The sequence below is a fragment of the Candidatus Planktophila limnetica genome, assembly GCF_002288365.1.
Classification (GTDB): Bacteria; Actinomycetota; Actinomycetes; order Nanopelagicales; family Nanopelagicaceae; genus Planktophila; species Planktophila limnetica.
On sequence record NZ_CP016782.1, the window covers coordinates 511598 to 625293 of the forward strand.

General features: G+C 44.9%; 118 protein-coding genes, 3 tRNA genes and 1 pseudogene (2 of these 122 running past the window's edge). 80 read left to right on the forward strand and 42 right to left on the reverse strand.

Annotated elements, in window-relative coordinates; all coding sequences use genetic code 11:
• Positions 1 to 426, reverse strand: partial view of a potassium channel family protein gene (locus PHILAsVB114_RS02770; protein ID WP_095697878.1) — the 5' portion only. Its footprint begins 234 nt before the window's first position; 426 of the gene's 660 nt are visible here — the first part of the coding sequence; it begins with the start codon at positions 424 to 426; its stop codon lies off the left edge, out of view.
• On the reverse strand, positions 423 to 1088 hold the full coding sequence (locus PHILAsVB114_RS02775) for a potassium channel family protein (RefSeq protein ID WP_095697879.1): 666 nt from the start codon (positions 1086 to 1088) through the stop codon (positions 423 to 425). Before PHILAsVB114_RS02775 ends, PHILAsVB114_RS02770 begins: the two co-directional genes overlap by 4 nt.
• Before the next feature lie 32 nt (positions 1089 to 1120).
• Here PHILAsVB114_RS02775 and PHILAsVB114_RS02780 point away from each other — a divergent pair, with 32 nt between their 5' ends.
• From PHILAsVB114_RS02780 to dxs, 3 genes are read left to right on the forward strand one after another with little or no spacing between them, the layout of a single operon-like run.
• A complete protein-coding gene (locus PHILAsVB114_RS02780; protein WP_095697880.1) occupies positions 1121 to 2350 on the forward strand; it encodes a class I SAM-dependent RNA methyltransferase in 1230 nt (409 codons plus the stop codon).
• 29 nt (positions 2351 to 2379) lie between these two features.
• Positions 2380 to 5037 (forward strand): aconitate hydratase AcnA, encoded by a 2658-nt coding sequence (gene acnA, locus PHILAsVB114_RS02785; protein WP_095697881.1) that lies wholly within the window; start codon positions 2380 to 2382, stop codon positions 5035 to 5037.
• Between the two features lie 36 nt (positions 5038 to 5073).
• Positions 5074 to 6993 (forward strand): 1-deoxy-D-xylulose-5-phosphate synthase, encoded by a 1920-nt coding sequence (gene dxs, locus PHILAsVB114_RS02790; protein ID WP_095697882.1) that lies wholly within the window; start codon positions 5074 to 5076, stop codon positions 6991 to 6993.
• On the opposite strand, the gene PHILAsVB114_RS02795 is transcribed toward dxs, so the two are convergent.
• From PHILAsVB114_RS02795 to PHILAsVB114_RS02815, 5 genes are all read right to left on the reverse strand, one after another.
• Positions 6935 to 9049, reverse strand: coding sequence for a 3-hydroxyacyl-CoA dehydrogenase NAD-binding domain-containing protein (locus tag PHILAsVB114_RS02795; RefSeq protein WP_095697883.1), 2115 nt, complete (start codon positions 9047 to 9049; stop codon positions 6935 to 6937). The two genes, dxs and PHILAsVB114_RS02795, sit on opposite strands and share 59 nt — an antisense overlap.
• Positions 9049 to 10239: a thiolase family protein gene (locus PHILAsVB114_RS02800; protein WP_095697884.1), complete on the reverse strand. Its 1191-nt coding sequence runs from the start codon at positions 10237 to 10239 to the stop codon at positions 9049 to 9051. The genes PHILAsVB114_RS02795 and PHILAsVB114_RS02800 overlap by 1 nt, the downstream gene beginning before the upstream one ends.
• 71 nt (positions 10240 to 10310) lie before the next feature.
• A complete protein-coding gene (gene efeU, locus PHILAsVB114_RS02805) occupies positions 10311 to 11135 on the reverse strand; it encodes an iron uptake transporter permease EfeU (RefSeq protein WP_095697885.1) in 825 nt (274 codons plus the stop codon).
• Between the two features lie 52 nt (positions 11136 to 11187).
• On the reverse strand, positions 11188 to 12492 hold the full coding sequence (locus PHILAsVB114_RS02810; RefSeq protein WP_095697886.1) for an HRDC domain-containing protein: 1305 nt from the start codon (positions 12490 to 12492) through the stop codon (positions 11188 to 11190).
• A gap of 3 nt (positions 12493 to 12495) precedes the next feature.
• Positions 12496 to 13074 carry a DUF3000 domain-containing protein gene (locus PHILAsVB114_RS02815; protein ID WP_095697887.1) on the reverse strand — a complete coding sequence of 193 codons (579 nt, stop codon included), beginning with the start codon at positions 13072 to 13074 and terminating at the stop codon, positions 12496 to 12498.
• A 60-nt stretch (positions 13075 to 13134) separates the two neighbouring features.
• Here PHILAsVB114_RS02815 and PHILAsVB114_RS02820 point away from each other — a divergent pair, with 60 nt between their 5' ends.
• A complete protein-coding gene (locus PHILAsVB114_RS02820; RefSeq protein WP_095697888.1) occupies positions 13135 to 13986 on the forward strand; it encodes an EamA family transporter in 852 nt (283 codons plus the stop codon).
• On the opposite strand, the gene PHILAsVB114_RS02825 is transcribed toward PHILAsVB114_RS02820, so the two are convergent.
• Positions 13970 to 14464: a dihydrofolate reductase family protein gene (locus PHILAsVB114_RS02825; RefSeq protein ID WP_095697889.1), complete on the reverse strand. Its 495-nt coding sequence runs from the start codon at positions 14462 to 14464 to the stop codon at positions 13970 to 13972. The genes PHILAsVB114_RS02820 and PHILAsVB114_RS02825 overlap by 17 nt on opposite strands.
• 62 nt (positions 14465 to 14526) lie before the next feature.
• On the opposite strand from PHILAsVB114_RS02825, the gene PHILAsVB114_RS02830 reads away from it, so the two are divergent.
• The 3 genes from PHILAsVB114_RS02830 (at position 14527) to PHILAsVB114_RS02840 (ending at position 16967) form a co-directional block, all read left to right on the forward strand.
• Positions 14527 to 14721 (forward strand): hypothetical protein, encoded by a 195-nt coding sequence (locus PHILAsVB114_RS02830; RefSeq protein WP_095697890.1) that lies wholly within the window; start codon positions 14527 to 14529, stop codon positions 14719 to 14721.
• 94 nt (positions 14722 to 14815) lie between these two features.
• Positions 14816 to 15832 carry a C40 family peptidase gene (locus PHILAsVB114_RS02835; RefSeq protein WP_095697891.1) on the forward strand — a complete coding sequence of 339 codons (1017 nt, stop codon included), beginning with the start codon at positions 14816 to 14818 and terminating at the stop codon, positions 15830 to 15832.
• Positions 15816 to 16967 carry a glycosyltransferase family 4 protein gene (locus PHILAsVB114_RS02840; protein WP_204246831.1) on the forward strand — a complete coding sequence of 384 codons (1152 nt, stop codon included), beginning with the start codon at positions 15816 to 15818 and terminating at the stop codon, positions 16965 to 16967. The genes PHILAsVB114_RS02835 and PHILAsVB114_RS02840 overlap by 17 nt, the downstream gene beginning before the upstream one ends.
• Here PHILAsVB114_RS02840 and PHILAsVB114_RS02845 read toward each other — a convergent pair.
• The 3 genes from PHILAsVB114_RS02845 to PHILAsVB114_RS02855 are packed head-to-tail and all read right to left on the reverse strand — an operon-like array spanning position 16956 to position 19942.
• A complete protein-coding gene (locus PHILAsVB114_RS02845; protein ID WP_095697893.1) occupies positions 16956 to 17579 on the reverse strand; it encodes a response regulator in 624 nt (207 codons plus the stop codon). The genes PHILAsVB114_RS02840 and PHILAsVB114_RS02845 overlap by 12 nt on opposite strands.
• The gene (locus PHILAsVB114_RS02850; protein WP_095697894.1) at positions 17576 to 18151 is read right to left on the reverse strand and encodes a sensor histidine kinase; all 576 of its coding nucleotides are present in this window, start codon (positions 18149 to 18151) and stop codon (positions 17576 to 17578) included. Before PHILAsVB114_RS02850 ends, PHILAsVB114_RS02845 begins: the two co-directional genes overlap by 4 nt.
• Entirely contained in the window at positions 18152 to 19942 is a 1791-nt protein-coding gene (locus tag PHILAsVB114_RS02855; protein WP_095697895.1) for an AMP-dependent synthetase/ligase, read from the reverse strand. It lies immediately after the preceding gene.
• 66 nt (positions 19943 to 20008) lie between these two features.
• Between PHILAsVB114_RS02855 and PHILAsVB114_RS02860 the strand changes: the two genes are divergently transcribed.
• Together PHILAsVB114_RS02860 and PHILAsVB114_RS02865 are read left to right on the forward strand one after the other, a co-directional pair.
• The gene (locus tag PHILAsVB114_RS02860; protein WP_095697896.1) at positions 20009 to 20446 is read left to right on the forward strand and encodes an SRPBCC family protein; all 438 of its coding nucleotides are present in this window, start codon (positions 20009 to 20011) and stop codon (positions 20444 to 20446) included.
• A gap of 17 nt (positions 20447 to 20463) precedes the next feature.
• Entirely contained in the window at positions 20464 to 21408 is a 945-nt protein-coding gene (locus tag PHILAsVB114_RS02865) for an ROK family glucokinase (protein WP_095697897.1), read from the forward strand.
• Between the two features lie 12 nt (positions 21409 to 21420).
• Here the strand turns inward: PHILAsVB114_RS02865 and PHILAsVB114_RS02870 are convergent, their stop codons facing one another.
• Positions 21421 to 21696, reverse strand: a complete 276-nt coding sequence (locus tag PHILAsVB114_RS02870; RefSeq protein ID WP_095697898.1) for a hypothetical protein — start codon at positions 21694 to 21696, stop codon at positions 21421 to 21423.
• Positions 21697 to 21779: 83 nt separating this feature from the next.
• On the opposite strand from PHILAsVB114_RS02870, the gene PHILAsVB114_RS02875 reads away from it, so the two are divergent.
• Positions 21780 to 22475 (forward strand): lysophospholipid acyltransferase family protein, encoded by a 696-nt coding sequence (locus tag PHILAsVB114_RS02875; protein WP_236850904.1) that lies wholly within the window; start codon positions 21780 to 21782, stop codon positions 22473 to 22475.
• Here the strand turns inward: PHILAsVB114_RS02875 and PHILAsVB114_RS02880 are convergent.
• Positions 22472 to 23149 carry a PD-(D/E)XK nuclease family protein gene (locus tag PHILAsVB114_RS02880; RefSeq protein ID WP_095697899.1) on the reverse strand — a complete coding sequence of 226 codons (678 nt, stop codon included), beginning with the start codon at positions 23147 to 23149 and terminating at the stop codon, positions 22472 to 22474. The genes PHILAsVB114_RS02875 and PHILAsVB114_RS02880 overlap by 4 nt on opposite strands.
• Before the next feature lie 15 nt (positions 23150 to 23164).
• Positions 23165 to 23809, reverse strand: coding sequence for a LysE family translocator (locus tag PHILAsVB114_RS02885; RefSeq protein ID WP_095697900.1), 645 nt, complete (start codon positions 23807 to 23809; stop codon positions 23165 to 23167).
• Between the two features lie 196 nt (positions 23810 to 24005).
• On the opposite strand from PHILAsVB114_RS02885, the gene PHILAsVB114_RS02890 reads away from it, so the two are divergent.
• Together PHILAsVB114_RS02890 and PHILAsVB114_RS02895 are read left to right on the forward strand one after the other, a co-directional pair.
• Positions 24006 to 24533 carry a PadR family transcriptional regulator gene (locus PHILAsVB114_RS02890; RefSeq protein ID WP_095697901.1) on the forward strand — a complete coding sequence of 176 codons (528 nt, stop codon included), beginning with the start codon at positions 24006 to 24008 and terminating at the stop codon, positions 24531 to 24533.
• A gap of 1 nt (position 24534) precedes the next feature.
• On the forward strand, positions 24535 to 25632 hold the full coding sequence (locus tag PHILAsVB114_RS02895; RefSeq protein ID WP_095697902.1) for an inositol-3-phosphate synthase: 1098 nt from the start codon (positions 24535 to 24537) through the stop codon (positions 25630 to 25632).
• Positions 25633 to 25713: 81 nt separating this feature from the next.
• Here PHILAsVB114_RS02895 and PHILAsVB114_RS02900 read toward each other — a convergent pair whose 3' ends face one another.
• Both PHILAsVB114_RS02900 and PHILAsVB114_RS02905 read right to left on the reverse strand, forming a co-directional pair.
• Positions 25714 to 26292: a hypothetical protein gene (locus PHILAsVB114_RS02900; protein ID WP_095697903.1), complete on the reverse strand. Its 579-nt coding sequence runs from the start codon at positions 26290 to 26292 to the stop codon at positions 25714 to 25716.
• A 136-nt stretch (positions 26293 to 26428) separates the two neighbouring features.
• Complete coding sequence (locus tag PHILAsVB114_RS02905; RefSeq protein WP_204246832.1) at positions 26429 to 26746, reverse strand: helix-turn-helix domain-containing protein; 318 nt, start codon at positions 26744 to 26746, stop codon at positions 26429 to 26431.
• Positions 26747 to 26835: 89 nt separating this feature from the next.
• On the opposite strand from PHILAsVB114_RS02905, the gene PHILAsVB114_RS02910 reads away from it, so the two are divergent.
• Genes PHILAsVB114_RS02910 through PHILAsVB114_RS02920 form a run of 3 tightly spaced genes read left to right on the forward strand, consistent with a single transcriptional unit; the run spans position 26836 to position 29839 of the window.
• Positions 26836 to 27579: an enoyl-CoA hydratase-related protein gene (locus tag PHILAsVB114_RS02910; RefSeq protein ID WP_095697904.1), complete on the forward strand. Its 744-nt coding sequence runs from the start codon at positions 26836 to 26838 to the stop codon at positions 27577 to 27579.
• On the forward strand, positions 27579 to 28409 hold the full coding sequence (locus PHILAsVB114_RS02915) for an SDR family oxidoreductase (RefSeq protein WP_095697905.1): 831 nt from the start codon (positions 27579 to 27581) through the stop codon (positions 28407 to 28409). The genes PHILAsVB114_RS02910 and PHILAsVB114_RS02915 overlap by 1 nt, the downstream gene beginning before the upstream one ends.
• Positions 28410 to 28426: 17 nt before the next feature.
• Positions 28427 to 29839 carry a purine-cytosine permease family protein gene (locus PHILAsVB114_RS02920; RefSeq protein ID WP_095697906.1) on the forward strand — a complete coding sequence of 471 codons (1413 nt, stop codon included), beginning with the start codon at positions 28427 to 28429 and terminating at the stop codon, positions 29837 to 29839.
• Here PHILAsVB114_RS02920 and PHILAsVB114_RS02925 read toward each other — a convergent pair.
• Together PHILAsVB114_RS02925 and glnA are read right to left on the reverse strand one after the other, a co-directional pair.
• On the reverse strand, positions 29836 to 30834 hold the full coding sequence (locus PHILAsVB114_RS02925; protein WP_095697907.1) for a Na+/H+ antiporter NhaA: 999 nt from the start codon (positions 30832 to 30834) through the stop codon (positions 29836 to 29838). The two genes, PHILAsVB114_RS02920 and PHILAsVB114_RS02925, sit on opposite strands and share 4 nt — an antisense overlap.
• A 60-nt stretch (positions 30835 to 30894) precedes the next feature.
• Positions 30895 to 32325, reverse strand: a complete 1431-nt coding sequence (gene glnA / locus PHILAsVB114_RS02930) for a type I glutamate--ammonia ligase (protein ID WP_095697908.1) — start codon at positions 32323 to 32325, stop codon at positions 30895 to 30897.
• A 153-nt stretch (positions 32326 to 32478) separates the two neighbouring features.
• On the opposite strand from glnA, the gene PHILAsVB114_RS02935 reads away from it, so the two are divergent.
• On the forward strand, positions 32479 to 32853 hold the full coding sequence (locus tag PHILAsVB114_RS02935) for an RDD family protein (protein ID WP_095697909.1): 375 nt from the start codon (positions 32479 to 32481) through the stop codon (positions 32851 to 32853).
• Here the strand turns inward: PHILAsVB114_RS02935 and PHILAsVB114_RS02940 are convergent.
• The 4 genes from PHILAsVB114_RS02940 to lipB are packed head-to-tail and all read right to left on the reverse strand — an operon-like array spanning position 32850 to position 35812.
• Positions 32850 to 33527: a DUF4191 domain-containing protein gene (locus PHILAsVB114_RS02940; RefSeq protein WP_095697910.1), complete on the reverse strand. Its 678-nt coding sequence runs from the start codon at positions 33525 to 33527 to the stop codon at positions 32850 to 32852. The two genes, PHILAsVB114_RS02935 and PHILAsVB114_RS02940, sit on opposite strands and share 4 nt — an antisense overlap.
• 2 nt (positions 33528 to 33529) lie before the next feature.
• Positions 33530 to 34231, reverse strand: coding sequence for a lysophospholipid acyltransferase family protein (locus tag PHILAsVB114_RS02945; protein ID WP_095697911.1), 702 nt, complete (start codon positions 34229 to 34231; stop codon positions 33530 to 33532).
• A complete protein-coding gene (gene lipA, locus PHILAsVB114_RS02950) occupies positions 34224 to 35162 on the reverse strand; it encodes a lipoyl synthase (protein ID WP_095697912.1) in 939 nt (312 codons plus the stop codon). Before lipA ends, PHILAsVB114_RS02945 begins: the two co-directional genes overlap by 8 nt.
• A complete protein-coding gene (gene lipB, locus PHILAsVB114_RS02955; RefSeq protein ID WP_095697913.1) occupies positions 35159 to 35812 on the reverse strand; it encodes a lipoyl(octanoyl) transferase LipB in 654 nt (217 codons plus the stop codon). Before lipB ends, lipA begins: the two co-directional genes overlap by 4 nt.
• A 120-nt stretch (positions 35813 to 35932) precedes the next feature.
• Here lipB and PHILAsVB114_RS02960 point away from each other — a divergent pair, with 120 nt between their 5' ends.
• The 3 genes from PHILAsVB114_RS02960 to PHILAsVB114_RS02970 are packed head-to-tail and all read left to right on the forward strand — an operon-like array spanning position 35933 to position 40213.
• Positions 35933 to 38035 (forward strand): MMPL family transporter, encoded by a 2103-nt coding sequence (locus tag PHILAsVB114_RS02960; RefSeq protein WP_095698658.1) that lies wholly within the window; start codon positions 35933 to 35935, stop codon positions 38033 to 38035.
• Between the two features lie 5 nt (positions 38036 to 38040).
• Complete coding sequence (locus PHILAsVB114_RS02965; RefSeq protein ID WP_095697914.1) at positions 38041 to 39057, forward strand: Gfo/Idh/MocA family protein; 1017 nt, start codon at positions 38041 to 38043, stop codon at positions 39055 to 39057.
• The gene (locus tag PHILAsVB114_RS02970; protein ID WP_095697915.1) at positions 39050 to 40213 is read left to right on the forward strand and encodes a protoporphyrinogen/coproporphyrinogen oxidase; all 1164 of its coding nucleotides are present in this window, start codon (positions 39050 to 39052) and stop codon (positions 40211 to 40213) included. The genes PHILAsVB114_RS02965 and PHILAsVB114_RS02970 overlap by 8 nt, the downstream gene beginning before the upstream one ends.
• On the opposite strand, the gene PHILAsVB114_RS02975 is transcribed toward PHILAsVB114_RS02970, so the two are convergent.
• The 4 genes from PHILAsVB114_RS02975 to PHILAsVB114_RS02990 form a co-directional block, all read right to left on the reverse strand.
• Complete coding sequence (locus PHILAsVB114_RS02975; protein ID WP_095697916.1) at positions 40202 to 41089, reverse strand: TIGR01777 family oxidoreductase; 888 nt, start codon at positions 41087 to 41089, stop codon at positions 40202 to 40204. The genes PHILAsVB114_RS02970 and PHILAsVB114_RS02975 overlap by 12 nt on opposite strands.
• Positions 41089 to 42417: a 2-oxoglutarate dehydrogenase, E2 component, dihydrolipoamide succinyltransferase gene (sucB, locus tag PHILAsVB114_RS02980; RefSeq protein ID WP_095697917.1), complete on the reverse strand. Its 1329-nt coding sequence runs from the start codon at positions 42415 to 42417 to the stop codon at positions 41089 to 41091. The genes PHILAsVB114_RS02975 and sucB overlap by 1 nt, the downstream gene beginning before the upstream one ends.
• A gap of 15 nt (positions 42418 to 42432) precedes the next feature.
• Positions 42433 to 43800, reverse strand: coding sequence for a dihydrolipoyl dehydrogenase (gene lpdA / locus PHILAsVB114_RS02985; RefSeq protein ID WP_095697918.1), 1368 nt, complete (start codon positions 43798 to 43800; stop codon positions 42433 to 42435).
• A 77-nt stretch (positions 43801 to 43877) separates the two neighbouring features.
• Positions 43878 to 45374 (reverse strand): leucyl aminopeptidase, encoded by a 1497-nt coding sequence (locus tag PHILAsVB114_RS02990; protein ID WP_095697919.1) that lies wholly within the window; start codon positions 45372 to 45374, stop codon positions 43878 to 43880.
• Between the two features lie 80 nt (positions 45375 to 45454).
• Here PHILAsVB114_RS02990 and gcvT point away from each other — a divergent pair, with 80 nt between their 5' ends.
• A complete protein-coding gene (gcvT, locus tag PHILAsVB114_RS02995; RefSeq protein ID WP_095697920.1) occupies positions 45455 to 46543 on the forward strand; it encodes a glycine cleavage system aminomethyltransferase GcvT in 1089 nt (362 codons plus the stop codon).
• A gap of 15 nt (positions 46544 to 46558) precedes the next feature.
• Here gcvT and PHILAsVB114_RS03000 read toward each other — a convergent pair whose 3' ends face one another.
• Entirely contained in the window at positions 46559 to 47095 is a 537-nt protein-coding gene (locus PHILAsVB114_RS03000; RefSeq protein WP_095697921.1) for a DUF3043 domain-containing protein, read from the reverse strand.
• 7 nt (positions 47096 to 47102) lie between these two features.
• Complete coding sequence (gene nadA, locus PHILAsVB114_RS03005) at positions 47103 to 48260, reverse strand: quinolinate synthase NadA (RefSeq protein WP_095697922.1); 1158 nt, start codon at positions 48258 to 48260, stop codon at positions 47103 to 47105.
• A 69-nt stretch (positions 48261 to 48329) separates the two neighbouring features.
• On the opposite strand from nadA, the gene PHILAsVB114_RS03010 reads away from it, so the two are divergent.
• Both PHILAsVB114_RS03010 and PHILAsVB114_RS03015 read left to right on the forward strand, forming a co-directional pair.
• The gene (locus tag PHILAsVB114_RS03010; protein WP_095697923.1) at positions 48330 to 48677 is read left to right on the forward strand and encodes a HesB/IscA family protein; all 348 of its coding nucleotides are present in this window, start codon (positions 48330 to 48332) and stop codon (positions 48675 to 48677) included.
• Positions 48678 to 48702: 25 nt separating this feature from the next.
• A complete protein-coding gene (locus PHILAsVB114_RS03015; RefSeq protein ID WP_095697924.1) occupies positions 48703 to 49680 on the forward strand; it encodes a carbohydrate kinase family protein in 978 nt (325 codons plus the stop codon).
• Here PHILAsVB114_RS03015 and PHILAsVB114_RS03020 read toward each other — a convergent pair.
• Positions 49658 to 49873 (reverse strand): sulfurtransferase TusA family protein, encoded by a 216-nt coding sequence (locus PHILAsVB114_RS03020; RefSeq protein ID WP_095697925.1) that lies wholly within the window; start codon positions 49871 to 49873, stop codon positions 49658 to 49660. The two genes, PHILAsVB114_RS03015 and PHILAsVB114_RS03020, sit on opposite strands and share 23 nt — an antisense overlap.
• The gene (locus tag PHILAsVB114_RS03025; protein WP_095697926.1) at positions 49870 to 50937 is read right to left on the reverse strand and encodes an aminotransferase class V-fold PLP-dependent enzyme; all 1068 of its coding nucleotides are present in this window, start codon (positions 50935 to 50937) and stop codon (positions 49870 to 49872) included. Before PHILAsVB114_RS03025 ends, PHILAsVB114_RS03020 begins: the two co-directional genes overlap by 4 nt.
• Before the next feature lie 59 nt (positions 50938 to 50996).
• On the opposite strand from PHILAsVB114_RS03025, the gene ctaC reads away from it, so the two are divergent.
• From ctaC to PHILAsVB114_RS03045, 4 genes are read left to right on the forward strand one after another with little or no spacing between them, the layout of a single operon-like run.
• On the forward strand, positions 50997 to 51749 hold the full coding sequence (gene ctaC / locus PHILAsVB114_RS03030; protein WP_095697927.1) for an aa3-type cytochrome oxidase subunit II: 753 nt from the start codon (positions 50997 to 50999) through the stop codon (positions 51747 to 51749).
• Positions 51746 to 53404, forward strand: coding sequence for an aa3-type cytochrome oxidase subunit I (gene ctaD / locus PHILAsVB114_RS03035; RefSeq protein WP_095697928.1), 1659 nt, complete (start codon positions 51746 to 51748; stop codon positions 53402 to 53404). Before ctaC ends, ctaD begins: the two co-directional genes overlap by 4 nt.
• Before the next feature lie 5 nt (positions 53405 to 53409).
• Positions 53410 to 53814 carry a cytochrome c oxidase subunit 4 gene (locus tag PHILAsVB114_RS03040; protein ID WP_095697929.1) on the forward strand — a complete coding sequence of 135 codons (405 nt, stop codon included), beginning with the start codon at positions 53410 to 53412 and terminating at the stop codon, positions 53812 to 53814.
• Positions 53815 to 53839: 25 nt separating this feature from the next.
• On the forward strand, positions 53840 to 54481 hold the full coding sequence (locus PHILAsVB114_RS03045) for a UbiA family prenyltransferase (protein WP_095697930.1): 642 nt from the start codon (positions 53840 to 53842) through the stop codon (positions 54479 to 54481).
• On the opposite strand, the gene qcrB is transcribed toward PHILAsVB114_RS03045, so the two are convergent.
• From qcrB to ctaE, 4 genes are read right to left on the reverse strand one after another with little or no spacing between them, the layout of a single operon-like run.
• Positions 54478 to 56064: a cytochrome bc1 complex cytochrome b subunit gene (gene qcrB / locus PHILAsVB114_RS03050; protein WP_095697931.1), complete on the reverse strand. Its 1587-nt coding sequence runs from the start codon at positions 56062 to 56064 to the stop codon at positions 54478 to 54480. The genes PHILAsVB114_RS03045 and qcrB overlap by 4 nt on opposite strands.
• Positions 56061 to 57056, reverse strand: coding sequence for a cytochrome bc1 complex Rieske iron-sulfur subunit (qcrA, locus tag PHILAsVB114_RS03055; protein WP_095697932.1), 996 nt, complete (start codon positions 57054 to 57056; stop codon positions 56061 to 56063). Before qcrA ends, qcrB begins: the two co-directional genes overlap by 4 nt.
• Positions 57057 to 57063: 7 nt before the next feature.
• A complete protein-coding gene (qcrC, locus tag PHILAsVB114_RS03060) occupies positions 57064 to 57855 on the reverse strand; it encodes a cytochrome bc1 complex diheme cytochrome c subunit (RefSeq protein ID WP_095697933.1) in 792 nt (263 codons plus the stop codon).
• 28 nt (positions 57856 to 57883) lie between these two features.
• Positions 57884 to 58507 (reverse strand): aa3-type cytochrome oxidase subunit III, encoded by a 624-nt coding sequence (gene ctaE / locus PHILAsVB114_RS03065; RefSeq protein WP_095697934.1) that lies wholly within the window; start codon positions 58505 to 58507, stop codon positions 57884 to 57886.
• A 141-nt stretch (positions 58508 to 58648) separates the two neighbouring features.
• Between ctaE and PHILAsVB114_RS03070 the strand changes: the two genes are divergently transcribed.
• From PHILAsVB114_RS03070 to PHILAsVB114_RS03080, 3 genes are read left to right on the forward strand one after another with little or no spacing between them, the layout of a single operon-like run.
• Positions 58649 to 59089: a response regulator transcription factor gene (locus PHILAsVB114_RS03070; RefSeq protein ID WP_095697935.1), complete on the forward strand. Its 441-nt coding sequence runs from the start codon at positions 58649 to 58651 to the stop codon at positions 59087 to 59089.
• A gap of 21 nt (positions 59090 to 59110) precedes the next feature.
• Positions 59111 to 60154: an anthranilate phosphoribosyltransferase gene (trpD, locus tag PHILAsVB114_RS03075; RefSeq protein ID WP_095697936.1), complete on the forward strand. Its 1044-nt coding sequence runs from the start codon at positions 59111 to 59113 to the stop codon at positions 60152 to 60154.
• Between the two features lie 22 nt (positions 60155 to 60176).
• Positions 60177 to 60944, forward strand: coding sequence for an alpha/beta hydrolase (locus PHILAsVB114_RS03080; RefSeq protein ID WP_095697937.1), 768 nt, complete (start codon positions 60177 to 60179; stop codon positions 60942 to 60944).
• On the opposite strand, the gene PHILAsVB114_RS03085 is transcribed toward PHILAsVB114_RS03080, so the two are convergent.
• Positions 60919 to 61470: a DUF4287 domain-containing protein gene (locus tag PHILAsVB114_RS03085; RefSeq protein WP_204246836.1), complete on the reverse strand. Its 552-nt coding sequence runs from the start codon at positions 61468 to 61470 to the stop codon at positions 60919 to 60921. The genes PHILAsVB114_RS03080 and PHILAsVB114_RS03085 overlap by 26 nt on opposite strands.
• 31 nt (positions 61471 to 61501) lie before the next feature.
• On the opposite strand from PHILAsVB114_RS03085, the gene PHILAsVB114_RS03090 reads away from it, so the two are divergent.
• Genes PHILAsVB114_RS03090 through PHILAsVB114_RS03100 form a run of 3 tightly spaced genes read left to right on the forward strand, consistent with a single transcriptional unit; the run spans position 61502 to position 62976 of the window.
• Positions 61502 to 61825: a DMT family transporter gene (locus PHILAsVB114_RS03090; RefSeq protein ID WP_095697938.1), complete on the forward strand. Its 324-nt coding sequence runs from the start codon at positions 61502 to 61504 to the stop codon at positions 61823 to 61825.
• Positions 61826 to 62449: an FMN-binding negative transcriptional regulator gene (locus PHILAsVB114_RS03095; RefSeq protein WP_095697939.1), complete on the forward strand. Its 624-nt coding sequence runs from the start codon at positions 61826 to 61828 to the stop codon at positions 62447 to 62449.
• Positions 62446 to 62976 carry a tetratricopeptide repeat protein gene (locus tag PHILAsVB114_RS03100; RefSeq protein WP_095697940.1) on the forward strand — a complete coding sequence of 177 codons (531 nt, stop codon included), beginning with the start codon at positions 62446 to 62448 and terminating at the stop codon, positions 62974 to 62976. Before PHILAsVB114_RS03095 ends, PHILAsVB114_RS03100 begins: the two co-directional genes overlap by 4 nt.
• A 14-nt stretch (positions 62977 to 62990) precedes the next feature.
• Here the strand turns inward: PHILAsVB114_RS03100 and PHILAsVB114_RS03105 are convergent.
• The 4 genes from PHILAsVB114_RS03105 to PHILAsVB114_RS03120 form a co-directional block, all read right to left on the reverse strand.
• Positions 62991 to 63062, reverse strand: a tRNA-Val gene (locus PHILAsVB114_RS03105).
• 28 nt (positions 63063 to 63090) lie between these two features.
• Positions 63091 to 63438, reverse strand: coding sequence for a phosphomannose isomerase type II C-terminal cupin domain (locus PHILAsVB114_RS03110; RefSeq protein WP_095697941.1), 348 nt, complete (start codon positions 63436 to 63438; stop codon positions 63091 to 63093).
• A 49-nt stretch (positions 63439 to 63487) separates the two neighbouring features.
• Positions 63488 to 63561: transfer RNA gene (locus PHILAsVB114_RS03115), tRNA-Cys, on the reverse strand.
• A 63-nt stretch (positions 63562 to 63624) separates the two neighbouring features.
• A tRNA-Gly gene (locus PHILAsVB114_RS03120) sits at positions 63625 to 63697 on the reverse strand.
• A gap of 72 nt (positions 63698 to 63769) precedes the next feature.
• Here PHILAsVB114_RS03120 and PHILAsVB114_RS03125 point away from each other — a divergent pair.
• From PHILAsVB114_RS03125 to PHILAsVB114_RS03140, 4 genes are read left to right on the forward strand one after another with little or no spacing between them, the layout of a single operon-like run.
• On the forward strand, positions 63770 to 64765 hold the full coding sequence (locus PHILAsVB114_RS03125) for a chorismate-binding protein (RefSeq protein WP_204246837.1): 996 nt from the start codon (positions 63770 to 63772) through the stop codon (positions 64763 to 64765).
• Entirely contained in the window at positions 64762 to 65529 is a 768-nt protein-coding gene (locus PHILAsVB114_RS03130) for an aminotransferase class IV (RefSeq protein WP_095697942.1), read from the forward strand. The genes PHILAsVB114_RS03125 and PHILAsVB114_RS03130 overlap by 4 nt, the downstream gene beginning before the upstream one ends.
• A gap of 4 nt (positions 65530 to 65533) precedes the next feature.
• Entirely contained in the window at positions 65534 to 67522 is a 1989-nt protein-coding gene (thrS, locus tag PHILAsVB114_RS03135; protein WP_095697943.1) for a threonine--tRNA ligase, read from the forward strand.
• Positions 67523 to 67526: 4 nt separating this feature from the next.
• Positions 67527 to 68060 carry an HIT family protein gene (locus PHILAsVB114_RS03140; RefSeq protein WP_095697944.1) on the forward strand — a complete coding sequence of 178 codons (534 nt, stop codon included), beginning with the start codon at positions 67527 to 67529 and terminating at the stop codon, positions 68058 to 68060.
• Here the strand turns inward: PHILAsVB114_RS03140 and PHILAsVB114_RS03145 are convergent.
• Positions 68050 to 68634, reverse strand: coding sequence for a hypothetical protein (locus PHILAsVB114_RS03145; RefSeq protein WP_095697945.1), 585 nt, complete (start codon positions 68632 to 68634; stop codon positions 68050 to 68052). The genes PHILAsVB114_RS03140 and PHILAsVB114_RS03145 overlap by 11 nt on opposite strands.
• A 24-nt stretch (positions 68635 to 68658) precedes the next feature.
• On the opposite strand from PHILAsVB114_RS03145, the gene pgsA reads away from it, so the two are divergent.
• From pgsA to PHILAsVB114_RS03215, 14 genes are all read left to right on the forward strand, one after another.
• Positions 68659 to 69252, forward strand: a complete 594-nt coding sequence (gene pgsA, locus PHILAsVB114_RS03150) for a phosphatidylinositol phosphate synthase (RefSeq protein WP_095697946.1) — start codon at positions 68659 to 68661, stop codon at positions 69250 to 69252.
• Position 69253: 1 nt separating this feature from the next.
• On the forward strand, positions 69254 to 70138 hold the full coding sequence (locus PHILAsVB114_RS03155; protein ID WP_095697947.1) for a phosphatidylinositol mannoside acyltransferase: 885 nt from the start codon (positions 69254 to 69256) through the stop codon (positions 70136 to 70138).
• Positions 70138 to 71325 carry a glycosyltransferase family 4 protein gene (locus PHILAsVB114_RS03160; protein WP_095697948.1) on the forward strand — a complete coding sequence of 396 codons (1188 nt, stop codon included), beginning with the start codon at positions 70138 to 70140 and terminating at the stop codon, positions 71323 to 71325. The genes PHILAsVB114_RS03155 and PHILAsVB114_RS03160 overlap by 1 nt, the downstream gene beginning before the upstream one ends.
• A complete protein-coding gene (locus PHILAsVB114_RS03165) occupies positions 71326 to 71829 on the forward strand; it encodes a LemA family protein (RefSeq protein WP_095697949.1) in 504 nt (167 codons plus the stop codon).
• Entirely contained in the window at positions 71819 to 72850 is a 1032-nt protein-coding gene (locus PHILAsVB114_RS03170; RefSeq protein WP_095697950.1) for a DUF3048 domain-containing protein, read from the forward strand. Before PHILAsVB114_RS03165 ends, PHILAsVB114_RS03170 begins: the two co-directional genes overlap by 11 nt.
• A 31-nt stretch (positions 72851 to 72881) precedes the next feature.
• On the forward strand, positions 72882 to 73769 hold the full coding sequence (pdxS, locus tag PHILAsVB114_RS03175; protein WP_095697951.1) for a pyridoxal 5'-phosphate synthase lyase subunit PdxS: 888 nt from the start codon (positions 72882 to 72884) through the stop codon (positions 73767 to 73769).
• An 8-nt stretch (positions 73770 to 73777) separates the two neighbouring features.
• Positions 73778 to 74368 (forward strand): pyridoxal 5'-phosphate synthase glutaminase subunit PdxT, encoded by a 591-nt coding sequence (gene pdxT / locus PHILAsVB114_RS03180; RefSeq protein WP_095698661.1) that lies wholly within the window; start codon positions 73778 to 73780, stop codon positions 74366 to 74368.
• A gap of 62 nt (positions 74369 to 74430) precedes the next feature.
• Positions 74431 to 75183: a YebC/PmpR family DNA-binding transcriptional regulator gene (locus tag PHILAsVB114_RS03185; RefSeq protein ID WP_095697952.1), complete on the forward strand. Its 753-nt coding sequence runs from the start codon at positions 74431 to 74433 to the stop codon at positions 75181 to 75183.
• Between the two features lie 30 nt (positions 75184 to 75213).
• Positions 75214 to 75747, forward strand: coding sequence for a crossover junction endodeoxyribonuclease RuvC (ruvC, locus tag PHILAsVB114_RS03190; RefSeq protein ID WP_095697953.1), 534 nt, complete (start codon positions 75214 to 75216; stop codon positions 75745 to 75747).
• Positions 75744 to 76343: a Holliday junction branch migration protein RuvA gene (gene ruvA, locus PHILAsVB114_RS03195; protein ID WP_095697954.1), complete on the forward strand. Its 600-nt coding sequence runs from the start codon at positions 75744 to 75746 to the stop codon at positions 76341 to 76343. The genes ruvC and ruvA overlap by 4 nt, the downstream gene beginning before the upstream one ends.
• A complete protein-coding gene (ruvB, locus tag PHILAsVB114_RS03200) occupies positions 76340 to 77392 on the forward strand; it encodes a Holliday junction branch migration DNA helicase RuvB (protein ID WP_095697955.1) in 1053 nt (350 codons plus the stop codon). Before ruvA ends, ruvB begins: the two co-directional genes overlap by 4 nt.
• A gap of 11 nt (positions 77393 to 77403) precedes the next feature.
• Entirely contained in the window at positions 77404 to 78927 is a 1524-nt protein-coding gene (secD, locus tag PHILAsVB114_RS03205; protein WP_095697956.1) for a protein translocase subunit SecD, read from the forward strand.
• Positions 78928 to 78930: 3 nt separating this feature from the next.
• Positions 78931 to 79989 (forward strand): protein translocase subunit SecF, encoded by a 1059-nt coding sequence (gene secF, locus PHILAsVB114_RS03210; protein ID WP_095697957.1) that lies wholly within the window; start codon positions 78931 to 78933, stop codon positions 79987 to 79989.
• A 17-nt stretch (positions 79990 to 80006) separates the two neighbouring features.
• On the forward strand, positions 80007 to 82169 hold the full coding sequence (locus tag PHILAsVB114_RS03215; RefSeq protein ID WP_095697958.1) for a RelA/SpoT family protein: 2163 nt from the start codon (positions 80007 to 80009) through the stop codon (positions 82167 to 82169).
• Here the strand turns inward: PHILAsVB114_RS03215 and PHILAsVB114_RS03220 are convergent.
• The gene (locus PHILAsVB114_RS03220) at positions 82166 to 83473 is read right to left on the reverse strand and encodes a DUF349 domain-containing protein (protein ID WP_095697959.1); all 1308 of its coding nucleotides are present in this window, start codon (positions 83471 to 83473) and stop codon (positions 82166 to 82168) included. The genes PHILAsVB114_RS03215 and PHILAsVB114_RS03220 overlap by 4 nt on opposite strands.
• Positions 83474 to 83696: 223 nt before the next feature.
• Here PHILAsVB114_RS03220 and PHILAsVB114_RS03225 point away from each other — a divergent pair, with 223 nt between their 5' ends.
• The 15 genes from PHILAsVB114_RS03225 (at position 83697) to nusB (ending at position 97530) form a co-directional block, all read left to right on the forward strand.
• Positions 83697 to 84341, forward strand: a complete 645-nt coding sequence (locus tag PHILAsVB114_RS03225; RefSeq protein WP_095697960.1) for an MBL fold metallo-hydrolase — start codon at positions 83697 to 83699, stop codon at positions 84339 to 84341.
• Positions 84338 to 85609, forward strand: coding sequence for a histidine--tRNA ligase (gene hisS / locus PHILAsVB114_RS03230; protein WP_095697961.1), 1272 nt, complete (start codon positions 84338 to 84340; stop codon positions 85607 to 85609). The genes PHILAsVB114_RS03225 and hisS overlap by 4 nt, the downstream gene beginning before the upstream one ends.
• A gap of 26 nt (positions 85610 to 85635) precedes the next feature.
• On the forward strand, positions 85636 to 87381 hold the full coding sequence (gene aspS, locus PHILAsVB114_RS03235; RefSeq protein ID WP_095697962.1) for an aspartate--tRNA ligase: 1746 nt from the start codon (positions 85636 to 85638) through the stop codon (positions 87379 to 87381).
• Positions 87382 to 87438: 57 nt separating this feature from the next.
• Positions 87439 to 87807 carry a DUF948 domain-containing protein gene (locus PHILAsVB114_RS03240; protein ID WP_095697963.1) on the forward strand — a complete coding sequence of 123 codons (369 nt, stop codon included), beginning with the start codon at positions 87439 to 87441 and terminating at the stop codon, positions 87805 to 87807.
• Positions 87808 to 87816: 9 nt separating this feature from the next.
• A complete protein-coding gene (gene alaS, locus PHILAsVB114_RS03245) occupies positions 87817 to 90492 on the forward strand; it encodes an alanine--tRNA ligase (RefSeq protein ID WP_095697964.1) in 2676 nt (891 codons plus the stop codon).
• 19 nt (positions 90493 to 90511) lie between these two features.
• Positions 90512 to 90934, forward strand: a complete 423-nt coding sequence (gene ruvX, locus PHILAsVB114_RS03250) for a Holliday junction resolvase RuvX (protein ID WP_204246839.1) — start codon at positions 90512 to 90514, stop codon at positions 90932 to 90934.
• Positions 90921 to 91943 carry an endolytic transglycosylase MltG gene (mltG, locus tag PHILAsVB114_RS03255; RefSeq protein WP_095697966.1) on the forward strand — a complete coding sequence of 341 codons (1023 nt, stop codon included), beginning with the start codon at positions 90921 to 90923 and terminating at the stop codon, positions 91941 to 91943. Before ruvX ends, mltG begins: the two co-directional genes overlap by 14 nt.
• Complete coding sequence (locus tag PHILAsVB114_RS03260; protein ID WP_095697967.1) at positions 91940 to 92743, forward strand: hypothetical protein; 804 nt, start codon at positions 91940 to 91942, stop codon at positions 92741 to 92743. The genes mltG and PHILAsVB114_RS03260 overlap by 4 nt, the downstream gene beginning before the upstream one ends.
• Positions 92744 to 92793: 50 nt before the next feature.
• A complete protein-coding gene (locus PHILAsVB114_RS03265; protein WP_157906142.1) occupies positions 92794 to 93258 on the forward strand; it encodes a prepilin peptidase in 465 nt (154 codons plus the stop codon).
• A gap of 4 nt (positions 93259 to 93262) precedes the next feature.
• Complete coding sequence (aroC, locus tag PHILAsVB114_RS03270) at positions 93263 to 94444, forward strand: chorismate synthase (RefSeq protein ID WP_095697969.1); 1182 nt, start codon at positions 93263 to 93265, stop codon at positions 94442 to 94444.
• A gap of 2 nt (positions 94445 to 94446) precedes the next feature.
• Positions 94447 to 94953 (forward strand): shikimate kinase, encoded by a 507-nt coding sequence (locus tag PHILAsVB114_RS03275; RefSeq protein ID WP_095697970.1) that lies wholly within the window; start codon positions 94447 to 94449, stop codon positions 94951 to 94953.
• Positions 94950 to 96002 carry a 3-dehydroquinate synthase gene (aroB, locus tag PHILAsVB114_RS03280; RefSeq protein WP_095697971.1) on the forward strand — a complete coding sequence of 351 codons (1053 nt, stop codon included), beginning with the start codon at positions 94950 to 94952 and terminating at the stop codon, positions 96000 to 96002. The genes PHILAsVB114_RS03275 and aroB overlap by 4 nt, the downstream gene beginning before the upstream one ends.
• Complete coding sequence (aroQ, locus tag PHILAsVB114_RS03285) at positions 95999 to 96427, forward strand: type II 3-dehydroquinate dehydratase (protein ID WP_095697972.1); 429 nt, start codon at positions 95999 to 96001, stop codon at positions 96425 to 96427. Before aroB ends, aroQ begins: the two co-directional genes overlap by 4 nt.
• A 120-nt stretch (positions 96428 to 96547) precedes the next feature.
• A complete protein-coding gene (gene efp / locus PHILAsVB114_RS03290) occupies positions 96548 to 97105 on the forward strand; it encodes an elongation factor P (RefSeq protein WP_095697973.1) in 558 nt (185 codons plus the stop codon).
• Between the two features lie 2 nt (positions 97106 to 97107).
• A complete protein-coding gene (gene nusB, locus PHILAsVB114_RS03295) occupies positions 97108 to 97530 on the forward strand; it encodes a transcription antitermination factor NusB (RefSeq protein ID WP_095697974.1) in 423 nt (140 codons plus the stop codon).
• Here the strand turns inward: nusB and PHILAsVB114_RS03300 are convergent.
• Positions 97520 to 98023, reverse strand: coding sequence for a helix-turn-helix domain-containing protein (locus PHILAsVB114_RS03300; protein ID WP_095697975.1), 504 nt, complete (start codon positions 98021 to 98023; stop codon positions 97520 to 97522). The genes nusB and PHILAsVB114_RS03300 overlap by 11 nt on opposite strands.
• 126 nt (positions 98024 to 98149) lie before the next feature.
• Here PHILAsVB114_RS03300 and pyrR point away from each other — a divergent pair, with 126 nt between their 5' ends.
• The 15 genes and pseudogenes from pyrR to def all read left to right on the forward strand — a co-directional run.
• The gene (gene pyrR, locus PHILAsVB114_RS03305; RefSeq protein ID WP_095697976.1) at positions 98150 to 98686 is read left to right on the forward strand and encodes a bifunctional pyr operon transcriptional regulator/uracil phosphoribosyltransferase PyrR; all 537 of its coding nucleotides are present in this window, start codon (positions 98150 to 98152) and stop codon (positions 98684 to 98686) included.
• Complete coding sequence (locus PHILAsVB114_RS03310; RefSeq protein ID WP_095697977.1) at positions 98683 to 99633, forward strand: aspartate carbamoyltransferase catalytic subunit; 951 nt, start codon at positions 98683 to 98685, stop codon at positions 99631 to 99633. Before pyrR ends, PHILAsVB114_RS03310 begins: the two co-directional genes overlap by 4 nt.
• Positions 99630 to 100931, forward strand: a complete 1302-nt coding sequence (locus tag PHILAsVB114_RS03315; RefSeq protein WP_095697978.1) for a dihydroorotase — start codon at positions 99630 to 99632, stop codon at positions 100929 to 100931. The genes PHILAsVB114_RS03310 and PHILAsVB114_RS03315 overlap by 4 nt, the downstream gene beginning before the upstream one ends.
• Entirely contained in the window at positions 100928 to 102055 is a 1128-nt protein-coding gene (carA, locus tag PHILAsVB114_RS03320; RefSeq protein ID WP_095697979.1) for a glutamine-hydrolyzing carbamoyl-phosphate synthase small subunit, read from the forward strand. Before PHILAsVB114_RS03315 ends, carA begins: the two co-directional genes overlap by 4 nt.
• Positions 102055 to 105318 carry a carbamoyl-phosphate synthase large subunit gene (gene carB / locus PHILAsVB114_RS03325; RefSeq protein WP_095697980.1) on the forward strand — a complete coding sequence of 1088 codons (3264 nt, stop codon included), beginning with the start codon at positions 102055 to 102057 and terminating at the stop codon, positions 105316 to 105318. Before carA ends, carB begins: the two co-directional genes overlap by 1 nt.
• Before the next feature lie 2 nt (positions 105319 to 105320).
• On the forward strand, positions 105321 to 106169 hold the full coding sequence (locus PHILAsVB114_RS03330) for a dihydroorotate dehydrogenase electron transfer subunit (RefSeq protein WP_095697981.1): 849 nt from the start codon (positions 105321 to 105323) through the stop codon (positions 106167 to 106169).
• On the forward strand, positions 106166 to 107113 hold the full coding sequence (locus PHILAsVB114_RS03335) for a dihydroorotate dehydrogenase (protein ID WP_095697982.1): 948 nt from the start codon (positions 106166 to 106168) through the stop codon (positions 107111 to 107113). The genes PHILAsVB114_RS03330 and PHILAsVB114_RS03335 overlap by 4 nt, the downstream gene beginning before the upstream one ends.
• Entirely contained in the window at positions 107110 to 107820 is a 711-nt protein-coding gene (gene pyrF / locus PHILAsVB114_RS03340) for an orotidine-5'-phosphate decarboxylase (protein WP_095697983.1), read from the forward strand. Before PHILAsVB114_RS03335 ends, pyrF begins: the two co-directional genes overlap by 4 nt.
• Before the next feature lie 28 nt (positions 107821 to 107848).
• On the forward strand, positions 107849 to 108718 hold the full coding sequence (gmk, locus tag PHILAsVB114_RS03345) for a guanylate kinase (RefSeq protein WP_095697984.1): 870 nt from the start codon (positions 107849 to 107851) through the stop codon (positions 108716 to 108718).
• 37 nt (positions 108719 to 108755) lie between these two features.
• On the forward strand, positions 108756 to 109004 hold the full coding sequence (gene rpoZ / locus PHILAsVB114_RS03350; RefSeq protein WP_018207237.1) for a DNA-directed RNA polymerase subunit omega: 249 nt from the start codon (positions 108756 to 108758) through the stop codon (positions 109002 to 109004).
• 10 nt (positions 109005 to 109014) lie between these two features.
• Positions 109015 to 110214, forward strand: coding sequence for a bifunctional phosphopantothenoylcysteine decarboxylase/phosphopantothenate--cysteine ligase CoaBC (coaBC, locus tag PHILAsVB114_RS03355; RefSeq protein ID WP_095697985.1), 1200 nt, complete (start codon positions 109015 to 109017; stop codon positions 110212 to 110214).
• On the forward strand, positions 110207 to 111397 hold the full coding sequence (gene metK, locus PHILAsVB114_RS03360) for a methionine adenosyltransferase (RefSeq protein ID WP_095698662.1): 1191 nt from the start codon (positions 110207 to 110209) through the stop codon (positions 111395 to 111397). Before coaBC ends, metK begins: the two co-directional genes overlap by 8 nt.
• 15 nt (positions 111398 to 111412) lie before the next feature.
• Positions 111413 to 111730: pseudogene (locus PHILAsVB114_RS07055) on the forward strand (primosomal protein N' family DNA-binding protein); the annotation flags it as partial.
• A gap of 6 nt (positions 111731 to 111736) precedes the next feature.
• On the forward strand, positions 111737 to 113314 hold the full coding sequence (locus PHILAsVB114_RS03370; RefSeq protein WP_236850909.1) for a primosomal protein N': 1578 nt from the start codon (positions 111737 to 111739) through the stop codon (positions 113312 to 113314).
• A gap of 21 nt (positions 113315 to 113335) precedes the next feature.
• Positions 113336 to 113696: the 5' portion of a peptide deformylase gene (def, locus tag PHILAsVB114_RS03375; RefSeq protein ID WP_095697988.1), read on the forward strand. It continues 200 nt past the right edge of the window; 361 of the gene's 561 nt are visible here — the first part of the coding sequence; its start codon is at positions 113336 to 113338; its stop codon lies off the right edge, out of view.

Below are 113696 nucleotides of genomic sequence, written 5' to 3' on the forward strand. Positions count from 1 at the left end.
AAAGGAGAAGAGACGAACCACGTCACCAACACTTACGGCTTCTTCCACCAGTGCTGAAATAATTCGCGGTGTAGACACGGCAACATCGACGCCCCATGAACTATCAAATAGCCACTCATTCTTTGGGTGATTAATTCGCGCTACCACTCGTGGAATTCCGTATTCAGTCTTTCCTAGAAGAGATGCAACGAGATTAACTTTGTCATCTCCAGTTGCGGCAACCAATACTTGGCAATTATTTAGTTTGGCATTATCTAATGATGTGATTTCGCAGGCATCTGCCATAAGCCATTCAGCATCTGGAACGCTTTGCATTTTCATTGCTTTTGGATTCTTATCGATCAAAAGAACTTGATGACCGTTATCTAAGAGTTCGCGTGCGATAGCGCGTCCAACATTTCCTGCTCCTGCTATTGCAATTCTCATGAGGCATCCTCCGGAGCGTGTGAAAATGATTTTTCAACGTTCGCATGGTCTTCATCTCGCACCATCATGTGCAGTAGATCGCCTTCTTGGAAAACAGTGTGCTCATCTGGAATTAAACCTGCACCGAGTCGCGTAATAAATGCAACACGAGCACCAGTGATATTTTCAATTCGAGCAACTGAGATTCCATACCAACTAGCAACCGGATGAAACTCACAGAGTTGAACTGCGCCACTTGCATCACGCCACTCAGACTTTGAACCTTCGGGAACGATGCGTCTTAAAATTTGGTCCGTAGTCCAGAGCACTGTGGCAACAGTTGGAATTCCTAAGCGCTGGTAAATTTCCGCACGACCTGGGTCATAAATGCGAGCAACCACATTTGCAACTTTATAAGTTTCTCGTGCAACGCGAGCGGCAAGAATGTTTGAATTATCTCCGTTGCTTACTGCTGCAAATGCATCGGCTTTTTCTATGCCAGCTTCTAAAAGTGTGTCTCGGTCAAAACCCATACCTGTGACTGTGTGGCCTTTGAAATTAGGTCCTAAACGGCGAAATGATTCGCGAGCTTGATCAATCACAGAAACTGAGTGACCAGCAGATTCCAATTCAATTGCGAGGGATGAACCAACTCGACCGCAACCCATAATCACTACGTGCACGTAGTACAACTTACACCCTTACTCTTAGATACATGGAATCAAAGGCACAGATAAGCCTGCAGGTAGGCCAACGCCTCACAGTGGACATAGAAAAAATTGCTCACGGGGGACACTTCATCGCGCGTCATGAAAGTGAATCGGGTAAGAAGGCTGTGATTTTTGTGCGCCACGCAATTCCTGGCGAAAAAGTTGAGATTGAAATTACAAGTACAAGCTCAAACTTTATTCGAGCCGATGTAGTCCAAGTAATTACGCCTAGCCCAGATCGAGTTGTTGCCCCCTGTAAATTTGCACATCGCGATGGATGCGGCGGATGCGATTTTCAACATATCTCCGCATCTCGCCAACGAACCCTGAAGTCAGAAGTAATCACTGAACAATTTGCACGAATTGCAAAAATTCCAATGACAGTTGAAGTCGAAGAAGTGGATCAACCGCTTCATTGGCGAACACGGGTCACTGCCACAACAGATCACAATGGAGCCATCGGTTTTTATTCATCCAGAAGCCATCGAGTGATTTCAGTAGATGAGTGCCTCATAGCCGTGCCTGAGATCGGCATCAAAGAGATGTCCAAGCAAAAACTTTCACCTGATGTGCGTATTGAGATTGCATACTCTTCTGAAGGAGAACGAATGGTTGCTGAAGCACCAAAGAGTGGTGACGGTAAGTTTAGGCAAAATAGTGGACCTGCAGTCCTGCATGAAAAGATCGGTGATCGCTTACTGCAAGTGAGTCAAAGATCTTTTTGGCAGGGACATAAACGCGCCCCAGAAATATTGGCAGCAGTTGTCAGTGACTTTGCAGAGATCAAAAATGGAGACCTCGTCCTAGATTTATACGGCGGTGTTGGACTTTTCACCGCTTCTTCTTTGAACGCTGTAGGCAGCCAAGGAAGTATTCATTTGGTTGAAGGCAGCAAAGATGCAACATCGGATGCTAAAAACAATTTTGCTGGTCAAAGCAATGTACAAATTACAACGGGGGATGTGGCCAAAATAATTACACGCATTCAAAGCGCCGATGTGGTTATTTTGGATCCACCACGCGAAGGTGCTGGCAAAGATGTTGTGCAGCAATTAGCTCGTATTGGCGCCAGAGGTATTGTCTACGTTGCCTGCGATCCAGCAGCCTTGGCAAGAGACACTGTTTATCTAGCCGAAAGTGGTTATTCAATGAGAAAGATCCGCGCGTTCGACTTATTTCCTATGACTCACCACATCGAATCTGTTGCATTGTTTACCCCAAGTAAGGTATCTTGACGTCAAGATAGTTTTAGAAGGGAGCGCCCGTGAGTTCAAATTCCTTTGATGCCAAGAGCACATTAAATGTCTCTGGAAAAAATTACGAAATATTTGATATTTCTAAAATCGACGGTGCTAGCTCACTCCCGTTTAGTTTGAAAATACTTCTTGAAAATCTATTGCGAACCGAAGATGGCGCCAATATTACGGCTGGTCATATCAAAGCATTAGCTCAGTGGGACCCAGCGAGTGAACCTGACACCGAAATTCAATTCACTCCAGCTCGCGTTGTTATGCAAGATTTCACCGGCGTGCCTTGCATCGTAGATCTTGCCACAATGCGTGAAGCAATTGTGTCACTAGGCGGGGATGCATCCAAAGTTAACCCTCTTGCACCGGCCGAATTAGTTATTGATCACTCCGTCATTGCAGATGTCTTTGGAACCAAAGATGCTTTTGAGAAAAATACAGATATTGAATACGAACGAAATCGCGAACGCTACAGATTTTTGCGTTGGGGACAGGGCGCATTTGATGAGTTCAAAGTTGTGCCACCTGGAACTGGAATTGTTCACCAAGTAAATATTGAATACCTTGCTCGTGTTGTCATGACCAGAAACGTCAATGGAGTCTTGCGCGCTTATCCAGATACAGTTGTTGGAACTGATTCACACACAACAATGGTCAATGGACTCGGAGTTCTTGGCTGGGGAGTCGGTGGCATCGAAGCTGAAGCGGCGCTGCTTGGTCAGCCTGTATCAATGCTTATTCCGCGCGTCGTTGGTTTCAAACTCAGCGGAGCATTGCCGCTTGGAACAACAGCAACAGATTTGGCTCTGACAATTACCGAAATACTTCGCAAGCATGGAGTTGTAGGAAAATTTGTTGAGTTCTATGGACCGGGAGTTGTTTCGGTTCCAATGGCGAATCGCACAACTATTGGAAACATGAGCCCTGAATACGGATCAACGTGTGCAATTTTTCCAATTGATGAAGAAACCTTGCGTTACCTCACACTGACAGGTCGTTCCGCCGAGCAAGTAGAACTCGTTGAAAGATATGCAAAACTTCAGGGACTGTGGCACAACCCAGAAGTTTCTCCTCGCTTCTCAGAAAATATCGAACTTGATCTATCAATGGTGGTTCCATCAATTGCAGGCCCAAAACGTCCTCAGGATCGAATCTCACTGATCGACTCCAAGAGTGCATTTGAAAATATATTGCCTACATACTTTGGGGATAAAACCAATAAGAACCCAATCGATATTAAGGTTAAAGAAAAAAGCACCACAATTAAAAATGGTGATGTGGTCATTGCATCGATTACATCGTGCACAAATACTTCAAATCCTTCAGTGATGATTGGCGCGGCTTTACTTGCCAAAAAGGCTGTGGAAAAGGGACTCTCATCTAAGCCTTGGGTAAAGACAACTTTGGCGCCGGGATCAAAGGTTGTAACTGATTATTACGACCGTGCTGGTCTAACTCCTTATATGGAAAAACTTGGATTTAATCTTGTTGGCTATGGCTGCGTAACATGTATTGGTAATTCCGGACCGCTCCCAATTGAAATTAGCAAAGCTGTCAATGATCATGATTTAGCTGTCAGTGCAGTTCTTTCAGGAAATAGAAACTTTGAAGGGCGCATCAGCCCTGATGTAAAGATGAATTATCTTGCTTCTCCACCACTGGTTGTGGCGTATGCATTGGCTGGAACAATGGATCACGATTTTATTAAGGATTCTTTGGGTAATGACACAGATGGTGAGCCTGTTTATTTGGCTGACATTTGGCCATCTCCAGAAGAGATTCAAAGCGTGATTGATTCTTCTATATCTTCAGAAATGTTTAGTAAAGATTACGCAAGTGTTTTTGAAGGTGACCATCGTTGGAAGTCACTCGATACTCCAACAGGAAACATCTTTGAGTGGGATCCAAAGTCAACCTATGTGCGAAAGCCACCTTATTTTGATTCAATGCCACCACAACCAACTCCAGTAACAAATATTTCAGGCGCTCGTGTCTTGGCCATTCTGGGGGATTCAGTTACTACTGATCACATTTCACCAGCAGGAAATATCAGGGGCGATTCACCGGCAGGAAAATACCTTGAAGCAAATGGGGTTGATCGTAAAGACTTCAACTCTTACGGATCTCGTCGCGGAAATCATGAAGTAATGATTCGTGGAACTTTTGCAAACATTCGCCTGAAAAACTTATTACTAGATGGTGTTGAAGGTGGCTTCACTCGTAACTTCCTAAAAAATGGCGAGCAATCAACCATTTATGATGCGTCGATTGATTATCAGAATGCAGGCACGGCATTAGTAATTCTTGCTGGTAAAGAATATGGATCAGGATCCTCCCGAGATTGGGCCGCAAAGGGCACAGCACTACTTGGTGTTCGAGCAGTAATTGCCGAAAGTTTTGAACGAATCCATCGCTCCAATCTCATCGGTATGGGTGTTCTGCCATTGCAATTTATAGATGGCCAAAATGCGGCATCACTTGGTTTACGCGGTGATGAAGTATTTGAATTAACTGGGATTACCGAACTTAATTCTGGGATCACTCCTAAGGAAATTACCGTTAAGGCAGGCGATAAAACATTTAGCGCGCGCCTTCGAATTGATACGCCGGGAGAGGCTGATTACTACCGCCACGGTGGAATTATGCAGTACGTATTACGTTCACTTCTTGCATAGTGTGCTAATTCCGGCCTGGCGTTCTAGAATGACGATGTGATCTCTGATATCAATTCGCCTAAGGATTTAGAGCGTCTAAATCACGCTGAGTTAGAGGCCCTTGCCGCGGAGATCCGTTCTTTTTTGATTGAAAAAGTTACTAAAACTGGTGGTCACCTTGGCCCAAATTTGGGTGTTGTTGAATTAACGATTGCAATTCATAGAATTTTCGAATCTCCCAAAGATGTGATTCTTTTCGACACTGGCCACCAAAGTTATGTGCACAAAATTCTTACCGGCCGCAGTGAAGGTTTTGATTTACTTCGCCAACGAGGTGGCTTAGCTGGATACCCAAATAGATCCGAAAGTGTTCACGACGTTATTGAAAATTCCCATGCATCAACAGCTCTTTCGTGGGGCGATGGAATTTCTCGCGGATTTAGCCTCAGCGATCAAGCCGATCGCTCTGTTGTAGTCGTGGTCGGCGATGGCGCACTCACAGGCGGAATGTCATGGGAGGCTTTAAACAACATTGCTGCATCGAAAACTCAAAAACTAGTAATTGTTGTCAATGATAACGAGCGTTCATATTCACCAACTATCGGCGGATTAGCGACATACCTTTCTACATTGCGCGCTACTCGCGGATATGAAAAATTCTTAGACTGGGGCAAAGAAGTTCTTGCTCGCACACCCGTTGTTGGTGGGCCGATTTATGACACATTGCATGGAATGAAAAAGGGAATAAAAGACATAGTTGCGCCACAAGGAATGTTTGAAGATTTAGGCTTGAAATATTTAGGACCTTTTGATGGCCATGACATTGAAGCAATGGAGAAGGCTTTAATTAAAGCCAAGGAGTTTGGTGGACCAATCTTGGTCCACGCAATCACTGAAAAGGGTCGCGGCTATGCACCGGCGATTGAAGATGAGGCAGAGAAGTTTCATGCAGTTGGAATCGTTGATGCTGAAACCGGATTACCTGTAAAGAAGAGTTCGGCCTCTTGGACAAGTATTTTCTCTAATGAATTAGTTGAAATTGGTCGAGAGCGAAAAGATATCGTTGCAATAACTGCTGCAATGCTTGGTCCAACTGGATTAGACAAGTTTCAAAAAGAGTTTCCAGAGCGCACAATTGATGTTGGAATCGCCGAACAGCACGCTGTGACAAGTGCTGCAGGATTAGCCTTTGCAGGAATGCATCCTGTTGTTGCTGTCTACGCCACTTTTCTAAACCGAGCATTTGATCAAATGCTCCTAGATGTTGCACTGCATAAGGCTGGCGTTACTTTCGTACTAGATCGCGCCGGTGTAACTGGAGATGATGGTCCCTCACATAATGGAATTTGGGACTTGGCACTTACTGGGATTGTTCCAACATTGCGCGTTGCCGCTCCTCGAGATGGCGCGCGAGTAAAAGAGACACTTCGCGAAGCCGTAGAAGTAAGTGATGCACCGACTCTTCTTCGTTTTCCTAAGGGCGCAGTTGTTGCCGATATTCCGGCCTTTGAACGTCGCGACGGAATTGATGTTTTATACCGTGGGGAGAGTGCAGATGTGCTTCTCATCAGTATCGGTGCGATGGCAAATATCTCAGTGGAGGCAGCTTCACAGGCTTATCGCGAAGGTGTTGGCGTAACAGTTATTGATCCACGATGGGTAAAGCCATTGCCGCAATCGCTAGTAACAATGGCGCAGCGCTATAAGAGTGTTGTTGTGCTTGAAGATGGAATTAAACATGGTGGCATTGCCAGCACGGTTTCAGAAATGTTTAGAGATGCGAATTTGCAAGTTCCGATTCATTCCATCGGAGTCCCACTCGAATTTTTGGAACACTCTAAGCGCGATCAAGTTTTACAAGACCTCGGAATTACTGCGCAAAATATTACGCGTTCAATCGTGGAGTGGAGCAGTTCCCTTAAGGAAGGGATGCAATTCCCGGCTGATGAAAACGTTTCGCGCACACAGCTTCGCTAATTCCTTCACGATCTAAGTACGGCAATATTCCACCTAGATGCATAGGCCAACCAGCGCCGAGTAACATGCATAAATCAATCTCTGCAGGAGTTGCTACGACACCTTCATCGAGCATCATGCGTGCCTCCTCTGCAAGTGCTGTCAGTGCACGGGAGCGAACTTCTTCGGCAGTTGATGCTTTGTTGCCAGCGACAATAAGTGCAACTGCTTCTGGATTTGCAACAAAGGCGCCCTTGTCATCTTTAATATAGAACGTACGAATACCGCCCTTGACCATTGCTTGCATAGTTGGTGAAATTTTGTAACGTGGTCCGAGGTTTTTATTGAGGGTCTCTGAAACATGTAGAGCAACACCTGGACCAACAAGACCAAGTAATTCAAATGGAGACATAGGAAAACCAATTGATCGCATGGCATTATCGGCAATTTCTGGGGGAGTGCCTTCATCCATTGCATCTGTGATTTCGCCCATGAAACGAGTAAGCAAACGATTGACCACAAAACCTGGAGCATCTTTAGTGATAACCATCGTCTTCTTTAACTCTTTACCAACAGTAACCGCTGTTGCAGTAGTTGCATCATCAGTGTGTTCTGTGCGCGCAACTTCTAGCAGCGGCATGATTGCCACTGGATTAAAGAAGTGAAAGCCAACTACTCGTTCAGGATTCTTAAGTCCCTGACTCATGGCTTGCACAGAAAGCGATGAAGTATTAGTTGCTAGAACACACTCAGGTGAAACTATATTTTCTAGTTTCTTAAATAACTCTTGCTTGAGTGAGAGTTCTTCAAAGATAGCCTCAATCACAAAATCGCATCCTGCAAATACGCTTTGATCAGCAGAGCCAGAGACAAGTGCTGAAAGGCGATCGGCACTCTCTTTCGACATGCGTCGTTTCTCAACGAGTTTTGCTAACTCTGCGTGGACCCAGGCAACTCCTTTGTCTGCACGCGCTTGATCAATATCTGTCATCACAACAGGACATTTAAGATTTCGAACAAATAAGAGTGCAAGTTGTGAAGCCATTAATCCGGCCCCAACAACGCCTACCTTTGTCACTTTGCGACCAAGAGCAGGCTTAGGTGCACCCTCTACTTTTTTACGCTTCTTTTGAATCAAGTTAAATGCATATAAAGAGGCGCGCAGTGGATCTGCCATGGTCAAATCTGCAAGTGCTTGATCTTCGGCATCAAATCCGCTTGAACGTGTCGCAGTTTTTGACTCTGCGATAAGTTTTAGTGCGCGAGTAGGGGCTGCAATTTCTGCACCTCCATATTTTTTAAGAGCCGCAGCCCGGCCAGTCGCCAATGCGCTATCCCATGCCGGATCATTACTGAAATCTTTTCGTTCAATTTTTGTGGCGCCACTTAAGACAGAAGCAGCAAAGGCCACAGATTTTTCGAGGAAGTCTGCTGGTTCATAGACCGCGTCAACAACACCTAATGTCAGAGCATCCTTTGCTTTCATCATTGTGTTGTTATTTAGAGCATTGAGCATGATGACTTGAACAGCTTTTTCAGGACCGATGAGTTGAGGAAGAAGTGTTGCACCACCCCAACCAGGAACTAGTCCAAGGAAAACCTCTGGCAAACCGGTAAAGGCCGTGGAGGAGAGAGTTCTGTAATTGCAGTGAAGACCAACTTCTAATCCACCACCGAGTGCTAAACCATTGATAAATGAAAATGTTGGGATTTCAATTTCGCCGAGTCGACGAAAGACATCGTGACCTAATTTTCCGATTGCTAGTGATTGCTCACGCTTGCTCAGAAATGCAAGTGCAGATAGATCCGCTCCTGCGGCAAATATAAATGGCTTGCCAGTAATTGCTATGGCAGCAGGCGCCGTTGCTATAGCTGCACTTATTGAAGCGTTGAGAGCTGCAAGAGACTTTGCACCAAATGTGTTTGGGCGCGTGTGATCTAAACCGTTATCTAAAGTAATAAGTGCCAATGTGCCTTTAAATCCAAATGGAGTTAAATCAATGGGGCGAAGGAGTGCCTGAGTAATAACTTCTTCTGGAGCACCCTCTGGAAGTGTGAGATCTGTAGATGTGCTCATTACTTTGCACCCTTCGTAAAGTGTGGGTTTTCCCAAATAATTGTTCCGCCCATACCAAGGCCAATGCACATAGTTGTTATGCCATAACGCACCTCAGGATGCTCTTCAAAACCACGCGCTAAATTAAGTGCAAGACGAACACCAGAGGATGCAAGTGGATGGCCAACGGCAATTGCGCCACCAACTGGATTTACTCGAGGATCATCATCTGCAATTCCAAAGTGATCAAGGAAAGCTAGAACCTGAACTGCGAATGCTTCATTAATTTCAAAGAGGCCGATATCGGCAATTGTTAAGCCGGCTTTTTTAAGTGCTTTCTCAGTTGCAGGAACTGGTCCGTAACCCATTACTTCTGGTTCTACGCCAGCGAATGCAAAAGTTACCAAGCGGGCTTTAATAGAAAGTCCTTTTTCTTTTGCAAAATCTTCACTAGCCAAGAGTGAAACCGTCGCGCCATCATTTAAACCCGCAGCATTTCCGGCAGTAACTCGACCAGCTGGGCGAAATGGTGTTTTAAGCGCTGCAAGTGCTTCCATAGTTGTGCCCGGGCGTGGTGGTTCATCAACTGTTGCAATTGACCAACCGAGCTCAGGATTTCGTGTGGCAGTGGGAATCAAATCTTTTTGTATTTTCCCTGCCGCGTATGCTTTCGCAGTTTTTTCTTGAGAACCAAGTGCATATCTATCTGCACGCTCTTTAGTAATTGCAGGGAAGCGATCGTGTAAACGCTCTGCAGTATTTCCCATAGCAAGTGCATCTTGTTCAACAATTTTTTCTGCAAGATAACGTGGATTTGGATCCATACCTTCACCCATTGGGTGATTTCCCATATGTTCCACACCGCCTGCGATGCCGACGTCGTAGGCTCCCATTGCAATTGATCCAGCAATAGTTGTCATTGCAGTAAGCGCACCAGCGCACCAGCGATCAATTGAATAACCAGGAACCGAATTTGGTAATCCAGCTAGAAGAGTTGCGCTTCGACCAATGTTCATTCCTTGATCGCCACTTTGAGTTGCAGCAGCAATTGCAACATCATCAATATCTGTTGGAGCAATCTTTGGATTGCGCTCTAGTAGCCCTCGCATCGCACGAACGATCAAATCATCAGCGCGTGTGCCGGCGTACAAACTGCCAGCTTTTCCAAATGGAGTACGTACGGCATCGACTAAAACCACTGAACGTGACATCTAAGACTTCTTTCTATGGCTCCTGTATGAGGTGCTCATAGGTTACTCGTCAGTAGCCAAAAGTAAAAGAACTACGCTGAAATTAGTTCTTTCTTTGAGACTCGAGCGGGCTTGAGATAGAGCCACAAAATGACTGCGATGTAGGCACCGGCTACAAGGAATTGCAACCATGACGTGGTGGTATCAAATCCAATGGAGCCTGCAAGAACGGTGGCCAGAATTGAATCTTTTGCCATCCAACTTGTGACATCCCAAATAAATGACTCAGCCCCAGGAAGCCAGCCCAACTCTTGATACTCGTGAATGCCATAGGAGAGAACTCCTGCTGCAACAACTACCAATGCGGTTCCAGTGATCTGGAAAAATTTGCTCAAATTGATTTTGACCGAACGGTTATAAATTAAATAACCGAGTGCAACTGCTAAGGCAAGGCCAAGAATTAATCCGATAGTGGCAGATGATGCAGCCCCAACGGTTTTAAAGTTTGTATAGATAAATAACGCTGTTTCTAGGCCTTCGCGAACAACGGCTACAAAGGCAGTAACGGCAATAGCTAATGATCCGGCTCCAACGGCTGAATCAACTTTTCCGTGAAGTTCATCGCGCAAACCACGTGCTGCTCGCTTCATCCAAAAAATCATCCATGTAACGAAACCAACTGCTAAGAAAGAAGTTGTGCCAGCAAAGAACTCTTCACCGCGAGGGCTTAGTTCTGCAGATGTGAATGAGAGAAAACCACCGAGTGCCAAACTTGCAGCAATTGCTAGGCCCACGCCAACCCACAGTGGAGTAAGCAAGTGATTGCGACCAGTTTTTACAAGGTAGGCAACAAGGATTCCAATGATGAGGGCGGCTTCTAGCCCCTCACGTAGCGCGATAAGAAATGTACTTAACATGGCAATAATCTAGAACGATGTGGCGATTTACGCAACTCAAACGTTGCGTAAATCAATCTACGGCTGGCTCAGATTCCGGCGTCTCGGGCAGGGGGATTTCCCTTGGTTCGCGCTCAAGAAGGGCTGTGGCAACGGGGGCGGCCACGATTTCGATCTGCCAGGCCCTGGCACCCAGTGTTGCCATGGCTTGTGCAACCGCGGCCGCATCAAGGGCGGCAGTACTTGCAGCAGGGGGCGCCCAACATATGCGCCGGATAACTTCAGGGGAGATTAGGTTCTCAGCAGGAATTGATAAGTCGTGGGCCAGAGTTTCAACTGCAAATCGTGCATGGGTAAGGGGTGCGTATTTTTCTGGAAATCTTTCTCGCCACAACTTAATTGGGGGCAAGGTGTCGGCTCCGGATTTCATCGGCGGCCACTGATCTTCTGGAGTATTTACCGCAGATTCGATGGCAGCAATCCACGTAGACATATTTTCTGACCACCGCGCTCGCATTCCTATAGGGCGTAGTGTTTTTTCAACATCTTTTTTTGTCATGGGTTTGTGAATTGCTAATTCAATAATTCCGGCATCGTTGAGAAGTTTCCCACTAGAAACATCATTAGCCTGTGCGATTTCATTTCGGGCAATCCATAAGTTTTTGATTACTGCGAGCTGGTCGCGTTTTTTAATCTTATGCATGCCTGAAGTCCGTCGCCATGGATCAATGCGAGGGGGAGCAGGTGGTGCTAATAAAATTGATGCGAATTCTTCTTCAGCCCATTTCCACTTCTTTGCATCACTGAGTAATTCATACATTTTGTTTCGAAGTGGAATCAATAATTCAACATCTAAAGCTGCGTAATTGAGCCAGTCATGGGGCAAAGGACGGGTAGACCAATCAACTGCAGAGTGCTCTTTTGCTAGGGAAACGCCCATCAAGGATTCAAGAAGTGGGCCTAAACCAACTCGGGGCAATCCTGCTATTCGCCCACCTAGTTCAGTATCAAATAACTTTGAAGGATTTATTCCTACTTCTCGTAAGCATGGAAGATCTTGGGTGCTGGCGTGCAAAATGACTTCATCAGTATTGAAAAGTTCATTGAGTTGAGTAAAAAGTGCATGGCCCGGACCAAAAGGAATTGGATCTATTAGATGTAATCCGCCACCCTCTCTTTTGATTTGAATCAGATATGCACGTGAGCTGTATTTATATCCAGATGCTCGTTCGGCATCGACTGCAAATGGCCCACTTCCATTTTTTAAAGCATCCAAGAGTTGAAGAAATTTTTCCTCAGTATCGACAACGGGCGGGACGCCTTCTGCTGGCGTCAGTAAAGGCAGAGCCTCAGGAGTTTGTGGCGTTGTTTCGCTCATTCGTTATTTTCGCTTGGCAGAAGTAATTGCAGATACACCCTCTGGAACTGGTGGCAATCCTGAAACTTCGGCAATTAAATTGCACCAACCTTCAATATGTTTAATCAAATCTCGTGGGTCTTCAACGATGGGACTCCATGAAGCACGAATTTCCATTTCAGACTCATCATGACGTGGAGATAGTTTTCCAAATGATGCACTTGAAACACGTGTCACTGTTCCACTGGGGGCGTTAAATTCACAGCCAGTGTTTGTGATGGATTCAAGAAACCAACTCCAACCCACTTCAGGCAAAAGTGGATCTTCTTGCATCACTGGATCAACATCTGCACGAACAAATGTCACGCAGCGAAACTCACCCTCCCAGGTGTCTTGTCCGCCAGGTTCGTGTAAGAGTACAAATCGTCCACTCGCTAGTTCATCTTCGGCATCGCCTAATAACCCATTACTAACATCGGCTGAAAATGCAAAAGAGTAGGCGGCTAATTTTTGTGGAGCAGGTACTTCCTCAAGAATGATTTCTGGTCGTGGAGTAATTAATCGTAAATGATCGATTAACTTATCAAAGGCAAATGAATCCACTGGCTAACTCTAAATCGCATCTTCCCAATAGCGTGGGAGGCGGGGCTGTAGCATGCGTTAATGGGTTCATTGCTAGCACTCTTATCCAGCGCTCTTTGGGGCACGGCAGATTTCTTTGGCGGAAAATTAAGTAAGAAGTACGCACCAATTCTTGTTTTGGGTATGACTCAGGCAATTGGTTTGTTATTCGGAATTACATTGGTGTTATTAAGCGGTGAACTATTTGGTTCCAATCCTCCGAATGCATTTGGAGATGGTGGATATTTCTTTGCGGGTGCTATTGCCGGCGTAACGGGTTACATCGGTTTGATTTGCTTGTATGCCGGCTTATCTACAGGTCGCATGGGAGTTGTCTCACCTATTAGCGCACTTAGCGCAGTCATACCTTTAACTGTGGCACTTGTTACCGGTGAAGTACTAACAACAGCGCAAGGAATTGGCGTCGTCATAGCCATGGTTGGAGCATTTTGTGCAAGTGGTCCCGAGCTATCGCAAGGACTATCTCCGAAGCCAATTTTCTTGGCACTTGGCGCGGCCGCAGGTTTTGGTACAGCAATGACTTTTATGGCAATTGGATCCGAGTCAAGTGCGTTGATGACAATGGTCATGATGAGGGCAACAACATTTATCGTAACAATTTTCTTAGTTATTAGATATAGAACAGTTGGAAACTTTGAAAAATCTGAGATTCCAGTTCTATTGTTTATCGGCGTATCAGATTTCTTAGCAAATCTTTTACTTGGCGTAGCCACTAATTTCGGACTAGTTTCACTAGTAATGGTTCTTGGTTCAATTTATCCAATTGTTACAGCGCTACTGGCCTTTATAATATTAAAAGAGCGGTTACATCGAGTTCAATACGTGGGAATTGTCTTTGCAGTTGCCGGAGTAGCACTTATTTCTGCTTCTTAAAGTGCGCCGTGTAAAAAATAGTTCCGTCCACTTTTTTCTCATCTAAAGAGTCTGCTCGCGCAAGATATTTGGCAAAATCAAAAACATCAGATCCACCGGTGGCCGGTGTAAGACTGAGTTCAAGTGAATCAATTACATTCTTATCGAGTAGATAAGAAATGAATGAGGCGCCACCTTCAATAAGAATATTTTCTCCAAACTCTTTTGCAGCCCTGATTACCCCATCGCACGGATCGATATTCCACACATGAGCGGCAGGTAGGTTTGGATGACTTTGGCGTGAAATGACTACCAAAGGCACCGGAGTCTTTACATATGGTTCGTTGCGGGCCGTATTTCCGCCGATGATGATGCAATCAACCATCCGGCGGCGTTGAAGAAAATTCTGCCTATCGGCTGGCGATGTCACCTGAGTGGAGGTGCCATTAAGTGAAGTGCAGCCATCGGCGCCCATAACAATCGTTGCTGTGACGCTCATGACCGAGAACCCCCTGAACCAGTGCGCTAATGATGTCAGTGCCTATCTCTATCGTAAGGCTCATGATCATTGACTGCGATAAATGTTTAAAGAAAGATATCGAATGCGCTAATTGCGTTGTCTCTTTTTTTATTGGCGTGCCAGAAAAAACAGATATTTCTGCGCAGGTGCACAACGCAATAACTCTGTTGGCCTCACGCGAGATGACAAAAGGGCTCAAGTTTGAACCCGCAGATTTTGGCGACCAAACGGGATAACACCCCGAAAAATCTGACTTTCTTACTGATTTCTCAGGCTCATCTGGGCGTTTGAGGTTGAGGCGCGCTCTTATGACAGGTTAACCTCGTAACCATGCGTTTCATTGGCTATCGAGTGGGGATCAGCGTTGCGCTTACAAGTGCCCTGATTTCATCTGTATTCGTAGCTCCCCAATCTCACGCGGCGCCAACACTTGCTGAAATTCAAATCAAGGTTCGCCAATTAGAAGAAGATGCAACATCGGCAGCAGAAGGTGCACAAGAAGCAAAAGTCAAGATAGCCGTGCTAACAAAGACGCTGACAGGAATCAAGCAAAAGGCAGCAGTGCAGGGTCAAAATGTTTCCGAACTCTCAAAATCACTGGGAGCTATTGCAATTGATCAGTATAAAAATGGCGGATTAAGCCAGAGCTTGGAACTTTTATTCTCATCTGATCCAACACTTTATTTATCTGCTGCGGGTTCACTAGATGCACTCACTCGCCGTAAATCTATTCAATTAAATAAATTTCAAGCAGCAGAACAACGCCTTAATGCAACAACGCTCACTGTCGAAGACAAGCTTGCTCTGATTGCGGCCGCGCAAAAGAAGTATCAGGCACAAGCTCGTTTGGCTCAATCTAAATTAGCTGAAGCCGAAAGATTGCTGGCGCAATTAAAGAAAGAAGATAGAGACAGATTGGCACGTCTTGCAGAAGAGCAAGAAAATGCAGATCAAGCGTCATCTCTTGAAGCCGCTAAAGGCGCACAGGGAGTCTCAGGGCGAGCAGGTGTTGCTCTTAAATATGCGTTGAAGCAAATCGGCGATAGATATGTTTTTGGTGCAGATGGATTAACTACGTGGGATTGTTCTGGTTTAACTATGCGTGCTTTTCAAGCATCAGGGGTTTCGCTGCCTCACTCTTCAGCAGCGCAATTTCGTTATGGAAAACTAATTTCGCGATCAAATCTTAAGGCTGGTGATTTAGTATTTTTTGGCTCTCCAATTTCCCACGTTGGAATTTATCTTGGCGGTGGCAAAATGGTTCACGCACCACGTTCAGGTTCACGTGTGAAGGTTGCAACGATGGACATGGGACGCAAAAAATTTAGAGGTGGTAAACGTTTATAAAAAGATTCTGGTTGTAACAAATGATTTTGGCCCGCGGACCGGGGGGATCGAAACATTTATCATTGGACTACTGGAGAGAATCAAAGGGCACGAAGTTATAGTTTTTACATCCGCGCAAGGCGATACATCAGAGTATGACCAAAAGTGGCTTAATCAATATGGCGTGCGAGTAATTCGTGATCGAAGCAAAATTTTATTGCCTTCGTGGCGCACAACAAGACGAGCTAAAGAGATTGTTAAGTTACACAACATTGATGTGATCATCTTCGGCGCTGCAGCGCCACTTGCCTTGATGGCTCCGGCCCTGCGCAAATTAGGTGTTAAGAAAATTGTTGCTCTTACGCATGGACACGAAGTTTGGTGGGCAAAAATCTTCCCATTTAATCTTGCCATGAGACGAATTGGTAGCGCAGTGGACCACCTAACCTATCTTGGTGAATTTACTCGAAATGCCATTGCACAATCTTTGACTCAAAGAAGTGCTGATGCCATGGTCAAAATAGCTCCAGGAATTGATACATCGCACTTCATTCCACAACCAGATTCGATGCAAAAACGCATAACACTTGGTTTAGAAGATAAAAAAATCATCATCAGCGTTGGTCGACTTGTTCACCGCAAGGGCCAAGATAAATTAATACAAGCCATGCCGGCAGTTTTGCAGAAGGTTCCTAATGCGCATCTTCTATTAGTTGGAGAAGGCCCTTATCGATCTCACCTAGAAAAATTAGCAAAGAAGTTATCGGTTCAGGAGAATGTAACTTTTGCCGGGCGAATTTTGTATGACAAGTTGCCAAGTTATCTTTCAGCCGCTGATCTCTTTGCCATGCCTTCTCGTTCCCGATTCTTTGGGTTAGAAGTTGAAGGCCTTGGAATTGTTTATCTAGAAGCTAGTGCATGTGGGATACCCGTTGTTGCGGGAAATTCTGGGGGCGCACCCGATGCCGTACTTGAAGGTGTTACCGGGTTGTGTGTCGATGGCACCGATGTTAATTGCATTGCACAAGCAGTAATAGATATTTGTAGCGATGCTAAGCGAGCATCAAACATGGGATCTGCAGGGCGTAACTGGGTTGTTGACCAATGGAGATGGGAAATTTGGTCTAAAGAATTTAATGCACTTTTAGTTGATTAGTAAACCATTTTTTCTCGCCACGATAATTGCTTGGATTCTATTTTTGGATTCAAGTTTTCTATAAATTGAAGCTAGGTGTGTCTTAACGGTTGCTTGGGTAATAAATAGTTCTAATCCGATATCACCAGCACTTAAGCCATCGGCTAACTTTTGAAGGACTTGCGTTTCTCTGTGGGTCAGAGAATTTGCTTCTAAATCTCGCGTGATCACACCAGAGATGCCTTGGGCGCTAAATGACAGTGGTGAAATCGCTGAGTGCTCAATGGCAGAGATTAATTCTGCAAGAGGTGCGTTTTTTTCAACATATGCGCTAGCTCCAGATTTCATGACAGTGAGTAAATAATCCTTTGCACTATTTAATGTCAGAACAACTATTCCAATGCGCTGTGAAAGCGAACGTGCCCAAGTAACAATTTCTAATCCATTTCCATCAGGCAGAGATAGATCAACAACTATTATCTGCGGATTAGTGTGTGCAATCTGAGCGCGAGCCTCGGCGATAGTGGCTGCTTCACCCACACAAATATGTCCTGCACGTGCAAGTGCAACCTTTACACCGGCTCTGACACTTTCATGGTCATCAATGATTAATACGGTAAGCGGTTGTTTCATGAAGGTAAGGTGATTGAATAATTAGTACCCTGTGACGAGCTCGACGTAGTCAATGCGCCATTAATTGCCGAACAACGCTCTTGAATTCCACGGATGCCAAAACCTGCTGATTTAGGTGTATTCATACCTTTTCCATTATCGCGATAGATGTATTGCATACTATTCTCGCTTTTGGAAATGGATATCTCTATAACGCTAGCCCCAGAGTGCTTAAGCGAGTTGCGAAGTAGTTCGCGAGAAATGGCCAATAACTCCTCTTCTATGTGGGCAGATATGGCGAAATCCTCACGCGCAATCTTTAACTCAACGGTTGATCTGAGTTCGAGCAACAGGGCTCGTAGAGATTGCTCAAAAGAGAGTAATTCCTGGGCTCGTAAGTTAAAGATTTCTGCACGAACACTTTCGATCAATGCTGATACTTTGAAGAGAATCGTTCGAAGTTCTATGCGTGTGACAGATGGAGTTTCGGGGGCAGCAAGTAGTAGATCTAATGAGTACGAAAGCCCCACGAGATCTTGCGCTATTCCATCATGTAACTCTTGAGCGATTTTTACTCGCTCGCGTTGTGTCACCTAATCTGCAAAGAGGGCAGCGATATCTGCTGCGAATTCTTTTCCAATCACGTGGCGCTTTAATGAAAGTTTTGCGGTGAGATGACCGCCTGCAATGGTGAAATCAGTTGGCAGAATTCTAAACTTGCGAATTGATTCCGCACGGCTGACTGCCTTATTTGCTTCATCTACTGCTGTTTGAATAACAGCAACAAGGTCTGGATCTGTTGTCAGATCAGCAAGGGATGCACCCTCTTTTTTATTAGCTACGACCCATGTCTTTAATGCATCTTGATCGATAGTTACCAAGGTTGCAATAAATGGTTGATTATCGCCAACGACCATGCACTGGCTAATCAGTGGGTGAGCGCGCAATCTATCTTCAAGAACAGCTGGTGCAACGTTTTTTCCACCGGCTGTAACAATAAGTTCTTTCTTGCGTCCGACAATAAATAAATATCCTTCATCATCGAGTTTGCCGAGATCTCCAGAGTGAAACCATCGATCGCCGGAGAATACTTCGGCATTTGCCGCATCATTTTTCCAGTAACCCTGCATAACGATTGGTCCCTTGATGAGAACTTCTCCATCTTCAGCAATTTTTATTGTTGTGCCAGGAATTGGACGACCAACTGAACCAACTCGAATTTCATTTGTTAGGTTAAGTGTTGCTCCGGCTGTTGTTTCAGTCAGTCCGTAACCTTCAAGAATTGTGATGCCAGCGCCACGGTAGAAGTGACCGAGTCGCTCACCTAGTGGCGCGCCTCCTGAAATAGCAGCCTCTACACGCCCACCTAAACCGGTACGAATCTTTGAGTACACAAGTTTGTCAAAGAGTCCATGCTTAAACTTAAGCGCAGGTGAAATTTTGCCACTCTCGATTCCTCGGCTGTATTCAATTGCAATGTCTGCAGCTTTTCTAAATATTTTTCCCTTGCCAGCAGCTTCTGCTTTTGCTTCAGCGCCGTTGTATACCTTTTCAAAGATGCGAGGAACTGCAAGCACGAAAGTCGGCTTAAAGGAAGCAAGATCAATTGGTAAGCGCCCAACAGGATCGCTGCAATGTGCCAGATGTAAACCTGCGGCAACAGAACCAATTTGAACCATGCGTCCAAAGACGTGAGCTACCGGTAAGAATAAAAGTGTTGATCCACCAGGCTTGAGGAACAAATCATTTGCTCCTTGTACAACGTTTCCACACTCGGCTAAGAAGTTTGCGTGTGAAATTTGGACACCTTTAGGTTTACCTGTTGTACCTGATGTGTAGATAAGTGTTGCCAACGTTTCGGGCAATAAAGCTTTTCTGCGCTTTTCGATCTCTTCATCGCTGACGGCTGCTCCATCGTAGGCAAGTGTTGCCAAGACATTTTCAGTCATCGTCCACATACGTGTGGTGTGTGATGGTTGAACAGTTTTAACGAGATCTCGCAACGCAGGAGTTTCTACGATAATTGCAACCGCACCTGAATCGTTGAGAATCCAATCAATTTGTTCAGCCGATGATGTGTCATAAATAGGAACAACACAACCGCCGGCATACCAAATTGCAAAATCTAAAATCGTCCATTCATAACGAGTGCGAGCCATGATTGCGACTCGGTCACCAATGTTTATTCCTGCAGCAACGAGACCTTTTGCGGTTGCACGTACTTCAGATTCAAACTCTTTTGCAGTAACACTCTGCCAACCATCTCCGAGTGCACGTGAGAGCATGACGCGTTCAGGTTCGAACCACGCACGTTCTGATACAAGGTTTGTTAGGTTTCCAGCGCTGGCAATCGGCACAAGGGCCGGGACTGAGATCTCATTCATGTGGCTAACGCTAGCGTGACCGGGTTATTTTGCGAAAGAGGTGTTACTTAAGGGTAACCTTGGACCATGAGCGACTTAAGCACTTCAACCATATCCATCGACGCACCAGTTGACGCTGTCCGAGCCATCCTCTTTGACTTGGCGGGCTACCCAAGCTGGTCAACTGCCATTAAGAGCGCCGAAGTTAAGGCAACCGATGATCAAGGTCGCGCAACGAGTGTGAAGGTTTCCATTGATGCGGGAATGATGAAAGATCGCGTTCTTCTTAATTACGACTGGAGCAGCGCACCAGACAAACTTGAGTTTTCACTTGAGGAAGCAGATTTATTGACAGCTATGAATGGCGCATACATCACCAAGGCAATCGATGCAGATACGACATCTGTTACATACGAGCTCGGTGTTGAAGTTTCAATGCCAATCCCATCGATGATGCGCACAAAAGCAGAGAAAGCCACAATCGATCAGGCCCTGGCGCAACTTAAAGCTCACGCTGAAAACTAGTTCTTTTCCCACCACTTATGTCACTCACAATTGGAATTGACGTTGGTGGTACAAAATTATTAGGTGGCGTTGTCGATGAAAATGGAAATGTTCTCTCTCATGCACGAAGTGAAACACCGCGTGAAGGTGGCCGCAAATTACTTCAAAATATTGCAGACTTAGCAAAAGAATTAATTGCTGATAATAAAATTGAAGCTGTAGGACTCTCTGCCGCAGGATTTGTTTCATCTGATAGAAAAACGATGTTGGCTGCGCCAAATATTGCGGATTGGAATGGCGTAGATCTTGATAAGGAGTTAAACGAATTGATTGGCCTGCCAGTTGTTATTGAAAATGATGCAAATGCGGCAGCATGGGGAGAAGCCAAATTCGGCGCAGGCAAGAATCAAGATCATGTAATGCTTTTGACAATTGGAACTGGCATTGGCGGCGGCTTAGTCATAAATGGAAATCTACATCGTGGAGCATTTGGTGTGGCAGCCGAATTTGGTCATGTGCGTGTTGTTCCAGAGGGACATTTATGTGGTTGCGGTGCCCGAGGTTGCTTTGAACAATATGCATCTGGAAATGCATTATTGCGCCATGCACGCGAAGCGATAGCAGCGAGTCCAGAACTTGCACGAAATCTTTTATCACGCGGTGACGGAAGTGTTAATGGACTAACTGGTGCTGCAATCACAGATGCTGCCCGAGATGGGGATCCAGTAGCACTTGCAGCCTTTAACACAACAGCGCAGTGGCTCGGGGCTGGTATTGCAACATTAAGTGTTGTTCTTGATCCCCGATTTGTAATCATTGGCGGCGGAGTAATTGATGCTGGCGATATTTTGCTCAAACCAACTCGTGAAGCTGTTGCGCGTTATATGCCTTTTGCGGGAAAACACCCATACCCAGAAATTATTCCTGCAGCACTTGGTAATAAAGCTGGCCTTATTGGCGTCTCTGATTTAGCTAGACGCTAATTTTTTCACTAATTAAAGCTCGACTCCATCATCTCTATTATTTTCATGTCGCAGCCAACGTCTAATTGCTAGACGTGCACTGGCAATAAAATTTCTCACACCAGGCCATGAGGGATTCGGTTCTTCAAAATGGTTATCGTCGAAGGTATCGGCATTTTCTAAATCATCTAAGTACGTATTAGGTGTTGATTCATCAAGTGATAAGCCCGCAACCATAGATTCAAACTCTGAATTTATGAGATCCATCTCATCATCGTTTGGATCCTTCGGTGCCGGGGTATCGCTCACGCTCAAATAGTGGCACAGGCGTTGCTATCCACTAAATTAGGAGCACTAGATTTGAATAGTTTTCTCAACGAGGAGGAGTGAAGATGAATGTAAACAATCTTCCATACGGCGTGCTGCGTGCATTTCTTACTCCATTTTTGATGTTGGCTTTTCGTCCCAAGGTAAAAGGCTTGAGAAATGTTCCAGCCAGTGGCCCCGTCATAATCGCGAGTAATCATTTATCTTTTAGTGACTCGATTTTTATGCCACTTGTGGTTCCACGCAAGGTTACATTTCTTGCAAAATCTGAATACTTCACTTCTCCTGGTCCAAAAGGGTTACTCAAGAAATTAACTTTTATCGCACTCGGCCAAGTTCCTGTTGATCGTTCCGGCGGTCGTCGCAGTGAAGCCGCTCTGATTACTGGATTACAGGTTCTGGCAGAAGGGGAGTGTTTAGGTATCTATCCCGAAGGAACTCGTTCTCCTGATGGTCGTTTATATAAAGGACGCAGTGGAATTGCTCGTCTGGCAATTGAATCAGGGGCTCCAATTATTCCGGTTGCAATGTTTAACACCGAAAAAATTCAACCAACGGGCAAAGTAATTCCAAAGATTATGCGAGTGAAAATGATTTTTGGTGAGCCAATGTATTTTGAAGGGGACTCAGCAGATTTACTACACCTGCGAGATGTCACCGATCAAATTATGAAAAAGATTCAAGAAATGTCTGGCCAGGAATACGTAGATATTTATGCCAGTCGCAAGAAAGATGAACTCAAAGACGAATCTGAGTATTAATCCTCGATTTCACTTCGCTGCACTAAGTAATTACATGTTGGACACTTTGGGCCTGCATCAGGAAAATCTGCTTCCAATACATTAATGAGATCTTCAATCAGCGCCATGAATTGTGCTTCATTTCGCTCTACAGGCAGATAGTGCTGAGCTGCAAAGAACCCTTGTTTTTCTTTGATATCAAATGCTGCGTTGGGATTCCACACAAGTAAACCCATCGTTGCCACACTGACCGCAGCGCCTTGAAGTGGATTTTCAAGGGAGTGTGCATACGCCTCTAATTGAGGAGCATAGAATTCACCGTTATCTCGAGAACTATCTGACACTTTGCAATCAATAAGGGCTACGGTGCCATCTTCATTGCTTGCAACTAAGTCATATTTTCCGCGGATATGCCAACGCGTTTCGAAACCATTTAATGTGATGGGCTTGCTCTTGACCCATCCGCCCCATTGTGTGACTTTTCCTGGGCGAAGTGTTGGGTGTATATCTTGCATAGATGCCCCACGAAAGTGTTTTTCCTGCAGATCTGCCAATGTGCCAACTAAAGGGAAAGCACCAGGCATAGTTACCTTAAACCAATACTTAATCCATAAACATCTTTTACATGTTGATAATCCAAATGTGAGATCAGAGGGTGAGATAAATTCTGTGGCCGGGGCTGCTGGTTTTTTCATGAATGAATCTTCTCGCTAAGCACTGACAATTGCTGAGATCAAGACCGATATTCCAAGAATAATCATCACTGTTCCACCTGTTGCGCGTAGTTTTTCTAATCTTTTCGGATCAGTTGCCAACCATTGACGTGCGGTGCCCGCTAGTAAACCCCAGGATCCATCGGAGATAAATGCCAAAATGGAAAAAACTGCACCAAGAAAAATTAGCTGAAGCGCAACGCTTCCTTTTTCGCGATCAACGAACTGCGGCAAAACTGCGGCATAAAAAACTAAACCTTTTGGATTAAGCGCTCCAACCCAAAACCCATCGCGGACAGAACGCGCAATGCCCGGAGCGATATCGCCTTGATTGCGCATATCTTCAGCGTGTACTCGTCGATGTCTGATGGCATCCACGCCTAGGTACATGAGATACAAACCGCCACCCCATTGAATAGCGGCGTATGCAAGATCAGATCTTTGAAGTACTGGTCCTAGTCCAATTGCCACAAGAGTAGAAAGTGCAAAGGCACCAGTGACATTTCCTGCAACTGTAAAGACTGCTGTTTTGCGGCCCCAGGCAATCGCTCGAGCGATAACGAATAAAACACTTGGTCCTGGCGCCAAGATGATCACCATCGCGGCCACGATGTATTCAGGTAGCCGCGAAGGAATGACCATAGCGGCATCTTATGGCGAGAGGGATTGAGCCCACAGGTTGGTAGAAGAGGATGGGTAGTGGATTAGACGCCGGAAGGTGGCCCTGGCGCAGGGCGAGCCGAGTTGCCTGCCGGCTGCGTATCGGGTTAACTAGCGCTTCGTTATATCGAATCGATATACCTACCGATAGTTCAGCCCGAATGGAAGGAGAATTCAAATGCGCTCGCGTAGTGAGTCACTCGAATTCGCCCTCCTTGGACTTCTTTCACAGAGTCCGCTTCACGGCTATGAACTTCGCAAAAGAATGAGCGCCATATTTGGTCCATTTCGCGCACTCTCATTTTCTGTTCTCTATCCGCAATTACGCAAAATGATGGAAGCCGGACTCATTGATGCATCCGTGGCTGACACATCTCGGCGCTCGCGAATTGTTTATGTGATCACAGCAAAAGGAACGAAACGCTTTGAAACTCTGGCAGAGACAGTAAGTCCTGATACATGGGAAGACGAAGGTTTTGAAATTCGCTTTGCATTCTTTGGTCCAACATCGACTAAGAATCGCGTACGAATTTTGGAAGGCCGACACCGTCGGTTGAAAGAGAAAGCAGAGATTTTGCGTGGAGAGCTCGAAAAATCTCCCGTGGGAATCGATAAATATCTCGAAGAGTGGCGTCGTCACTCTTTGGAATCAGCACAGCGAGAAATCGACTGGCTGGAAGACATGATCAAAACCGAGAGGAAATAGAGTGAAAATAACAACCGGTAAAGGCGATATCCGAGTTGCAATCGTTGGCGTTGGAAACTGCGCTAACTCTCTAATTCAAGGCGTTGTCTATTACAAAGATGCTGCCCGCGACCAAGAGATTCCAGGACTGATGCACGCTGTTGTTGGGGGATACCACATCAATAACGTCAAGTTCGTTGCAGCATTTGATGTCGATAAGAAAAAAGTCGGTCTAGACATGGCAGATGCCATCTGGGCGAGTGAAAACAACACTATTAAATTCGCCAATGTTGATAAAACAGGCGTTGAAGTTTTGCGTGGAGTTACACATGATGGCCTTGGTCGTTATTACCGCGAAACAATCGAAGAGTCATCTGCAGCGCCAGTTGACGTTGTAGCAGTTCTCAAGGAAGAGCAAGTAGATGTACTTATTTGCTACTTGCCAGTGGGATCAGAAGTTGCAGCGAAGTTCTATGCACAGTGTGCAATTGATGCAGGATGTGCTTTTGTTAATGCACTTCCAGTCTTTATTGCATCTGACCCAGTATGGGAGAAGAAATTTGCTGATGCCGGTCTACCCATCGTTGGCGATGACATCAAGAGCCAGGTAGGTGCAACTATTACGCACCGAATCATGGCTAAGTTATTCCAAGATCGCGGTGTTCACCTTGATCGCACCTACCAATTAAATGTTGGTGGAAACATGGACTTTAAGAACATGCTTGAGCGTGATCGCCTAGAGTCCAAGAAGATTTCAAAGACCAACTCAGTTACATCACAACTTCATCATGATTTGGGTGAAAAGAATGTTCACATCGGACCTTCTGATTACATTCCATGGCTAGATGATCGAAAGTGGGCCTACGTTCGCCTCGAAGGTCGTGCTTTCGGTGATGTTCCTCTAAATCTTGAGTACAAGCTAGAAGTATGGGACTCACCAAACTCTGCTGGTGTAATCATCGATGCGCTTCGCTGCGCAAAGATTGGTCTTGATCGCAAAATTGGTGGAGCACTTCTTTCACCATCTAGCTATTTCATGAAGACTCCACCAACTCAATACACAGATGAACAAGCACATGTTAAGACTGAAGATTTCATTTCAGGAAAGCTTGATCGCTAAAGACTAAATACTCTCGGTAATAGAAAAACCCCCCTGACTATTGTCAGGGGGGTTTTTACTTCCCTCACGGAGAGTTGAGGGTCAAATCGTCGCCTCTTCAGGAGTGCGACGAATATGAACTATTCCCGCGATAGAAAGAAGAAGAAGCAGGATGCCTCCGACTAGTGAAGCAAGTGCAGCGATTGCTGCAATGTTTCCAAGAGTTCCGAATGCGTATGCTTCAAGGAGAAGTCCACGCAATGTATTTCCCATAAATAATGTTTGGCGAAGATCGCCAAGTTTTGCGATTTCTTCAGGAGTTGCTGTGCCGCCCTTGGCAGCGCCCATATACATTCCAGAAACTTCTGAATACGTTGCTTCTTTTCCTATACCAGCTTTTGCAGCGCCTTTCATGTGTTCCCAAATGTAAAGGTCTGCATAATCGCGGGCCATTTCACCAGTAGTTACTTGCATCTTTGACCACTTAGCTAATTGATCTTTAGTTGCAGGTGGCATCGCCTCTGCAGCAGGAAATGAAATGTTTTGATTTTCTAGTTGGCTCTTGACTGAGTCTTGAGCAAATGTTGCGCCCCAGTTTAGAAGTCCTGATAGTACGAGCAAGAATACGGAAAGTCCGAATCCTACGAATGTTACGATCTTGTCAAATGTCTTGCGTCTCATTTTTGTTCTCTCCCATTTTTAATTGTTGTGTAGTTCTTGCAATTTCTAACTACAAGACAATTAAAGACCTGCAAGAGAAAATGAGTTTTGAATTTGCTGGTGCTGGCTCTCAGCACAATGTGAACTCTGTTACTAATTAATCATGGCGATGGCAAATTGATCTGCCATCGGAATCTATTTCAAAGTGCTGGCACTCAACTTGTAGTTTGTCGAAAGCGCTGTCTCCATAATGTGTACGAAAAGCAAGTGCAAGTAGTACTCGGGTATTTGTGTCCGCATCGGATTTAATAGCAAAAGCTTTGGCGGAACGAGAGACCGTATTTTCCACAACTTTTTCGGTATGAGAAGTTTGTGCTGCAATAGCCGAATTTGATTTACCCTCGCAGAGCAGGCCAAGTACCAGCTTTTCAAATGGTGTTAGTTCGCGGTTCGCTATCGTTATATCTATTGCCATTTTTTGACCCTCTCCAGGTGACTTTCGGCACGGTCGTGTTTCCATTGTCTACCTTCGCAAGGCATCTGTGTTACCTCTAAGATGCTCGGATGAGCGAAATCTTGACCACAAGCGCTGAGCAAATCCTCACAATCAGCTTTAACCGCCCCGCAAAGATGAATGCGCTGACTCGCGATATGTATGCCGGTTTGGCAACTGCGCTCAATGAGGCTGCTGGAGATTTTGGAATTCGGGCTGTAATTCTGACAAGTGAAGGCGATCATTTCACTGCGGGAAACGACATTGGCGATTTTATGGCCAATCCTCCCACCGACAGTGATTCAGATGTCGCTAAGTTTTTGGCAGCGCTATTAGATTTTCCTAAACCTTTACTTGCAGCAGTGAAAGGAAATGCGGTCGGAGTAGGAACAACCATGTTGCTTCATTGCGATGTAGTGGTTGCATCTCCTACGGCCAAGTTTTCTATGCCATTTACTTCCCTGGGATTAGTTCCTGAAGCAGGTTCAAGTTATTTATTCCCACGTCTAGTTGGCTACCAAAGAGCTGCGCAAATTTTTATGACCGGAGACTCTTTTGATGCCGCAGCCGCAAAAGAGATGGGACTTGTGGCGCAGATTGAAAATGATCCAATTACCGCAGTAACCACAATTGCTAAACACATTGCGCAGCAACCACCACAAGCAATGATTAATACCAAAGCACTGCTCAAGAGTGGATCACATGATGCGGTAGCCGCGGTCATGCGCGCAGAGTTTGAGCTATTTTCTCTCGCACTTCAATCAGAGGAAGCAATGGATGCTTTCATGAAATTTATGGCCAAGAAGGGTAAATAATGTCACTCGCAGGAAAGCGCATCTTTGTTACTGGTGGTTCACGTGGAATAGGTTTGGCAATTGCTTTGCGCGCCGCCCAAGATGGCGCGCTCATCGCCATTGCTGCAAAGACAGCTGAAGCCAATCCAAAACTACCCGGAACTATTTTTTCAGCAGCAAAGGAAATCGAAGTAGCAGGTGGCACAGCGCTTCCAATTCAATGCGACATTCGCGATGAGGCTCAAATCGAAGCAGCAATTAACAAAACAGCAGAACAATTCGGTGGAATCGATATTTTGGTCAATAACGCAAGTGCGATTAATTTAACTCGCACGGATCAGACTCCCGCAAAGCGTTTTGATCTTATGTTTGATGTCAATGTCCGTGGAACGTTTCTGGTTTCACAAGCAGCCTTGCCACATTTACGACAGTCAGCAGAGGCTGGCCGCAATCCGCACATTTTGAATCTTTCCCCTCCACTATCAATGAAAGCCGTATGGTTTAAAAATCACGTTGCCTACACAATGGCAAAGTATGGAATGAGCATGTGCGTTCTTGGCATGGCAGAAGAATTCAAGCGAGATGGCATTGGCGTTAATGCCTTATGGCCACGAACTGTCATCGATACCGCAGCACTGCAAATGATTCCGGGTATTGATGCGAAAGCGGGCAGAACACCACAAATTCTCGCTGATGCCGCACACATCATCTTTAGTCGTGATGCCAAAGAGTGCACAGGCAACTTCTTTGTAGATGACACGCTCCTTGCAAGTGAGGGAATCACAGACCTTGAAAAATACTCAGTCACTCCAGGAACGAAGGATTTCTTACTCGACTTTTTCTTGGACTAAGAAAGGTTTTTGCCAAAATGCCAAGGTATGAAGTCAACTCTACAAACCTGATTGCAGAAAATGAGCGCCACGGAAGAGCTCGCGATCTTTTTTGGCCTTGGTGTGGCGCAAATGTTTCTTTGCTAGCACTGTCTTATGGATCCTTCTTTTTAGGTTTTGGAATATCTTTTTGGCAAGCAACCCTTGCGGCAGTTCTTGGCACGGTTCTTTCTTTTCTGGTTGTTGGTTTTAGCTCTCTGGCTGGCAAGAAATCAAATGCAACGACCATGGTTCTCTCTCGCGCAGCCTTTGGAGTTAAGGGAAATGTTTTGCCCGGATTTCTTTCTTATTTAGTTTTTGTTGGATGGGAAACAGTCTTAGTATCACTGGCAACATTGGCTACCGGAACGGTTTTCGAACGAGTTGGCAACGTTGATCGCAATATTGCGATGGTCTGCGGTTTTATCGTGGCAGTTTCTCTCACGCTGGTAGGTGGCGTTCTTGGGTTTAAAGCAATTATGAAAATTCAAAAGTATCTGACTTTGGTCACCATTGTTTTAACTCTTGGTTACATCGCCCTCACGCTCGATTCTGTTAAGTGGAGCGCTGTTTTAGATGTTCCCAATGGATCGATTCAAGGATTTATTGGCGCGCTAATTTTTGGTGTTACCGGAATTGGTTTGGGTTGGGTAAATGCAGCCGCTGATTATTCTCGTTATTTGCCACGATCTGTAAAGAGTAAATCCGTAGTTGGCTGGACGGTCCTAGGCGCATCCATTGTGCCAATCACTCTTGTGATTTATGGGGCGGCCTTATCTGCAAGTGATACAGAGTTATCAGCTGCAATCGCCATGGATCCGATTGGAGCGCTTACAACACTGCTACCAACCTGGTACTTAATTATTTTCTCTTTGGTTGCGATATTAGGTTTAGTTGGTGGCGCAATTCTGGATCTCTATTCTTCAGGACTAACACTTGTTAGCCTCGGAGTTCCAGTTAAGCGCCACGTTGCTGCCTTAATCGATGGGCTTATCATGTTAATCGGCGCCATTTACATTGTCTGGATTGCAGATAACTTTTTCTTTCCATTCCAAGGATTTTTGATCACATTAGGAGTACCAGTTGCTGCGTGGAGCGCAGTATTTGTGACAGATGTTCTGATGCGCAAGAAGAGCTATAGCGAAGCCGACTTATTTACACCCACTGGAAAATACGGATCTGTAAACTGGAATTCCATTGCCATCGTTGCAATTGGAACAATTATTGGCTGGGGTTTTGTCACAAATACCTTCGCATCTTGGCTCAGCTGGCAAGGTTATTTCTTAGGTGCAATAGGTGGCAAAGATGGTGCGTGGGCTTATGCCAACGTTGGCGTTATATTTGCAATGATTATTGGATCATTTGGTCGCTATGTTTTTGGGAAAAAAAGTATTGCTCAGCAAGAGAGCTAATCACTTTTGTTTGAATATTTCCTAAGGATAGATAAACCAAGAATTGCTGAGATAAGTGCAGCAACAATTAACCCAACTTTTACTTGCGCTAAATCTTGAGTTGAAGTCAATGCAAGATCTGCAATAAAGAGCGAAACCGTAAGTCCCATACCGGCAAGTGCTCCCGCCCCAGCGATCTCTTTAAAGCTCAAAGATGCAGGTTTAATGGCGAATTTTAACTGAATTGCTAACCAGGCAAAGAGGGTGATTCCAACAATTTTTCCAATAACGCGTCCAAATATTAAACCTGATGCAATAGGCGATAAGATGATTTCTTTCAGTGAAGAAAAATCTATGTAGACGCCAATATTTGCAAGGGCAAAGAGTGGAATGATTATGAAAGCACTGTAAGGATGAATCCAATTTATTAATCTAGTAGTTGTGATTTTTTTACCGCTAGGCAGAGCAAGGGCCAATAAAACGGCGCCGATCGTTGATGCAATCTTGATTGCGCTAATTCCGGAAGAGTAAAAGATTCCAAGAATAACGATAGAAAATAGATCATCTGCGATTGCCAGAGTTAGTAAGAAAATCTTAAGGGATGAATCTATTCGCGATCCTAGGAGCGCAAGTGCTCCTAGAGCCAAAGCAATATCTGTTGGCATAGCTACAGCCCACGCCGATGACGCGCTGCCTGAAGAATTCAAGGCCGCAAAAATTATTGCCGGCAAAGCCATTCCGCCAATGGCTGCAATCACAGGAAGAGCGGCATTTTTTGGATTCTTAAACTCACCTTCAACAAACTCTCTTTTGATTTCCAAGCCAACTAGAAAGAAGAAAATAGCCATGAGACCTTCGTTGATGAAGTCATGGAAAGGTGAAAAAAATGATTCATATGAATCACGCAGTGGAGAGTTCGCAAAAGCAAGAGCAATCACGCAAGCAGTGACTAGAGCGATACCGCTTGAACTCTCAGTCTTGATGAATCGAGTCAGAAAGAGACCAAGGCGATTCATGTTGGCAAGAATAGCAAAAACCCCGCCACATAAGCGGCGGGGTTTTTGATTAATTCAATCTTAGAGATCGAAGTAAAGCTCGAACTCTGCTGGGTGTGGACGCAAGCGAACATAATCAACTTCTTGTGTGCGCTTAAATGCAATCCATGTATCAATGAGATCTTTCGTAAAGACTCCACCTTTAAGCAAGAACTCATGATCTTCTTCAAGATTGTTAAGTACTGCTTCTAGTGAACCTGGAACTTGTGGAATTGCAGCAGCTTCTGCTCCCTCTAGTTCATAGAGATCTTTATCAACGGGCTTTGGTGGTTCGATTTTGTTTTGGATTCCATCAAGGCCAGCCATCAACATCGCTGCAAATGCTAGGTATGGATTTGATGATGGATCCGGGCAACGGAACTCGATGCGCTTCGCTTTTGGATTCGAACCAGTAATTGGAATACGAATACATGCAGAACGGTTACGAGCGGAGTACACAAGATTCACAGGTGCTTCATATCCTGGAACTAAGCGGTGATATGAATTTACAGTTGGGTTTGTAAATGCAAGTAGCGATGGTGCGTGCTTGAGTAAACCACCGACATACCAGCGTGCCATATCTGAAAGATCGGCGTAACCATCTCCGAAGAACAGTGGTTTTCCATCTTTCCACAGAGATTGGTGAACGTGCATGCCTGAGCCGTTATCTCCATAGAGTGGCTTTGGCATAAATGTTGCAGTCTTGCCATTTTCCCACGCAGTGTTTTTAATGATGTATTTAAACTTCATTACATCATCGCCGGCGTTAAGAATGTCGCTGAAACGATAGTTGATTTCCATTTGACCGGCTGTACCAACTTCGTGGTGAGCGCGTTCAACTAATAAACCAACTTTGCCAAGATTCATAACCATTTCATCGCGTAGGTCTGCAAACTGATCAGTTGGTGAAACTGGGAAGTAACCACCTTTGATCCGTGTGCGATAACCGCGGTTAGGAGTTCCATCAGCATCGTATTCAGCGCCAGTGTTCCAAGCGCCTTCGTATGAATCGATGTGGTGGTATGACTCGTGCATATCAGTCTTGAATCGAACTGCGTCGAATACATAGAACTCTGCTTCTGGTGCGAAGAATGCAGTATCTGCAATTCCTGTTGATTTTAAGTATTCAACAGCTTTGCCAACTACACCACGAGGATCGCGGCTATAAGGAGAGTTATCATCTGGATTGTGAACGCTAAATAGAATCACAAGAGTTTTTTCTTTGCGGAATGGATCAATAAAGGCTGAACCAGGAATTGGCAGCAACTTCATATCCGATTCGTGAATCGCTTGGAAACCGCGAATCGAGGAACCATCAAACATAAGTCCATCTGTAAAGACAGCTTCATCGAATGATTCAACAGGCACGTTAAAGTGATGTTGAATACCAGGAAGGTCAATAAAGCGGACGTCGATTAACTTGACGTCTTCCTTTTTAATAAACGCAAAAATTTCTGCAGAGTTCTTAAACATTTTTCTCCCAGTTGGTGTAGATCACAGCTTTGCGCACCGCTTCATCGAGGGCGCTTGTGCAAAGGCTACGAGTTATCAGTGAAAAACACATAACCCACGTGTTACGTCTATGTTAAGAATTGCAGGTCTTTGGGCTCAGGCTACGCTTATGGCATGCATAGAGACGTCAGCTTGGGAAGAAGATTTGGGGCTATAACTCTGGATTGGTTAGCCAGCTACCTCATTGCCATCGTTTTCTTCAGTGGGCCAGGAACCTTTCTGGAACGCACAGCACACGCTGGCACACCTGCTCTCATCTTGTTTTTTACCGAGTATTTTCTTTTGATCACTCTTCAAGGAGCATCGGCAGGTCACAGAGTATTTCGGATGCGAATTGTTAATTTCGAAGATGGTGGGCGACCAACTATTCGCCAGGCGCTCATTCGATCGATTCTCATGGTTATCGTGATTACAGCAATTACCTATGATGAAAATGGTCGTGGAATTCACGAACGATTTAGTAAAACTAAAATCGTCTTAACTCATTAACGAATTCGAACACCTTTTGGTAGTGGCCCCTTTGGAATTGGCATAGACATTCCGCCAACAGCTTTCAAACGAGCACGAACTTCTCGCATTTGATGCGCTGATAGTTTTTTAGGAAGTTTTGACAAGTGCTTTTGTAATTTACGAATAGATACTTGACCTTGTAAATCTCCGACCATAACTTCTGTAATTGGCACACCAGGAGCAAAGCGCTCAGATTTTCTGCGTTCATCTGCCAACATTTGCTTAACGCCTTGGGAACCTTCGCCAACTAGAACGATGCCTGCGCGACCAACACTTCTATGGACCATGTCTTGATTTCGAGCTACTGCAACAGCCGGAGTTGTTGTCCACCCTTTGCGAATTGCCATCAACACAGAAGCACCAGCACCCAATTGACCTTCAATGGATGAGTACGCAGCTGTGGATGCTTGTCGTGTGAAGAAAAACATCGCCGCTAGCAAAGCAACTGGCAGTGATACAAAAGCCACATAAATTGGATGACCAACTGCGATACCAATACCGATACCAATCGCCCACACAGCAAGGAATACAGCGATGAGAGCCAGACCAATCCAAGGCTTTGCACCTTTAGTCACAGAGTAGGCATCTCTAAAGGTTTGAAAGCGCGGAGTCTTAACCGAAGCTTCTTTATTTTTCTTATTTCGTTTAAACATGCTCATAAGTTTAGTGGGGCAGGGGCGCTACCACCAAGACGCACGGGCGCCCAGCGTTGGCCCTGATGGCTATCGGGATACTCTTCCTGAACTTTATTGAGGCTGGCAAGAAGCACTTCGCGTAGTTTGGCTTCTCCTAGTTCAACATCAGAATCTTTAGCAAAATGAAGTGGTGGATTAAATGCCACCGTGATCGGAACGCTTTTTCTTAACAAATTCTTTTTAACGCCCTTTGTCCACACTCTTTGACTGCCCCACACGATTGTTGGAATAACTGGAACACCAGCAGACATTGCAAGTCTTACTGCGCCAGATTTCAGTTGCTTAATCTCAAAGCTTGTTGAAATTGTTCCTTCGGGAAATATGCCAACGATTTCACCTTTGCGAAGGGCTCGAAGGGCTGCAACAAAGGAGGCAGAACCATTGCCACGATCAACACTTATGTGATGCATTCCGCGCATCAACGGCCCGGCTAACTTGTTATTGAAAATCTCTTTCTTTGCCATAAAACGTACGTAACGTTTCTTCGGCAGCACGGCAGTTCCAACAAGTGCGAAATCTAAGTATCCGATGTGATTAATGGCAAGAATTGCGCCGCCTTCTTGTGGAATATTTCCCTCACCAGAAAAAGAGAATCGAAGATCTAAGTATTTCCAAAAGGATTTGATTACTACCACCACAGGGGGATAGACAAAATCAGCCACGAGATACGCCTGCTTTGGCTGCCATTGCTTCTTTATATAAACGACCAGCGCGATAACTAGAGCGAACTAGTGGACCGCTCATCACGCCTAGAAATCCTATTTCTTTAGCTTCTGCCGCAAGTTCAACAAATTCTTCTGGCTTAACCCAGCGCTCCACTGGATGATGGCGATTAGTTGGTCTCAAATATTGAGTAATGGTTATGAGATCACATCCAGCGCTTCGTAAATCCAGAAGTGCCTGTGTGATCTCTTCTCGAGTTTCTCCTAAACCTAAAATTAGATTGGATTTTGTAATTAAGCCGAAATCTCTCGCCATTGTGATAACTGTTAATGATTTTTCATAAGTAAATGCGGGTCTAATGCTCTTGAAAATACGTGGGACTGTTTCTAAATTATGTGCGAAAACTTCTGGCTTTGTTTCAAAAATTTGATTAAGAAGTTCTGCTTTGGCATGAAAATCTGGAGCCAGCATCTCAACGCCGCAACCAGGATTTAATTCGTGCACCTTGCGAATTGTTTCGGCATATAACCATGCGCCTTCATCTTCTAAGTCATCGCGCGTAACACCTGTGATTGTTGCGTACTTCAATCCCATTGTTTTTACAGATTCAGCCACCTTGCGTGGTTCTTCGCGATCAATCGGATCGGGTTTGCCAGTATCAATATTGCAAAAATCGCATCTACGGGTGCACTTTTCTCCGCCGATTAAAAATGTAGCTTCTTTATCTTCCCAGCATTCAAAAATGTTTGGACACGCTGCTTCTTGGCACACGGTGTGCAAACCTTCAGATTTAACCAGTGAGCGAAGACGGGTGTATTCAGGACCCATATTTGCGCGAGTTTTAATCCACTCAGGTTTGCGCTCAATTGGCACAAGGGCGTTACGTGCCTCAATGCGAATCATCTTGCGACCTTCAGGTGCAATTGTCATGCGCACACCTTAGCCAATGTTGAAAGGAGATTGCGTTCTAGAACTGGCATCACTTCCGAAGCGCTAATTTCACGCTTTAATTCTTTAGCCATTGAAGTTACTTCGGCATCTGCAATGCCGCAGGGAATGATTTGTGAAAAGGCTGAAAGATCAGGATTAACATTTAGAGCGAAGCCATGCATCGTGGTGCCTTTTGCTACACGAATTCCGATTGCTGCAATTTTGCGAGGATTAATCTCATCTTTCATCCAGACACCAGAGCGACCTTTTATTCGTTGTACGTGTAATCCAAATTCATTACACGTGTCGATGAGTGCGCTTTCGATTTCTCGCACAAAACCAACTAATTCAGTTGGTTTGGCAAGGCGCACAATTGGATAGCCAACAATTTGTCCAGGACCATGCCACGTAATTTTTCCACCGCGGTTCACATCGATTACAGCAGTGCCATCTTGTGGTCGTTCAAAATCGAGAGTGCGCTTTCCTGCTGTAAAAACAGGTGGGTGCTCAACAAAAAACAGTGTGTGTGAAATCTGCCCTGAACTAACTAGTTCGTGAGTCTGTTCTTGAATAAGCAGGGCATCGCCGTATGCAAGGTGCTTTAAATCATGCACCAAAATGCTGCTTTGGATTGTTTCTGTGGCGGCCACAGGTTAAGCCTAAAGGTAGGCTTGCCCAGTCGCGAATCACGCGCTCCCGCCAGATCGAAAGGCTTCATTCTCGTGTCAAGAACTACTTCTCAGAAATCTCGTAAACCATTTGCCCTTGCAATGCTTGTTGTTTTGGTCTGGTTTTTACTCACCGGTGTATTTGGGCCACTCTTTGGAAAACTCACATCGGTCCAAGAAAATAACAACTCGTCTTTTTTGCCAAAGGGAGCAGAGGCAACCCAAGCATCTGAACTGATTCAAACTTTTTCAGGCAAGGACTCTTTTAATTTTCCAGCCCTTGTTCTATTTGAAGGAAATGCCTCACCTGCCAGCCTGGCGGCTATTAACTCGCATTTAGAAGCTGTGGGTGAATTAACACTTGCAGGTACTAGTGCCAAAATTTCAGATTACCTTGCACCAGGTCAGAGAATCACTGCATTTGCATCTCAAGATGGGAAAGCAATTCTGGCCACTGTGCCACTAGATGGAAACGCTTTGTCGAAAGTTCTTTCAAATGATGAACCCGTATTGCCTGCTGTTGTTGAAGCGCTGCGTGAAGATTTAACTCCGATAGCCAAAGCAAATAATCTCACGTCATATGTCACAGGTCCTGGCGGATTACTTGGAGACCTATTTAAAGCTTTTGGATCTATTGACTCAACCCTGCTTTTAACGACACTAGCTGTTGTCGCTGTTATTTTAATTGTTGTTTACCGCTCTCCGATTTTATGGATCATTCCATTGCTTTCAGCACTCTTTGCTCTGTCTACTGCAGGTGGAATCGTTTATCTCTTGGCCAAAAATGACATTATCGATGTCGATGGACAATCGCAGGGAATTCTCTCGGTATTAGTTATTGGCGCCGCAACGGATTACGCACTGCTGCTCATCGCTAGATATCGCGAAGAGCTGCACCTGCATGAAAATAGATTCGATGCAATGCGTGCAACATATAAAGGCGTATGGGAACCAATTTTGGCATCTGGTTCTACCGTTGCAATTTCTTTACTCGTACTTTTATTTAGTCAATTAACAAATACAGCAGGATTAGGACCAGTTGGCGCAATTGGAATCGTATGTTCCATGATTACGATTTTGACGTTGTTACCAGCACTTCTATTACTCTTTGGAAGATGGATTTTCTGGCCACGTCGTCCAGAATTCGATGGTGATGACCACGTTCTTTCTGGTACATGGTCAAAAATTGGTAGCTCAATCGGCCGTCGCCCTCGCAGAGCGTGGATCATTACCGGAGTTGTGCTCCTTGGATTCGCATTCATGTCTCCAACGCTTAAGGCAGATGGAATTGGAACCGTTGATACATTTACAACCAACCCAGAATCCGTTGTCGGACAAAAATTGTTGCTCACTCACTTTCCTGGTGGAGAAGGCGATCCAACGCAAATAGTTGTCAGCGCGGACAAGATGGACGCCGTTGCATCAGCAATTAAAAACGCACCTGGTGTGACTTCCATTGAACCTCTTCGTGATGGTTTTCAAATGCCTGGGGGACCAGTTCCACCTATTAAGTATGTAAATAATAAGGCGATCTTAAATGTAACCCTTGATAAAGCACCTGACAGTGTTGAAGCGGCAAATGATATTCCTGAGATTCGTCGCTTGGCACATGAAGCTGATTCAACATCATTAGTTGGTGGAACAAGTGCGGTGTATTTTGATGTCAGAACCGCAAATGATCGAGATAACAAAACAATCATCCCAATTATTTTGCTTGTTATCACAATGATTTTGGGAGCGCTACTTCGAAGCATTCTCAGTGCAGTGTTGTTACTCGGAACAGTTGTCCTGTCATACTTTGCCACCCTGGGAGTATGCGCACTGGTCTTTAACCACATCTTTGGTTTTGCTGGCGGGGATACTTCGTTTCCATTATTTGCATTCATCTTCTTAGTGGCTCTCGGCATTGATTACAACATTTTCTTGATGACTCGAGTGCGTGAAGAATCGATTAAATTCGGCACGCGAGAAGGAGTAATTAAGGGCCTCACCGTTACAGGCGCTGTTATTACTTCGGCCGGAATAGTTCTTGCAGCGACCTTTGCTGTCCTTGGATTAATTCCACTAGTTCCGCTGGCTCAACTTGGTTTTGCAGTTGCATTCGGAGTTCTCCTTGACACGATCATCGTCCGATCAATTCTTGTGCCCGCGCTGGTCCACGAAATTGGTCCAAAAATCTGGTGGCCTTCAAAGTTAAAGAAGTAGAACCAATGAAACTTCGAGTCGGTATAGCAGGTTACGGACTAGCCGGCCGAAGTTTTCATGCTCCGATGCTGTCGGCAACTAACTTTGAAGTGGCAACGATTCTTACAAATAATGATGTGAGAAAGCGCCATGCAAAAGAAGATTACCCGCAATCAAAAATAGTAAATTCCATCCAAGAGCTATGCGATCATGGTGTTGATTTAATTGTTATCGCATCTGGCAATCAAGTTCACGCATCGCAAGCATTTGCCTCCATTAAGGCTGGAATCCCGGTCGTAGTTGATAAACCTATGGGCCGCGATCTAAATGAAACCAAAGAAATTCTGGAAGCAGCGAATTCTGCCAATGTTGCCATCACCACTTATTTCAATCGTAAATGGGACAGTGACACTCTCACACTAAAACGAGTGATTAGAGATGGCCATATTGGAAAAGTTCTGCGAATGGATTCACGATTTGAACGTTTTCGTCCGACGCTTAACCCGCAATCCTGGCGAGAAAATATCTCAGCAGCTGAAGGTGGCGGAATTTTGTTGGATTTGCAACCACATTTGATTTCAACTGCTATTGATTGCTTTGGACCTGCGCAGTTAAAAAGCGCACGAGTTCGAAGCGTTCGCGGTGGCGCAGACGATGATGCATTACTTGTTCTTGCACATGAAAGTGGGGTTGAATCAATTCTTTCGGCCAGCGCAGTTGTAGGGGCGCCAGGACCGAGAATGCGTGTGATTGGCAGTGAAGGTGCGTTGGTTATCCAAGAGTTAGATCCACAAGAGGATTTATTGCGTTCAGGAGTATTGCCACAAGATGGCAAATGGAATCAACCAACAGCCTCTGCGGCTTTTATTCATCGCGGAGAAAAAGTCGAAAAATTCGAAGCAGATAACGGCAACTATTGTGTTTTCTACTCATTGGTTCACGATGCAATTACAAATAAGACGCCAATGCCAATTTCGGCCAGAGAAATACTAGAAGTCGCACACATTATTGATCAGGCGCGCGAAATGAGTGTGCGTGCCTAAGAAGGTTATTGTTATTGGCGCTGGATTGGCTGGACTCAGTGCAGCGATTACATTACAAAATGAGGGCATACCGGTAACCGTTCTTGAAAGTAGTGATCGTCCTGGAGGGCGTGTCACGAGTGATCTAATTGATGGATTCATCTGCGACCGCGGGTTTCAACTTCTGAACATAAATTATCCGGAAATCAAAAGGCTAGGGATCGCAAAGGAAATCGATTTTGTTTCCGCTTCATCAGTTATTGAAGTGGCGCGCGATGACAGACGTATTCGAATTGGCGATCCACGAGTTGCATTTTTCTCGATATTTAGCCCAGAGACTGGTTCATTACTTGAAAAAATCCGCTTAGTTAAGTACTTAATCAAGCGAACTCGCGTGGCAAGCGTAGGCGAGGAGCTTAAAGTCAACGGCATAGGCAAAGTGTATGAACGAGTTCTGAGACCATTTCTTACCGGAGTATTTCTGGCAGATCCGTTATTAGTTAATGCAGAGTATGGACGCACTGCAATCGGGCACTTTGTCACTGGAAATTCTGGATTACCAGCTCAAGGTATTAAAGTTTTTTCAGAAGCACTTGCTGCGCGAGTTCAATCAATTGAGTATGGCGTTCAAGTCAACTCGATCAAGAATAACGTTGTTAAAACCTCCAAAGGAAAGTACGAAGCAGATGCAATCATCGTTGCAACAGATGCCACAACAGCGGCTCAATTGCTGGATCTAACGGTTGTTCCACAATTAGTCGGCTGCACGACCTGGTATCACAGCACCAATGAAAGTCCAACGCAGAGCAAATCTTTGATTATTGATAGTCAAAATCGAGGACCGCTAGTAAATACGATTGTTATTTCAAACATGCTTCCGAGTTATGCACCGGTGGGTAAGTCACTGATTTCTAGTACAAGTATTTTGCCAGCAACAGAATCAGAGGTTCGTAGACACTTATCGATTTTGTATGGAACCGATACGAGAAAATGGAAATTGGTTGCAAAGTATGAAATTCCAAGTGCATTGCCATTGGCTGGATTACAAAACCAGATGGCATCTAGTTTTCACGTAGAAGATTCGATTTATATTGCGGGGGATTACAGGAGCGCACCTTCACAAAATGGTGCGTTGTTATCTGGACGGCTAGCCGCCCTTTCTGTCCTAGTCGACTAGAGCTGCAAGCGCGGGAGCAATATGCGGATAATCGAAAACAAATCCGGCATCAAGTAGCGCCTGTGGCATAACTTTTTTAGAACCTAAAATCTCGGAGGAAAAACCACCTAGCGCTATTTTTAACGCAAAGGCGGGTGCGGGAAATAAAGCTGGTCTGTGTAGTGCGCGAGCAAGTCCGGCTGTAAATTCTTGATTTGTTACAGGGTTTGGTGATGTTAAATTAATTGGTCCTTCTATTTTATTTTCAAGGGCAAAAACAATGGCTCGAATTTGATCATGCAAAGTAATCCACGACCACCATTGTTTTCCATTTCCAAGTTTTCCACCTAAGCCAAAGCGAAAGAGCGGAAGCATTCGACCGAGTGCACCGCCAGTTGGATCAAGTACTAGCCCTGTACGAAGCTTCACGGTTCTTACTTCCTGAACCAAATCTGCAGCGCCTTCCCATTCACGGCATACCGCAGCAAGAAAGTCTTCACCGGCACGATCTGTTTCGATAACAGCGCGATTTCCTGTTTCGCCATACCAGCCAATTGCACTTGAACTGATAAACACTGATGGCTTAACAGCGTTTACCGCATTGGCAATCGCAGTCGTTCCCAAAAGTCTTGAATTTAGAATTTCACCCTTGTATTTTTTTGTCCAACGTTTATCTCCAACACCTGCGCCAGCTAAGTGAATAATGGCGTCAACACCTGCGAGTGCTTCTAGGTCTACTACACCAGAGCGCGGATCCCACGTAATTTCTTCGGCTGAACGACTTGGTCTACGAACTAATTTTTGAACTGTGTAACCCTCAGATTTGAGATGACCAACAAGTGCGGTACCAATCATTCCGGATGCTCCGGTGATTGCAACGCGTTGCATTGTTGGCATTAGAGACCGAGGTCCGATTCAAATGCACCGTGTTCCAGACGCTCTTTAAGTGTTACCAAGAATCTAGCAGCATCTGCACCATCTACAACGCGGTGATCGTATGAAAGTCCCAAATAAACCATTGAGCGAATAGCAATTGTTTCGCCACCATCTTCACCGCGAACAACCATTGGTCGTTTCACAATTGCGCCAAGACCGAGAATGGCAACTTGTGGTTGGTTAATGATTGGCGTATCAAATAGCGCTCCACGGCTTCCGGTATTTGTTAGCGTAAATGTTCCGCCACCGAGTTCATCGGGTGAAACTTTATTATCGCGAGTGCGCGCAGCTAGATCAGAAATCTTGCGAGCGATGCCGCCCATGTTTAAATCTCCAGCGCTATGAATAACTGGAACTAATAAACCGCGTTCTGTGTCGACGGCGATTCCGAGGTGTTCTGCGCCGTGATAAGTAATTTGATCGCCTTCGACGGATGAATTGAGTACTGGGTGCACTTTCAATGCTTCGCAGACAGCAACTGCAAAGAATGGAAGGAATGTCAGCTTGACACCTTCGCGAGCTTCAAAAGAAGCCTTCGCGCGATCACGCAAACGCGCAATCTTGGTTACATCAACTTCAATAACAGTTGTTAGTTGTGCACTTACTTGTAAAGACTCAACCATTCGAGCTGCGATTACTTTACGAAGACGCGACATCGTTACGGTGGTTCCGCGCAACGGTGATGCTGCAACTGGCGCTAAAGATTGTGGTGAAGATTGTGCAGCAGGTGTGCTCTGAATTACAGATGGTTTAGCAGCTGCCTGGACATCTTCTTTTCGGATTCGTCCGCCAACACCGCTACCTTGAATTGCAGACAGGTTAACTCCAAGCTCTGTTGCTAACTTTCTAACAATTGGAGTGACATATGCATCAGGATCTGTGGCAACTGGGGCTGTAGGTGGTGTAACTACAACAGGTGGAGCCGTAACAACTGGTGGAGCCGTAACAACAGGTGGAGCCGCAACAACTGGCGCGGCAGGTGGTGCAACTACAACAGGTGGAGCCGCAACAACTGGTTCAGCAACAACTGGCGCTGCCACAGGCGCTGCTGCGCCATCTGCAATAACTGCGAGTTCTGCGCCAACTGCAACTGTTTGGTCAACGCCAACTACAATTTTTTGAAGTGTTCCTGCAACGGGAGATGGAATTTCAGTATCGACTTTGTCGGTTGAAACTTCTAGCAACGGTTCGTCAACAGCAACGTGATCGCCTTCGGCTTTTAGCCAGCGTGTGACTGTTCCTTCTGTCACGCTCTCGCCAAGTGCTGGCATCGTTACTGAAAATGTCATTGTTTTCTCCCTAGATTATCCGTGAGCATGAAGCGGTTTACCTGCAAGTGCCATGTGTGCTTCTCCCATGGCTTCTGACAGTGTTGGGTGTGCATGAATAAGTGGTGCAACATCTGCGGCGCTTGCTTCCCAGTTAAAAATTAATTGGGCTTCAGCGAGTAATTCTCCAACTCGAGAACCAACCATATGAATACCAAGCACTGGACCATTTTTTTGTGAAACCAATTTAACCGAACCTGCTGTGCGCAAAATTTGAGCCTTGCCATTTCCTGCCAAGTCGTAATTTAATTCAACAACATCGTAGCCACGCTCTTTTGCAAGAGCTGTTGTTAGACCAACGGATGCAACTTCTGGCTCAGAGTATGTAACACGGGGGACACCATCGTAATTAATTGGACGAGGATTAAGTCCGGCAATCTCTTCGGCAACCAGAATTCCTTCACCAAATCCAACGTGAGCTAGTTGCAGAGTCGGAATTAAGTCACCGACTGCCCAAACTCCTGGCACATTTGTGCGGCACTTATCGTCAACTAGTACGTAGCCTCGGTCCATCGAAATACCTTGCTCTTCATATCCAAGGTTTGCAGAAACTGGTCCGCGACCCACACTGACCAGTAATACGTCAGCACTGAAAGTTTTGCCATCTTCCAGCGTTACGGTCACGGTCTCACCGTTAACGGAGGCAGATGCAAAGCGAACACCAAGTTCAAAATTAATGCCACGTTTTCTAAATGCGCGTTCGAGCAGCTTGCTAGAAGATTCATCTTCGAGTGCAACCAGGTGAGGTAGGCCTTCGATAATTGTTACTTCAGAGCCAAATGATTTCCACACCGATGCAAATTCGCAACCAATTACGCCGCCGCCAAGGACGATCACACTCTTTGGAACGTATTCCAACTTTGTCGCATGATCTGATGTAATAATTCTTGTGCCATCGATTTCAAGCCCAGGCAAAGTTTTCGCATACGAACCTGTTGCAAGTACAACGTTTTTTCCTGTGTACTTTTCGCCATTAACTTCGACGGTGTCCTTAGAAATTAAACGACCGTGACCTTCGATGTATGTAATATTTCTTGACTTAACAAGACCTTGTAATCCTTTATGTAATCGAGCGATTACGCCATCTTTATACGAGTTAACTGCAGGCATATCCATTGAAAGGAATTGCGCGTTCACACCAAAGTGGTTGGCATCGCGCGCGCCATCTGCAATTTCACCTGAGTGCAATAAAGCTTTTGTTGGGATGCAGCCACGGTGTAAACACGTTCCACCAAGTTTGTCGGCTTCGATCAGTGCTACGGATAGACCTAGTTGTGCGCTACGAAGGGCGCATGCATATCCGCCACTTCCACCGCCAAGGATTACTAGATCGAATTGAGCCACTGCCTAAACCTCCTACGATCCTGAGATGAACTAGGACTACTTTCGCCCGTGTCCTATCTTGCCAGCCTTCGGGCTAGTTACCGAATTATTGAATTCTCGACCAAGCGCAGAAGTGTGCGCAGTGCCACACCAGTGCCGCCAACAGGGGTGTATCCGTGGGCGCCAGATTCGTTATAGGCAGGACCTGCAATATCGAGGTGCAACCATGGAACTTCTGGCTTAACGAAATCTTTTAAGAACAATCCTGCAACTAACATCCCGCCCATACGTTCACCGATGTTCGCTAAATCGGCAACAGGTGAATCAAGTGATGCGCGCAATTCTTGAGGAAGTGGCATTGGCCAAAATGCTTCACCGCTATCTGTGGCAGCAGACAGTAACTGCGCACTGAAAGCTTCATTATTTGTCATCACCGCACTGGTTCGGGTTCCAAGTGCCACCACTTGCGCGCCAGTTAGCGTTGCAACATCTACGAGACCATCTAATGATTTAGTTTCTTGAGCCTTCACAAGTGCATCAGCCAAAACAAGTCGGCCTTCTGCATCAGGGTTTAGAACTTCAACAGTTTTACCGCCATAAATTGTGATGACATCACTCGGACGAGTGGCGTTATCGCTGACCATATTTTCAGCCAAGGGTGCCCATGCTTCTATTGACACCGGCAATTTCAGTGAGGCAATTGCAAGTATCGCACCGCATACTGCAGCAGCTCCACTCATGTCAGATTTCATTGCTTCCATACCGGCTGCAGGTTTTAGCGCTAATCCGCCAGTATCAAATGTGATTCCTTTACCCACGAATGCAAACTTTCGTAGAGATTTTTCTGGTGTGTATGTGATGTGAAGCAGACGTGGTGGATTTGCTGAACCTTGTCCAACACCAATGATTCCACCATAGCCACCACTTTTTAATTGCTTCTCATTGAGAACACTTACTTTAAGTCCGGCCGAGGCGCCGCCTGCGGATTTAACAACGGCTGCAATCTTCTTCGTAAAAGTATCTGGAGTCAGATGCGATGGGGGAGTGTTGATTAAATCTCGAACTAAATGTGTGTACTTGGCAATTATTTGTGCTCGCTTAAGTGCGTTCTTTGCTTCAATTTTTTTAGAAAATTTGGAGTGAATCGCGATCTTTGCCAGCGGTAATTTTCTCTCTGATTTTGTTGAGCCGCGGAATTCATCAAAGGCATAGGCGCCAAGGGCCGCACCTTCTGCAATCGCTGCAACGGCTTCAATATTCGCAGTTGGAAGTGCAAAAGTGGCTTCATCACTTCCGGCTAAAGCACGCGCTGCAGCTCCTGCCGCGCGACGAAGAGTTTCATGGGCATACACTTTTTGCATCTGACCTAAACCAGTAAAGACGATTAACTTTGTTCGGGTGCCAGGTATTTTGATGATTTCATCATGTTTACCAGTTGCTCCCAGTTCTTTGAGTTGAGCGAGCAATGTGCGTGTGTCCAGAGTCAGAGTGCCAGATTCAATGGTTAACGCTGATGCTTTATTTGGATTAAACGAAAGCCCGACGACGATGACTCCGCCAGTTACAGCGCCATCGGTAAGTGCCAACGTGGACATGTAGCTCCCTCTTAAAATCCGCAAGGCGCACAGGTTATCGGTTGTAGGAACTTTTGTTGCAGTGGGAGTAGGTTGTGAATGTGAAAAATTCTCCTCTCCACCAAAAACACCTGGATCGCCAAGCCAAGATGGCAGATTTCGGTGGATGGCTTATGCCCATTGAATATCCAGCCACTGGAGTACTTGCCGAACACGCAGCAGTCCGAGAACGAGTAGGTCTTTTTGATGTTTCACACTTAGGTAAAGCAAGTGTCAAAGGAAGCGGATCAGTAGATTTCCTCAACGCAATTCTTACCAATGACCTTGATCGAATATCTGATGGCATGGCTCAATACACGATGTTGTGCAATACCGAGGGCGGCGTCATTGATGATCTGATTGCCTACAGAAATTCATCCGATGATGTCTTTCTTGTTCCCAACGCATCGAATACATCAGATGTGGTTGCGGCTCTGCAAGCACAGGTAACACCCGGCATCACGATTACAAACTTACATTCAGAGTATGCGGTACTGGCACTACAAGGTCCGGCCACCCCGGAAGTTTTAACATCCCTAGGTGTAGCTTCCTCCATTGATTACATGAGTTTTACTAAGGTAAAGATTGCCCAATGCGATGTAATTTTATGTCGTACCGGATATACAGGTGAATTTGGATTCGAGTTATTGCCATTGTGGAAAGATGCTGAAAAAGTTTGGGACGCACTTGTTGCCGCAATCGCTGCCTTTGATGGAGTTGTGTGTGGTCTCGGTGCTCGCGATACCTTGAGAACTGAAATGGGATACCCACTGCATGGTCACGAGCTCTCACTTGATATCACTCCGGTTCAAGCACACGCATCATGGGCGGTGGGATGGAAGAAAGAGAAGTTTTCAGGCGATTCAATCTTGCGAAGTGAGCGCACAAATGGTTCACGCAGATTTTTATATGGCCTGAAATCTCTGGATCGAGGTATTCCTCGCGCAGGTATGAAAGTTAAAGATTCAGATGGTATTGAAATTGGTGAAGTTACCTCAGGAACATTTTCACCCACATTAAAAAATGGAATTGCCTTGGCTCTATTGGATTCTTCGGTATCACTTGGAACAGTTGTAGTAATCGACGTGCGAGGGCGGCAATCACAAGCAGAAGTAGTTAATCTTCCCTTTGTTCAATCCCACGTTAAGTAAGCCTTAAATAGCTAGTTAGAAACTTTCTCCAGGTTTAACTTGTGGGTGTGGAGTACGTAGACGCCTCATTTGAGTTGAACGCAGCCAGCCGTAGAGACCCAAACCCTTTGTTGGTGAATCTGGAAAGCGGCTACGAATTTCTTTCTTAATTTTGCGAGAGAGAAAAACACCATCAATGGCTGCAGTTAAGAGAACCGCATACATCAGAGCAATCGCACCGTATTGAAGAGCTGGTACTGGGAATACTGAAAGCAAGAGAACAACAAAAATAATTGGTAAGAAATATTCACCAATAGATCTACGTGCATCAACAAGATTTCTCACATAGCGGCGGGCAGGTCCACGATCTCGCAAAGGCATGGCACTTTCTTCACCGCGTAAATATGCCGCCCGTGATGCATTGCGAGAAGCACGACTCTGTTCGCGTGCGCGCTTTTTCTCTTCCTTAGTAGATGCCGGAGCAAGGGATGAAACTATTCGCTTTGATTGCGCTTCTTTGCGCTTAGGAGTTGGTCGACCCTTTTTTGAAGATGCATCTGAAGTATTAGACATGAGAGAACTATAGAGCGAGCATTCTTTCTAAGGCGAGTTTTGAATATTTGGCCACTTCAGGGGCCACCCGAATTTGGTTAACTACCGTGCCAGATACGAGGGACTCCATTGCCCACACCAAATGTGGCAAGTCAATGCGATTCATGGTTGAGCAGTAGCAGATGTCTTTATCCAGAAAGTAAATTTCTTTATCTGGATTATTCTGGGAAATGCGTTGAACCAAATTGAGTTCTGTGCCAATAGCCCACTTCGAACCAGCAGGGGATTGTTCAACTATTTTGATGATTTTTTCAGTCGAGCCAACACGATCGGCTGCTTGGACAACTTCATGTGTGCACTCAGGATGAACCAGAATCTGAACTCCTGGAACGCGAGTTCGAATCTCATTGACACTATCGATTGAAAAGCGGCCATGAACTGAACAGTGTCCTCGCCACAAAATTACTTTAGCTTTCTTAATTTGTTCTTCTGTCAGTCCACCCAGTGGTTTCCATGGATTCCAAAGAACGCAATCTTGCAGTGATAAACCAAGAGAGAGAACGGCGGTGTTTCTGCCTAAGTGCTGATCGGGTAAAAAGAGAATTTTTGAGCCTTGTGTAAATGCCCACTTCATTGCAGCTTCAGCATTAGATGATGTGCAGATTGTTCCACCATGTTCGCCGGTAAAAGATTTAATCGCAGCAGATGAATTCATGTATGTCACGGGAATTACTTCTTGGGCCAGGCCAATACTTGAAAGTTCATCCCAACATTTAGTGACTTGATTCGCAGTAGCCATATCTGCCATGGAACAACCAGCCGCAAGATCGGGAAGAATCACTTTTTGTTTATCAGAAGTGAGAATGTCGGCACTTTCTGCCATGAAGTGAACTCCGCAAAAAATGATGTTTTCCACACCGCTTGCCTTGGCTGCTTCTTGCGCTAACTTAAATGAATCTCCTGTGATATCGGCAAATTCAATAACTTCATTTCGTTGATAATGATGACCGAGAACCAAGACACTTGAACCGAGTGCTTTTCGAGCAGCTCTAGCACGAGCAACTAATTGCGGATCACTGGCGTCAGGTAATTGGCCATCGCATGAAACGCCGCGTTCGCTGGCTAGATCGCTGCCTTGTCCAAGTAGTAATAGGTCACTTAGATTCACAGGTGCATTCTCTCTCATAATCTGTGTCCATGTCGCGCAGAATCCATGAGGTTGCTAGGCTTAGCCAGTACTCGAAAGGGAGAGAACATGAGCACAGAGACAAGCACTACAACAGGAATTCTTCTATCCGATAACGCAGCAGCAAAGGTCGCTGCATTGTTGGCACAAGAAGGTCGCGATGATCTTAATCTTCGCGTTGCGGTACAGCCTGGTGGTTGCTCTGGCCTGAAGTATCAACTCTATTTCGATGATCGCAATCTCGAAGGCGACGTTGTTCGCGAATTCGGAAACGTTAAAGTAATTACAGACAAAATGAGTGACCCTTATTTATCTGGCGCGACTATTGATTTCGTGGACACAATTGAGAAGCAAGGCTTCACAATTGATAATCCAAATGCCCAGGGCTCATGCGCCTGTGGCGATTCTTTTAACTAAGCCAACACCTAACTAGTATCACGCCATGCGAATTGGTGTAGCTGGCTCTGTCGGTCTTGATCACTTAATGACCTTCTCCGGAAAATTCACCGATTCCCTTGTTGCAGGTTCCCTTGAAAAAGTCTCTCTCTCTTTTCTAGTCGATGATCTCGATGTGCGACGTGGGGGATGTGCTGCCAACATTTGTTTTGGTATGGGAATGCTTGGGCTAAAACCAATTTTGATTGCTGCAGTTGGCAAAGATTGGGCAGATTACGACGCCTGGCTATCGCGACATGGCGTAGATACCGGACACGTGTTGATCTCCAAAGAACTTTTCACAGCGCACTTTATGGTGACAACAGATACCGAACTCAACCAGATTGCCTCCTTTTTTCCTGGCGCAATGAGTGAAGCGCGAAATATTGAGTTAGCCCCAATTATGGAAAAAACCGGCGAACTTGATTTGATTGTTATTTCACCAGATGATCCTGAAGCGATGATGCGCCACAGTGAAGTGGCAAAGGCGCGCGGTATTGCAATTGCTGCGGATCCATCACAACAAATGGCTCGCATGGAGGGTCATGAGATAAAAACTTTGATTGATGGCGCTGCATATTTGTTCATGAATGAGTATGAATTAGCGCTGGCAATTCAAAAAACTGGTTGGAGTGATGCTGAAATTTTATCTCGCGTGAAATATCGCGTAATCACACAGGGGTCAAAGGGCGCACGAATTGAAACCAAAGGCGGCGAGCTCATCAAGATTGCGTGTCCAAAAGAGAATGCCAAATTAGATCCAACGGGTGTGGGTGATTCATTTAGATCAGGTTTTATTGCTGGCCTTGCATGGGGACTTTCTCATGAAAGATGTTTACAACTTGGGGCGATGCTTGCAACCTATGTCATCGAAACCAAAGGCACGCAGGAGTATCGATTTACTTCTGAACAATTTAGCGAACGTTTCAAGCAAGCTTATGGTGATAGCGCGGCAGCAGAAATCAGCGCTCACTTAGCTTCGTAATTACAAACAAGTCTTTGGATTTTTTATCAAATACATTGCCAGTCATTCGAGACCATGCCACTAAATCAGGTTCTGTCGCAGGGTCATCTGAATGCAACATCACTTGATCCCCAGCTTGCATGAAAGTAACTTCTTTACTTAATTCGATAATTGGTTGAGGGCACCGCAATCCTCGGGCATCTATTTCTTTCATGCTCTCGATCGATTCACGTTACTCACAACGCTATTGATTAAGCCATCAATGTCATCTTGCGTAGTGCCAGGGTGAATCGTTATGCGGATATTGCCGTGCGTGAGCACGCCCATGGCAGCTAACACATGGCTTGGTTGCAAATCATCTGCCGTGCACGCTGAACCTGAATCCACGCTATATCCATCGTTTTGGATTGTGCGAAGTAACTCTTCACCGTTGCAATTGAGAAATGAAACGCTGAGCATGTGAGCCAGACTTGAATCAAGTGATCCAGCGATATCTGCATCTGCTACTTGCGAAAATGCACTTCTTAGATCTTGATTAAATTTGCGAGCCTGTGTGTTTGCATTGGCAACCTCTGAATGGAAATTTTCGAGCGCAACGGCGCTGGCTAGAAGCAAGGGGAGTGAAACATCAAAATTGGGGTGAGCAGCATTGAGATGGGGAAGTGGATTGCTCCACTGGGAAGGTTTTTTTACAATCAAAATTCCCAATTCGGCTGGACCATACCAAGACTTACTATCCAAAAGCGCTGTTGAAAATTGATCAGGCAGTGGCACGCGAATTCCACTCGTTGTTGCATCAAGAAAGATTCGCTCAGATTGAGTACTTGCGATAATCCCATCGCACTCTTGAATCACACCGGTTTCGGCATTAGCAATGTGTAAAGCAAGCACTGACTCTTTGACTGCAGTATTTGCAGGGATGAGTTTTCCATTCAGGGAACTTTTTATCACTTGGTTTGAAAGTTTCGCTGCGATAGCGAAGACATCTTTTCGATCCGTGGCACCATGAATCAAAGTTGAAGACTCTGTAAGTAGGCCTTGTATGCCCAAGAAGTAACCAAGGGAGGTGGGCGATACGGGAACAAGTGAATCAACCCCAACTGATAGAGATGTTGCTATTGATTCAAGGGCGTTATTTTTTAATTGACGAGCCTTCGTGCTGGGTTGAGAAAGCTTTGCCGGATCGGCCCATCCGCTCTCAAAGGCAGCGTGAAGCACATCAAAAGCCTTTGGATGAAGAGGGCTCTCACTCTGGAAGTTTCCTGTGACACGTACCACCGGATGAACGCTACTGGCAGGTGAGGCCGTTTTGGAAATGCCCCACTATTCTTAAGCCTATGTCCGCACGCAACAAGCGCTCCTTATTCCTAGTATGGATAGCGCTACCAGCCACATTGCTTCTTACTGGTTGCTCGAAGGTTTCTGGACTTGGATTTGAAGAAGGAGTCACCAGTGTTAACGATGAATCCTTATCACTGTGGCAAGGCGCATGGATTGCAGCCGGTGTAGTTGGCGTAATCACTTTCATTTTAATCATATGGCCAGCGATATTTCATCGCCTAAAAAAAGATTCACCTGAGTTTCCAAAGCAATCTCAATACAACATACCTGTTGAAATTCTTTACACCGTAATCCCATTTATTATCGTTGCAGTGCTCTTTGTTTATACGTTGCAAGCACAAAATGTCATTACTGCAAAGACAACTGGCCCTGCCCATGAAATATCGGTTGAAGGTTTTCAGTGGTCTTGGCAATTTGGGTATTCAGAAGCGGGACCTGATGCTGTTGTAACCGGCACGCCCGCACAACCGCCGACGCTGTATTTGCCACAGGGTGAAAAAATTCGATTTACCATTACTTCTAATGACGTAGTCCATGGGTTTTGGATTCCAGCTTTCATGATTCAGATGCAAAATCTGCCCGGAGTAACAAATAAATTAGAATTTACGGCAAAAAAATTAGGAACCTACCCGGGACGATGCAACATTTTGTGCGGCCGCAACCACACACAGATGCTCTTTAGTGTAAAAGTTGTTACCCCGGCAGAATATGAGAGTTACTTAGAGTCTCTGAAGGAGAACTTAGTATGACAACTTATGCCCAGCGTCCAGCCGTGAAATTACCGACAGAGGGTTTAAAGCCAACGCGTAAAGGACATGCATTCGTTAAGTGGGTAACAACAACTGATCACAAGCGCATTGGTTACATGTATCTGATCACAACCTTTGCATGGTTTCTTATCGCTGGATTTTTAGCTCTGCTACTACGTTCTGAATTAGCACGACCAGGATTGCAATTTTTAAGCAATGAGCAGTACAACCAAATCTTTACGATGCACGGCACCATTATGTTGTTATTGTTTGCAACGCCACTCTTTGTTGGGTTTGCAAACGTGATTATGCCGCTGCAAATAGGCGCAGCAGACGTGGCATTTCCTCGTTTGAATATGCTTTCGTATTGGCTCTATCTTTTCTCTGGAATTATGGTTTTTGCAGGATTCTTAACTCCTGGTGGCGCAGCATCCTTTGGTTGGACTGCTTATGCACCACTTTCTAGTTCGGAGTATTCACCAGGAATCGGTGCCGATCTATGGATTGTCGGACTTGCAGTAGGCGGTATCGGAACAATTTTGGGCGCGGTTAACTTCATCACCACAATTTTTACAATGCGCGCTCCGGGTATGACGATGTTTCGGATGTCTATTTTTTCTTGGAACGTTTTGCTCACTTCTATTTTGGTATTACTGGCATTTCCTCCTTTAGCTGTGGCGTTCCTAGGACTTGAATCTGATCGTCTTTATGGCACACATCTTTTTGATCCGGCCAATGGTGGCGCAATGCTCTGGCAGCATCTTTTCTGGTTCTTTGGTCACCCAGAGGTTTACATCTTGGCTCTTCCGTTCTTTGGAATTGCAACAGAAATTTTGCCAGTATTTAGTCGCAAACCAATCTTTGGTTACAAAGGGTTAATTGCTGCAACAATTGCTATTGCTGCATTGTCTGTCTCTGTCTGGGCTCACCATATGTTTGCAAGTGGGCAGGTATTACTCCCATTCTTCTCATTCATGACTTTCCTAATTGGCGTTCCAACCGGTGTGAAATTCTTTAACTGGATCGGAACAATGTGGCGTGGCCACGTTACCTTTGAAACACCAATGCTTTGGGTAATGGGATTTCTCGTAACATTCTTATTCGGAGGCTTAACAGGAATTATCTTGGCTTCACCACCGCTTGATTTTGCGGTTTCAGCCTCTTACTTCGTGGTTGCGCACTTCCATTACGTTCTATTTGGAACAGTGGTCTTTGCAATGTTTGCTGGCTTCTACTTCTGGTGGCCAAAGATGACTGGACGCATGCTCAATGAGCGTCTAGGAAAGATTCACTTCTGGACACTCTTCTTTGGCTTTCACCTAACGTTTTTAATCCAGCACTGGCTCGGCATCAAGGGTTTCCCACGTCGCTACGCAGATTATTTACCGACTGATGGATTTACCTTTATGAATACGGTTTCAACGGTTGGCTCGTTCTTATTAGCTCTTTCAATGATTCCGTTCTTCATCAACGTCTGGATCACACGCAAGAGTCCGATGGTCAACGTTGATGATCCTTGGGGTTATGGATCCTCCCTTGAATGGGCAACATCTTGTCCGCCACCGCGCCATAACTTCACTTCCATGCCTCGTATTTCTAGTGAGCGCCCTGCTTTTGATCTGCACTATCCACACATCAAAACAGAAGGGCACTAAGTTTTATGAAAACTAACTGGATGCTCTTTGTTGGTCTATCTATTTTTTACTTCTTCATCACCATTGTTTATTGGCAAGTAGATGGAGAAGCCCTCGGCATTACTGGTTTGCTTCTTTCGGCTTGCTTGGCTGGCATGGTGGGTTTTTATGTTTGGTTTACCCAAAAAAGAATTGGAAAGTTACTTCCAGAAGATAATACCGAAGCTGAAATTGCAGATGGTGCGGGCGAACTAGGTTTCTTTAGCCCACATTCATGGTGGCCTCTTCCAACAGGAATGTCAGCGGTTGCAACAGGCCTTGGGCTCATCATCGGTTGGTGGTTCACACTTATCGCTATAAGCGCGTTGGTTATCTGCGTAATCGGTTGGGTTACCGAGTACGAAAAGCCTTTATCTTCAACACAGCACTAAATTATTTCCTAAGCGGCAAATACTGATGAATAAAGTTCGCGGGCTTTTACAAGCATCTCACTTCATACCCACTCTCATCGTTTCGAGTATTGCCTTTGCCTTCGGGGTTCATTACTGGTGGGAAGGCCCTGCATATGTCATAGCCTTTACAGTCTTTACAGGTCAATTAGTAGTTGGCTGGAGCAATGATCTCTATGACTTTGCAGATGATCAACGCCATGGCCGCATGAATAAGCCGCTTGTCTCTGGATTGATTTCAAAAGAGTATTTACGTAATTGGCTGATTTTTATGGTGCCGTTTTCTTTCATTGCAAATTTGTTGGGGCCTTTAGGTTTTAAGGGCGGACTTCTTTATTGGCTAGGTATTGGTTGCGGAGTCGCCTATAACTTTTATTTTAAATTTAATATCTTCTCACCGTTGCCATTTGCAGTGGCTTTTGCAGCGCTACCCTCTTGCATAGCAATCTCTAAATCAGTGACCCCTCCTACGTGGATGTGGCTAGGTGGGGCGATTCTGGGATGCGCAGCCCACTTTGTTAACGTGATTAAAGATATGGATCAAGATCGCGAAAGTGCGATTAAAGGACTGCCTCAGCGAATAGGAAAACGAGCTTCTATTGCAGTTGCTGCAGCTTTAGTACTAATAGCCGTAGTGATTATTTTTTAGTGGTTTTCGATCTCTTTGAGATCTTGCGCCGATACCTTTGGTGCGACTTCAGCGTTAGCAGCGCTCATACGTGAGCGAATCTTGTTGCGAAGTGCATCTGTGCGGCGCACTCCAGCCTTATCAATTTCTGGCAATTCCAAAGGTCCGCTTTGTTCATGGGATGTAAGAAGCCACTTCTTTTCAGGAGTTAACTCTTCATGAATTTCAACGAATTCACCATGAGGAAGTCTTACTAAGCGTCCAGTCTCTTTGCCATGTAGAACTAATTCGCGGTCAGAGCGTTGTAGAGAAATACAGATTCTCTTTGTGATGACAAATGCGATTGGTGGAAGAACGATAATACCGATGCGGCTAAACCACATGATTTGGTTAATGCTCAATTCAAATTGTTGAGCGATGATGTCGTTTCCACCATTGATCAGAGCGACTAACGTGAAGGTAAGAGCCATTGCGCCAATTGCAGTGCGATTAGGCGCATTACGAGGACGATCAAGTAGGTGATGCTCGCGCTTATCTCCAGTTATCCAGCTTTCGATAAAGGGATAGAGCGCCAAACCAGTAAACATCAGACCAGGAACGATTAGTCCTGGAATAAGAATGTTCCATGAAATGGTGTAACCAAATAAGTAACTTTCCAGTGGGGGAGCCATGCGAACTAATCCATCAAGCCATCCCATATACCAATCGGGTTGCGAACCGGCTGAAATTTGTCCAGGTGTATATGGACCGTATAACCACACCGGGTTAATCGATGCAACCGCTGCAATAAATGCTGTTACACCAAAGACAACGAAGAAGAATCCGCCAGCCTTAGCCATGTAGACAGGAAATAGTGGATAGCCAACAACGTTTTTCTCGGTGCGCCCTGGTCCTGGATATTGCGTGTGCTTTTGGTACCAGACCAACATTAAGTGCACTGTGATCAGCGCTAAGAAAATACCTGGAAGCAAAAGAACGTGGACGGTAAATATTCGAGGAATAAATGCTTCTCCTGGGAATGCTCCGCCAAATGCGAAGAATGCTAAGTAGGTACCAACGACAGGGATAGCTTGAATAATCGCCTCTGCTATTCGAATTCCTGTGCCAGAGAGTAAGTCATCTGGAAGTGAGTAACCAAGGAAGCCTTCAACAATTCCAAGTGTTAGAAGGCCGACACCGATAATCCAGTTAAATTCACGTGGCTTGCGAAATGCTCCAGTGAAATACACGCGAAGTAAGTGAACAACGATTGCCACCATAAAGAACAGCGCCGCCCAGTGGTGAATTTGGCGCATGAGCAATCCGCCACGAACCTCAAAGGAAATATGAAGCGTTGATGCGTATGCCGCAGACATTTTTATTCCAGAAAGTGGTTGATAGGAACCTTCGTAAACAACTTCACGCTGGGAAGGGTCAAACCAAAATGTTAGAAATGTTCCGGAGAGCAACAAAATAATAAATGAGTAGAGCGCAATTTCACCGAGTAAGAATGACCAGTGATCAGGAAAGACCTTATTAAGGTTTTTCTTCATCCACGCTGCGGCGCCTGTTCGCTCATCTACATAGTTAGCGACATTGCCTGCAATGCGTTCACGTGCGGTCATGATGAGCGCTCCCAAAAACTAGGTCCGACTGGTTCATCAAATGGTTGTTTTGCAACAAGGTAACCCTCTGAATCTAGGGCTAATGCTAATTGAGGTAGTGGTCTGGCCGCAGGTCCAAATAAGACCTTTGCTGCGCGCGTCACATCAAAAGTGGATTGATGGCATGGGCAGAGCAGGTGTTTTGTCTGTTGCTCGTAGAGAGCTACTGCGCATCCCATGTGAGAACAAATCTTTGAAAAAGCGATGATTCCTTCATGAGTCCAGGAGAGTCGTTCGGCATCCAAATTAAACTCTTCAGGACGCAGGCGAATAAGTAGAACGGCATCCTTTGCGATATCACTTAATACTCGATGATCTTGGCCAGGCAGCATCGCGGGCAAGACTTGCGCAACAGCGCCAACTTCTAAATCTTCAGGTTTGATCGGACGCTCACCTGGATCAGTAACTAAACGAGTGCCAGCTTTCCAACTTGTTTTTGTGAGTGAATCACCAGGTAGCGGACCTAAGTCGCGCAATAGAAGTAATGGAGATAAACCTACTAAGCCAAGTGATAGTCCTAATGAGCGCTTAATTAATGAACGTCGGCCAAGTCCTGCAGCAGCCGCACCCTCTTTAGCAGTTTTCACTAATGCACTGCGATCTTCTTCAGTTGAGCGAAATTCGTGACGCTGCACAGTAACTTCTTGATCTGGCATCAAAGTTTTAGCCCAATGAATTGCGCCAATACCAATGAAGAATAGAGAGAAAGCTAAGCCCAGTCCTAAAAACAATTGATGAGCATTGGTGCTTCCCATGACTGGTAGAAAGACAAAAATGTCATCTGGGATTGCAACGTATGAAACTATGAAAAGAAGTGTTCCAAATGCGGATAACAAAAATAATATGGCAACTTGGCGCTCTGCTTGATTGGCAGCAACTGGATCTACATCTGCCTTGCGATGAACGTGAGGCGGGATTCCAGGATCTTGGATCGCTTCGATTTCGTGTGCCATGTTTTCCTTATCTCGCCTTCATTGCAAGCCAGACTGCAACGCCAATTAACATTCCAATACCAAGTGTCCACACCAACAGACCTTCAGTTACTGGACCGACTCGACCAAGAGATGCACCACCAAGTGCTGGTTCTGCCTCTGCAAATTTGATCCACTTGATGATTGATAACTTCTCTTCAGGAGTAATAGTTTTATCTGAGAAAACGGGCATTGATTGCGGACCAGTAATCATCGCTTCATAAATATGCACAGGCTCAACGCCCATAACTGTTGGAGCGTATTTTCCTTGAGTCAGAGCACCACCCTGACCAGCAAAGTTATGGCACATCGCGCAGTTGTTTCTAAATAATTCGCCACCCTCGGCAACGCTTCCGTCTCGTTCGTAATTGAGTAATTCATCTCCTGGGATTTCTGGACCAGGTGCAAGGGATGCAACGTATGCGGCAAGTGCTGCTACTTCTTCCGGGGAATACACCGGATCTTTACGCATTGCTTGTGTGCTCATATCTGCCATCGGCATGCGACCTGTTGCTACTTGGAAATCAACAGATGCGGCGCCGACGCCAATGAGAGAGGGAGCAATGGCGCCACCTTCAGCATTTAATCCATGACAAGAAGAGCAGCCCTTAAGAAAGATCTCTTTACCTTCTTCGATCATTGCAGAACGTGCTAATACCAATTCAGATTTACTTGGTGTTGCACTTGCTACGGAAAAAGTTGTACCAATTGATAGAAGTGCAAGAACAAGAAGCATCGGTGCGGCAGCACGGTGTCTGCGGTATCTAGATAGTCGCTTCACAAATATGTCATCCCTTGTTATCTATAAATTATTTAATTAGGTAAATCGCCGCGAATAGTGCAATCCATACAACATCTACAAAGTGCCAGTAATAAGAAACGACAATCGCAGTTGTGGCTTGAGAGTGAGTAAATCTGCGCGCCTTAGCGACTCGAATCAGAACAATAAGAAATGCAATGAGTCCACCAGTTACGTGTAAACCGTGAAAGCCTGTAGCAATATAGAAAATTGAACCATAAGCAGTTGAGGACAGAGTTAAGTTCTCTGATACAAGTACTGCGTATTCATAGACTTGACCGGCGATAAAGAATGCCCCCATAAGGAAGGTCAGCGAGAACCATTCGCGCATTCCCCATGTGCTTATCTGAAAGAAAGATCCTGTTCGCTTATTTTGAAATCGTTCTGCGGCAAAGACACCGAATTGGCATGTCACCGATGAGAGAACTAAAACAGTTGTATTAATCGCGGCGAACGGAATGCTGAGTAGCTCAGAGGATTGCAGCCAAATCTCTGGACCTTGCACTGCTCGTGTTGTGAAATAAATTGCAAATAATCCTGCAAAGAACATCAACTCACTTGAGAGCCAAACGATTGTTCCGACAGCTACAAGGTTAGGCCGTGTGATTTTGTGGGCTGTTGCGGCAGTGGACATGAGGATGATTATTCCTGCAAAGCCCTCGGACTTCCACCGCTGAGGACCTAGTTGCCCGAGGCATTTTTGCCCTTTCTAGGTGAAACGGGTCACTACAAATTCTTGCTCTAAAAAAGGGGCCCAAGACAATAAGATACGAGTATGGGTTCAACAGCAGCAGAGTCGCAAAAAAAGAAGCAGATCGCTATCTATTCCGATGATAGTTCCGTCCGCGCTTCCATCGTTCTGGCTTTAGGAAATCGTATTGCTGATGATTTACCAGAACACGAAATTCACGAATTTGCCACAGGTGCCGCCCTTCGCCAGTACATCGATCGCAAATCTCAAGATGGCACTTTTAAAATCGATCTTTTTATACTCGACGGTGAAGCAGCCCCTGAAGGCGGTCTTGGCGTTGCTCGACAACTCAAAGATGAAGTTTTTAACTGCCCTCCAGTCTTAGCAATTACTGGTCGCAAAGAAGATGCATGGCTTGCTGCTTGGTCAAAAGCTGAAGCATCTGTGATTCATCCAATCGATCCATTTACTCTTGCTCGTACCGTCGCAGATTTATTGCGCACTGGTTCACTTACTTCGGCTTAAATTCCTTAGATAACCCCGCTCATGAATCAGAGTTGGAAATCATCCGTTTCAGCACTTGAGTCTGGGTTGGATTTATCAATCACAGATGCGCAGTGGTTCATGCGCGAAATTCTTCAAGGTCGAGCAGAAAGCACAGACCTTTCCGCATTCTTATTGGCTTTAAAAAATAAAGGCGAAACATCAGATGAAGTGGGTGCCTTCGTATCTGAAATGTTTAATCACAGCGCACCAATAAAAGTTACGGAACGAGCAGTCGACACTGTCGGTACCGGCGGCGATGGCGCCCACACCATCAATATTTCAACTACGGCAGCGATAATCGCCGCGGCTGCTGGGGCGCGTGTGGTCAAACACGGCAATAGAGCATCATCTTCCAAATCAGGGGCTGCAGATTTATTGGAAGCCCTGGGCGTCAATATTTCACTAGACGGAAGTGGCGTTGAAAAAACGGTGCAGCAACTGGGAATTGGTTTTTGTTTTGCACAAAAATTTCACCCAGCGATGAAAAATGCGGCGGCGGTGCGTAAAGAGTTAGGCGTTCCAACAGTTTTTAATATTTTGGGACCACTTGCCAATCCCGCAAAACCCCAAGCCGCCGCAATTGGTGTGGCTAATGAACGAATGCACCTGGTGATGGCTCAAGTATTGGGTGATCGCGGTGTTGATGGATTCGTTTTTCGCGGCGATGATGGGTTAGATGAAATTACTTTGGCGACCACAACATCTGTTCTATCAATTGGTGGTGGCACTATTGAAAGTCAACGAATAGAACCAGCAGATTTTGGTTTATCTTCAGCGCCAATTTCAGCACTCGTCGGTGGAGACTCACAAGAAAATGCTCGCATTACACGCGCCATTTTTAACGGCGAACTTGGTGCACCGCGTGACGCAGTTTTACTCAACGCAGCAGCAGCAATTGCAGCATTTGAAGGAGATATTTCGGCAGATATTCACACACGAATTTCAGCTGGACTTAAACGAGCAATAGATGCCGTTGATTCTGGAAAAGCCACGCAATTGTTAAGCAACTGGGCAACACTGACACAAAACCTAGCCACGAATTAATCTGGCGCGTACTCTTTAATCCATGGGAACAGAGGGCGCACCAGCAGGTTATTTGCAGGATTTTTCTGCGATGGGAAATGGCGCAACAAAAGAAGTTGGAATTCTTTTGGTTCACGGATTTACCGGTTCCCCTTCGTCCATGCGTCCATGGGCAGAATTTATGCATCAACAGGGTTACACCGTGCGTGTTCCCCTTTTGCCAGGGCACGGCACAAAGCCAGAGGATTTGAATCAAGTCAAATGGCAGGAGTGGCCGCGCAAAGTTGAGAGTGAATTACGAGAACTTCAAAAAACCTGCACCAAAATATTCGTTTTCGGTTTATCAATGGGTGGGGGATTAACTCTTTATACAACCCAACATCATCGAGAAAAAATCGATGGAATTGTTCTTGTAAATCCAATGATTCATATTCCACTGGTCACTCCGACTGTGGCAAAGATATTTTCTAAATTCAAGAAAATGCGTTCAGCAGTCGGCAATGACATCAAGCGCAAAAACGTTACAGAATATGCCTATGACGCCAACCCGATAGTTGGCATCTATGAACTCACGAAAATGCTCAAAATTACCCGTGAAAATTTGAGCAAGGTGAGCATCCCGACGCTTTTGTTTCATAGCACCGATGACCACGTTCTGCCGGTTTCTAATACAGAGATCATTCTCAAGGGGATTAGCTCAAAGGATAAAGAGCGCGTGGAACTGACAAACAGCTATCACGTTGCCACGCTAGATCACGATATGGAAATAATCTTTGAAAAATCTCTTACTTTTGTGCAAGCACGTTCTTAACCATTTTTACTAATATTTTTTCATCAACTTTCCAATCATTGGCCACAGCCACAGTCTTTTTATTGACCTTGTAATCCTTGAGATCAGAAGCCATTTTCTTAAGTACTTCGGAGTTAAAAGGCGCTATCAAAATGTGATTTTTTGCAACCGATGCGCCAAAGACGTATTGAGTACCCTTTCGCATCATTGGCTGATTCCAGGCAATTACTAATTCAAGATCTGGAAACTTTGTAGTCAGGATTCGAAAAACCCTCCGAAGTGTTTTGGCTTGTATTGGATCGATGGACTTATAGAAATCACTGGGTGTTTCAAATTTTCTAGTTGTTGTTGATCCACGAGAGAACATAACTAATGCGTTGGCGTGCGCCTGGGAGAATCCATAGTTTTCACGAAGATGTGCGATTTGGGCTGGATATTTTTCATCCTTAATGGCAGCCATAACCTTGAACCAATACTTCATTGGTTCGCCGTATTTCTTCTCAATAAGAGGGAAGTGCGCTTCGCGACTTGGGTCTTTAGTAGGCACGGCTCAATATTAGTCGAGATACGATTAAGCCATGACGTGGTTCTTGTTGGCGATTGCGATTTTGGCAGAGATTGTTGGCACGTTATTGCTCAAGCGAAGTGATGGTTTTACAAAACTCTGGCCATCTATCGGTGTTCTTCTTGGCTACCTCACAGCATTTGCGCTCCTGTCTCAATCACTCAAGAAAATAGATGTTGGAATTACCTATGCAATTTGGTCTGGCTTTGGAATTATCGGAGCAGCTGTTGGAGGAATGATTTTCTTTGATCAGCAGTTGACCAGACTGAACTTAATTGGCATGACAATCATTATTGCTGGGGTTGTAATCATGAATCTCGGGGGAGTAAGTCACTAAATGTATATCCCGCGCCATTTCTCAGTTGAAGACCCAGTTGCGCAAGAATTTCTGGCAAACCTTAAGAGCGGGCACTTAGTCACCAACACGGCACAGGGGATGCTCTCAACAATGATTCCCGTAACTTTTGATAAAGCGGATCGTTCAGTTATCGGACACGTTGCCCGTGGAAACTCTCAGTGGTCTGAAAAAACCAACCAAGAGGCACTCTTTATAAGCGCTCCTGTTGATTCATACATTTCGCCAAGTTGGTATGCATCAAAGCAAGAGCACGGCAAAGTAGTTCCAACCTGGGATTACATGTTGGCCCATGTGTATGGCGACTTAATCATTCATGATGATGTTGATTGGTTGCGCATAGCTGTTTCAAATCTCACGGATTCTTTTGAAGCAGGCAGAGCCAAGCCATGGAAGTTAGATGATGCCCCTGAGGATTATGTGGCTGGTCAATTACGGGCGATCGTTGGGGTTGAAATAAAAGTTGCCCGCCTTGAAGTTTCATTTAAAATGAGTCAGAACAAAACAATAGCAGATCTAGATGGTGTCATCGATGGCCTGCGAGCAGATAATCGTGAAGATGCTGCAAGCAAAGTAGAGGATCTAAGACCGAGAGGGAAACTATGAAAAAACTGACTATCGCATTTCTAGTGTTACCAATTGCTTTGCTTTCGATGCCAAGTCTTAATGCAGCTGACACGGGCGGCGGTGGTGGTGGAACAACGATGAATACTCCAACTGCGACACCGACACCAACTCCAACTCCAACTGCGACACCGACTACTGCGGCCGTGACCAAGAATCTGGCAACAGAATTAGCATCAATTAGAAAAATGATTGATGATAAGAATTTTGCTGCAGCTCTATCGGCTCTAAAAATTGCCGATCAGGAATTTGCCAATAATGCAGATATCAATAATCTTCTCGGATTTAGTTCACGAAAACTCAAGCAATATAAGCCAGCTGGCGTTTATTATGCAAAGGCTTTAAAAATCAATCCGAAACATTTAGGGGCACTTGAATATCAGGGTGAATTATTTGTAGAAACCAAGAAGATAGCTGATGCCAAGAAGAATCTTGCAAAATTGAAGAGTCTATGCGGCGTCACATGTGAAGAGTATTTGGATCTGAAGAAGGTCATAGGTAAGAAGTAATACTCAACTAATTGTGGACGATACTGGGATCGAACCAGTGACCCCCACAATGTCAATGTGGTGCTCTACCGCTGAGCCAATCGTCCTAGGTGGTTGAACTATACAACAGCTAATTTAGCGACCGAAATCGTCCTCGATACGCTCAATATCATCTTCGCCAAAGTATGTGCCGGTTTGAACTTCAATGAAGATAACTTCATTGCTTCCAATGTTTGCTATTCGGTGAAGTTGGCCGATGCCAATAGAAATTGTGTCACCGGATGAAAGTTGTGAAACTTTTCCTTCAAGTGTTACTTCGGCGCTTCCTTGGACTATGAACCAATGTTCGGCGCGTTTTTGATGGCGTTGATATGACAAGCGCTTTCCAGGTTGAACATAGATGCACTTAGTTTTATGAATTGCACTTTCTTGCAAGATTTCATAGCGACCCCAAGGTCGTTGTGATTGATCATGTGAACTCATTGTTAGATTCTTTCAGTTATGGACGTGAAAGGACATACTTCTTAAACAATGGAGGTGGAAACGGGATTTGAACCCGTGTAGAGGGATTTGCAGTCCCTTGCCTCGCCTCTCGGCCATTCCACCATAGAAAGACCGCCACTTTTTATCTATTACATGAGTAAAGATATGTAAGTGGCGGTGAATCAGAGCGGACGACCGGGTTCGAACCGGCGACCTGAACCTTGGCAAGGTTCCGCGCTACCAACTGCGCTACGTCCGCGTATTGCAGGGCAAAATCTATCGCATGTGCGCGCAAGAGCCAAAGCGAGGTGGCAACGACTAAGTTGTCCGCATGAACGCAGGGGTTGAACCGATCTTTTGGATGGGTAATCGTTTTGCAACGGGTTTGCAGCGAGTTACCAATGACCCTAGAGAAATAACCAAAGATGGTTTTTGGGCTGTTTCGATTTCTTTTGAAGGCCAATGGACATGTGCCAAATTCGAACACGTTGTTGAATCAGAGTTTCCACGCGCGCAATCCGAGTTTGTTTCTTCGAAGTTTGCCTCATCGATGGATCGCGATGCATACATTTCTTATGTCCAAGCAATTCAAGAAGATATATCTAATGGATGGGTTTATCAGGTAAATGCTTGTCGAATACTGAGTGCAACTATTTCGAAGGATTTTTCTCTTGCAGGTTTATTTGGATCTATTTTGCAAAACAACCCGGCACCGCACGCCAGTTATCTGCGAATTCCAGGTGTTGAAATCGCATCGGCTTCCCCAGAACTCTTCCTCAAACGACGAGGCAGCACAGTTACTTCATCTCCGATCAAAGGCACTCGCCCAACAGGTGGTGCAGATTTTGGAAGTAAGGACACAGCTGAGAACGTAATGATCGTGGATTTAATTAGAAATGATTTAGGACAGATTTGTAAAGATGGATCTATTGATGTTCCTCGATTGTTAGGCGTAGAACATCATCCAGGAATTGATCATTTGGTTTCTGATGTGACAGGAGAACTAAAAGATAATTTATCGTGGAGTGAAATTATCGAACCATTACTCGCTCCTGGATCAGTCAGCGGTGCACCTAAATCCTCTGCTGTGAAGATAATTGCGAAACACGAGAAGGAGCGTGGAATTTACTGTGGTGCAATTGGGTGGATACAAGGTGATGCGTGTGATTTAGCCGTTGCAATCAGAACTTTTTGGAAGGAATCCGAGACTTTAAAATTTGGCACTGGCGCTGGAATAACATGGGCAAGTGATGCGGCATCTGAATGGGAAGAGACGCAGTTGAAGGCAGAGCGACTGATCAAGATTGCTTCAGGTGAGATCTCATGAAAATTTGGCTAAATGACTGCGTTGTTGACTCCAGTGGAGTTGATCTCGCTGGCGATAATTGGCCAGATGGTTTCGGAGTATTTGAAACGATTAAAACCGTTGGTTCAGTTCCGTATGCGCTCAATCGTCATATGAGACGCGCACTCGACGCGGGCACGCGTGTGGGCGTTGAGTTACCGGGTGAAGATCGAGTGCGCACAGCAATTGATCAATTGTTGGCAGAAGTGAAATATCCAATTGGCCGCTTGCGATTACTCTTTAAGCAAGACGGCACCTTTATAGCAACGCATGATTCATATGTTGAGTTAACTCATAATTTAAAGCTTTGCACGTATTCAGCACATGTCGATATCAAAGGTGTTCCCGCAAAAACTTTTCCATATACGTCGCGTTTGGAGATCTTGGCTGCAGCAAAGCAACAGGGATGCGATGAAGCGATAGTGATAAATAGCAATCATGAAGTATGCGAAGGCGCAGTTTCTAATCTGATGTTTTTCACAGATGGAATGTGGATTACTCCGCCAATTGTTCAAGGCGTATTGCCTGGGGTAATGCGTGCGTTAATTGTTGAAAATTTGCCGGTAAGGGTGCGAAAGATAGACACCAATGATCTCTCGCATGTCCAGGCCGCCATGGTGATTTCAAGTTTAAAACTTGCAGCACCTGTTGCAAGCATTGATGGGCGAGTGATGCCAGATTTAGAAGTTAGTCAATTATTTGCGCAACAAATCCGAGAAATGGCCATACGGACTTCGGTAGGCTAGGGGTATGTCCGAGCTCTCAATCATCGTTGATGGCGTTGCCGTCAACGTTGCGGCAGATCAAAAACCAACTCATATTTTTGCTGAGCGCAAAGATGTAGTTGTGTGCAAAATAAATGGTGAACTCAAAGATCTTTGGACCGACATTGTTTCCGGAGATGTCATTGATTCTGTATCGATTTCATCGCCCGAAGGATTAGCAGTGCTTCGCCATTCAGCTGCTCACGTGATGGCACAAGCGGTCCAGAGTGTTTTTGAAGGAACTCGATTAGGAATTGGGCCACCAATTACAGATGGTTTTTACTACGACTTTGATCCAGAACGTCCATTTAACCCAGATGATTTTGAAAAAATCGAATCTGCAATGCGCAAGATTGTTAAAGATGGTCAAAGATTTAAGCGACGCGTTACAACAGAAAAAGATGCTCTCAAGGAACTCGCTCACGAGCCGTATAAGTGCGAACTTATTGGTTTGAAATCTGGCGCCGGCGATGAGGCAAGTGTTGAAGTGGGTGGGGCTGAACTAACTATTTATGACAATTTAGGTCGCGATGGGCAAGCGGTGTGGAGTGATTTATGTCGAGGCCCACACCTGCCATCTACAAAACATATTCCTGCATTTAAGTTGATGAGAAGCGCTGCCGCATATTGGCGTGGTTCTGAAAAAAATCCAATGCTGCAAAGAATTTATGGCACAGCATGGCCTACCCAGGATGAATTAAATGCTCACCTTGAATTATTAGCAGAGGCTGAAAAACGCGATCACCGTCGACTCGGAAATGAACTAGATCTATTTTCATTCCCAGAAGAAATTGGTTCCGGCTTAGCTGTATTTCATCCTAAGGGCGGCATTGTGCGCCGTGCGATGGAAGATTATTCGCGCATTCGCCATGAGGAAGAAGGCTATGAATTCGTTTATTCACCGCACTTAACAAAAGCTGCCCTCTTTGAAACTTCTGGTCACTTGGATTGGTATTCAGAAGGAATGTATCCACCAATGATTTTGGATGAAGAACACCATCCGGATGGAACGGTTAAAAAGGCTGGACAGCAGTACTACATGAAACCTATGAATTGCCCTTTCCATAATTTGATTTTCCGCGCACGGGGACGTTCTTATCGCGAATTACCACTTCGTTTATTTGAATTTGGAACTGTCTATCGCTACGAAAAATCGGGCGTGATGCATGGCTTAACCCGTGCTCGCGGCTTCACTCAAGATGATGCGCATATTTATTGCACAAAAGAGCAGATGCCTGCAGAGCTCGATTCTTTATTAACTTTCGTACTTAATTTATTGCGCGATTACGGCCTCAACGATTTTTATCTCGAACTATCTACTCGCAATCCAGAGAAATCTGTGGGCGAAGATAAAGATTGGGCTGAGGCGACTGAAGCGCTTCGTAAAGCCGCCGAAGCACAAAAATTAGAGTTAGTACTTGATGAAGGTGGCGCAGCATTTTATGGACCAAAGATTTCCGTGCAAGCAAAAGATGCCATTGGGCGCACATGGCAGATGTCAACGATCCAAGTTGATTTTCAATTGCCACAACGATTTGAACTCGAATACTCAGCAGCAGATGGAACACGTCAGCGCCCTGTAATGATTCACCGTGCACTCTTTGGTTCTATTGAACGATTCTTCGGCGTTTTAACAGAGCATTACTCTGGCGCATTTCCACCATGGCTTGCTCCTTTACAAGCAGTTGGAATTCCAGTGGCCGATGCATTCGCGGATTACTTAACCGATGTAATGATGCAGATGAAGAAAGCTGGCATTCGCGCCGAACTCGATGCATCCGATGATCGCATGCAGAAAAAAGTTCGAAATGCACAAATGCAGAAGGTTCCTTTTATGGTTATTGCCGGAGAAGAAGATCAAAAAGCTGGCGCAGTTTCATTTAGATATAGAAATGGCGAACAGAAAAATGGTATTCCTATTGCCGATGCGATCAAAGAGATTAAAGACGCGGTAGCAAAGCGAATACAGGTTTAATTTCATGCATTTAGAAGGTGGAGCAGGAATTCCTGATGCATGGTCGCGTTTGTGGGCCCCGCACCGCATGGATTATTTAAAAGGTGAAAACAGGCCACTTGAAGGAAATAGCGTTGCATGTCCTTTCTGCACAATTGCCTCGCTAAGTGATGAAGAAGGATTAATTGTTCATCGTGGTAAAACTGCCTACGTTGTCATGAATTTATATCCCTATAACGCGGGCCACTTACTCATTTGTGCTTATCGCCACGTTGCTGATTTAACTGATTTAACGGAAATCGAACGAAACGAAATTACATTCTTAAGCGCGCAGGCAATGAAAACCTTGCGCAAGGTTTCAAACGCTGCCGGTTTTAATCTTGGAATGAATCAAGGGGCGCTATCGGGCGCTGGAGTCGCAGAACATATTCACCAACACGTTGTTCCTCGTTGGGGAGGCGATGCCAACTTCATGCCAATAATTGGTCAAACAAAAGTCTTGCCACAGTTATTGGCTCAAACACGTAGCGACTTAGCTGCAGGATGGGTTAAGGATTAATCTCAGCTAGATATTGCTTAACAATATCAACACCAAGGTTTTTTTCTATCCACACCGGAATTGCAGGGAAAAGCAATCCAGCCGCGAATGATCCTTCACCCATTACAGCCATGTGAGATCTATATTCTTCAACAAATTCACTTACTAAAGTTTTATGTTCGGCTTCGCTTGGAATGACTGTATGAGGATTACTGGTGTAATCAGTAATGTCCTGTGTCTCTAAACTAATAAGCGCGCAGGGCGCACCGGCATCATCATGTAATACTAAATAGGGCGTAACAATCTGATCGAAGAGTCGATTTGCGAGCAGAACTGCGTCATCAAAATCTGCTTCACCGCTTTCTAAGTTGGTAACAACTATTAATCGCGGAGTCTGAAACTCATCTAGAGCCACCCAATTTGATACGGTTTTTTCATCAACTCCGGTGTTTGGATTAATGACAAATATCGCTACCTCTTCAGATCCTTCGGCATCGGTGTTGTAGGTAGCGCCAAAGAGGTCGGCCACGGATTCTGGCTGTGCGCTTGGATGCCCGTACACGCTGATGCGTAGTTCGGAACTATGAGTTGGCACGGGCTTAAGCCTAATATGTACCTAATGATTAGCGAAGTTTTAAAACCTGCGGTCACGCGAATTATTTCTCCGGTGGCCCGATTCTTCCTACGAATCGGATTAACACCTAATGCAGTCACTGCAATTGGAGCTATAAGCGTTGTAATCAGCGCGCTCTACTTCTTTCCTCAAGGAGAGTTTTTTGTCGGAACGCTAGTTATTACTTTTTTCATGCTCAGCGATCTTTTTGATGGAGCGATGGCTCGGATTAGTTCACAAGGCGCGAGCAAATGGGGCGCTTTTTTGGATTCAACAGTAGACAGAATTTCTGATTCAGCAGTTCTCTGTGGCGTGGCAATTTATTTAATCCGAGAAGATGATCAACTTTCAATCATTTATTTAGTGTGCCTTGTCACCGGAATGCTCATTCCATACATTCGAGCAAAAGCTGAGAGCATGAATATCGCATGTAGTGGCGGCATAGCCGAACGCACAGAAAGAGCAATCATTGTTTTAGTTGGTACAGGATTTCATGGTTTAGGAGTGCCATACGCACTTTCGATGAGTGCATGGTTGCTTGCAATACTTGGTGTAGTTACAACATTTCAGCGATTAATTATTGTAAAACGCGCGATTTAATATGAAAGAAAGTCTCATCGGCTGGGTATATATCTTCGCATGGAAAATATTGCGTGCCTTGCCCGAATCAACGGCATATTCACTCTTTGATCAAGGCGCACGATTTTTAGTAAAGCGAAATCCAAAGAGCGTTGCGCGCTTGCGAAGTAACTTGGCCCGCGTAAAGCCAGAAGCTACAGAATCCGAGATGCAGGCACTTCTTCAAGACGCCATGTCTTCATATATGCGGTATTGGTGTGACACTTTCAGATTTCCAAATTGGAGTAAGGAACGTATAAATTCCACAGTAACTGTGACACGAGAAAACTTACTACTAGATGCAATCACAAGTGGACGTGGAGTTATCGTCTCGCTACCTCACGCTGGAAACTGGGATCACGCTGGTGCATATTTTTGCCTTAAAGGAATACATCTTGTAACTGTTGCCGAACGGCTTAAACCTGAAAGATTATTTCTTGAATTTCTTCGTTACAGACAAGCAATGGGTATGGAAGTACTTGCACTTGATTCCAGGTCAATTGTCACGTTGGCACAAAGGTTAAGAGAGGGACATCTCGTAGCCCTCGTTTCAGACCGGGATCTTTCAAAATCTGGAGTCGATGTTAACTTCTTTGGACACCCTGCTCGCATGCCCGCAGGTCCTGCCGTATTAGCAATAAAGACGGGCGCGATTCTTGTGACAGCTTTTGTAAATTACACAGAGCGTGGAATTCATATTACTTTTGATGAAATCAAAGTTCCGAGCGAAGGAACTCAAGAAGAAAAAGTTTCAATCATTGTTCAAAAATCAGCCGATAATTTTGCACACGGTATTAGTAAATATCCGCAGGACTGGCACATGCTTCAAAGAATTTGGATCGATGAAGATTTTAAGGAGCGAATGTAATGCTTACTCGTTCGCTCAAAATAGGCATTGTTTGTCCATATGGCTGGGATACACCAGGTGGCGTGCAAAATCACGTGCGAGATTTGGCTGAGTACTTAATTGCTGCGGGCCATGACATTTCAGTGTTGGCACCAGTGATTGATGAATCCAAAATTCCTAGTTATGTAACTAGTGCTGGTAAGCCGATTGCAATTCCATATAACGGGGCTGTCGCGCGAGTTCTTTTTGGACCAATTGCCTTTGCGCGAGTTCGCCAATGGATAGCACAAGGAAATTTTGACATTCTTCATTTACACGAGCCGGCCATTCCTTCAATTTCATTGCTGGCGTGCTGGGCTGCAGAAGGACCAATGGTGGGAACTTTTCATGCTGCAGCCAAGAGACAAAAAGCAATATTTGCAATTGGCCCGATTTTGGAACCAGTTATTGAAAAACTATCTGCGCGTATTGCTGTTAGCGAAGCAGCTCGTGCCACTCTTACTGAACACCTTGAAACTGACGCAGTTGTTATTCCTAATGGAATTTACGCCGATCGATATAGAGATGGTGTTGCACAAGGGCAGTGGCAGAGGAATACCTTGGGTTTCATTGGCCGATTTGAAGAACCTCGCAAAGGGCTTTCGGTTTTAGTAGATGCCCTGCCAATTATTTCTAGATTCGCACCAGATGTTCGAGTATTTGTGGCAGGACCTGGTGACACCAAAGATGTTATCGAATCCATTGATCCGCAGCTGCGTTCTCGTTTTACTTTTCTAGGAAAGATCTCCGAACAAGATAAGGCTAATTTTCTGGCTTCAATTTCACTTTATATCGCACCAAACACCGGGGGAGAGTCGTTCGGAATTATTTTGGCGGAAGCCCTAGCAGGAGGCGCCACAGTTGTTGCAAGTGACATTCCAGCATTTGACTCACTCTTAAATCATGGAGAGTTCGGTGAATTATTTGAATCCGAAAGCTCTACAGATTTGGCCAAACGAGTCATTGATTTATTGCGAGATGATGAACGTAGGATCGCACTAGGTAAGGCAGGCAAAAAACACGCCCAACAATTTGATTGGAAAGTTGTTGCAGATCAAATTTTTTCAATCTATGAAATGTCACTAGTAAGTGGTGAAAAAGTTCGCCTTACATCAGAAAACCGAGCGTGGAGTAGATTTATTGGACGAGATCAACGAGGGGATGCATAAATGAAAACCTTTGTGATCATAGGAATTTTCTTACTGGTATTCATTTGGTATTTAACCTTTTTAGCAACGCGTTTAGACCGATTACATCATCGAGTTGAAACTAGTTGGGCCAATCTAGATGGCTTATTGCAACGTCGGGCAGCCATTGCACTTGAAATCACACGTAGTGAAATTGCAGATCCCGCATCGGCAATGCTCTTAACCGCTGCTGCTTATCAAGCACGTGAGGCAAGTATTGAAAATAGATCTGCCGCTGAAAGCGGACTATCAGGCGCCCTTGGGCTTTTATTAGCAGATGGTCAAAGCAGCCAAAGGCCTGCAGAAATAGTTTTGCTCCGAGAGTTATCTGAGTTAACAGATAAAGTTAGAATTGCGATTGCGTTACACGTTGATGCAGTGGCTAGAACGCATTTGGTGCGTAGCAAAGCAATTGTTCGAATATTTCGCCTAGCCGGCACAGCGCCGCTACCAATTACCTATGAGTTTGAAACTGATGTTCTCTAAAACACGATCCTTATTTGTTTTTGCGGCTTACGCTGCAGTCTTAAGCACGGCCGGTTGCGCTTCCATCTCACAGAGTGTTTCTGAATTGATTTCAGATCCAGTTCAAACCAATGTGCTCAGTGGTCGAGAAGGAGAGAATGGTCCGGTACTTGTAGTCAAAATTGATGACACAGCAAATGCTCGTCCTCAGGTTGGCTTGGAGTTCGCAGATGTTGTTTACATCGAACAAGTAGAAGGTGGCCTCACAAGATTGGCAGCAGTGTTTTCATCGAATATCCCAGCACGGATCGGTCCTGTGCGCAGTGCGCGTATTAGCGATATCGATCTGCTTGCGCAGTACGGTCATGTGGCATTTGGATACAGTGGGGCTCAACAAAAATTACTTCCAGTAATCGCTTCTGCAAAGCTCTCTGATGTTGGTGCGATGAAGCGCGGTCCTACTTATTATGAAACAGATCCGAACCGAATTCAGCCCTATGCCATGTTTCTGAATGCACGAACGTTGATGGCAAATGAAGTAAGCAAAGCCACCGTGATTGATCCAGCCAGAAACGTTGGGTGGAATTTTTCAGATGAATTGGAAAATGAGGGTTTTGAAATCACCGATGTAACAATGCATTGGCCCGCTCAGAAATATTCTGCCCGCTGGGATAGTGTGAGCAGCCGATGGTTATTAAGTGTTAATTCACTTCCTGATCTTTCAGATTCTGGAAAAAACCTAGGTCCAACAACTTTAGTAATTCAACTAGTTTCCATTACCCCTTCTGAGTACGGAGATAAGTTCGGCGGAAATACACCGTTGTCACAAACAGTAGGAACAGGAAAGGCATACGTTTTGCGCGATGGCACTGTGATTCAAGCAACATGGAATCGCCCAGATGTTTTATCGCCAACAACGTGGACAGATGCAACTGGGGCAGAAGTAAAGTTCGCACCGGGACAAGTGTGGGTAGCCCTTACCGATAAAGAGCCAGATTTCACGCGCAAACCTGCCAGCGCGCCAACTCCAACTTCAAAGTAGTATTAGGCCCCTATCCATACAGGGAGTTGTAATGGCACAGGAAAGCGGAACATCACGCGTTAAACGCGGTATGGCAGAGATGCTTAAGGGCGGCGTCATCATGGACGTTGTCAATGTTGAACAAGCAAAAATTGCCGAAGATGCTGGCGCTGTGGCTGTTATGGCACTTGAAAGAGTTCCGGCAGATATTCGCGCACAAGGTGGAGTAGCGCGTATGTCAGATCCCGACATGATTGCTGCGATTCAAGCAGCAGTGTCAATTCCTGTAATGGCTAAAGCTCGCATCGGACACTTTGTTGAAGCACAAATTCTTCAAAGCTTAGGTGTTGATTACATCGATGAATCTGAAGTTCTTACTCCAACTGATTACGCCAATCACATTAACAAGTGGGATTTCACTATTCCTTTTGTTTGTGGCGCAACAAATTTAGGTGAGGCACTTCGTCGTATCAATGAAGGTGCGGCGATGATTCGCTCTAAGGGCGAGGCTGGCACTGGCGATGTTTCAAATGCGATGACACACATGCGCCAAATAGGTGGAGAAATTCGTCGCCTAACTTCTATGCGAGAAGATGAACTCTATGTCGCTGCTAAAGAGATGCAGGCTCCATTTGATTTAGTGAAAGAAGTTGCTGCCAATGGAAAACTTCCAGTTGTGCTATTTACAGCAGGTGGCATTGCAACTCCAGCGGATGCGGCCCTGATGATGCAGATGGGCGCTGATGGCGTTTTCATCGGTTCAGGAATCTTCAAATCTGGAGATCCAAAACGACGTGCAGAAGCATGCGTAAAGGCAACTACTTTTTACAATGATCCTAAAGTTGTTGGAGACGCGTCACGCGGACTCGGTGAAGCAATGGTTGGAATTAACGTGGCAGATCTTCCAGCACCGCATCGCCTCTCTGAACGCGGTTGGTAGTAAAAAACTTGCACGTTGGCGTTTTAGCTTTACAAGGTGATTTTCGCGAACACTTAATGGCTTTAACGCAGTGCGCAGTTCAAGGCGTTGAGGTTAGAACTGCGGCGGAGTTAGAAAAAATCGACGCACTGATTATCCCGGGTGGGGAATCAACCACGATTGTTTCTCTTGCCAAAACATTTGCAATATTTGAACCAATTAAGAAGCGAATTGCAGCAGGCATGCCAACCTATGGTTCTTGTGCGGGAATGATTATGTTGGCAGATCACATTGTCGCTGCAAAAGAAGGACAAGAAACTTTTGGCGGAATTGATATAACTGTTCGCCGCAATGCTTTTGGTCGCCAAGTTGATTCATTTGAAAGCGATGTTTTAGCTCCTGCAATTTCTGCTTCCCCTATACGCGCAATATTTATTAGAGCGCCATGGGTTGAAAAAGTTGGCAAAAACGTCGAGGTCTTAGCGAGCATCGAGGGCGCCGACGGGGTGTCTCATCCAGTTGCTGTGCGTCAGGGACATTTATTGGCCACAGCTTTTCATCCTGAAATCACTGATGACTACAGCGTTCATAGGTATTTTCTCGAAAAAGTTTGCTCATAGAGATTGGTTCAGATTACGATAAAGTAAGGCACGCATAAACAATGTTTCAGGTGAGGTGTTAAATGTCCGGCCATTCCAAGTGGGCAACTACAAAGCATAAAAAGGCTGTCATCGATGGTCGTCGTGCTAAGAATTTTGCAAAGTTGATTAAAGCAATCGAAGTTGCCTCGCGTAATGGTGGACCAGACATGGATGGCAACCCAACACTTTTTGACGCTGTTGCAAAGGCAAAGAAGAATTCAATGCCGGCAGACAATATTGATCGTGCCATCAAACGTGGTGCTGGACTTGAATCTGGTGGCGCTGATTGGCAAACAATTATGTATGAAGGTTACGGACCACATGGTGTTGCAATCATGATTGAATGTTTATCAGATAACAGAAATCGCGCTGCATCTGAAGTCCGTGTTGCTGTTACACGCAATGGTGGCTCGATGGCAGATCCGGGTTCAGTGTCATATTTGTTCCACCGCAAAGGTTTGATCATTGTCAATAAAGCATCAGGGGCAACTGAAGAATCTATTCTTGAAGCAGTTCTAGAAGCCGGTGCCCAAGAGGTAAACGATAATGGCGATGCTTTTGAAATTGTGTGCGAAGCAAGTGATCTAGTCACAGCGCGCACTGCACTGCAAAGCGCTGGAATTGATTACGAATCTGCGGATTCTTCTTTCATCCCATCTATGACTATTGATTTAGATGGCGAATCAGCGACGAAAGTATTCGAACTAATTGATGCGATCGAAGAGCTAGACGATGTGCAAAATGTCTTCAGTAACGCTGATGTATCAGATGAAGTAATGGCGAGCCTGGCTTAATTGCTTCGCCCCACCTCTTAGGCTTGCGCCATGCGAGTTCTTGGAATCGACCCAGGTCTGACTAGATGTGGTGTCGGCATAGTCTCAGGTACTCCAGGATCTGCTCTGACATTGGATGGAGTCGGTGTGATCATGACTGCCACAGACATAGATTTAGATCTTCGCTTACTTGAATTGCACTCAGGCATTACCCAATGGGTTGAGAAGTATTCACCAGATGTCATGGCTGTGGAAAGAGTTTTCTCACAACATAATGTGCGTACTGTTATGGGCACAGCCCAAGCTGCCGGAATCGCGTTATTGGTTGCAGCACAACACGGTGTTCCAGTTTTTCTACACACACCGAGTGAAGTAAAAGCTGCAGTAACAGGTTCTGGCCGAGCAAATAAAGCACAAGTATCAGAAATGGTTAAACGTCTCTTGAATTTACAAGAAATTCCTAAGCCAGCAGATAGCGCTGATGCACTCGCACTTGCCATCTGTCATATCTGGCGCGGCTCTGCTGATTCAAAGATTAAAACAGCCCTTGCTGCCGAGAAGAAGCGATTAGCAGGTCTTCGATGATTGCAACACTTAGTGGCACAGTCAGATCACTTACTGCCGATAGAGCAATTATTGAAGTTGGGGGAGTAGGCATGAATGTTTTAATCAATGCACACACCAGCAATTCATTAACAGTTGGAGCACATGCAAATTTATTCACATCCCTTGTTGTGCGAGAAGATTCGCTGACTCTCTTTGGTTTTAGTGATGAAGCATCTCGAGTTCTCTTTGAATTGGTTCAAACGGTTTCAGGTATTGGTCCCAAAGTCGCGCTCTCCATTTTGGGAGCACTGACACCGTCGGAGTTAGCACAGGCGATAAATACCGAAAATATTTCTGCCATTGAGAAAGTCCCCGGAATTGGCAAAAAAGGTGCCCAGCGTTTAATCCTCGAGCTCAAATCAAAGATAAGTGATTTCGGACAAGGTTCATATACGAGATCACATCAACCCGTGTGGCGCGAACAATTAACGAGTGCGCTTATCTCTTTAGGATTTTCGGCCAAAGATTCCGATGATGCAATTAGCCTCGTTCTATCTGACATTTCGCAAGAAGAAATTGCACAAATGGAGTTAGGCGAATTGTTAAAACTTGCATTACAAAATGGTAAAAAATGACGCCTGATGACCGCTTAGTTACTCCGGCGCTTCGAAGCGATGATGGCGCTGCAGAAAATGCACTGCGCCCTAAAACTTTGAAAGATTTTATTGGCCAAGATCGCGTGCGCCAACAAATAGATGTATTACTCAGTGCTGCCAGAAAACGTGAAAGCGCCGCGGATCATATTTTGCTCTCTGGACCTCCTGGATTAGGAAAGACAACGCTTGCACTTATTTTGGCAAGTGAAATGAATACACCCATACGCGTTACGAGCGGGCCGGCAATTACGCATGCAGGTGAAATGGCAGCGATTCTTTCTTCCTTAGTAGAAGGTGAAATTCTCTTTCTGGATGAAATACATAGATTGCCTCGACCAGCAGAAGAGTTGTTATACCTTGCTATGGAGGACTTTCGGGTGGATGTAGTAGTTGGTAAGGGCCCAGGAGCAACTGCCATTCCGCTGCAACTCCCACGCTTTACATTAGTTGGTGCGACAACTCGAGCAGGATTATTACCAAGTCCACTGCGTGATCGATTTGGTTTTACAGCTCATCTTGATTTTTATGATGAAAAAGATTTATCAACAGTAATTACTAGAAGCGCAAAATTACTCGGCTTAATCATTGATGCAAAAGCAGTAGATGAAATAGCAGGGCGCTCTCGTGGCACCCCAAGAATTTCAAATAGATTGCTCCGTCGTGTTCGAGATTTTGCGCAGGTGCAGGGTGGAAATGTTCTTTCACATGCTCACGCAATGGCCGCCCTTGAAATGTATGAAGTTGATGAAAAAGGATTAGACAGACTAGATCGAGCAGTACTCACCGCATTAATTGAAAGATTTAATGGTGGACCTGTTGGGCTTTCTACTCTTGCCATCGCTGTTGGTGAAGAGAGTGAAACTGTTGAATCTGTCGCAGAACCATTTTTGGTCCGCAATGGCTTTATGGCACGAACATCTCGCGGAAGAATTGCAACAGCACAGGGATGGACCCATATTGGGCGCACTCCGCCTGCTGATTTAGCGGCAACTCCGGGCCTTTTCGACACACCAGATATTCACGCCTAGACTCTGCACTTATGTCTACAACGAATAAACCCGTAAAAACTTCTGCCCGTCCAGGGCGCACCTTGGTAGTCCTTGCCCTCGTCATGCTTGCTCTACTTGCAACAGTTCTAATCACTGGCGCAACAGCAGTTCGACTTGGTCTCGATCTTCGCGGAGGCACGAGTGTTACCTTGCAACCGCGCATTGCTCCAGGAGATGATGGCAAAGTTACAACGGAGGCAATCGATCAGGCTGTTTCAATTATTCGCCAACGTGTTAACTCATTAGGTGTTGCAGAAAGCGAAGTTGCTGCGCAAGGTAGCGGAACTAATCGCCAAATTATTATTTCAATTCCAGGAGATACTGGTCGTCGCGTTGTTGAATTAGTTGGTCAAACCGCAGAGTTGCGCTTTAGACAAGTATTAGCAACAGCGCCAGGGGCAGCATCTGCGGCTCCAGCAGATCCTGCAGCAACTCCTGCAGCCGCTGTCACGCCAGAATTAAATGCACAATTTGCGGCCCTTGATTGCACTAAGCCAGAAAATCTCCAAGGCACAGGTAGCGATAATGCAGATGGTGCAATTGTTGCCTGCGATAGAAATGGCGCCGCAAAATACATCTTGGATAAGGCTGAAGTATTAGGACGTCAAGTATCCAAGGCCACAGCCGGAATTGATCAACAAGGCGGTAACGCGTGGTTTGTATCTCTAGTTTTTAATGGTGAAGGAACTAAAGCATTTGGTGATATCACAGCGCGAGTAACTTCACTTCCTTCACCGCAAAATCAGGTAGCAATTGTTCTAGATGGATTAGTTGTTTCGGCTCCACGAATTAATGAAGCAATTCCCTCTGGCAATGCTCAAATTACTGGTTCCTTTACTCAACTAGAAGCACAAGATCTTGCCAACGTTTTAAAATACGGTGCATTGCCGCTGGCATTTGATCGTGGAGAAGTACAACAAGTCTCTCCGACTTTGGGAGCCGATCAATTAGATGCAGGTTTGTTGGCTGGTCTTTTAGGTTTCATCCTAATTTTCGTATATTCAGTTTTGTACTATCGCGGTTTAGGCCTTGTTTCCATTGGATCTCTAATGGTTGCAACCGCCCTCGTTTATCTTCTCTTTTTACTTCTTGGTAAGTGGATTGGATTCACACTTACTTTGGCTGGTATTGCAGGTGCCATTGTTGCTATTGGTATTACAGCTGACTCCTTCATCGTTTACTTCGAACGTATTCGAGATGAGATTCGTGATGGTCGATCTCTGCGTTCGGCGGTTGAAACTGGTTGGACTAAAGCGCGCCGAACCATTGTGGTTGCTGACTTCGTTTCAATTATTTCCGCTGTTCTCCTGTACCTATTTGCAGTAGGTGGCGTTCGTGGATTTGCCTTTACATTGGGGCTCACAACACTTGTCGATTTAATTGTTGTATTTGCCTTCACCAAACCATTGACGATGTTTTTAGCTAGGTTGAAATTCTTTAGTTCAGGCCATGCTCTATCTGGTGTTTCAGCAAAAAGCATCGGCAATGTATCTCTTGCCACAAAGGAGGCGTAAGTTATGTCTAAGTTTTCAGGATTAGGCGCTCGTTTGCATTCTGGTGAAACCTCAGTTGAATACATTGGAAAGCGTCGCCGCTGGTATGCAGTATCTGGCCTTTTGATTATTGCTTCAATTGCAGCACTTGCTTTGCAGGGATTGCATCTTGGAATTGAATTCAAAGGTGGATCTTCCTATACGGTAACTAAGGTTGGCGCTTCGATTGCTCAGGCAGAATCAGCCCTTGCAAGTGCTGGAATCACTGGCGAGAAAATCATTCAACAAGTTGGAAATGACAAAATCCGTGTGCAAACAGGTTCACTGTCAACCCAAGAATCAAATGCTGTTCAGGATTCATTAGCATCAGCATTTGGAGTGAGCGTTGATTCGATTGACACACAAATCATTGGACCTTCATGGGGTAAGGAAATTACTCGTAAAGCGTTATACGGCTTGGTTGGCTTCTTAATCGTTGTCATTCTTTATTTGGCAATGGCTTTTGAACCAAAAATGGCAATCGCGGCAATCGTGGCAGTTGTGCACGATGTTTTCATTACAGTGGGAATTTATGCACTTGTTGGCTTTGATGTTACGCCGGCGACGGTGATTGGGTTCTTAACCATTTTGGGCTATTCGCTCTATGACACAGTTGTTGTCTTCGATAGAGTCCGCGAAAATACTCGATCAATTACGTCCACTTCCAAAATGACGTATTCACAGGCTGCAAACTTAGCTATCAATCAGACAGTTGTGCGATCAGTTAATACAACTATCGTGGCACTACTACCTGTTGGCTCCATTCTTTTCGTCGGCGCTGGATTATTAGGTGCAGGAACGCTTAAGGATCTTTCTTTGGCACTCTTCATCGGCTTGGCAACCGGCGCATATTCCTCAATCTTTATTGCAACACCGTTATTAGCAGCAATGCGTGAGCGCGAACCTGCGATGCAGGCTCTAGCAAAGCGCGTGAATGCTCGTGGTGGATCGCCAGCGTTGGCAACAATCGGTGTTTCTGCAACAGAGAACAATGGCGAAAAACGTGGTCCTCGCAATCAACCAAAACGTAAAGGTCGCAAGTAACTTTATTTGCGTCCCAGATGGACACACTCCTACAACCATTGATCAGCTCCTTACAGGAGCATGATCCGAAGTCTGATGTTGCAAAGGTTGAAAAGGCTTTTGAAGTTGCAAAGAAAGCCCACCTAGGACAACTTCGTAAATCAGGTGATGAATACATAACTCACCCTGTTGCCGTAGCGCAGATTCTCTCTGAGTTAGGGCTCAATGATTCAACGATTATTGCGGCTTTACTACATGACACAGTTGAAGATACGCCTTATTCATTAACACAATTAAAAAGTGATTTTGGCGATGAAATTTCCTCTCTTGTCGATGGCGTGACAAAGTTAGATAAATTAAGTTACGGGCCAACTGCTGAAGCAGAGACTGTGCGCAAAATGGTAGTTGCGATGTCGCGAGATATCAGAGTTCTTGTCATCAAGTTGGCAGATCGACTTCACAATGCCCGAACATGGAAGTACGTAGATCCACAGAGCGCCGAACGTAAAGCTCGAGAGACCCTAGATATTTACGCCCCGCTTGCGCACAGATTGGGAATGAATGCAATTAAATGGGAGTTAGAAGATCTTTCATTTGCAGTTTTAGAGCCGAAAAAATTTGAGGAAATCTCGCGCTTGGTTGCAGAGCGCAGTCCTTCACGAGATGCCTTGACGGCTGAAGTAATCAAGGATGTAGAAGAGGATCTTGCTAAGGATTCTGTCGAAGCAACTGTTACTGGACGTAAGAAGCATTTCTTTAGCGTCTATCAAAAGATGGTTGTTCGTGGACGAGATTTTAATGATATTTATGATCTTGTTGGAATCAGAGTTCTAGTAAATGATGTTAAAGATTGTTATGCGGTACTTGGTTCTATCCACGCCCGTTGGTCACCAGTTCCCGGGCGATTCAAAGATTACATAGCTATGCCGAAATTTAATCTGTATCAATCACTTCATACAACGGTTATTGGTCCTGATGGAAAAGCAATTGAAATTCAGATCCGCACCTTTGAGATGCATTCACGCGCTGAATTCGGAATCGCTGCACACTGGAAATACAAGCACGGCACTGATACAAACTCTTCTTCTCCACAAATGCTCTGGCTGCGACAGCTACATGAATGGCAAAAAGAGACCGAAGACCCATCAGAATTTTTGGAAGCACTTAGATTCGATCTTGGGACTCCTGAAGTTTTCGTCTTCACACCAAAAGGAAGTGTTGTTGCTCTTCCAGGTGGTTCAACGCCTGTTGATTTTGCATATTCAGTACACACAGATGTGGGCAATAGATGTGCGGGTGCAAAGGTAAATGGACGCTTGATTCCACTAGATACTCGATTAAACAATGGCGATGTTGTTGAAGTAGTCACAAATAAGAGTGAGTCAGCTGCGCCATCTCGCGATTGGCTTAACTTTGTTAAGAGCCCACGCGCTCGATCAAAGATCAAAGCATGGTTTAGCAAAGAGCGTCGCGAAGAAGCAATTGAAGCGGGTCGCGAATCTATCGCGCGCCAAATGCGCAAAGCGGGATTGCCTCTACAAAAAATCTTTGCAGGTCATGCATTACTTGAACTTGCACACGAGTTGAGATACCCAGATATTTCTGCGTTGTATTCAGCCGTTGGCGATGGGCATGTGTCATCGGCTGCAATTATTGACAAGTTAGTTCAATTTATGGGAGTTGAAGATTCTCATCCTGAACCCACTATGGATTTCGTCCCTGGGGGAGCGCCAGTTGCTAAACGTTCAAGTAGCGCAATTAAGGTTGAAGGAATCGATGATGTTTTAGTAAAGCTTGCTCGCTGCTGCACTCCAGTTCCAGGAGACCCCATCATGGGATTCATTACGCGTGGAAGCGGAATTTCAGTGCATAGAGCCGATTGTGTTAACGCTGATGATTTACACACACATCAGAATGATCGAATTGTTGGGGTGAAATGGCTAGAAGGTGCCTCAAGTTTGTTCTTGGTAAACATTCAGGTTGAAGCACTCGATAGAGCGCGTTTACTTGCTGATGTGACTCGCACATTATCTGAACAGCAAGTAAATATTCTTAGCGCAGCGGTGAGCACCACCAAAGATCGCGTTGCAATCTCACGATTTACATTTGAAATGGCTGATGCCACTCATCTGGATGCGGTATTAAGCGCAGTTAGATCAATTGAGGGCGTGTACGACGTTTATCGAACAACAAATAATTAACTAAATTCAGCCAGGGACTTCTGTGCTTCATCCAGCCAGATTCGTCGTGCAGCGGCAGATTCCAAAGCCTCGGTTGCTTTTTTAGTATTACCAGCAGTCGTTGCTTTAGCCGCAATTTTCTCGTAATTATCGATTGCTCCTTGAAGTTGGGCAACAACTTCTGCAGCACGTGCTTTTGCAGCGGGATCTGTTTTGCGCCAAATTTCAGCTTCGGCTGATTTGATCGCTTCTTCTACGACACTGACGCGGGCATCGAGTGCGGCACGTTTATCGCGATTGGTCATTCCGATTTTCTCCCATGAGCGGGCGAGATCTCTAAATTTGTTTTTAGCATCTTTAACGTCGGTGAAAGGAAGAAGTGCTTCAATTTGAATAATGAGTTCTTCGCGTTTTGCCAAGTTTGTACCCATTGTTACTTCGCGCTTTTCTAAATCAGCGTTTTTCGCTTGGAAGAATTGATCTTGAGCTTTCTTAAATCGAGCCCATAACTTTGCATCATCAGATGGCTTGCCACGCCCGGCAGCTTTCCACTGATCCATGAGAGTTTTGAAAGCCTTGGCAGTTGGAACCCATTCAGTTGATGTAGCCAATGTTTCTGCCTGGGTGACTAAGTTTTTCTTGGCATCGGTAACAACAGAAGTTGTTGCCTCTAGGTTAGCAAAGTGAGTTCTGCGGCGCTTATCAAATTTATTGCGAGAAGCTGAAAAACGCTTCCACAAATCAGCATCAGTTTTCTTATCCAAACGAGGAGCTGATTTCCACTCTGTTAGCAATTCTTTGAGTCGATCTCCTGTGGTTTTCCAACTCTCAGATAGCGCGAGTGATTCTGCTTCAACGACGATTTTTTCTTTTTCAACTAAAACTTGAGCGCGCTTTGCAGATTTTTCAGCCTCTGCGGCCGCCTTCTTGGCTTCATAAGCACCACGATGACCTTCAATAAGTGGTTCAAGTTGTTCAACGGAAGCGGCAAGGGCTTCAAGATCTCCAACTGCATTTACTTCTTTGACTTGATCTCGTAGTTTTTTCACAGAGGCCATTGCATCGGAAGGAACCATTGCACCACTTGTAATGCGTGCGGCAAGAAGTACGATTTCTGATGCAACTGCTTCAAATTTTCTAACGAAGTAAGCGAGTGCTTCTTCCGCGCTTTTTCCGGGATATGAACCAACTGCTTTATCGCCAGCTGAAGTTTTAACGAAGACCGTTCCATCTGGTGCTACATAACCAAATTTTGCAGGATCACCAATGAGTGCAGATGCTGCAGATGATGGAATTGAAAGAGGAGTTGGAGTTAAGTCGGACATGGTCTTCCCTTCAGCGCGTTAATCGATTTCGATCTTCGCTATTGGACCTCATTAACTTTGATTCTGATGTCACAGAGTCTTCAGTCGAGTTGGTCAGGCGGCTTAGTGAAGGTAAAAGGTACCCTGTACCTATGAGCGCGGCGAAATTTCCCGCGTAACTAGCTCCACAAATAGGCGTAGTCGAAGGGAAATCACCGTGTTCATCACCTCCTTCGCGGCCCCAATGTTTGCCACCAATTGTTGGATCATTGCCGATGCCCCCGGTGGGGAATGCATCATCGTTGATCCCGGAATGCCTGATGTTTCTGACACAGTGTCTATGGTTTTAAATGAACACAAATTAAAGGCTGTTGCCACAATCATCACTCACGGACACCTTGATCACACATTTTCAGTCGTTCCAGTTGCTGATGGATATGGGATCCCGACGTATATCCATAGCGAAGATCGAGCGCTTCTTTTGCATCCAGAACGCGCTCATGGTGCTGAATTTCTAGCGACATTAAGCGCAATGAACTTTGTCGAACCGAGTGATGTAAGAGAATTACGACATGGAGCTGAACTCGAAATGCTAGGAATGAAGTTTCGTGCGATTCATTCCCCGGGACATACTCGAGGCTCCTTAATGTTTACAGTCGATGATGAAGTTCTCATTAGCGGTGACGTCTTATTCGCCGGCGCCATTGGCCGAACCGATCTACCTTCTGGTTCGGCAAGGGATATGCAAGAAACACTTGTAAATAAAGTTTTGACGCTGCCTGATCACCTTCGAGTTCTTCCCGGACACGGACCGGATACATCTATTGCTCACGAACGAAAAACTAATCCTTATCTCATCGATGCTGCGAAGAAATCAGGTAGGCGATGAGTAAAGCAAATCAAATACAGGCACCAAAAGGTGTCAGCGAGTATGTACCACCACAATCTCGAAAATTTGAGTCTGTTCGTCAGGCGTTACTAGAACCTGCGAAAAATGCAGGGTATGAATTAATCGAATTACCAGTTTTTGAAGATACAGAGTTATTTACTCGCGGAGTTGGTGAATCAACAGATGTTGTATCAAAGGAGATGTATACATTTGAAGATCGTGGTGGACGTTCAATAACTCTTCGCCCGGAAGGTACCGCCGGTGTAATGCGCGCTGTCATCGAACATGGTTTAGACAGAGGCCAACTTCCAGTCAAACTTTATTACAGTGGACCATTCTTTCGCGCAGAACGTCCGCAAGCAGGTAGATATCGTCAATTTTACCAAGTAGGCATCGAAGCAATTGGTATTCAAGATTCTGCATTAGATGCCGAAGTTATCGCAATTGCAGATGCCGGATTTAAATCAATCGGATTAGAAAAGTACCGTTTAGAAATTACATCTCTAGGGGATTCTGCATCACGGGCAAAACACAGAGTTGAATTAGTAAAATTCATTGAAAAATTGAATTTAGATGAAGATACTCGCGTCCGCGCTGGTGTTAACCCGCTTCGCCTATTTGATGATAAACGCGATGAGATTAAAACTCAGATGATTAATGCGCCTTTGTTACTTGATTTCTTATCAGCAGATTCCTTGAAGGATTTTGAAGATGTACAGAAGCACCTGACAGCGCTCAAAGTTGACTACATTATTAATCCACGAATGGTGCGGGGTTTGGATTACTACACCGGAACAACCTTTGAATTCGTTCACGAATTACTCGGAGCGCAATCTGGCATCGGTGGCGGTGGCCGTTATGACGGGCTTATGGAGCAATTGGGTGGTCAGCAACTCTCCGGAATCGGTTTTGGCTTAGGTATTGATCGTTGCGTACTGGCTGCAGATGCTGAAGGTATTTCATTTGATCAAGAGTTCACTTCAGATTTATTCATCATTCCATTGGGCGTTGAAAGTAAAACAGTGGCATTAACTGTTGCTCAAGAGTTACAAAAAGCAGGTCTGAAAGTTGAGATTTCTTTCGGTGATCGCGCTCTGAAAGGGTCTATGAAAGCAGCCGATAAAAGTAATGCCGAATACGTTTTAGTCCTTGGTGATAGCGAAATTTCAACTGGGATTGTCGAGCTCAAGCAGATGAGCACGGGTAAGACATCTTCGGTTACTCTTACCTCCTTGCAGGAACATCTTCGAAGTGTTTCTGGTAAATAATTATCTTTAGAAAAAGAGGCTGTTAAATGTTGCGCACACATGGAGCTGGAACGCTTCGAGCATCCCATGTTGGCCAAAGCGTGACACTTGCTGGTTGGGTTGCCAGACGTCGAGATCACGGTGGTGTGGCATTTATCGATTTCCGCGACGCAACAGGGTGGGTACAAGTTGTTATTCGCGATGAAAAAATTGCAGGAGCGTTACGCGCAGAATGGTGCTTGAAAATAACTGGTGAAGTTGTCGCTAGACCATCTGGAAATGAGAATTCTGCTGTTCCAACCGGTGCCATCGAAGTGATGGGCGATGATGTAACAATTTTAAGTGAAGCATCAGCTTTACCATTTCCGGTTGATAGCGGCGATGATGTAGAAATTTCAGAAGAAGTTCGTTTGAAGTATCGTTATTTGGATTTAAGACGAGAAGGTCCTGCGTCGAATTTACGTTTGCGTTCAAAGGTCACCTCGACTATTCGCAGAGTGATGGAAGATGAAGCGTTTCTCGAAATTGAAACTCCTTATCTCACACGTTCAACGCCTGAAGGCGCACGAGATTTCTTAGTTCCTGTTCGACTGCAGCCAGGCAGTTGGTATGCATTGCCTCAATCTCCACAGCTTTTCAAGCAATTATTGATGGTTGCTGGAATGGAAAAGTACTACCAAATTGCGCGCTGTTTCCGCGATGAAGACTTCAGAGCAGATCGCCAACCAGAATTTACTCAACTAGATATCGAGATGTCCTTTATTGATCAAGAAGATATTTTGGCCGTGGCTGAAAAGATTTTGGTTAAGGTGTGGAAAGAAGCACTTGACTACCAAATCTCTTTGCCAATTCCTCGTATGACTTATCTAGATGCAATGGCGCGATATGGATCAGATAAACCTGACTTGCGCTTTGATCTAGAACTCGTTGATTGCACTAGTTATTTCGCCGACACTACTTTCCGAGTTTTCCAAGCCCCATATGTTGGAGCTGCGTTAATGCCAGGCGGCGCTGATTCTCCTCGTCGCGAATTAGATGCATGGCAAGACTGGGCTAAAGCGCGTGGCGCCAAGGGACTTGCATATATTTTAGTTGCAGCAGATGGAACTCTTGGAGGACCTGTTGCTAAGAATTTAACGCAAGCTGAACAAGACGGCATTGCCGCGCACGTTGGCGCTAAACCTGGAGATGCGATTTTCTTTGCTGCCGGAGAGCGCACAGCATCGTTGAATTTACTTGGTGCGGTGCGTCTTGAAATTGGAAAGCGTTGCAATCTCATTGACCCAACGCGATGGGAATTCGTTTGGATTGTAGATGCGCCAATGTTTGAACCAACAGATGGTGGTGGTTGGACCGCGGTGCACCATCCATTTACTGGCCCAAAGCCAGAGTTCGCTAAAACTTTCGCTAAAGATCCTGCAAGTGCGTTGGCATATGCCTATGACATTGTTCTAAACGGTACCGAATTAGGTGGCGGATCGATTCGTATTCATGATCGTGAAATGCAAAAGGATGTATTTACAGTTATCGGATTAAGTGATGAAGAAGCAGCAAGTAAATTTGGGTTTTTACTAGAAGCATTTAATTATGGTCCACCTCCACACGGAGGAATTGCTCTAGGTCTAGATAGATTATGCGCTCTACTTTCTCATTCAGATTCAATTCGTGAAGTAATCGCTTTTCCAAAGACAGCAAGTGGTGCGGATCCGCTTACTGGGGCACCAACTCCGATTACTCCTGCGCAACGTAAAGAGAGTGGAATTGATGGGGCGCCAAAAGAGGGAGCCAAGTAAGGCAATCGGGTAGGCTGGTCTTATTAGCAAATCGGTTCGTAAATCAAGGAGGAAGCCATGGGTCCAGGTGGAATTGCAACGATCATTGCGGCGTCATCCCTTCTTGTTATCGCAATTGCGGTTAGTTACGCAGTTATCCGTGTGGGACGTTTTATTGATGAAGCCAAAACTTCGCTGAAAGCTGTTACTGATGAAGCAACTCCACTGATTGAAGAAGTTCATACAACTGTAACTCTTGTAAATGGACCTCTACAAAGCTTTAATCGCATCACAAAAAATGTGGAAGATATATCCGAAAAAATTTCGAGCACAACATCTGATTTTTTAGATAAGAGTGGTCCTGCGTTAAAAGTAGCCGGAGCTCTTGTATCGGCTGCGCAAATGGGCAAAGTTCGTTCAAAGAAAAAGAAGAAGAAGGCTGAGTGATCTGCCGACGTGGAATCCGCCGAAATCCGTTCGCGCTGGCTGCGCTTCTTCGAATCAGATAACCGCGAAGGTTTACTTCACACGGTAGTACCTTCGGCTTCTCTGATTGCTGATGATCCAAATTTATTATTGGTAAATGCTGGAATGGTTCCCTTCAAACCTTATTTTCTTGGAGAAGTTACCCCGCCTTATAAGAGAGCGACCTCTGTTCAAAAGTGCGTTCGAACCCTTGATATTGATGAAGTAGGCAAAACAACTCGTCACGCATCTTTTTTCCAAATGTGTGGAAATTTTTCATTCGGTGATTATTTCAAAGAAGGTGCAATCGCATTGGCGTGGGATCTACTTACTCGTCCTATTTCCGATGGTGGTTATGGCTTTGCTGAATCCAAATTATGGGTCACTGTCTTTCATGATGATGACGAAGCTGTACAAATTTGGAACAAAAAAATCGGATTACCTTTAGACCGAATTCAACGCAGAGGAATGGATGATAATTTCTGGTCCATGGGAGTTCCCGGACCATGTGGTCCGTGTTCTGAAATTTATTACGACCGAGGTCCTGAATACGGCAGTGAAGGCGGACCGATTGCAGATGAAAATCGGTATATGGAAGTGTGGAATTTAGTTTTCATGCAAAATGAACGTGGTGTTGGTTCAGGTAAAAACGATTTTCCAATTCTTGGCGAACTTCCGGCGAAGAGCATTGATACAGGTCTTGGTTTAGAGCGAATGGCAGCGCTCTTACAAGGCGTTGAAAATATCTATGAAATTGATACAACTGCTCAAATTCTAAATCGAGCATCCGAGCTGACCGGTGTTAAGTATGGGAAAAATGAAAAATCAGATGTTGCACTACGAGTAGTTGCTGACCACGCTCGAACTTCGGCGATGCTTATCGGCGATGGTGTAACTCCTGGCAATGAAGGTCGTGGGTATGTTTTGCGCCGCATGATGCGCCGCACCATTCGCAATATGCGCTTGCTGGGTTCAGATGATTTGATCATGAATGAACTAACTAAGGCTGCAATAGGGGCTATGTCGTCTCAGTATCCAGAACTTAAAGCCGAGAGTGATCGAATTTTGGCAGTAACGCAAGCTGAAGAAGATACCTTCTTGCAAACGTTAAAGAGTGGCACAACTATTTTTGAAGTAGAAAGCGCATCAATAAAGAAAGGCAAAGGCGCCAAGTTATCTGCAGATGCCGCATTTAAATTACACGATACCTATGGCTTCCCCTTTGATCTCACTCTTGAAATGGCTCGCGAAGAAGGGTTAGAAGTGGATGAAGATGGCTTTCGCCGCTTAATGAAAGAACAACGAGATCGGGCAAAAGCAGATTCTAAGGCTAAAAAAAGTGGCCACACAGATGTCAGTGTTTATCGCTCGATAGCAGATTCAGATGGCCTTACCTCTTTTGTTGGTTACACGCATCAAGAGAGCGAAGCTGTTATTAAAGCCTTAGTAAATGATGGCGTTGCAGTGCAATCTGCAAAATCTGGTGATGAAATCGAGGTTATTTTAGATCGGACTCCCTTTTATGCAGAAGGTGGTGGTCAGTTAGCAGATGGTGGACTAATAACTTTGGCAAATGGAGCAGTAATTGAAATTGATGATGTGCAGACTCCAGTTCCTGGAATTAGTGTGCATCGCGGACGAGTTCGAAGTGGAGTCATAGAAGCTGGAACACAAGTGTTAGCGCAGATTGATATTGAACGACGCAGTGCTATTTCACGTGCGCATACGGCCACACACATGGTTCATAAAGCGTTTAGAGAAATTCTTGGTGAAACTGCAACTCAAGCAGGTTCAGAAAACTCGCCAGGGCGTTTTCGTTTTGATTTTCCTGCAACTGGGGCAGTTCCAGATTCGGTGTTAAATGATGTTGAGTCACGGGTAAATACTTTGCTTCTGGATAATCTCGAAGTAAGCGCCGAAGTAATGAGCCAAGTCGATGCAAAGAAATTGGGAGCAATGGCTCTCTTTGGTGAAAAATATGGCGATCAAGTGCGCGTTGTGAGTGTGGGAGATTGGGCTAGAGAATTATGCGGTGGCACTCACGTTGCCCGCTCTGGTCAACTTGGAATAATCAAATTATTAAGTGAATCCTCCATTGGTGCAGGCGTGAGACGCGTGGAAGCACTAGTTGGTGTCGATGCATATAAATTCCTAGCACGTGAGCACGTGTTGCTCAGTTCTCTTACTGAAATTATCAAAGGTTCTCGAACAGAAGAGTTACCTGAGCGCGTCTCTGATTTGATTTCGAAGATGAAAGATGTAGAAAAGGAATTAGCTACATTACGAACAGATGCTGCATTAGCCAAGAGTTCTGAGTTGTTAAAAACTAAGAAGAATATTGGTTCGATAACGTTGATCTCAGCCCAAATTTCAGATGGAATAAATAGTGAAAGCTTGCGAACAATCGCTTTAGATTTGCGGAGTAAAACTCCTAACAGTGTGATTGTTCTTATCAGCGTTACGGATTCAAAGCCTAGTTTGGTGGTTGCAACAAGTGATGAAGCACGTGCAGCTGGAGTAAAAGCTGGCGCTCTAGTCAAAATCGGTTCAGCGGTATTAGGTGGCGGTGGCGGTGGGAAAGATGATTTCGCCCAAGGCGGCGGTGTTGATGTTTCAAAAATTAATGAAGCTCTAATGACTATCGAACACGCTATTTCTGGAAAATAAGATGCTTCGAGGGCGACGCATGGCCTTTGATTATGGCGACGCACGTATCGGTGTTGCGGTCTGTGATCCAGATGCCATTCTTGCAACTCCAGTAACAACTTTAAAGAGTAAAGATGTTGATTTGTGGGATCAGATCATGGCTCTCGTAGATGAGTATGAACCAATACATATATACGTTGGTTCTCCACGACATCTCTCTGGCGAATCCAGTATTTCAATGCAGAAAGCAGAAGATTTCAAGGAAGAAATTGCGACCCGTACCAAGATCGCTTGCTCAATGATTGATGAGAGACTTTCAACTGTAAGTGCGGCAAAACAATTGAAAGATTCAGGAATGAATTCTCGTGAGAGTAAATCAGCAATAGATCAAGCCGCAGCAGTTGCAATTTTAGAACAAGCTATTGCTATCGAAAAAAGAATAAGCCTCAATGAAAAAGAGTGAGTTATTAAGAGTCGCTATTGCATTCTTCGCCGTGGCGGTAATAACTCTAGGAGTTCATGAATATCGATCTTCAGGTGCCTCTGCAAGAGACTTCCCTGCTCGTTCAATAACGGCGTCAGAAGTTTTAATTGATGTATCAATTGCAGAAGGTTCAACTGGATCAGAAATAGCCGCGCAACTTCTTGACCTGGGTATTATTGAATCTTCACAGAGTTTTTTTAGAGTCGCGGTTTCTGATGCCAGGGCAGCACGAATCGCGCCAGGTATTCATCAACTCAATTCAAAGATATCGGCCAAGCAAGCGCTGGAGCAATTATTAGATTCCGGCAGAATTCCAAACCTAATCAAAGTTTTTGAGGGTCAATGGAGTACAGAAATATTTAAGGAACTTGAGCAGAATGGTTTTACGAAGGCTGATGTTTTAAAAGCCGCAAAGGAAATTCAATTGCCCAAAGGATTTACTTCTCTTGAAGGAGTTTTATTCCCAGCTCAATACAGTTTTACAAAGGAGACGTCTTCTAAGCAAGCCCTTGAATCAATGATTAAACGGTTTGAGCAACAAGTGGCAACTTTAGGACTGTCTGGTCATCCTAAATTCTCCCCGCAAGAATTAATTGTTATTGCATCAATCGTTCAAGCCGAAGGTGGGTTGCAAGACTTCACCAAAGTTTCGGCAGTAATCAAAAACAGATTAAAAATTGGAATGCCTCTTCAAATGGATTCAACAATTCACTATGCGCAAAAGGTTCGAGGAGATATCTTTCTTAGTACGAAATCAACTCTTCTTAAATCACCATATAACACTTATAGAAAGTACGGATTACCCCCTGGTCCTATCGGTAACCCCGGATTAGATGCGATTAAGGCTGCAATTAATCCAGCCGTCGGCGATTGGTTGTATTTCGTTACAGTTAGTCCTGGTGACACAAGATTTACAGCCGATATAAACGAGTTCAACCAGTGGAAAGCGTTGTATATAAAGAATCGAAAGGCGGGGGCATTTAAATGATCAATGCTGCTGTTTTGGGTTCCCCAATTTCTCACTCACTTTCGCCTCGACTGCATATGAGCGCATACAAATATCTGAAAATTTCTGGGCACTATGACTCCTTTGAAGTTCCGGCTGGGTCGCTACATGAATTCTTAAGCGATAAGTCAAATGGTTGGACAGGTTTTTCATTAACGATGCCACTTAAAGAGGAAGTGCTTTCAATTGCTGAGGTTATTGACCCGTTAGTGAAAAGAATTCAATCTGGAAATACTTTGATTAGAAAAGATGATTCGTGGAGTTTGTATTCTACTGATGTGCTCGGATTTCAAAACGCTTGGAATCTAGAGAATTCAAGCAAACCGAAATCGGTGCTGATTGTGGGATCAGGTGCTACAGCGCGCGCTGCTGCTGCGGCTTTTGATGATGCGAACACTTCAATATCGGTGCTTCATAGAAACCTTGAACGCGAAGAATCTATGCAAGCGTCTGTGAAAGCGTCAGGCATGAAGTTTTTGCCATGGCAATTTACAAATGATCTTTATAAGTTCGATTTAGTTATAAACACAACCCCTAAAGCAGTTTTAGATTCATTTGCCCAGGAATTAACTCAAAAGCCGATTGGAACTTTTTTCGATGTAATTTACAATCCGTGGCCTACCCAATTTGCTTCTGCTTGGATGAAAACTGGAGCCCCTGTAATAAGTGGATTAGATCTGTTGATCGCACAAGGTATTGAACAGATAAAGTTGTTTTCAGGAATGGACTTTGATGAGCACGAGCTCTCGACTTATTTAAAGAAAGAGTTAACTTCTAAGTAAGTTATCCACACAGCACTTTTTTCAAGCCATCTGCAGATTACGCTCTAAATGTGCAGATCTTACAAATCCTTGTAATGGGCTATTTTGCCTTGAGTATTTCGATTGAAGATTTAAGAATTCAAAAAATCCGCAATCGTAAACTCTTACATTTTTTAACCTCTCTCATACTCTTCTCGGTTCTCCTACCTAACGCAGGTATGGATCTCATAGCCGGTGTCTCCTTCCTTGCACTCCTCACGGTTTTATATCTTGCGAGCAATGCATTGCATAAGTCGGGAGGCATAGGCTTCGGTGATGTAAAACTGACTACCGTCCTGGCACTTGCTTTCTTTGATTCGGGGCTAAGGTCATTTGAAATCTTCTTCGTTTCGTTGTGGTTGGCTGTGCTGGCACATATTTGCCTATATTTTTTAATGTATCGAAAAGTTCCACATCGAATTGCGATGGCGCCAGATATCTTTCTCGCAAGTGGGCTTTATTTGTACGCCCCGATAGGTCTTCTTCTGCCACAATAGGACAATGCGTTGGTTAACTGCAGGTGAATCACATGGCCCGGCCCTAACGGCGATTGTCGAAGGCCTTCCTGCGCATATAAAAATTTCGACCAAAGACATAGATAAAGATTTAGCACGACGCAGACTGGGAGTCGGTCGTGGAGCAAGACAAAATTTTGAAGCGGATAAAATCACCATCAAAGGTGGAATTCGTTTAGGAATTTCACAAGGTGGGCCAATTGCAATTGAAGTTGGTAACTCTGAATGGCCCAAGTGGGAAAAAGTTATGTCTGCTGATCCAATTGATGATTCAGAATTAGAAGGTTTGGCTCGCAATGCTCCACTAACCAGACCTCGCCCAGGCCATGCTGACATGGTTGGAATGCAAAAATATGACTTCACAGATGCGCGTCCGATTTTGGAACGTGCTAGCGCACGAGAAACCGCTGCTCGTGTTGCTTTAGGTGCTATTGCACGCGCATTCCTAGAACAAAGCGTAGGCATAACTTTGTTTAGCCATGTAATTTCAATCGGTGGAGTTCGTGTTGCAGAAGATGCACCTTTGCCATCAAAAAATGATCAAGACAGAATTGATGCAGATCCTGTGCGATGTGCGGATGCAAAAACGAGTGCGCTCATAATTAAGGAAATAGAAAAAGCACATTCAGATGGAGACACTCTCGGGGGAGTGTGCGAAGTTTTGGTCTTTGATGTTCCACCGGGACTCGGTTCACATGTTCATTGGGATCGACGTTTAGATTCGAGATTAGCTGGCGCGATGATGGGGATCCAGGCAATCAAAGGCGTTGAAATTGGAGATGGATTCCTTACAGCTACTCGCAGAGGTTCATCGGCTCATGACGAAATTGAAAAGAATTCTTCAGGAAAGATTGTGCGCAGAACTGATCGCGCCGGTGGCACAGAGGGTGGAATGTCTAACGGTGAAATCTTGCGAATCAGCATTGCCATGAAACCAATTTCAACTGTGCCAAAAGCTTTAGATACCATTGATGTTTCCACTGGAGAACCGGCAAAAGCGATTAATCAAAGATCAGATGTATGCGCTGTCCCTGCATCAGGCGTTGTTGCCGAAGCAATGGCAGCACTCGTTTTGGCTGAAGCTGTTCTGGAAAAATTCGGGGGAGACAGCGTTTCTGAAACACGACGTAACTTCTTGTCCTATATGGAAAATCTTCGTTTTAAATAAAGATGCCTCCACGCGTAATTTTAATCGGCCCACCAGGAGCCGGAAAATCTAGCGTCGGAAAATCGCTGTCAAGGTTGTTAAAGGAAGATTTTGTAGATACGGATACAGTAATTGCTGAGCAAGAAAAGCAGAGCATTGGTGAAATCTTTGTGGACAAGGGTGAACCATACTTTCGTGAAGTAGAAGAACAAGTACTTCTTAAGCAATTAGTTGAACACTCGGGTGTATTGAGTTTGGGTGGTGGCGCGCCACTATCAACGATTGCCCAAGGAGCAATTAAGGCCAGTGGATCTCCAGTAGTTTTTCTAGATGTCACACTCGCCGGCGCTGCACCGCGTGTTGGTTTCAATCGTGACAGACCATTACTTCTGGGCAATCCTCGAGCACAGTGGCAAGAATTAATGAATGTTCGTAGACCGATTTACGAATCCTTAGCACACCATCAGTTAATGACAGATAAATTAACCCCGAACGAGGCTGCTACTGCGATTGTTACACTTCTATCATGAGCGTCATCACAGTTAAATCCGAACATCAATACGATGTGGTGATCGGTAACGATTGGCTATCAGAGCTCACCTCTAGTATTTCAAAATATGATCGCATAGCTTTTTTCTATTCTGAGTCCCAAGCAGAACACATACCAAAACTATCTATTGAAAATGAGATGCATTATTTTCCACTGCCTGATGGTGAATCTGCCAAGTCAGCCCAAACACTTGCTCAGATGTGGGATTGGATGGGCGCTGCTGGCTTTACACGCTCTGATCTAGTTGTTGCTATCGGCGGCGGCACAGTTACAGATGCTGCAGGATTTTTGAGTGCAACTTGGTTAAGAGGAATTGATTGGATTGCAATACCAACGACTCTGGCTGGAATGGTTGATGCTTCCGTTGGAGGTAAAACAGGAATAAACAGTGAGTATGGCAAGAATTTAATTGGATCATTTCACTCGCCGCGTAAAGTGATCATCGATTCGAAGTGGCTAAAGACGCTTTCAAATCGAGACGTAGCAGCTGGACTGGCTGAGGTTATAAAGACAGGATTTATTGGAGATCAATCCATCCTAGATTTAATTCAGAACTTTGATTTGGATCGCGATCGCAATAATTATGATTTGCTTAATCAACTTATCGAAAGATCTGTAGCCGTTAAGTCAGCAGTGGTCAGTTCTGATTTCAAAGAGAGTTTTGGGCGAGAAGTATTGAATTACGGTCACACACTTGGGCATGCAGTCGAACGCCATAGCAAGTACGCATTGCGCCATGGCGAAGCTGTTTCGATTGGATTAGTTTTTGCTGCCCATCTTTCGCAAATCCATTGTGGACTAGATGAACAGATTGTTCAGCAGCATATTTCGCTTCTAGAAAAGGTTGGATTGCCAACTACTTATGAACGCGCCGCGTTACCTCAATTACAGGCACTTATGAGTGTGGACAAGAAATCTCGTGGAAACACTCTTCGATTTGTTGGTATTTCAGGTGTGGGCAAGACACAGAGAATTGAAGGTCTAAGTAGTGATGAAGTTGCGCACGCTTATGAGAAAATAGCCAAATGAAGGTACTCGTAATCAACGGTCCGAATCTTTCTCGTCTAGATATTCGCGACTCATCCATCTACGGAGATTTGAGTTATCCGCAATTAGTTAATCTCATTGAGTCAGCCGCTTCCTCGCACGGTTTTACGGCCGACGTGCGTCAAAGTGATGACGAGGCAGAAATTATCTCTTGGTTGCATGAGGCTGCCGATAATTCTTATCCAGTGATCATTAACCCTGCTGCATTTACGCATTATTCATATGCAATCCGCGATGCTGCAGAATTGGTGAAATCTCCACTTATCGAAGTTCATTTATCAAACCCATTAGCGCGTGAAGAATTTCGACATACATCAGTAATTTCAGGAGTTGCCAATGGAACTATTGGTGGATTCGGCCCAAATTCATATGCATTGGCTATGAGCGCACTTAAAGCACTCTTATAAGCAGCGTTAGTTTTGCTAATTATTTCATTAGCACTTTAGCGGGTATCCTTACACCCTTGACTATCGGGAATCGATAGCCTGGCCACAATGGCCTGATATAAGAAAAGCGTGGTTATACAAGTGGCATCAACAAATGATCTTAAGAATGGAATGACACTCGACATCGATGGTCAACTATGGAACGTAGTTGAGTTTCAGCATGTGAAGCCTGGAAAAGGTCCAGCATTCGTGCGCACTAAGTTGAAGTCAGTTCTTACAGGAAAAGTTGTTGATAAAACTTTCAACGCTGGCGTCAAAATCGAAGTTGCTATTCTAGAAAAGCGCGAAATGAATTTCTTATATAAAGATGGCGAAGATTTTGTATTCATGGACAACAAGACCTTTGATCAAACAAATATCTCTGCGCAAACTGTTGGCGACGCAGCGAACTACATGTTAGAAAACACCGAAGCAATCGTTGCCGTGCACGAGGGAAATCCTTTATACATTGAATTGCCTGCTTCAGTTGAACTAACGATTACATATACCGAACCAGGCATTCAAGGCGATCGCTCATCGGGTGGAACTAAACCAGCTACAGTTGAAACTGGCATCGAGATTCAAGTTCCACTATTTATTAAGCAAGACGAGAAAGTTTTGGTCGATACCAGAGATGGTTCCTACCAAGGTCGCGCTTAACAGTGTCGGCACGAAGTAAAGCTCGTAAACAATCTTTAGACCTTCTCTACGAATCTGATATTCGTGGCAAAGATTCCACGGATTTATTGGCACTTCGTGATGTGGATGAAGAAGGTCCAGATGCTCGTCCAATTCGTGATTACACAAAGATTCTCATATCTGGCGTGGATACTCATAAGCGGAAAATCGATGAGTTAATTTCAACGTATGCACAAGGCTGGGATATGGATCGACTTCCTGCAGTTGATAGAAATGTATTACGTATTGGAATTTATGAAATTTTGTGGCAAGAAGATGTTCCTGATGCTGTGGCTATTGATGAAGCACTGGCACTTGCAAAGGAGCTCTCGACTGAGGAGTCATCTGGTTATATTCACGGCGTTTTGGGTCGCATCGCATCCATACGTGGGGATCTCAACCTTTAAAGTTAAAAAGAACATGCTGGTCGGCCAGTATTTGCAGAAGGTTTGTATCGCTACTTTCGGTCATAATTGCTAAGAAAGTTAGGTCATTTCTTCGTAATGACAGTATCTCTCCGTTCCAATCCTTGCGAAAATTGATTATGCCGCAAGTGAATTGATCTAAAAGGGTAAGAGATTTGCTGGGGTGAAGTGACATTTCTTCTCGAAGTTTTCTCAAATCAATAATGATGTTAGTCGATTCAAATGATGAGTTCTCTGGCACACCCTGTTTGAAAAATGCGCTAACTGGAACCGAATATATTTCTGCGATTGCTTGCAATTTATCCACTGAGACCGAGCGCGATCCCCGTTCATATGAACCAAGAACCACGGCCTTAATACGACCGTGACTAGCTTTTTCAAAGTCTGCCAAAGTCCATTTTCTAGCTCGTCGCATTTCTCTGAGTGCATGTCCTAATAGTTGTGGGCCTACGCTGGTATTTTTGTGTGTACTCATAAGTACGCAATCTAGAACAAGAGTGAAACGCCGATATTTGCTTGTCCACAGGAGGGCATTTTTTGGTGCTATTCTTGGCCAGCATCCTTTAACGACCCATCCTGCGAGGTGGGGAAGGAGATTTACATGAGCGTTGCCCTGCCGCCGGCAGATATTGCCAGAGCATTAACTCGCATTTCCCACGAAATCCTTGAACGCAATGGTGGATCTAGCAATTTAGTTTTGCTTGGGATCCCAACACGAGGAGCACATCTAGCTCATCGCATTGGCACAATAATTCAAAGTATTGAATCTAAATCAGTGCCAGTGGGTACTTTAGATATCACTTTGCACCGCGACGATCTTCGTTTGCGCCCTCCACGAGCTCTCATGCCTACAAAGATTCCTCCAGCCGGAATTGAAGGCAAAGACGTGATTCTCATTGATGATGTTTTCTTCTCGGGAAGAACAATTCGTGCAGCACTTGATGCTCTCGGTGAAATCGGACGTCCTCGCACTGTTCAGTTGGCTGTCCTAGTCGATCGCGGACACCGTGAACTACCTATAAGAGCTGATTACGTTGGCAAGAATCTACCAACGTCTTTAGACCAGTCGGTCAAAGTACATCTCACTGAAATCGATGGCGTGGATGAAGTTCTCATCGGATCAGCGGGTTCCTTATGAAACATTTGTTATCAATTAATGATCTCAGCGAATCTGAGGCAATTGCCATACTCGATACAGCAGCCGAACTTGCTCGCGTATCGGATGCTCCCATGAAGAAATTACCAACTCTTCGCGGTAGAACTATCGTTAATTTATTTGCAGAAGATTCCACTCGCACCCGAATTTCATTTGAAGCAGCAGCCAAGCGCTTATCTGCAGATGTTATTAACTTCAGTGCTAAAGGATCTAGCGTCAGCAAAGGCGAATCGTTGAAAGATACAGCCCAAACGCTGCAGGCTATGGGGGCTGATGCAGTCATTATTCGCCACCAAGCATCAGGTGCTGCTCACAGATTAGCAACATCGAAGTGGATGTCAGGAACCGTAATTAATGCTGGAGATGGTACTCACGAGCATCCAAGTCAGGCACTACTAGATGCCTATACATTGCGTAAACACCTCATGCAAGGAGCAAAGAATTTACAGGGGTTACATGTTGCAATAGTCGGTGACATATTGCATTCACGGGTAGCGAGATCTAATGTTTTGTTGCTATCCAAACTTGGTGCAACTGTAAGTGTTGCAGCTCCACCAACTCTGCTACCAGTTGGAATTGAAAGCTGGAATGCGCATGTGTCTTATGATTTTGATGAATTGATTCCGAATGTGGACGCCATCATGATGCTTCGAGTTCAAAATGAGCGAATGAATGAACTTTACTTCCCAAATGCTCGTGAGTATTCAAGATACTTTGGATTGAACTCTGACAGAGTAAAGCGAATGAAGAAAGACTCCATCATCATGCATCCAGGTCCAATGAATCGTGGATTAGAAATTACTGCAGATGTCGCAGATAGTGCGCGATCAGTGATTATCGAACAAGTGAGTAATGGAGTAAGTGTTCGGATGGCGATCCTTTATACGCTCTTAACTGGAGAAGGAATCGAATCAGGAGCACTCGCATGAGTAAGAACTATTTCATAAAAGGAGCAACTTTAAGTGATGGCTCCAAAAAAGATTTATATATCTCGGATGCAAAGATTGCAGGATTTGCCAACCCAGCCGATAGCAAGGCGATTGTTGTTGATGCAACCGACAGAATTATTCTTCCCGGGCTAGTTGACCTGCATACTCATGTGCGTGAACCTGGTAAAGAAGATTCAGAGACAGTTCTTTCCGCTTCTCGTGCCGCGGCTAAAGGTGGATTTACTGCTCTGTCTGCAATGCCAAACACATCACCCGTTGCAGATACAGCAGGGGTAGTTGAACAGGTGCTTCGCTTAGGAATTGAAGCAGGGCTATGTGATGTATTTCCCATAGGCGCGGTGACTAAAAATTTAGATGGTCAAGAACTCTCAGAGATCGGCGCCATGGCCGACAGCGCAGCGAAAGTGCGCATCTTTAGTGATGATGGGCACTGCGTTTCTAATCCTCAAGTAATGCGAAGAGCTCTTGAGTATGTAAAGAAGTTCAATGGAGTAATTGCTCAACATGCACAGGATCCAGATTTAACCATTGATGCCCAGATGAATGAGGGAATAGTTTCATCGGTTCTGGGTTTAAAAGGATGGCCAGCAGTTGCCGAGGAAGCAATTATTGCTCGTGATGTGTTACTCGCAGATCACGTGCAGTCTCGATTACACATTTGTCACGTGAGCACAGCAGGTGGTGTTGAAATCATTCGTTGGGCTAAAGCTCGCGGAATAAATGTCACAGCAGAAGTAACTCCTCACCATCTTTTACTTACTGATGACATGGCAACTTCTTATGACCCCGTTTTTAAGGTAAATCCACCGCTGCGTACAGAAAAAGATGTCCATGCGTTGAGAGAAGCTTTAGCAGAGGGTGTCATTGATATTGTTGCAACTGATCACGCCCCGCATCCTGCCGAAAACAAAGAGTGTGAGTGGCAGCAAGCTGCATTCGGTATGTTGGGACTAGAAACTGCTCTTTCAATAATTACTCTTACAATGGTTGAAACGGGATTGCTGGACTGGAATGGAGTGGCAGAACGAATTTCACGCACTCCAGCGCGAATCGGGGGATATACCGATCAAGGCACAGATTTTCTACTTGGTCAGATGGCAAATCTCACTGTGATTGACCCTCGGACTAGTTGGAGAGTCGACCGGGACTTAGTAGCCTCACGTAGTCGAAACACTCCTTTTCACGGAATGGAACTGCCTGGCGTGATTACTGAAACTTTCTATAAAGGAGTCCCAACTCTGTTACAGGCACAGTTGCTCACGGAGAATAATTCATGAGTAAAGCTTTCCTGGTTCTAGATGATGGTCGCATCTTTGAAGGGTCATCTTGGGCATGTGAAGGTATTACATTTGGTGAAGCTGTTTTCCAAACTGGTATGACCGGTTATCAAGAAACACTGACAGATCCTTCGTATCACAAGCAAGTTGTAGTTATGACTGCCCCACATATTGGTAACACGGGTATGAACACAGAAGATAATGAATCAAAGAAAATATGGGTAGCAGGTTTTGTCGTGCGAAGTCCATCTCCGGTTACTAGTAATTGGAGAAGTGAGAATTCTTTGGAAGATGAGTTGATTTCACAGAAGATTGTCGGTATTTCAGGGGTTGATACTCGAGCATTAACGCGGCACTTACGTGATCGAGGTGCAATGCGAGTAGGGATTTTCTCCGGTCAGAACCTCTCTCGTGAAGAAATGGTCATAGAAGTGCGCAAGCAGCCACTGATGTCTGGGTCATATCTGAGCGAAGATGTTTCAACTAAGCAAACTTATGTTGTCCCGGCTATTGGGGAAAGGAAGTTTAAAGTTGCTGCAATCGATTTGGGAATCAAAGGGGCAACACCGCGAGCACTAGCTGCGCGTGGGGTAGAAACTCATGTGATGCCATATAACGCAACCTTTGCTGAAATTTCATCGATAAAGCCAGATGGTGTTTTCCTATCCAATGGTCCGGGAGATCCGGCAACAATGACATCAGTTATTGATTTAGTGCGCGAGCTGTTGTTAGCTGAGATACCTATTTTTGGAATTTGTTTCGGTCATCAGATCCTTGGTCGAGCGTTAGGTTTTGAAACGTATAAACTTCAATTCGGCCATCGTGGAATAAATCAACCTGTCATTGATAAGAACACAAATAAAGTTGAAATCACTGCACACAATCATGGTTTTGCTTTGAAGGCTCCAACTGAAGGCGTCTTCTCAACAGTGTTTGGTACAGGCGAAGTTACACACGTATCTCTTAATGACGGAGTAGTAGAGGGCTTACAGCTGTTAGAACGTGGAGCATTTAGCGTTCAGTATCATCCTGAGGCCGCTGCCGGACCTCACGATGCTGATTATCTCTTTGATCGGTTTATTGAGTTAATGCAAAAATATCCAGTGGCTGCGAGAGTCCTTTAATGCCAGTTGATAAAGCAATCAAGAGTGTGTTGGTTATTGGTAGTGGACCAATTGTCATCGGTCAGGCATGTGAATTCGATTATTCTGGTACACAAGCCTGCAGAGTTTTACGTGCAGAAGGCATTCGAGTAATTCTAGTTAATTCAAATCCTGCAACAATCATGACTGATCCCGAATTTGCTGATGCCACCTATATCGAACCGATTACACCGGAGTTCATTGAACGAATTATTATCAAGGAAAAACCAGATGCGGTGCTGGCCACACTCGGCGGTCAGACTGCTCTCAACGCTGCCATTGGTTTATATGAATTAGGAACGCTTGCAAAATATGGAGTGCGATTAATTGGCGCCGATGTTGATGCAATCAAACGTGGTGAAAACAGAGAGTTATTCAGGGCAATTGTAGAAAAGATCGGTGGATCCAGCGCCAAATCAATAATTTGTCACACCATGGAGGATGCTCTAAAAGCTGTTAAATCTCTTAACTATCCGGTGGTTGTTAGACCCTCTTTCACAATGGGCGGTTTGGGATCAGGAATCGCATTTTCAGAAGATGAACTCAAACAAATAGCGGGAGCGGGGTTGCGCCATAGCCCAACTTCTGAAGTTTTGCTTGAAGAATCAATTTTAGGCTGGAAAGAATATGAACTAGAAGTGATGCGGGATAAGACCGATAACGTTGTGATCGTTTGCAGTATTGAAAACCTAGATCCAATGGGAGTACATACAGGTGATTCAATAACAGTTGCTCCTGCAATGACGTTGACAGATGTTGAATATCAAAAACTACGAGACTTATCTATGGCGATTATTCGTGAAGTAGGTGTTGATACCGGTGGTTGCAATATTCAATTTGCCGTCAATCCATCAGATGGTCGAATCATCGTAATTGAAATGAATCCACGCGTTTCTAGATCAAGTGCATTGGCATCTAAAGCGACTGGGTTTCCCATAGCAAAAATCGCAACCAAATTAGCCATCGGTTACACCCTTGATGAGATTCGTAATGACATCACGCAGGTAACCCCTGCATCATTTGAACCGACTTTGGATTATGTTGTTGTTAAAGCTCCACGTTTTGCTTTTGAAAAATTTGCAGATGCTGATCCGCGACTAACTACGACGATGAAAAGTGTCGGTGAAGCAATGGCTATTGGAAGAAGTTTTCCAGAGGCATTGATGAAAGCGCTACGTTCCCTCGAGCGCAAAGAAGCAGTTTTCACTTTTCCAGCTGATAAAAGCTCAATTAACGTCAATGATTTGGTATCGAAGATGTCGATTCCAACTGAATATCGTTTACAACAGATGCAATTAGCAATGTGGGCTGGGGCAAGTATTGATCAGGTTCATGCCTCAACCAAGATTGATCCCTGGTATTTGCAGCAAATAGAAATGATAAATCAAAGAGCAGAATCAATCTCTCAACCTGGTGAATTAAACGCCGAAGTGATTCGAAGTGCTAAGAATTTAGGATTTTCAGATTCGCAGATAGCCGAACTTAGATCAATAACTGAAGAAGATGTTAGGCGCGCCAGAATTCATCTAGGAATACACCCTGTTTATAAAACAGTTGATACTTGCGCCGCAGAATTTGAAGCATTTACTCCTTACCATTATTCAAGTTACGAGGAAGAAACAGAAGTAAAACCTCGCACCAAACCTGCCGTTATTATTTTGGGCAGTGGGCCAAATCGCATTGGGCAGGGTATTGAGTTCGATTATTCTTGCGTTCACGCCAGTTTCATCCTGCAAGCAAGTGATTACGAAACAATCATGATCAATTGCAATCCTGAAACAGTTTCCACCGACTATGACACCAGTGATCGCTTGTACTTCGAACCTTTAACTTTGGAAGATGTCCTTGAAGTGATTCACGCCGAAACCCTGGCAGGACCAGTTCTTGGAGTTATTACCCAACTCGGTGGTCAAACACCATTAGGTCTAGCTGCCGGGTTGAAAGAAGCAGGAGTAACAATTCTTGGTACCAGTCCAGAGGCAATTAATTTGGCTGAAGAACGTGGCGCTTTTGGTGAGATTTTAAAGAGTGAGAACTTGCGTGCACCTGAATATGGAATGGCTGCATCGGAACAAGAAGCTTTAACTATCGCGCAGCGAATTGGGTATCCAGTTTTAGTTAGACCATCATTCGTACTCGGCGGGCGAGGCATGGAGATTGTTTACGACAATGAGTCTCTTGCAGGCTTTATTTCCCGCGCAACTGATATCACACCTGATCATCCTGTCCTTGTAGATCGTTTTCTAGATAGTGCTATTGAAATCGATGTGGACGCTCTCTTTGATGGTCAGGAACTCTTCTTAGGTGGAGTAATGGAACACATAGAAGAGGCTGGAATTCATTCGGGCGATAGCGCTTGTGTTCTGCCATCCATGTCACTTGATGCCAAGGCGATAGCCACGATAAAAGAGGCAACAACAAAGATTGCGCGAGCTGTCGGTGTTATTGGTCTGATTAACATTCAATTTGCAATGAGTGATTCACAGCTATTTGTTTTAGAAGCCAACCCTCGTGCATCTCGAACAGTTCCATTTGTAAGTAAAGCAACAGGTATTGCTTTAGCAAAAGCTGCGGCTCGATTAGCTGTTGGCTCCACGATTTCACAATTACGCGAAGAAGGCTTATTGCCAAGCACGGGTGATGGAGTCGCTAAGGGCATCTCTGTAAAAGAAGCTGTTCTTCCCTGGAATCGTTTCCGTAGAACTGATGGCAGGGGAGTTGACGCAGTTCTTGGACCGGAGATGCGTTCGACAGGTGAAGTCATGGGCATTTCAAATTCTTTTGGACAGAGTTATGCAAAGTCGCAGATAAGTGCCTTCGGTGCGCTTCCTAAAAATGGCACAGTATTTGTGAGTTTGGCTGATAAGGATAAGCAACAAGGGATTCAAGCCGCGCATGATTTGTCTCGCATCGGTTTTAACATTCTTGCAACGGGTGGAACAGCAGATGCATTGGCTGCAAAGCAAATACCTTGCACGCGAGTTCGTAAGCATTCAGAAGGCACTGGACCTTTAGGTGAGAAAACGATTGTTGAGCTAATCAATTCTGGAGAAATCGATCTCATTATCAACACTCCTGTCGGTCGGGGCACACGTCAAGATGGATGGTTAATTAGAACGGCGGCGGTTCAAAGATCTGTGCCGTGCATTACAACGACAGCGGGCTTTAAAGCAGCAGTCGAAGGTATAAAATCCCTTCAACGTGAAGAGTTATCGATTCGATCTATCCAAAGCTGGCTGGCCTAAATATGTCATCAATTAATAGATTTTCCAGCAGAATGATTGCAACTGTTGTATCAAATAAACGTGTTGGGCAATATCACCAGATACTTCTAAATGTGGGCGAGATGGTGAATACATGTAAACCAGGAAATTTCGTAGCGATACGTGTTGGCGGAGATAACGCAAAGATGATTTTGCGTCGCGCTTTTGCAATTTCACGAGTGTCACTCACTGGTCCCTATGGTGGTTCAATGGAACTAATCGTTGCTCCGTTCGGCCAGGGGAGTAAGTGGTTATGTGCTCAGGCTGAAGGTTCAGAAATTGATCTCATCGCTCCACTTGGTACAGCATTTGGAATTCCAACTGAACCTGTCCGAGCGCTCTTGGTAGGTGGTGGCTATGGTTCTGCGCCACTATTTGGATTAGCTGAAGTTCTAAAAAATCGTGGATGTCGAGTGGATATGTATCTTGGCGCCAGTACAGGCGGCAAAATTTACGCGCCCATGGAAGGCAAACGCTCGGTTAACGTTTTAAAAATCTACACAGAAGATGGGTCTATGGGTGAACGTGGTCGAGTAACAGAACCCATCGCTGGCTTAATTTCAGAAGGATTAGTTGACGTGATTTATTCATGTGGACCTATGCCGATGCTACGAGCTATTTCAGACATTGTGGCAGGCAGTGATGTGGTGCATCAATGTGCGGTAGAAGAATCTATGGCATGTGGTGTTGGTATATGTATGACATGTGTTTTACCTGTCACTGATGCCGATGGAAATGTTTCTATGAAGCGCTCATGTATTGATGGCCCAGTAATGAATGGCGCAAATGTTGCATGGGAACTCGTCGGAAAAATACCTGAGGCGCACCTATGATTGACTTATCAACGACATTTTCTAATGCATGGTTTCCTTCACCACTTTTTACAGCCAGCGGTTGCGCTAGCTCGGGTAAAGAATTAGCTCAGTTTATTGACCTGCGTGAAATAGGCGCTGTAGTTACAAAATCTGTGATGAGCAAAGCCCGTCATGGCAGACCAACACCACGGATGGCAGAGACACCGAGTGGAATGGTTAACTCCATCGGACTTCAAGGTCCCGGTATAGATGCATTCTTAGCAGAAGATTTACCTTGGTTAGTAAGTCAAAAAGCTCGAGTTATCGTTTCGATTGCAGGTGAAACAATTGAAGAGTATGCAACGCTTGCACGCAAAGTCAGATCAGCTCCTGGTATTAGCGCTTTAGAAGTAAATATCTCATGTCCAAATGTCGAAAATCGTGGCTTAGTTTTCGCATGCGATCCAGAAGCATCTCGAAGAGTCATTGATGGCGTGCGTAAAACTTTGGGTGGGGAATTACCGATAATCGCAAAGTTATCTCCGGATGTGACTGATTTAGTGAGTATCGCAAAAGGCGTAGTAGATGCAGGCGCCGACGGGTTAGCACTTATAAATACAGTTTTATCAATGGTTATTAATTTGGACACGATGCGTCCGCACCTGGGTGGTAAAACTGGTGGCTTATCTGGTCCTGCCATTAGACCGATTGCGGTGCGCGCTATTTATCAAGTTCATGAAGCGATGCCAAACGTTCCAATTTTGGGAATGGGCGGTGTTTCAACCGGACGAGATGCACTTGAGTTGATTTTGGCTGGTGCAAAAGGAGTTTCTGTGGGTACTGCATCATTTGCAGATCCTGCGGCAATTATCACTATTCAAAATGAACTAAAAGAATTGCTCGCAGCACGTGGATTTACATCAGTTGCGCAAGCTGTTGGTTTTGCTCATCGTCCATTAGAAGAGCCTGGAAGTAATGCATGAGCACAAAAGCGCCGATAATTCTTGCAGTTGATACATCAGATCTTGAACTAGCAAAGGCATGGATCGCACATACTTCAGAATTCGTGCAAGTTTTTAAATTGGGTCTTGAATTTTTTCTCAACTTTGGACCACAAGGGATACGCGCAATAACGGAGAATACGGATGCGAAGATATTTCTAGATTTGAAACTTCACGATATTCCCAACACAGTGGCTCACGCAGCCGCAAGTGCAGCGTTGTTGAAACCATTTTTCTTAACTGTTCACGCAAGCGGTGGAGGCGAAATGATCAAGGCTGCAGTTAAAGCGGCGCCTGCTGTGAAGATAACTGCTGTCACTATTTTGACATCGTTATCTGAAGACGATGTCAGAAACGTTGGATTTACAAAAGATGCATTGAATTCGGCGACCAATCTTGCCCAATTAGCAACTTCGGCCGGGGCGGCAGCCATTGTTTGCTCACCTTTAGAGACAGCAAGTATCCGTAATGCCGTTGGCAGTGAAACGCTAATTATTACTCCAGGTGTACGCCCTTTATCAATGGTGGGAAAAGATGATCAAACTCGCACAATGACACCAGCGCAAGCAATTACTGCAGGTGCTAATTTCGTAGTTATAGGTCGCCCGATAACAAGCGCCTGGGAACCATCAGGTGTTGAAATCGGTAAGCGAGCCCGCGAAATTTCTGCTGAAATTCTTAATTCTTAATTTCAACTTTTTCCACTAGATTATGCACATGGGAGCTCCGCCACAACTAACTGCCGATCAACGTAGTGCAGCTCTGGCAAAAGCCAAAGAATCGCGCCAGATTCGCTCCGCAGCAAAGAATAGAGTCAAGTCTGGAGAGCTCTCTCTGTCTGACATTTTCATGTTAGCGGAGAAAGATTCGTTTATTGCGAAAATGCGTGTTTTTGATTTGTTGGCAGCCCTTAATGGAGTGGGAAAAATAAGAGCCACCGCCATAATGGAGCGCCTAAATATTTCACCAACGCGTCGCATTCAAGGACTAGGGAAGCACCAAATTAGCGCTTTGCGTAATGAATTTAGCCCAGCGAAGTCACGCGGCAAATTAATAGTTCTTTCAGGACCAGGTGGCGTGGGCAAAAGCACGATAGCCGCATATATTCGAGAACACGGAACTTTTTGGGTGAGTGTTTCATCAACTACGCGCCAACCACGTAAAAGTGAAAAAAATGGAGTTGAATATTTCTTTCTAACTGAAGAAGAGTTTGATCAAGAGATAGCAAAGAATCATTTTCTAGAGTGGGCGCATTTTGCGGGCGCCAGATATGGCACTCCACGCGAACCAGTTGAACAAGGTTTGTTAGCGGGAAGAAATGTACTTTTAGAAATTGATATCGAGGGGGCTAAACAAGTAAAGACACAAGCACCAGAAGCGATACTTGTGTTTCTAGAACCACCATCATGGGAAGAACTTGTTTCGCGCCTTGAAAGACGTGCAACTGATTCCCCACAGAGGCGAGCAGAACGCCTTCAACTCGCTCAAGAAGAGCTGGCTGCAGCCTCATTTTTCGATCATCGCCTCATAAATGATCAGGTCGAGAGCGTCGTGCAGAAACTGTTATCCTTAGCCTCTGCCCACTAGGGCTCATCCCATTAATACAGCAACGAGGAGCTAAACAATGGACGGAATTACAAATCCACCTATTGATGAATTGTTAGATAAGAGCGGTTCAAAATATAGCCTCGTGCTCTATGCAGCAAAGCGTGCTCGCCAAATCAATGCTTATTACTCTCAATTAGGTGAAGGTTTGCTTGAATACGTTGGACCACTTGTTGAAACACATGTTCACGAGAAGCCACTTTCTATTGCTTTGCGTGAAATCAATGAGGGTTTGTTAACAATCGAAAATCTCGAACCAACAGCCTAAGCTTTAAAAAATGAGTAGTACCAAGCGAGAAATCATTCTCGGAGTTGGTGGCGGAATTGCTGCATATAAATCATGCGATCTGCTCAGACGTCTTCAGGATCTCGATTTTGCTATCACTGTTGTCCCGACACCTTCTAGTTTAAATTTCGTTGGAAGTGCAACGTGGGAAGCACTATCAGGCAGAAGTGTTACAACCGAAGTGTGGGAAAAAGTTGAGGAAGTAAAACACGTTTCTCTGGCAGATCTAGCCGAAGCGATCATTATTGCGCCTGTGACTGCAGACCTACTTGCAAGATTAGCTCAAGGACGAGCAGAAGATTTGCTAACTAACGTTGTCTCTGCCAGCAAAGCACCAAAATTCTTAGTACCCGCTATGCATCCAAACATGTGGCTCAATGAAAGCACGCAAGAGAATGTGAAAATTTTAAGAGCACGTGGATTTGAGATCATGAATCCAGAGAACGGACGTCTAACTGGCGAGGATTCAGGAATAGGTAGATTTCCCCAAACATCGCAAATAATTTCGGCTTTCCTGACTCATATTGGTTCACAACAGGACTTAAAAGGTAAGAGGTTTCTCATCTCTGCCGGCGGTACACGAGAAGCGATTGACCCAGTTCGCTTTATTGGAAATCGCAGTTCGGGCAAACAAGGCGTTGCAATAGCGGTAGAAGCGCGCAATAGGGGAGCCGATGTTTCACTGGTATTGGCAAATTCAAATATCTCGGATGTTGCTGGAATTAAAACTATTCGAGTAGAAACCGCGCAGCAAATGCATCAGGTCCTAAAGGAAAATATGCAGGATTGTGATGTATTAGTGATGTCAGCCGCGGTTGCTGATGCAAAACCAGTTGCTTCACCTTCGGAGAAAATCAAGAAAAAGGATTTCAAGTCGATTGATCTAATAGCGAATGAGGACATCCTTGCCGATTTGAGTTCTTCTGCAAGTGATTCGCAATTAATTGTAGGCTTTGCTGCTGAAACTTCGAATATTGAAGAATCTGGCCGCGAAAAGTTAAAAGCCAAGGATTTAGATTTCATCTACGTCAATGATGTATCAGGTGGTGCGATATTTGCCTCAGACCTTAGTGCTGGATTTTTGATAAGTTCGGATGGCAAAAGCACACATATTGAGCAAACTTCGAAGGCCAAAGTAGCCAGAATCATTCTCGATAATGTGGTTTCTAGGTTAAGTTATGCCAATGGCTAAAAGACTCTTTACATCCGAATCAGTGACCGAAGGTCATCCAGATAAAATTGCAGACCAGATTTCAGATGCAATCTTGGACTCACTTATTGGACAAGATAAGAAATCTAGAGTCGCAGTTGAAACTTTAATTACTACCGGTCAAGTTCATGTTGCTGGCGAAGTTACAACTGATGCTTACGCAGATGTAACAGGAATTATCCGCGAAACGGTACTCAACATAGGTTATGACTCATCGGTAAAGGGTTTTGATGGAAATTCATGCGGAGTATCAGTATCTATTGGTCAGCAATCCCAAGATATCGCTCAAGGCGTAGATGATGCTTACGAAAATCGCGTTGCATCCTCTGTGGATCCCCTTGATCTTCAAGGCGCGGGCGATCAAGGTTTGATGTTTGGTTATGCGTGCGATGACACAAAAGAGTTAATGCCATTACCAATTTGGTTAGCGCATGAATTAGCTGCTCAATTAGCTAAAGTGCGTAAATCTGGTGCGCTACCTTATTTGCGTCCAGATGGAAAAACTCAGGTAACTATTGAATACGAAGGGGACAAAGCTGTTGCTCTAAACACCGTTGTGATCTCCTCTCAACACGCTGAGGAAGTTTCAGTTGAAAAGCAACTTACTCCAGAGATTATCGAACATGTGATAAATCCAATTCTTGCTAAAATTGATTTACCAAAAAATGAATTGCGGATATTGATTAATCCGACAGGAAGATTCGTTATTGGTGGACCAATGGGAGACGCTGGTTTAACAGGTCGTAAAATCATTGTAGATACCTACGGAGGCATGGCTCGTCACGGTGGTGGCGCTTTCAGTGGTAAAGATCCATCAAAAGTAGATAGATCTGCGGCATATGCGATGCGTTGGGTAGCAAAAAATGTTGTTGCAGCCGGATTTGCCCGTCGATGCGAAGTTCAGGTTGCCTACGCCATTGGTAAGGCACAACCCGTAGGTTTGTTTGTTGAAACATTTGGTACTGAAAGTGTGCCTGTGAACAAGATTCAAGACGCAGTTCTTCAAGTATTTGATCTGCGTCCGGCCGCAATCATTCGAGATCTAGATTTGCTTCGCCCTATTTATTCTAAGACAAGCGCTTATGGACACTTTGGACGCGAGTTGAAGGAATTTACCTGGGAGTCAACTAGTCGCGTCGATGCTTTGCGCGCAGCAATCAAATAATTACTAGGTATTCCCATGCAGAGCGTAAAACCGCTACGCCTTAAAAGACAAGCGTATCGATCTGCAACTACAGCCGATTCTCGCACTGTGGTTAATGTATGGGTTGACTCAGGACTATCTCATCTAGATGGTATTTATTCATATCGCTGTCCGAATGAATTATTAAGCAAGATATCAATTGGTTCGCGGTTAAAAGTTCCATTTAACTCACGTAGTTGTGAAGCTCTGGTAGTTGAAATACTTGAGACAAATGAAGTAACAGAACATTTCAAAATCATTGAGTCTGCTCTTGGAGATATTCCTGTTGCAAATTCTGCTGTCATCCAATTTTATCGGCTGATGGCTCAGCACTGGGCCAGTGATCCTTATTCTTTAATCAAATTCGGCATACCCTCACGTGTTGCCTCGGTCGAAAAAAACATCGAACCATCACACTTCGAACCTGATAAGAGGACGGTTCCTAGCAAAAGAACTCCACAGAGTTATTACATGATGCACACACCCCATAAATCTGCATATCTAGAAATCATTGAACTGGCTATTGAAAGAATGAAAAATGGCTCCACGTTGCTTTTGCTGCCTGATACCAGAGATATAGACCGGGTACTACAGAGCTTGGAAGGCAAGAGCGTTGATTTTGAAGTGATTCGATTAGATTCTTCTTTGCCCAGGGCTCAGCGATATGAAAACTATTTAAAGGTTTCGATTAAAGGCAATGTTCTAGTAATCGGCAATAGAAGTGCTTTGTTTGCGCCCATACAAAATCTCACGTCCATCATTGTCGCTTTTGAGAAATCAGAGCAGTATTTCGAGAGGAAGCATCCTTATTGGAATACTCGAGATAGTGTTTTTTTGCGAGCAAAAACAGAAAATCTCAACTTATATTTCACCGGATATGTGCCATCTAGCGAAATGGCTTTTCAGATTGAAAACAGAAATATTTCATTCATCACGCAAAAAGCCAATCTTAATACTTCCGCTTTTCCCCAGATGCAGGGCGAGTTGTTGCCTGATCGAATTATCCCAGCTATTCGAAAATCACTTGAAAAAGGAACCGTTTTATTTCTTGTTCCGAGAAAAGGTTATGCAAATGCTTTGCTCTGTGCGAAGTGTAGAAATATTGCACTCTGTAAATGCGGGGCAAGGCTATTGGTCTCTAGCCAAACCTCCGATCCTCAGTGTTCTGTTTGTAGTGTATCGGTCAAGGATTGGCAATGCAGTTGGTGTGCAGGAACAAAGCGTTATGTCGCAGCAAGAGGCATCGATAGATTCCATGAAGAGATAGGTAGGGCATTTCCAAATACGTCGATTCAGTTATCAAGTGCTCCAAATATTTTGGAAGAAGTTGCGGAGAAGACCAAGATAGTTATCGCTACAACCGGATCAATTCCTGGGGGAAGTAAAGAATATTCGGCGGTTGTTCTATTGGAGGGTCAGAGATTTTTGGCTGCTTCTTCTTCAAGGTTTGAAGAGTTAGTGTACGAATCTTTTTTTGAAGCGGCAGCACATGTGAGTGAAAAGGGGAGCGTTTTCATAGTTCTTGATGCTTTTCATCCGTTAGTAGCAGCGATTACCAAATGGAATCCAGGGCTGCTGATAAGAAAGATACTACGAGAAAATGAAGAAGCTTTCTTACCGCCCTTTTCTGCTGTCGCAGTATTGACGGTCGAAAAACAGGAATCGGTAATCTTAAAAAATGGGTTAGCAAAGAGCATAAAAGATGGACGCCTTCCCACTTCCTCGCAAGTATTTCTCTCTCAAGATGCTGAATCAGATGACGCAAGAATCCTTGTGAGTGTGCCTTCAGAGAATCGAGATGTTCTGGCGGCTTTTCTATTGGAACTCTCGCGCAAGCGAGCAATATCTAAGAAAAGTTTTGTCAGTATCGCACTGGATCCATTTACTCTGTTGCGTTAATTGAGTTGGTAGACTGCGGCCATGTCTATTCAACAGATACGCCTTTTCGGGGACCCGGTCCTCGTTTCACCAGCGTCTGCTGTCGTTGATTTCGACAAGGAACTACGAAAACTAGTTCAAGATTTAACAGACACAATGATTGCAGCTCCTGGAGCGGGCTTAGCAGCTCCACAAATCGGTGTACCGCTGCGCGTGTTTGTTTGGGATGTTGATGAAGCATTAGGACATCTCATAAACCCAACTCTTGATCTCAGCGATGATGAGCAGGATGGAGAAGAGGGTTGTTTGTCATTTCCTTCCCTGTCATACCCAACAAAGCGTTCAATGAGAGTTGTTGCAAAAGGTTGGAATATGCACGGTGAACCCATCACCGTAGAAGGCT

Bases quoted from the DNA above. Each gene is read 5' to 3' on its own strand.
- aroB (WP_095697971.1), top strand. From the start codon at position 94,950: ATGAGCGTCATCACAGTTAAATCCGAACATCAATACGATGTGGTGATC.
- pyrR (WP_095697976.1), top strand. From the start codon at position 98,150: ATGAGCGTTGCCCTGCCGCCGGCAGATATTGCCAGAGCATTAACTCGC.
- pyrF (WP_095697983.1), top strand. From the start codon at position 107,110: ATGAGCACAAAAGCGCCGATAATTCTTGCAGTTGATACATCAGATCTT.
- PHILAsVB114_RS02810 (WP_095697886.1), bottom strand. From the start codon at position 12,492: ATGAGCGAAACAACGCCACAAACTCCTGAGGCTCTGCCTTTACTGACG.
- PHILAsVB114_RS03020 (WP_095697925.1), bottom strand. From the start codon at position 49,873: ATGAAAGAAATAGATGCCCGAGGATTGCGGTGCCCTCAACCAATTATC.
- ctaC (WP_095697927.1), top strand. From the start codon at position 50,997: ATGTCCGCACGCAACAAGCGCTCCTTATTCCTAGTATGGATAGCGCTA.
- ruvA (WP_095697954.1), top strand. From the start codon at position 75,744: ATGATTGCAACACTTAGTGGCACAGTCAGATCACTTACTGCCGATAGA.
- PHILAsVB114_RS03125 (WP_204246837.1), top strand. From the start codon at position 63,770: ATGAACGCAGGGGTTGAACCGATCTTTTGGATGGGTAATCGTTTTGCA.
- PHILAsVB114_RS03080 (WP_095697937.1), top strand. From the start codon at position 60,177: ATGGGAACAGAGGGCGCACCAGCAGGTTATTTGCAGGATTTTTCTGCG.
- metK (WP_095698662.1), top strand. From the start codon at position 110,207: ATGGCTAAAAGACTCTTTACATCCGAATCAGTGACCGAAGGTCATCCA.
- PHILAsVB114_RS03185 (WP_095697952.1), top strand. From the start codon at position 74,431: ATGTCCGGCCATTCCAAGTGGGCAACTACAAAGCATAAAAAGGCTGTC.
- PHILAsVB114_RS03015 (WP_095697924.1), top strand. From the start codon at position 48,703: ATGCGAATTGGTGTAGCTGGCTCTGTCGGTCTTGATCACTTAATGACC.
- PHILAsVB114_RS03335 (WP_095697982.1), top strand. From the start codon at position 106,166: ATGATTGACTTATCAACGACATTTTCTAATGCATGGTTTCCTTCACCA.
- PHILAsVB114_RS03260 (WP_095697967.1), top strand. From the start codon at position 91,940: ATGATCAATGCTGCTGTTTTGGGTTCCCCAATTTCTCACTCACTTTCG.
- PHILAsVB114_RS02965 (WP_095697914.1), top strand. From the start codon at position 38,041: ATGAAACTTCGAGTCGGTATAGCAGGTTACGGACTAGCCGGCCGAAGT.
- PHILAsVB114_RS02920 (WP_095697906.1), top strand. From the start codon at position 28,427: ATGCCAAGGTATGAAGTCAACTCTACAAACCTGATTGCAGAAAATGAG.
- PHILAsVB114_RS03215 (WP_095697958.1), top strand. From the start codon at position 80,007: ATGGACACACTCCTACAACCATTGATCAGCTCCTTACAGGAGCATGAT.
- thrS (WP_095697943.1), top strand. From the start codon at position 65,534: ATGTCCGAGCTCTCAATCATCGTTGATGGCGTTGCCGTCAACGTTGCG.
- PHILAsVB114_RS02860 (WP_095697896.1), top strand. From the start codon at position 20,009: ATGAGCGACTTAAGCACTTCAACCATATCCATCGACGCACCAGTTGAC.
- PHILAsVB114_RS02900 (WP_095697903.1), bottom strand. From the start codon at position 26,292: ATGAGACGCAAGACATTTGACAAGATCGTAACATTCGTAGGATTCGGA.
- carB (WP_095697980.1), top strand. From the start codon at position 102,055: ATGCCAGTTGATAAAGCAATCAAGAGTGTGTTGGTTATTGGTAGTGGA.
- coaBC (WP_095697985.1), top strand. From the start codon at position 109,015: ATGAGTAGTACCAAGCGAGAAATCATTCTCGGAGTTGGTGGCGGAATT.
- ruvB (WP_095697955.1), top strand. From the start codon at position 76,340: ATGACGCCTGATGACCGCTTAGTTACTCCGGCGCTTCGAAGCGATGAT.
- sucB (WP_095697917.1), bottom strand. From the start codon at position 42,417: ATGACATTTTCAGTAACGATGCCAGCACTTGGCGAGAGCGTGACAGAA.
- PHILAsVB114_RS03040 (WP_095697929.1), top strand. From the start codon at position 53,410: ATGAAAACTAACTGGATGCTCTTTGTTGGTCTATCTATTTTTTACTTC.
- PHILAsVB114_RS02990 (WP_095697919.1), bottom strand. From the start codon at position 45,374: ATGTCCACGTTGGCACTTACCGATGGCGCTGTAACTGGCGGAGTCATC.
- PHILAsVB114_RS03165 (WP_095697949.1), top strand. From the start codon at position 71,326: ATGAAAACCTTTGTGATCATAGGAATTTTCTTACTGGTATTCATTTGG.
- PHILAsVB114_RS03000 (WP_095697921.1), bottom strand. From the start codon at position 47,095: ATGTCTAATACTTCAGATGCATCTTCAAAAAAGGGTCGACCAACTCCT.
- PHILAsVB114_RS02795 (WP_095697883.1), bottom strand. From the start codon at position 9,049: ATGAGCACATCTACAGATCTCACACTTCCAGAGGGTGCTCCAGAAGAA.
- PHILAsVB114_RS02835 (WP_095697891.1), top strand. From the start codon at position 14,816: ATGCGTTTCATTGGCTATCGAGTGGGGATCAGCGTTGCGCTTACAAGT.
- PHILAsVB114_RS02855 (WP_095697895.1), bottom strand. From the start codon at position 19,942: ATGAATGAGATCTCAGTCCCGGCCCTTGTGCCGATTGCCAGCGCTGGA.
- aroC (WP_095697969.1), top strand. From the start codon at position 93,263: ATGCGTTGGTTAACTGCAGGTGAATCACATGGCCCGGCCCTAACGGCG.
- secF (WP_095697957.1), top strand. From the start codon at position 78,931: ATGTCTAAGTTTTCAGGATTAGGCGCTCGTTTGCATTCTGGTGAAACC.
- ruvC (WP_095697953.1), top strand. From the start codon at position 75,214: ATGCGAGTTCTTGGAATCGACCCAGGTCTGACTAGATGTGGTGTCGGC.
- PHILAsVB114_RS03240 (WP_095697963.1), top strand. From the start codon at position 87,439: ATGGGTCCAGGTGGAATTGCAACGATCATTGCGGCGTCATCCCTTCTT.
- PHILAsVB114_RS03010 (WP_095697923.1), top strand. From the start codon at position 48,330: ATGAGCACAGAGACAAGCACTACAACAGGAATTCTTCTATCCGATAAC.
- PHILAsVB114_RS03160 (WP_095697948.1), top strand. From the start codon at position 70,138: ATGCTTACTCGTTCGCTCAAAATAGGCATTGTTTGTCCATATGGCTGG.
- mltG (WP_095697966.1), top strand. From the start codon at position 90,921: ATGAAAAAGAGTGAGTTATTAAGAGTCGCTATTGCATTCTTCGCCGTG.
- ruvX (WP_204246839.1), top strand. From the start codon at position 90,512: ATGGCCTTTGATTATGGCGACGCACGTATCGGTGTTGCGGTCTGTGAT.
- PHILAsVB114_RS03170 (WP_095697950.1), top strand. From the start codon at position 71,819: ATGTTCTCTAAAACACGATCCTTATTTGTTTTTGCGGCTTACGCTGCA.
- nadA (WP_095697922.1), bottom strand. From the start codon at position 48,260: ATGAGAGAGAATGCACCTGTGAATCTAAGTGACCTATTACTACTTGGA.
- PHILAsVB114_RS02830 (WP_095697890.1), top strand. From the start codon at position 14,527: ATGATCATTGACTGCGATAAATGTTTAAAGAAAGATATCGAATGCGCT.
- PHILAsVB114_RS03300 (WP_095697975.1), bottom strand. From the start codon at position 98,023: ATGAGTACACACAAAAATACCAGCGTAGGCCCACAACTATTAGGACAT.
- PHILAsVB114_RS02935 (WP_095697909.1), top strand. From the start codon at position 32,479: ATGCATAGAGACGTCAGCTTGGGAAGAAGATTTGGGGCTATAACTCTG.
- aspS (WP_095697962.1), top strand. From the start codon at position 85,636: ATGTTGCGCACACATGGAGCTGGAACGCTTCGAGCATCCCATGTTGGC.
- ctaE (WP_095697934.1), bottom strand. From the start codon at position 58,507: ATGTCCACTGCCGCAACAGCCCACAAAATCACACGGCCTAACCTTGTA.
- PHILAsVB114_RS03370 (WP_236850909.1), top strand. From the start codon at position 111,737: ATGGCTCAGCACTGGGCCAGTGATCCTTATTCTTTAATCAAATTCGGC.
- PHILAsVB114_RS03140 (WP_095697944.1), top strand. From the start codon at position 67,527: ATGCATTTAGAAGGTGGAGCAGGAATTCCTGATGCATGGTCGCGTTTG.
- PHILAsVB114_RS02880 (WP_095697899.1), bottom strand. From the start codon at position 23,149: ATGAAAAAACCAGCAGCCCCGGCCACAGAATTTATCTCACCCTCTGAT.
- PHILAsVB114_RS02905 (WP_204246832.1), bottom strand. From the start codon at position 26,746: ATGGCAATAGATATAACGATAGCGAACCGCGAACTAACACCATTTGAA.
- PHILAsVB114_RS02975 (WP_095697916.1), bottom strand. From the start codon at position 41,089: ATGCCAACAATGCAACGCGTTGCAATCACCGGAGCATCCGGAATGATT.
- PHILAsVB114_RS03070 (WP_095697935.1), top strand. From the start codon at position 58,649: ATGGGTTCAACAGCAGCAGAGTCGCAAAAAAAGAAGCAGATCGCTATC.
- gmk (WP_095697984.1), top strand. From the start codon at position 107,849: ATGGGAGCTCCGCCACAACTAACTGCCGATCAACGTAGTGCAGCTCTG.
- PHILAsVB114_RS02890 (WP_095697901.1), top strand. From the start codon at position 24,006: ATGCGCTCGCGTAGTGAGTCACTCGAATTCGCCCTCCTTGGACTTCTT.
- qcrA (WP_095697932.1), bottom strand. From the start codon at position 57,056: ATGGCACACGAAATCGAAGCGATCCAAGATCCTGGAATCCCGCCTCAC.
- PHILAsVB114_RS03095 (WP_095697939.1), top strand. From the start codon at position 61,826: ATGTATATCCCGCGCCATTTCTCAGTTGAAGACCCAGTTGCGCAAGAA.
- PHILAsVB114_RS02915 (WP_095697905.1), top strand. From the start codon at position 27,579: ATGTCACTCGCAGGAAAGCGCATCTTTGTTACTGGTGGTTCACGTGGA.
- PHILAsVB114_RS02780 (WP_095697880.1), top strand. From the start codon at position 1,121: ATGGAATCAAAGGCACAGATAAGCCTGCAGGTAGGCCAACGCCTCACA.
- ctaD (WP_095697928.1), top strand. From the start codon at position 51,746: ATGACAACTTATGCCCAGCGTCCAGCCGTGAAATTACCGACAGAGGGT.
- PHILAsVB114_RS02960 (WP_095698658.1), top strand. From the start codon at position 35,933: ATGCTTGTTGTTTTGGTCTGGTTTTTACTCACCGGTGTATTTGGGCCA.
- pgsA (WP_095697946.1), top strand. From the start codon at position 68,659: ATGATTAGCGAAGTTTTAAAACCTGCGGTCACGCGAATTATTTCTCCG.
- glnA (WP_095697908.1), bottom strand. From the start codon at position 32,325: ATGTTTAAGAACTCTGCAGAAATTTTTGCGTTTATTAAAAAGGAAGAC.
- qcrB (WP_095697931.1), bottom strand. From the start codon at position 56,064: ATGACCGCACGTGAACGCATTGCAGGCAATGTCGCTAACTATGTAGAT.
- PHILAsVB114_RS02885 (WP_095697900.1), bottom strand. From the start codon at position 23,809: ATGGTCATTCCTTCGCGGCTACCTGAATACATCGTGGCCGCGATGGTG.
- pdxS (WP_095697951.1), top strand. From the start codon at position 72,882: ATGGCACAGGAAAGCGGAACATCACGCGTTAAACGCGGTATGGCAGAG.
- PHILAsVB114_RS02845 (WP_095697893.1), bottom strand. From the start codon at position 17,579: ATGAAACAACCGCTTACCGTATTAATCATTGATGACCATGAAAGTGTC.
- PHILAsVB114_RS03090 (WP_095697938.1), top strand. From the start codon at position 61,502: ATGACGTGGTTCTTGTTGGCGATTGCGATTTTGGCAGAGATTGTTGGC.
- PHILAsVB114_RS03330 (WP_095697981.1), top strand. From the start codon at position 105,321: ATGTCATCAATTAATAGATTTTCCAGCAGAATGATTGCAACTGTTGTA.
- PHILAsVB114_RS02940 (WP_095697910.1), bottom strand. From the start codon at position 33,527: ATGTTTAAACGAAATAAGAAAAATAAAGAAGCTTCGGTTAAGACTCCG.
- carA (WP_095697979.1), top strand. From the start codon at position 100,928: ATGAGTAAAGCTTTCCTGGTTCTAGATGATGGTCGCATCTTTGAAGGG.
- efeU (WP_095697885.1), bottom strand. From the start codon at position 11,135: ATGTTAAGTACATTTCTTATCGCGCTACGTGAGGGGCTAGAAGCCGCC.
- PHILAsVB114_RS03155 (WP_095697947.1), top strand. From the start codon at position 69,254: ATGAAAGAAAGTCTCATCGGCTGGGTATATATCTTCGCATGGAAAATA.
- lipA (WP_095697912.1), bottom strand. From the start codon at position 35,162: ATGACAATTGCACCTGAAGGTCGCAAGATGATTCGCATTGAGGCACGT.
- PHILAsVB114_RS02825 (WP_095697889.1), bottom strand. From the start codon at position 14,464: ATGAGCGTCACAGCAACGATTGTTATGGGCGCCGATGGCTGCACTTCA.
- PHILAsVB114_RS02925 (WP_095697907.1), bottom strand. From the start codon at position 30,834: ATGAATCGCCTTGGTCTCTTTCTGACTCGATTCATCAAGACTGAGAGT.
- hisS (WP_095697961.1), top strand. From the start codon at position 84,338: ATGAGTAAAGCAAATCAAATACAGGCACCAAAAGGTGTCAGCGAGTAT.
- trpD (WP_095697936.1), top strand. From the start codon at position 59,111: ATGAATCAGAGTTGGAAATCATCCGTTTCAGCACTTGAGTCTGGGTTG.
- PHILAsVB114_RS02820 (WP_095697888.1), top strand. From the start codon at position 13,135: ATGGGTTCATTGCTAGCACTCTTATCCAGCGCTCTTTGGGGCACGGCA.
- PHILAsVB114_RS03310 (WP_095697977.1), top strand. From the start codon at position 98,683: ATGAAACATTTGTTATCAATTAATGATCTCAGCGAATCTGAGGCAATT.
- PHILAsVB114_RS03315 (WP_095697978.1), top strand. From the start codon at position 99,630: ATGAGTAAGAACTATTTCATAAAAGGAGCAACTTTAAGTGATGGCTCC.
- PHILAsVB114_RS03220 (WP_095697959.1), bottom strand. From the start codon at position 83,473: ATGTCCGACTTAACTCCAACTCCTCTTTCAATTCCATCATCTGCAGCA.
- PHILAsVB114_RS02865 (WP_095697897.1), top strand. From the start codon at position 20,464: ATGTCACTCACAATTGGAATTGACGTTGGTGGTACAAAATTATTAGGT.
- PHILAsVB114_RS02800 (WP_095697884.1), bottom strand. From the start codon at position 10,239: ATGTCACGTTCAGTGGTTTTAGTCGATGCCGTACGTACTCCATTTGGA.
- PHILAsVB114_RS03110 (WP_095697941.1), bottom strand. From the start codon at position 63,438: ATGAGTTCACATGATCAATCACAACGACCTTGGGGTCGCTATGAAATC.
- PHILAsVB114_RS03225 (WP_095697960.1), top strand. From the start codon at position 83,697: ATGTTTGCCACCAATTGTTGGATCATTGCCGATGCCCCCGGTGGGGAA.
- rpoZ (WP_018207237.1), top strand. From the start codon at position 108,756: ATGGACGGAATTACAAATCCACCTATTGATGAATTGTTAGATAAGAGC.
- PHILAsVB114_RS02910 (WP_095697904.1), top strand. From the start codon at position 26,836: ATGAGCGAAATCTTGACCACAAGCGCTGAGCAAATCCTCACAATCAGC.
- PHILAsVB114_RS03045 (WP_095697930.1), top strand. From the start codon at position 53,840: ATGAATAAAGTTCGCGGGCTTTTACAAGCATCTCACTTCATACCCACT.
- PHILAsVB114_RS02875 (WP_236850904.1), top strand. From the start codon at position 21,780: ATGAATGTAAACAATCTTCCATACGGCGTGCTGCGTGCATTTCTTACT.
- PHILAsVB114_RS03130 (WP_095697942.1), top strand. From the start codon at position 64,762: ATGAAAATTTGGCTAAATGACTGCGTTGTTGACTCCAGTGGAGTTGAT.
- aroQ (WP_095697972.1), top strand. From the start codon at position 95,999: ATGAAGGTACTCGTAATCAACGGTCCGAATCTTTCTCGTCTAGATATT.
- PHILAsVB114_RS03275 (WP_095697970.1), top strand. From the start codon at position 94,447: ATGCCTCCACGCGTAATTTTAATCGGCCCACCAGGAGCCGGAAAATCT.
- PHILAsVB114_RS03100 (WP_095697940.1), top strand. From the start codon at position 62,446: ATGAAAAAACTGACTATCGCATTTCTAGTGTTACCAATTGCTTTGCTT.
- secD (WP_095697956.1), top strand. From the start codon at position 77,404: ATGTCTACAACGAATAAACCCGTAAAAACTTCTGCCCGTCCAGGGCGC.